At 61.8% G+C, this 112,529-nt stretch carries 112 protein-coding genes and 1 tRNA gene (1 of these 113 running past the window's edge); 26 read left to right on the forward strand and 87 right to left on the reverse strand.

Annotated features, from left to right (window positions below; translation table 11 throughout):
• A protein-coding gene (locus tag AB8A33_RS13780; RefSeq protein WP_439093272.1) for a deoxyguanosinetriphosphate triphosphohydrolase crosses the window boundary here: on the reverse strand, window positions 1–596 show its 5' end (the start). 619 nt of this gene lie to the left of the window's left edge; 596 of the gene's 1,215 nt are visible here — the first part of the coding sequence; the start codon lies at window positions 594–596; its stop codon lies beyond the left edge, outside the window.
• A 100-nt stretch (window positions 597–696) separates the two neighbouring features.
• Here AB8A33_RS13780 and erpA point away from each other — a divergent pair, with 100 nt between their 5' ends.
• Entirely contained in the window at window positions 697–1,044 is a 348-nt protein-coding gene (erpA, locus tag AB8A33_RS13785; RefSeq protein WP_439093273.1) for an iron-sulfur cluster insertion protein ErpA, read from the forward strand.
• 26 nt (window positions 1,045–1,070) lie between these two features.
• Here erpA and AB8A33_RS13790 read toward each other — a convergent pair whose 3' ends face one another.
• Genes AB8A33_RS13790 through AB8A33_RS13800 form a run of 3 tightly spaced genes read right to left on the reverse strand, consistent with a single transcriptional unit; the run spans window position 1,071 to window position 6,185 of the window.
• Window positions 1,071–1,913: an amidohydrolase family protein gene (locus tag AB8A33_RS13790; protein ID WP_439093274.1), complete on the reverse strand. Its 843-nt coding sequence runs from the start codon at window positions 1,911–1,913 to the stop codon at window positions 1,071–1,073.
• Between the two features lie 9 nt (window positions 1,914–1,922).
• Window positions 1,923–5,051, reverse strand: coding sequence for an efflux RND transporter permease subunit (locus AB8A33_RS13795; protein WP_439093275.1), 3,129 nt, complete (start codon window positions 5,049–5,051; stop codon window positions 1,923–1,925).
• Window positions 5,052–5,054: 3 nt separating this feature from the next.
• Window positions 5,055–6,185 (reverse strand): efflux RND transporter periplasmic adaptor subunit, encoded by a 1,131-nt coding sequence (locus AB8A33_RS13800; protein ID WP_439093276.1) that lies wholly within the window; start codon window positions 6,183–6,185, stop codon window positions 5,055–5,057.
• 169 nt (window positions 6,186–6,354) lie between these two features.
• Between AB8A33_RS13800 and xth the strand changes: the two genes are divergently transcribed.
• On the forward strand, window positions 6,355–7,146 hold the full coding sequence (gene xth, locus AB8A33_RS13805; protein ID WP_439093277.1) for an exodeoxyribonuclease III: 792 nt from the start codon (window positions 6,355–6,357) through the stop codon (window positions 7,144–7,146).
• A 116-nt stretch (window positions 7,147–7,262) separates the two neighbouring features.
• On the opposite strand, the gene AB8A33_RS13810 is transcribed toward xth, so the two are convergent.
• The 10 genes from AB8A33_RS13810 to AB8A33_RS13855 all read right to left on the reverse strand — a co-directional run bounded on the left by AB8A33_RS13810 (window position 7,263) and on the right by AB8A33_RS13855 (window position 16,547).
• Entirely contained in the window at window positions 7,263–8,075 is an 813-nt protein-coding gene (locus AB8A33_RS13810; protein ID WP_439093278.1) for a tetratricopeptide repeat protein, read from the reverse strand.
• The gene (locus AB8A33_RS13815; RefSeq protein WP_439093279.1) at window positions 8,062–8,742 is read right to left on the reverse strand and encodes a hypothetical protein; all 681 of its coding nucleotides are present in this window, start codon (window positions 8,740–8,742) and stop codon (window positions 8,062–8,064) included. The genes AB8A33_RS13810 and AB8A33_RS13815 overlap by 14 nt, the downstream gene beginning before the upstream one ends.
• Before the next feature lie 315 nt (window positions 8,743–9,057).
• On the reverse strand, window positions 9,058–10,479 hold the full coding sequence (lpdA, locus tag AB8A33_RS13820; protein WP_439093280.1) for a dihydrolipoyl dehydrogenase: 1,422 nt from the start codon (window positions 10,477–10,479) through the stop codon (window positions 9,058–9,060).
• A gap of 253 nt (window positions 10,480–10,732) precedes the next feature.
• A complete protein-coding gene (locus AB8A33_RS13825) occupies window positions 10,733–11,161 on the reverse strand; it encodes a hypothetical protein (RefSeq protein WP_439093281.1) in 429 nt (142 codons plus the stop codon).
• A 22-nt stretch (window positions 11,162–11,183) separates the two neighbouring features.
• Window positions 11,184–12,545, reverse strand: a complete 1,362-nt coding sequence (locus AB8A33_RS13830; protein WP_439093282.1) for a pyruvate dehydrogenase complex dihydrolipoamide acetyltransferase — start codon at window positions 12,543–12,545, stop codon at window positions 11,184–11,186.
• Between the two features lie 2 nt (window positions 12,546–12,547).
• A complete protein-coding gene (locus AB8A33_RS13835; protein ID WP_068730814.1) occupies window positions 12,548–12,853 on the reverse strand; it encodes a DUF5076 domain-containing protein in 306 nt (101 codons plus the stop codon).
• Window positions 12,854–12,856: 3 nt separating this feature from the next.
• Entirely contained in the window at window positions 12,857–14,257 is a 1,401-nt protein-coding gene (locus AB8A33_RS13840) for a pyruvate dehydrogenase complex E1 component subunit beta (protein ID WP_439093283.1), read from the reverse strand.
• Between the two features lie 32 nt (window positions 14,258–14,289).
• Window positions 14,290–15,321: a pyruvate dehydrogenase (acetyl-transferring) E1 component subunit alpha gene (pdhA, locus tag AB8A33_RS13845; RefSeq protein WP_068730816.1), complete on the reverse strand. Its 1,032-nt coding sequence runs from the start codon at window positions 15,319–15,321 to the stop codon at window positions 14,290–14,292.
• A gap of 286 nt (window positions 15,322–15,607) precedes the next feature.
• On the reverse strand, window positions 15,608–15,925 hold the full coding sequence (locus tag AB8A33_RS13850) for an FtsB family cell division protein (protein WP_439093284.1): 318 nt from the start codon (window positions 15,923–15,925) through the stop codon (window positions 15,608–15,610).
• Between the two features lie 67 nt (window positions 15,926–15,992).
• A complete protein-coding gene (locus tag AB8A33_RS13855; RefSeq protein WP_439093285.1) occupies window positions 15,993–16,547 on the reverse strand; it encodes an NADPH-dependent FMN reductase in 555 nt (184 codons plus the stop codon).
• A 325-nt stretch (window positions 16,548–16,872) separates the two neighbouring features.
• Between AB8A33_RS13855 and AB8A33_RS13860 the strand changes: the two genes are divergently transcribed.
• Entirely contained in the window at window positions 16,873–18,624 is a 1,752-nt protein-coding gene (locus AB8A33_RS13860) for a caspase family protein (RefSeq protein WP_439093286.1), read from the forward strand.
• Between the two features lie 96 nt (window positions 18,625–18,720).
• On the opposite strand, the gene fabA is transcribed toward AB8A33_RS13860, so the two are convergent.
• The 5 genes from fabA to AB8A33_RS13885 all read right to left on the reverse strand — a co-directional run bounded on the left by fabA (window position 18,721) and on the right by AB8A33_RS13885 (window position 23,691).
• Complete coding sequence (gene fabA, locus AB8A33_RS13865; RefSeq protein ID WP_439093287.1) at window positions 18,721–19,251, reverse strand: bifunctional 3-hydroxydecanoyl-ACP dehydratase/trans-2-decenoyl-ACP isomerase; 531 nt, start codon at window positions 19,249–19,251, stop codon at window positions 18,721–18,723.
• Window positions 19,252–19,419: 168 nt separating this feature from the next.
• On the reverse strand, window positions 19,420–20,661 hold the full coding sequence (locus AB8A33_RS13870; RefSeq protein ID WP_439093288.1) for an MFS transporter: 1,242 nt from the start codon (window positions 20,659–20,661) through the stop codon (window positions 19,420–19,422).
• A complete protein-coding gene (locus AB8A33_RS13875; protein WP_439093289.1) occupies window positions 20,658–21,794 on the reverse strand; it encodes a zinc-binding dehydrogenase in 1,137 nt (378 codons plus the stop codon). Before AB8A33_RS13875 ends, AB8A33_RS13870 begins: the two co-directional genes overlap by 4 nt.
• 40 nt (window positions 21,795–21,834) lie before the next feature.
• Window positions 21,835–22,422, reverse strand: a complete 588-nt coding sequence (locus AB8A33_RS13880; RefSeq protein WP_439093290.1) for a protein-S-isoprenylcysteine O-methyltransferase — start codon at window positions 22,420–22,422, stop codon at window positions 21,835–21,837.
• A gap of 18 nt (window positions 22,423–22,440) precedes the next feature.
• Window positions 22,441–23,691 (reverse strand): hypothetical protein, encoded by a 1,251-nt coding sequence (locus AB8A33_RS13885; RefSeq protein WP_439093291.1) that lies wholly within the window; start codon window positions 23,689–23,691, stop codon window positions 22,441–22,443.
• 244 nt (window positions 23,692–23,935) lie between these two features.
• On the opposite strand from AB8A33_RS13885, the gene AB8A33_RS13890 reads away from it, so the two are divergent.
• Complete coding sequence (locus AB8A33_RS13890) at window positions 23,936–24,616, forward strand: hypothetical protein (protein ID WP_439093292.1); 681 nt, start codon at window positions 23,936–23,938, stop codon at window positions 24,614–24,616.
• A gap of 76 nt (window positions 24,617–24,692) precedes the next feature.
• Here AB8A33_RS13890 and AB8A33_RS13895 read toward each other — a convergent pair whose 3' ends face one another.
• Window positions 24,693–26,699, reverse strand: a complete 2,007-nt coding sequence (locus AB8A33_RS13895) for a glycoside hydrolase family 113 (RefSeq protein ID WP_439093293.1) — start codon at window positions 26,697–26,699, stop codon at window positions 24,693–24,695.
• A 211-nt stretch (window positions 26,700–26,910) separates the two neighbouring features.
• Window positions 26,911–28,194, reverse strand: coding sequence for a phosphopyruvate hydratase (gene eno, locus AB8A33_RS13900; RefSeq protein ID WP_439093294.1), 1,284 nt, complete (start codon window positions 28,192–28,194; stop codon window positions 26,911–26,913).
• A 128-nt stretch (window positions 28,195–28,322) separates the two neighbouring features.
• Between eno and queF the strand changes: the two genes are divergently transcribed.
• Complete coding sequence (gene queF / locus AB8A33_RS13905; RefSeq protein WP_439093295.1) at window positions 28,323–28,802, forward strand: preQ(1) synthase; 480 nt, start codon at window positions 28,323–28,325, stop codon at window positions 28,800–28,802.
• Between the two features lie 36 nt (window positions 28,803–28,838).
• The gene (locus AB8A33_RS13910; RefSeq protein ID WP_439093296.1) at window positions 28,839–29,288 is read left to right on the forward strand and encodes an NUDIX hydrolase; all 450 of its coding nucleotides are present in this window, start codon (window positions 28,839–28,841) and stop codon (window positions 29,286–29,288) included.
• 8 nt (window positions 29,289–29,296) lie between these two features.
• Here the strand turns inward: AB8A33_RS13910 and AB8A33_RS13915 are convergent, their stop codons facing one another.
• From AB8A33_RS13915 to AB8A33_RS13925, 3 genes are all read right to left on the reverse strand, one after another.
• Window positions 29,297–30,478 (reverse strand): MFS transporter, encoded by a 1,182-nt coding sequence (locus AB8A33_RS13915; RefSeq protein WP_439093297.1) that lies wholly within the window; start codon window positions 30,476–30,478, stop codon window positions 29,297–29,299.
• 31 nt (window positions 30,479–30,509) lie between these two features.
• Complete coding sequence (gene kdsA / locus AB8A33_RS13920) at window positions 30,510–31,364, reverse strand: 3-deoxy-8-phosphooctulonate synthase (protein WP_439093298.1); 855 nt, start codon at window positions 31,362–31,364, stop codon at window positions 30,510–30,512.
• A gap of 165 nt (window positions 31,365–31,529) precedes the next feature.
• Window positions 31,530–31,856, reverse strand: a complete 327-nt coding sequence (locus AB8A33_RS13925) for an NIPSNAP family protein (RefSeq protein WP_089264511.1) — start codon at window positions 31,854–31,856, stop codon at window positions 31,530–31,532.
• A 131-nt stretch (window positions 31,857–31,987) separates the two neighbouring features.
• Between AB8A33_RS13925 and AB8A33_RS13930 the strand changes: the two genes are divergently transcribed.
• Window positions 31,988–32,302, forward strand: a complete 315-nt coding sequence (locus AB8A33_RS13930; RefSeq protein WP_068730830.1) for a PAAR domain-containing protein — start codon at window positions 31,988–31,990, stop codon at window positions 32,300–32,302.
• A gap of 151 nt (window positions 32,303–32,453) precedes the next feature.
• Here AB8A33_RS13930 and AB8A33_RS13935 read toward each other — a convergent pair whose 3' ends face one another.
• Window positions 32,454–33,500: a histone deacetylase family protein gene (locus AB8A33_RS13935; protein WP_439093299.1), complete on the reverse strand. Its 1,047-nt coding sequence runs from the start codon at window positions 33,498–33,500 to the stop codon at window positions 32,454–32,456.
• A 228-nt stretch (window positions 33,501–33,728) separates the two neighbouring features.
• On the opposite strand from AB8A33_RS13935, the gene AB8A33_RS13940 reads away from it, so the two are divergent.
• A complete protein-coding gene (locus AB8A33_RS13940; protein WP_439093300.1) occupies window positions 33,729–34,949 on the forward strand; it encodes a serine hydrolase domain-containing protein in 1,221 nt (406 codons plus the stop codon).
• 75 nt (window positions 34,950–35,024) lie between these two features.
• Here AB8A33_RS13940 and AB8A33_RS13945 read toward each other — a convergent pair whose 3' ends face one another.
• The 5 genes from AB8A33_RS13945 to AB8A33_RS13965 all read right to left on the reverse strand — a co-directional run bounded on the left by AB8A33_RS13945 (window position 35,025) and on the right by AB8A33_RS13965 (window position 39,136).
• On the reverse strand, window positions 35,025–36,656 hold the full coding sequence (locus AB8A33_RS13945) for a CTP synthase (RefSeq protein WP_439093301.1): 1,632 nt from the start codon (window positions 36,654–36,656) through the stop codon (window positions 35,025–35,027).
• Window positions 36,657–36,822: 166 nt separating this feature from the next.
• Window positions 36,823–37,203, reverse strand: a complete 381-nt coding sequence (gene secG, locus AB8A33_RS13950) for a preprotein translocase subunit SecG (RefSeq protein WP_439093302.1) — start codon at window positions 37,201–37,203, stop codon at window positions 36,823–36,825.
• 151 nt (window positions 37,204–37,354) lie between these two features.
• Window positions 37,355–38,128, reverse strand: coding sequence for a triose-phosphate isomerase (gene tpiA, locus AB8A33_RS13955; protein WP_439093303.1), 774 nt, complete (start codon window positions 38,126–38,128; stop codon window positions 37,355–37,357).
• Between the two features lie 74 nt (window positions 38,129–38,202).
• Window positions 38,203–38,790, reverse strand: coding sequence for a general stress protein (locus AB8A33_RS13960; RefSeq protein WP_439093304.1), 588 nt, complete (start codon window positions 38,788–38,790; stop codon window positions 38,203–38,205).
• 16 nt (window positions 38,791–38,806) lie between these two features.
• Window positions 38,807–39,136: a PepSY domain-containing protein gene (locus AB8A33_RS13965; RefSeq protein WP_439093305.1), complete on the reverse strand. Its 330-nt coding sequence runs from the start codon at window positions 39,134–39,136 to the stop codon at window positions 38,807–38,809.
• 234 nt (window positions 39,137–39,370) lie between these two features.
• Here AB8A33_RS13965 and AB8A33_RS13970 point away from each other — a divergent pair, with 234 nt between their 5' ends.
• From AB8A33_RS13970 to moaC, 4 genes are all read left to right on the forward strand, one after another.
• Window positions 39,371–41,284, forward strand: a complete 1,914-nt coding sequence (locus tag AB8A33_RS13970) for a peptidylprolyl isomerase (protein ID WP_439093306.1) — start codon at window positions 39,371–39,373, stop codon at window positions 41,282–41,284.
• Window positions 41,285–41,402: 118 nt separating this feature from the next.
• The gene (gene trpD / locus AB8A33_RS13975; RefSeq protein WP_439093307.1) at window positions 41,403–42,422 is read left to right on the forward strand and encodes an anthranilate phosphoribosyltransferase; all 1,020 of its coding nucleotides are present in this window, start codon (window positions 41,403–41,405) and stop codon (window positions 42,420–42,422) included.
• Between the two features lie 7 nt (window positions 42,423–42,429).
• A complete protein-coding gene (gene trpC / locus AB8A33_RS13980) occupies window positions 42,430–43,236 on the forward strand; it encodes an indole-3-glycerol phosphate synthase TrpC (protein WP_439093308.1) in 807 nt (268 codons plus the stop codon).
• Window positions 43,237–43,238: 2 nt separating this feature from the next.
• Window positions 43,239–43,760, forward strand: coding sequence for a cyclic pyranopterin monophosphate synthase MoaC (gene moaC, locus AB8A33_RS13985; protein ID WP_092142396.1), 522 nt, complete (start codon window positions 43,239–43,241; stop codon window positions 43,758–43,760).
• A gap of 21 nt (window positions 43,761–43,781) precedes the next feature.
• Here moaC and AB8A33_RS13990 read toward each other — a convergent pair whose 3' ends face one another.
• From AB8A33_RS13990 to AB8A33_RS14015, 6 genes are all read right to left on the reverse strand, one after another.
• Window positions 43,782–44,222 carry a hypothetical protein gene (locus AB8A33_RS13990; protein WP_439093309.1) on the reverse strand — a complete coding sequence of 147 codons (441 nt, stop codon included), beginning with the start codon at window positions 44,220–44,222 and terminating at the stop codon, window positions 43,782–43,784.
• Between the two features lie 96 nt (window positions 44,223–44,318).
• Window positions 44,319–44,564: a hypothetical protein gene (locus AB8A33_RS13995; protein WP_439093310.1), complete on the reverse strand. Its 246-nt coding sequence runs from the start codon at window positions 44,562–44,564 to the stop codon at window positions 44,319–44,321.
• 180 nt (window positions 44,565–44,744) lie between these two features.
• Window positions 44,745–44,921 (reverse strand): hypothetical protein, encoded by a 177-nt coding sequence (locus AB8A33_RS14000; protein ID WP_439093311.1) that lies wholly within the window; start codon window positions 44,919–44,921, stop codon window positions 44,745–44,747.
• A gap of 184 nt (window positions 44,922–45,105) precedes the next feature.
• On the reverse strand, window positions 45,106–46,320 hold the full coding sequence (locus AB8A33_RS14005) for an ABC transporter substrate-binding protein (protein WP_439093312.1): 1,215 nt from the start codon (window positions 46,318–46,320) through the stop codon (window positions 45,106–45,108).
• Between the two features lie 66 nt (window positions 46,321–46,386).
• A complete protein-coding gene (locus AB8A33_RS14010) occupies window positions 46,387–46,710 on the reverse strand; it encodes a 2Fe-2S iron-sulfur cluster-binding protein (protein ID WP_439093313.1) in 324 nt (107 codons plus the stop codon).
• Between the two features lie 7 nt (window positions 46,711–46,717).
• A complete protein-coding gene (locus AB8A33_RS14015) occupies window positions 46,718–47,866 on the reverse strand; it encodes a cytochrome P450 (RefSeq protein WP_439095935.1) in 1,149 nt (382 codons plus the stop codon).
• Window positions 47,867–48,099: 233 nt separating this feature from the next.
• On the opposite strand from AB8A33_RS14015, the gene AB8A33_RS14020 reads away from it, so the two are divergent.
• The gene (locus AB8A33_RS14020; protein WP_439093314.1) at window positions 48,100–48,648 is read left to right on the forward strand and encodes a MarR family winged helix-turn-helix transcriptional regulator; all 549 of its coding nucleotides are present in this window, start codon (window positions 48,100–48,102) and stop codon (window positions 48,646–48,648) included.
• A 251-nt stretch (window positions 48,649–48,899) separates the two neighbouring features.
• Entirely contained in the window at window positions 48,900–49,520 is a 621-nt protein-coding gene (locus tag AB8A33_RS14025) for an HAD-IA family hydrolase (RefSeq protein WP_439093315.1), read from the forward strand.
• Here AB8A33_RS14025 and AB8A33_RS14030 read toward each other — a convergent pair.
• Genes AB8A33_RS14030 through AB8A33_RS14040 form a run of 3 tightly spaced genes read right to left on the reverse strand, consistent with a single transcriptional unit; the run spans window position 49,517 to window position 50,773 of the window.
• Window positions 49,517–50,239 (reverse strand): CbtA family protein, encoded by a 723-nt coding sequence (locus AB8A33_RS14030; RefSeq protein WP_439093316.1) that lies wholly within the window; start codon window positions 50,237–50,239, stop codon window positions 49,517–49,519. The two genes, AB8A33_RS14025 and AB8A33_RS14030, sit on opposite strands and share 4 nt — an antisense overlap.
• Before the next feature lie 3 nt (window positions 50,240–50,242).
• Entirely contained in the window at window positions 50,243–50,425 is a 183-nt protein-coding gene (locus AB8A33_RS14035) for a CbtB domain-containing protein (RefSeq protein ID WP_089264725.1), read from the reverse strand.
• Window positions 50,426–50,482: 57 nt separating this feature from the next.
• Entirely contained in the window at window positions 50,483–50,773 is a 291-nt protein-coding gene (locus AB8A33_RS14040; RefSeq protein WP_439093317.1) for a hypothetical protein, read from the reverse strand.
• A gap of 110 nt (window positions 50,774–50,883) precedes the next feature.
• On the opposite strand from AB8A33_RS14040, the gene AB8A33_RS14045 reads away from it, so the two are divergent.
• The 4 genes from AB8A33_RS14045 (at window position 50,884) to lexA (ending at window position 56,242) form a co-directional block, all read left to right on the forward strand.
• Window positions 50,884–52,092 carry a molybdopterin molybdotransferase MoeA gene (locus AB8A33_RS14045; RefSeq protein WP_439093318.1) on the forward strand — a complete coding sequence of 403 codons (1,209 nt, stop codon included), beginning with the start codon at window positions 50,884–50,886 and terminating at the stop codon, window positions 52,090–52,092.
• Between the two features lie 160 nt (window positions 52,093–52,252).
• Entirely contained in the window at window positions 52,253–54,610 is a 2,358-nt protein-coding gene (locus AB8A33_RS14050; protein WP_439093319.1) for an Orn/Lys/Arg decarboxylase N-terminal domain-containing protein, read from the forward strand.
• 21 nt (window positions 54,611–54,631) lie between these two features.
• Complete coding sequence (locus AB8A33_RS14055; protein WP_439093320.1) at window positions 54,632–55,207, forward strand: GNAT family N-acetyltransferase; 576 nt, start codon at window positions 54,632–54,634, stop codon at window positions 55,205–55,207.
• 312 nt (window positions 55,208–55,519) lie between these two features.
• Window positions 55,520–56,242: a transcriptional repressor LexA gene (gene lexA, locus AB8A33_RS14060; protein WP_439093321.1), complete on the forward strand. Its 723-nt coding sequence runs from the start codon at window positions 55,520–55,522 to the stop codon at window positions 56,240–56,242.
• An 18-nt stretch (window positions 56,243–56,260) separates the two neighbouring features.
• Here the strand turns inward: lexA and AB8A33_RS14065 are convergent, their stop codons facing one another.
• The 5 genes from AB8A33_RS14065 to AB8A33_RS14085 form a co-directional block, all read right to left on the reverse strand.
• Window positions 56,261–58,546 carry a ComEC/Rec2 family competence protein gene (locus tag AB8A33_RS14065; RefSeq protein WP_439093322.1) on the reverse strand — a complete coding sequence of 762 codons (2,286 nt, stop codon included), beginning with the start codon at window positions 58,544–58,546 and terminating at the stop codon, window positions 56,261–56,263.
• Window positions 58,547–58,667: 121 nt separating this feature from the next.
• Window positions 58,668–58,904, reverse strand: a complete 237-nt coding sequence (locus tag AB8A33_RS14070) for a tautomerase family protein (protein WP_439093323.1) — start codon at window positions 58,902–58,904, stop codon at window positions 58,668–58,670.
• Window positions 58,905–58,915: 11 nt separating this feature from the next.
• On the reverse strand, window positions 58,916–59,626 hold the full coding sequence (locus tag AB8A33_RS14075) for an SDR family NAD(P)-dependent oxidoreductase (protein ID WP_439093324.1): 711 nt from the start codon (window positions 59,624–59,626) through the stop codon (window positions 58,916–58,918).
• Window positions 59,627–59,775: 149 nt separating this feature from the next.
• Complete coding sequence (locus AB8A33_RS14080; RefSeq protein WP_439093325.1) at window positions 59,776–60,714, reverse strand: LysR family transcriptional regulator; 939 nt, start codon at window positions 60,712–60,714, stop codon at window positions 59,776–59,778.
• Window positions 60,715–60,842: 128 nt separating this feature from the next.
• Window positions 60,843–62,516, reverse strand: a complete 1,674-nt coding sequence (locus AB8A33_RS14085) for a glutamine--tRNA ligase/YqeY domain fusion protein (RefSeq protein ID WP_439093326.1) — start codon at window positions 62,514–62,516, stop codon at window positions 60,843–60,845.
• A 200-nt stretch (window positions 62,517–62,716) separates the two neighbouring features.
• Here AB8A33_RS14085 and gltX point away from each other — a divergent pair, with 200 nt between their 5' ends.
• Together gltX and gltA are read left to right on the forward strand one after the other, a co-directional pair.
• Window positions 62,717–64,141: a glutamate--tRNA ligase gene (gene gltX, locus AB8A33_RS14090; protein ID WP_439093327.1), complete on the forward strand. Its 1,425-nt coding sequence runs from the start codon at window positions 62,717–62,719 to the stop codon at window positions 64,139–64,141.
• 154 nt (window positions 64,142–64,295) lie between these two features.
• Window positions 64,296–65,600, forward strand: a complete 1,305-nt coding sequence (gene gltA, locus AB8A33_RS14095) for a citrate synthase (protein WP_439093328.1) — start codon at window positions 64,296–64,298, stop codon at window positions 65,598–65,600.
• A gap of 66 nt (window positions 65,601–65,666) precedes the next feature.
• On the opposite strand, the gene lpxB is transcribed toward gltA, so the two are convergent.
• From lpxB to lpxA, 3 genes are read right to left on the reverse strand one after another with little or no spacing between them, the layout of a single operon-like run.
• Window positions 65,667–66,827 (reverse strand): lipid-A-disaccharide synthase, encoded by a 1,161-nt coding sequence (lpxB, locus tag AB8A33_RS14100; protein ID WP_439093329.1) that lies wholly within the window; start codon window positions 66,825–66,827, stop codon window positions 65,667–65,669.
• On the reverse strand, window positions 66,824–67,705 hold the full coding sequence (locus AB8A33_RS14105) for an LpxI family protein (protein WP_439093330.1): 882 nt from the start codon (window positions 67,703–67,705) through the stop codon (window positions 66,824–66,826). The genes lpxB and AB8A33_RS14105 overlap by 4 nt, the downstream gene beginning before the upstream one ends.
• Before the next feature lie 23 nt (window positions 67,706–67,728).
• The gene (gene lpxA / locus AB8A33_RS14110) at window positions 67,729–68,532 is read right to left on the reverse strand and encodes an acyl-ACP--UDP-N-acetylglucosamine O-acyltransferase (RefSeq protein WP_068730856.1); all 804 of its coding nucleotides are present in this window, start codon (window positions 68,530–68,532) and stop codon (window positions 67,729–67,731) included.
• A 156-nt stretch (window positions 68,533–68,688) separates the two neighbouring features.
• On the opposite strand from lpxA, the gene AB8A33_RS14115 reads away from it, so the two are divergent.
• The 4 genes from AB8A33_RS14115 to AB8A33_RS14130 all read left to right on the forward strand — a co-directional run bounded on the left by AB8A33_RS14115 (window position 68,689) and on the right by AB8A33_RS14130 (window position 70,936).
• On the forward strand, window positions 68,689–68,946 hold the full coding sequence (locus AB8A33_RS14115) for a response regulator transcription factor (protein ID WP_439093331.1): 258 nt from the start codon (window positions 68,689–68,691) through the stop codon (window positions 68,944–68,946).
• Window positions 68,943–69,185, forward strand: a complete 243-nt coding sequence (locus AB8A33_RS14120; RefSeq protein WP_439093332.1) for a response regulator transcription factor — start codon at window positions 68,943–68,945, stop codon at window positions 69,183–69,185. Before AB8A33_RS14115 ends, AB8A33_RS14120 begins: the two co-directional genes overlap by 4 nt.
• 119 nt (window positions 69,186–69,304) lie before the next feature.
• Window positions 69,305–69,958: a hypothetical protein gene (locus AB8A33_RS14125; protein ID WP_439093333.1), complete on the forward strand. Its 654-nt coding sequence runs from the start codon at window positions 69,305–69,307 to the stop codon at window positions 69,956–69,958.
• Window positions 69,959–70,111: 153 nt separating this feature from the next.
• Window positions 70,112–70,936: a hypothetical protein gene (locus tag AB8A33_RS14130; RefSeq protein ID WP_439093334.1), complete on the forward strand. Its 825-nt coding sequence runs from the start codon at window positions 70,112–70,114 to the stop codon at window positions 70,934–70,936.
• A gap of 127 nt (window positions 70,937–71,063) precedes the next feature.
• On the opposite strand, the gene fabZ is transcribed toward AB8A33_RS14130, so the two are convergent.
• From fabZ to dnaE, 12 genes are all read right to left on the reverse strand, one after another.
• Entirely contained in the window at window positions 71,064–71,543 is a 480-nt protein-coding gene (fabZ, locus tag AB8A33_RS14135; protein WP_439093335.1) for a 3-hydroxyacyl-ACP dehydratase FabZ, read from the reverse strand.
• Window positions 71,540–72,625 carry a UDP-3-O-(3-hydroxymyristoyl)glucosamine N-acyltransferase gene (gene lpxD, locus AB8A33_RS14140; RefSeq protein ID WP_439093336.1) on the reverse strand — a complete coding sequence of 362 codons (1,086 nt, stop codon included), beginning with the start codon at window positions 72,623–72,625 and terminating at the stop codon, window positions 71,540–71,542. Before lpxD ends, fabZ begins: the two co-directional genes overlap by 4 nt.
• 32 nt (window positions 72,626–72,657) lie before the next feature.
• Window positions 72,658–75,195, reverse strand: a complete 2,538-nt coding sequence (gene bamA / locus AB8A33_RS14145) for an outer membrane protein assembly factor BamA (protein ID WP_439095936.1) — start codon at window positions 75,193–75,195, stop codon at window positions 72,658–72,660.
• 173 nt (window positions 75,196–75,368) lie between these two features.
• Window positions 75,369–76,520 (reverse strand): RIP metalloprotease RseP, encoded by a 1,152-nt coding sequence (gene rseP / locus AB8A33_RS14150; RefSeq protein ID WP_439093337.1) that lies wholly within the window; start codon window positions 76,518–76,520, stop codon window positions 75,369–75,371.
• 43 nt (window positions 76,521–76,563) lie between these two features.
• Window positions 76,564–77,787, reverse strand: a complete 1,224-nt coding sequence (dxr, locus tag AB8A33_RS14155) for a 1-deoxy-D-xylulose-5-phosphate reductoisomerase (protein ID WP_439093338.1) — start codon at window positions 77,785–77,787, stop codon at window positions 76,564–76,566.
• A 4-nt stretch (window positions 77,788–77,791) separates the two neighbouring features.
• A complete protein-coding gene (locus AB8A33_RS14160; RefSeq protein ID WP_439095937.1) occupies window positions 77,792–78,502 on the reverse strand; it encodes a phosphatidate cytidylyltransferase in 711 nt (236 codons plus the stop codon).
• Between the two features lie 5 nt (window positions 78,503–78,507).
• On the reverse strand, window positions 78,508–79,263 hold the full coding sequence (locus AB8A33_RS14165; RefSeq protein ID WP_439093339.1) for an isoprenyl transferase: 756 nt from the start codon (window positions 79,261–79,263) through the stop codon (window positions 78,508–78,510).
• Window positions 79,264–79,353: 90 nt separating this feature from the next.
• A complete protein-coding gene (gene frr / locus AB8A33_RS14170) occupies window positions 79,354–79,911 on the reverse strand; it encodes a ribosome recycling factor (protein ID WP_439095938.1) in 558 nt (185 codons plus the stop codon).
• Between the two features lie 70 nt (window positions 79,912–79,981).
• Window positions 79,982–80,698, reverse strand: coding sequence for a UMP kinase (gene pyrH / locus AB8A33_RS14175; protein WP_439093340.1), 717 nt, complete (start codon window positions 80,696–80,698; stop codon window positions 79,982–79,984).
• An 82-nt stretch (window positions 80,699–80,780) separates the two neighbouring features.
• Window positions 80,781–81,704, reverse strand: a complete 924-nt coding sequence (gene tsf, locus AB8A33_RS14180; protein ID WP_439093341.1) for a translation elongation factor Ts — start codon at window positions 81,702–81,704, stop codon at window positions 80,781–80,783.
• Window positions 81,705–81,904: 200 nt separating this feature from the next.
• Window positions 81,905–82,897, reverse strand: a complete 993-nt coding sequence (locus AB8A33_RS14185; RefSeq protein WP_439093342.1) for a 30S ribosomal protein S2 — start codon at window positions 82,895–82,897, stop codon at window positions 81,905–81,907.
• 201 nt (window positions 82,898–83,098) lie between these two features.
• Entirely contained in the window at window positions 83,099–86,581 is a 3,483-nt protein-coding gene (gene dnaE, locus AB8A33_RS14190; protein WP_439093343.1) for a DNA polymerase III subunit alpha, read from the reverse strand.
• A 696-nt stretch (window positions 86,582–87,277) separates the two neighbouring features.
• Between dnaE and AB8A33_RS14195 the strand changes: the two genes are divergently transcribed.
• The gene (locus AB8A33_RS14195; RefSeq protein ID WP_439093344.1) at window positions 87,278–87,577 is read left to right on the forward strand and encodes a DUF3551 domain-containing protein; all 300 of its coding nucleotides are present in this window, start codon (window positions 87,278–87,280) and stop codon (window positions 87,575–87,577) included.
• A 56-nt stretch (window positions 87,578–87,633) separates the two neighbouring features.
• Here the strand turns inward: AB8A33_RS14195 and AB8A33_RS14200 are convergent, their stop codons facing one another.
• From AB8A33_RS14200 to AB8A33_RS14330, 27 genes are all read right to left on the reverse strand, one after another.
• On the reverse strand, window positions 87,634–88,332 hold the full coding sequence (locus AB8A33_RS14200) for an ABC transporter ATP-binding protein (RefSeq protein WP_068730961.1): 699 nt from the start codon (window positions 88,330–88,332) through the stop codon (window positions 87,634–87,636).
• A 9-nt stretch (window positions 88,333–88,341) separates the two neighbouring features.
• Complete coding sequence (locus AB8A33_RS14205; RefSeq protein ID WP_439093345.1) at window positions 88,342–89,622, reverse strand: lipoprotein-releasing ABC transporter permease subunit; 1,281 nt, start codon at window positions 89,620–89,622, stop codon at window positions 88,342–88,344.
• Window positions 89,623–89,698: 76 nt separating this feature from the next.
• The gene (proS, locus tag AB8A33_RS14210; protein WP_439093346.1) at window positions 89,699–91,018 is read right to left on the reverse strand and encodes a proline--tRNA ligase; all 1,320 of its coding nucleotides are present in this window, start codon (window positions 91,016–91,018) and stop codon (window positions 89,699–89,701) included.
• 571 nt (window positions 91,019–91,589) lie between these two features.
• Window positions 91,590–91,970 carry a hypothetical protein gene (locus AB8A33_RS14215; protein WP_439093347.1) on the reverse strand — a complete coding sequence of 127 codons (381 nt, stop codon included), beginning with the start codon at window positions 91,968–91,970 and terminating at the stop codon, window positions 91,590–91,592.
• A gap of 56 nt (window positions 91,971–92,026) precedes the next feature.
• Window positions 92,027–92,302: a DUF1467 family protein gene (locus AB8A33_RS14220; protein ID WP_439093348.1), complete on the reverse strand. Its 276-nt coding sequence runs from the start codon at window positions 92,300–92,302 to the stop codon at window positions 92,027–92,029.
• A 7-nt stretch (window positions 92,303–92,309) separates the two neighbouring features.
• Window positions 92,310–92,732 (reverse strand): methylmalonyl-CoA epimerase, encoded by a 423-nt coding sequence (mce, locus tag AB8A33_RS14225; protein ID WP_068730877.1) that lies wholly within the window; start codon window positions 92,730–92,732, stop codon window positions 92,310–92,312.
• A 28-nt stretch (window positions 92,733–92,760) separates the two neighbouring features.
• Entirely contained in the window at window positions 92,761–94,425 is a 1,665-nt protein-coding gene (locus tag AB8A33_RS14230) for a ribonuclease J (protein ID WP_439093349.1), read from the reverse strand.
• Window positions 94,422–95,240: a biotin--[acetyl-CoA-carboxylase] ligase gene (locus AB8A33_RS14235; protein ID WP_439093350.1), complete on the reverse strand. Its 819-nt coding sequence runs from the start codon at window positions 95,238–95,240 to the stop codon at window positions 94,422–94,424. The genes AB8A33_RS14230 and AB8A33_RS14235 overlap by 4 nt, the downstream gene beginning before the upstream one ends.
• On the reverse strand, window positions 95,241–96,677 hold the full coding sequence (gene nuoN / locus AB8A33_RS14240) for an NADH-quinone oxidoreductase subunit NuoN (RefSeq protein WP_439093351.1): 1,437 nt from the start codon (window positions 96,675–96,677) through the stop codon (window positions 95,241–95,243).
• A 25-nt stretch (window positions 96,678–96,702) separates the two neighbouring features.
• Window positions 96,703–98,208, reverse strand: a complete 1,506-nt coding sequence (locus AB8A33_RS14245) for an NADH-quinone oxidoreductase subunit M (protein WP_439093352.1) — start codon at window positions 98,206–98,208, stop codon at window positions 96,703–96,705.
• Window positions 98,209–98,222: 14 nt separating this feature from the next.
• On the reverse strand, window positions 98,223–100,307 hold the full coding sequence (nuoL, locus tag AB8A33_RS14250) for an NADH-quinone oxidoreductase subunit L (RefSeq protein WP_439093353.1): 2,085 nt from the start codon (window positions 100,305–100,307) through the stop codon (window positions 98,223–98,225).
• Between the two features lie 7 nt (window positions 100,308–100,314).
• Window positions 100,315–100,623, reverse strand: coding sequence for an NADH-quinone oxidoreductase subunit NuoK (nuoK, locus tag AB8A33_RS14255; protein WP_068730883.1), 309 nt, complete (start codon window positions 100,621–100,623; stop codon window positions 100,315–100,317).
• On the reverse strand, window positions 100,620–101,258 hold the full coding sequence (locus AB8A33_RS14260) for an NADH-quinone oxidoreductase subunit J (RefSeq protein WP_068730884.1): 639 nt from the start codon (window positions 101,256–101,258) through the stop codon (window positions 100,620–100,622). Before AB8A33_RS14260 ends, nuoK begins: the two co-directional genes overlap by 4 nt.
• A gap of 9 nt (window positions 101,259–101,267) precedes the next feature.
• Complete coding sequence (gene nuoI, locus AB8A33_RS14265; RefSeq protein WP_439093354.1) at window positions 101,268–101,756, reverse strand: NADH-quinone oxidoreductase subunit NuoI; 489 nt, start codon at window positions 101,754–101,756, stop codon at window positions 101,268–101,270.
• Window positions 101,757–101,763: 7 nt separating this feature from the next.
• Window positions 101,764–102,789, reverse strand: a complete 1,026-nt coding sequence (gene nuoH, locus AB8A33_RS14270; RefSeq protein WP_089264558.1) for an NADH-quinone oxidoreductase subunit NuoH — start codon at window positions 102,787–102,789, stop codon at window positions 101,764–101,766.
• 4 nt (window positions 102,790–102,793) lie between these two features.
• Entirely contained in the window at window positions 102,794–104,863 is a 2,070-nt protein-coding gene (nuoG, locus tag AB8A33_RS14275; protein WP_439095939.1) for an NADH-quinone oxidoreductase subunit NuoG, read from the reverse strand.
• Window positions 104,864–104,874: 11 nt separating this feature from the next.
• Complete coding sequence (gene nuoF, locus AB8A33_RS14280) at window positions 104,875–106,200, reverse strand: NADH-quinone oxidoreductase subunit NuoF (RefSeq protein WP_439093355.1); 1,326 nt, start codon at window positions 106,198–106,200, stop codon at window positions 104,875–104,877.
• Between the two features lie 11 nt (window positions 106,201–106,211).
• Complete coding sequence (locus AB8A33_RS14285) at window positions 106,212–106,427, reverse strand: hypothetical protein (RefSeq protein ID WP_092142251.1); 216 nt, start codon at window positions 106,425–106,427, stop codon at window positions 106,212–106,214.
• A complete protein-coding gene (gene nuoE / locus AB8A33_RS14290; protein WP_439093356.1) occupies window positions 106,424–107,212 on the reverse strand; it encodes an NADH-quinone oxidoreductase subunit NuoE in 789 nt (262 codons plus the stop codon). Before nuoE ends, AB8A33_RS14285 begins: the two co-directional genes overlap by 4 nt.
• Before the next feature lie 10 nt (window positions 107,213–107,222).
• Window positions 107,223–108,191 carry an FkbM family methyltransferase gene (locus AB8A33_RS14295; RefSeq protein ID WP_439093357.1) on the reverse strand — a complete coding sequence of 323 codons (969 nt, stop codon included), beginning with the start codon at window positions 108,189–108,191 and terminating at the stop codon, window positions 107,223–107,225.
• Entirely contained in the window at window positions 108,188–108,478 is a 291-nt protein-coding gene (locus tag AB8A33_RS14300) for a hypothetical protein (protein WP_439093358.1), read from the reverse strand. Before AB8A33_RS14300 ends, AB8A33_RS14295 begins: the two co-directional genes overlap by 4 nt.
• Complete coding sequence (locus tag AB8A33_RS14305) at window positions 108,475–109,668, reverse strand: NADH-quinone oxidoreductase subunit D (protein ID WP_439093359.1); 1,194 nt, start codon at window positions 109,666–109,668, stop codon at window positions 108,475–108,477. The genes AB8A33_RS14300 and AB8A33_RS14305 overlap by 4 nt, the downstream gene beginning before the upstream one ends.
• Window positions 109,665–110,279 carry an NADH-quinone oxidoreductase subunit C gene (locus AB8A33_RS14310; RefSeq protein WP_439093360.1) on the reverse strand — a complete coding sequence of 205 codons (615 nt, stop codon included), beginning with the start codon at window positions 110,277–110,279 and terminating at the stop codon, window positions 109,665–109,667. The genes AB8A33_RS14305 and AB8A33_RS14310 overlap by 4 nt, the downstream gene beginning before the upstream one ends.
• A 26-nt stretch (window positions 110,280–110,305) precedes the next feature.
• Window positions 110,306–110,893 carry a NuoB/complex I 20 kDa subunit family protein gene (locus AB8A33_RS14315; protein WP_089264564.1) on the reverse strand — a complete coding sequence of 196 codons (588 nt, stop codon included), beginning with the start codon at window positions 110,891–110,893 and terminating at the stop codon, window positions 110,306–110,308.
• Entirely contained in the window at window positions 110,884–111,249 is a 366-nt protein-coding gene (locus AB8A33_RS14320; RefSeq protein WP_092142237.1) for an NADH-quinone oxidoreductase subunit A, read from the reverse strand. The genes AB8A33_RS14315 and AB8A33_RS14320 overlap by 10 nt, the downstream gene beginning before the upstream one ends.
• A 231-nt stretch (window positions 111,250–111,480) precedes the next feature.
• Complete coding sequence (locus AB8A33_RS14325) at window positions 111,481–111,690, reverse strand: hypothetical protein (protein ID WP_439093361.1); 210 nt, start codon at window positions 111,688–111,690, stop codon at window positions 111,481–111,483.
• Window positions 111,678–111,869, reverse strand: a complete 192-nt coding sequence (locus tag AB8A33_RS14330; RefSeq protein WP_315841846.1) for a hypothetical protein — start codon at window positions 111,867–111,869, stop codon at window positions 111,678–111,680. The genes AB8A33_RS14325 and AB8A33_RS14330 overlap by 13 nt, the downstream gene beginning before the upstream one ends.
• 74 nt (window positions 111,870–111,943) lie before the next feature.
• On the opposite strand from AB8A33_RS14330, the gene AB8A33_RS14335 reads away from it, so the two are divergent.
• Entirely contained in the window at window positions 111,944–112,219 is a 276-nt protein-coding gene (locus tag AB8A33_RS14335) for a DUF3072 domain-containing protein (RefSeq protein WP_439093362.1), read from the forward strand.
• Between the two features lie 109 nt (window positions 112,220–112,328).
• On the opposite strand, the gene AB8A33_RS14340 is transcribed toward AB8A33_RS14335, so the two are convergent.
• Window positions 112,329–112,405 (reverse strand) — tRNA-Asp (locus AB8A33_RS14340).
• Window positions 112,406–112,529 lie beyond the last annotated feature (124 nt).

Genomic DNA, 112,529 nt, shown 5'->3' on the forward strand with positions numbered 1-112,529 from the left:
CTCGATAGCTCCAGATCGAAGGTGCGGTCATATTCGGTGATCCCGAACGGCACACCGTGAGTCGCGTAACGTCCAATCGGCGCGCCTGATGCGTCGGTCAACGGCCCGTTGTGTTTGACAATGCCTTCGAGGGTTTCCCAGGTCAGGTTGAGGCCATCGAACTCGGGATACCGATGCTCCAGCGACGTCACGAGGCGCAAGGTCTGCGCGTTATGATCGAAACCGCCATGGGCCTCGAGACAGGCGTCCAGCGCCCGCTCACCGGCATGGCCGAACGGCGGATGGCCGATATCATGGGCTAGCGCCAAGGTCTCGGTCAGGTCTTCGTCGAGTCCCAACTGCCGGGCCACGGCGCGGGCAATCTGCGCCACTTCCAACGTGTGGGTGAGACGGGTGCGGTAATGATCGCCCTCATGGAACACGAAGACCTGGGTCTTGTGCTTGAGCCGGCGAAACGCAGTCGAGTGGATGACCCGATCGCAATCCCGGCGAAACGCGCTGCGGGTCCGGCTCGGAGCCTCCGAAAACAGCCGTCCACGGCTGCGATCGGGGGCGCAGGCATAGGGAGCGCGGGGAGCAGCCATTCCGACCGACACGGCGTGTTTATCCTTGATCCAATTGATTCCTGAGCCTGCCGCACTTAACTATGGGGAGCGGCAGATTCAAATGGTTCGAATCCTGCCCGGAGAGCCAGATATGACCGACACTGCAGTCACCGAGGCCCCCCTCACCGTCAGCGCGCGTGCCGCGCGCCGAATTGGCGAGATCCTCAAGACCGAAGGCGACGGCGCCATGCTCCGCGTGTCGGTCGAAGGCGGTGGCTGCTCGGGCTTCCAGTACAAATTCGACGTCGAGCGCGCCAAGGCGGACGACGATATCCTGATCGAACGCGACAGCGTCGTTGTACTGGTGGACCCTTCTTCAGCGCCGTTCCTGGCCGGTTCCGAACTCGACTTCGTGGATGATCTGATCGGCGCCTCGTTCCGCGTCGTCAATCCGAACGCGACGGCGTCCTGCGGTTGCGGGACCAGCTTCTCTATCTGATCTCTCTTCGGCTCATTTAGATCGGTCTATTTCTCGGCGAAGAGCGCCCGCGCATTGCCGTGTGCGATCTGTTTGGCGACCACCGGCGGCAGTTGCGCCAGCCAGACGCGATAGCCATCCATGATATCGCCATAGCTCGCCCAGCGTTCCGGAACCCAAGTGTCAGAGCCCAGCAGGAAACGATCGGGGTAGCGCTCAAACAGTACGCGCCATTGCGGCGTCAGCTTGCCTGATCCATCCACGATGCCACTGCGGTAAGACAATTCTCCCCACAGTTTCGGGTATTTTATCAGCATCGCTGCGACACGGTCCGGCGCGAGGCTGAAGCCGGTATGTGCCCAGATAATCTGCGCACGCGGATTGTGCCGCATCAGAATCTCGACCGCTTCGTCGTCGGCATGGGCATGCAAATAGAGATTGTTGGCGACGGCAAAGTCGACGGTCTTCTTGACCATCTCGGTATCGGCCGCCTTGCCGGTCAGATGAAATTCGCCGACGCCGCGATAATAGCCGCGCTTGAATTCCTCTTGCACGAGATCAAAGATCACTGGATCTTTGAACCAGCTGCCAATATCGGCGCGCACGCGATACGGCCGGATGAACGGCACGACCTGCAAATCACCCGCCTTGCCCTTTGCTTTGTCGTCCATGAGCACATGCGTGCCGGTGTTCGGGCGGCTGGTGGCGAGAACGCCGGTGACGCGGTTCTTCCTGAAAACCTCCAACACTTCGTCGGGTTGGTAATACGGCTTCGGCTCCCAGTTGTAGTGCATATGGGCGTCGAAGATTTCGATCCGGTCGTCGGAATGCGCCGGCGCAACAACAAGTGCGGCCAGCAGAGCGGCCGCAGTGAGTGTTCTCACCAGCATTAAGACACCCTATTCCGCTGCCACGACGCGCGGACGATCGTCGTGCTCTTCGTCCTCGAGCTGCGGCTGCAGCTTGCGCTTCAGCTTGCGGTCGATGCGGTCGAGATAGATGTAGATGACCGGTGTGATGAACAGCGTCAGCAACTGCGACACACACAAACCGCCGACCACGGCGACGCCAAGTGGCTGACGCAATTCGGCGCCGGCGCCGGCACCGAGCGCGATCGGCAGCGTGCCGAAGATGGCCGCGAAGGTGGTCATCATGATGGGGCGGAAACGCAGCAGCGCGGCTTCGCGGATCGCGTGTTCGGCCGAGAGGCCGACGCGACGACGCTCGAGTGCGAAGTCGACCATCATGATGGCGTTCTTCTTGACGATACCGACCAGCATGACGATGCCGATCATGGCGATGACCGACATCTCCATCTTGAAGAGCATCAAGGTCAGGATCGCGCCGATGCCTGCCGATGGCAGGCCGGAGATGATCGTGATCGGGTGGATGAAGCTCTCATAGAGGATACCGAGGATCACGAAGGCCGCGAACACGGCGGCGAGGATCAGCACGCCCTGCCCGCGCAGTGAATCCTGGAACACCTGCGCCGTGCCAGAGAAGCCGGTGGCGATGGTCACCGGCAGTTTGGAATCCGCCTCGATTTGCGTGATCTGGTCTACCGCATAGCCCAGCGAATAGCCGGGCACCAGATTGAACGAGATCGTCACCGCCGGCTGCTGACCCTGATGATTGATCTGCAGCGGCCCAACCGTCGGCACCAGACGTGCGACCGCACTCAGCGGAATGGTCTGGTTGTTCGACGTCTTCATATAAAGCTTGGAGAGATCGCTCGGATCGATCCGGAACTGCGGCTGTGCTTCCAGAATGATCTGATAGTCGTTGGTCGGCATGTAGATGGTACCGACCTGACGCGCACCGAATGCATTATAGAGCTGGTTACGGACCTGATCGACGGTGACGCCGTAAACCGCCGCCTTTTCGCGGTCGATATCGACCGTCATCTGCGGGTTCTTGATGTACAGGTCTGTCGTCACATCGAGCAGGCCGGGCACCTTGGCGATGCGATCCCGCATTTCCGGCGACACGCGATACAGCGTGTCGGTGTCGCTGCCCTGAAGCACATATTGATACTGGCTCTTTGACGAACGGCCGCCGATGTTCAGGTTCTGGATACTCTGGAAGAAGGCCTGCAGCCCCGGAACGGCCAGCGACTTCTGGCGCAGCCGCGCCATGACCACCTGTGCGGAATCACGATCCTTGCGCGGTTTCAGCGCGACGAACAAACGACCGTAATTCGCCGTCGCATTCGGACCGCCGGAGCCCACAGTGCTGTTGATGTATTCGACGGCAGGATCGGATTTCAGCAGATCGGCGAGCACCTGCTGCCGCGCACTCATCGCTTCGAAAGACGTGTCGGTTGCGGCTTCGGTTGTACCGGTCAGGAAGCCGGTATCCTCCTGCGGGAAGAATCCCTTTGGTACGATATTGTAGAGATAGACGGTGCCGCCGAGGGTCGCGAGCGTCACCACAAGCATGATGCCCTTGTGCGCCAGCACGTGATCCAGCGCCCATTCGTAACCGCGCAGCCAGGCCGCAAACATGCGTTCGAAGCCGCGCAGGATGAAATTTTCCTTGTGCTCGGGATTGTGCGCCTTGAGTACGCGCGCGCAGAGCATGGGCGTCAGCGTCAGCGACACGAAGCCGGAGACGATGATCGCCACCGCAATCGTCACCGCGAATTCACGGAACACGCGGCCAACAATACCGCCCATCAGCAGCACGGGAATGAACACCGCGATCAGCGAGAAGGTGATCGAGACGATGGTGAAACCGATTTCGCGCGCGCCCTTCAGCGCCGCGTCGAACGGCTTCATGCCAAGTTCGATATGCCGGACGATATTCTCCAGCATGACGATAGCGTCGTCGACCACGAAGCCTACGGAAAGGGTCAACGCCAGCAGCGTCATGTTGTTGATGGAGTAGTCCAGCATATACATCGCGGCGCATGTGCCGAAGATCGAAATCGGCACCGCGAGTGCGGGAATCAAGGTCGCGGAGGCTGAGCGCAGGAACAGGAAGATCACGAAGATCACCAGCACGACGGCGATCAGCAATGTCTCCTCGACGTCGGCGACGGCTTCGCGGACCGAGATCGAACGGTCCATCATCACATTGACTTCGACCGATGGCGGCAATTGCGCACGCAGCGACGGCAGCTTGGCGCGGACGCCGTCGACCACGGCAACCGTGTTGGCGTCGGGCTGCTTCTGGATCGCCAACACGATGGCGCGCTCGCCATTCAACCAGGTCGCGACCTTGTCGTTTTCGACGGCATCATAGATCTTGGCGATTTCGTTCAGCTTGACGGGCGAGCCGTTGCGCCAGGCGACAACGACCTGGCCATAGTCGGCGGCCTTGGACATCTGTCCGGATGCCTGCAGCGAGATATCCTGCTTCGGTCCGTTCAGGGTGCCGACCGGCGTCGAGGAGTTCGCGCGTGACACCGCCGTGCGGATATCTTCAAGCGACAACCCGCGAGCAGCAGCAGCTTCGGGGTCGGCCTGCACGCGAATGGCGAATTTCTGCGTGCCATAGATCAGCACCTGCGCCACGCCGGGGATCTGCGACAGCGCCTGTCCGATGGTGATATCGCCGAATTCATTAACGGCCGAGAGCGGCAGCGTCGATGAACTCAGCGCAATGAACAGCACCGGGAAATCGCCGGGGTTCACTTTGCGGAAACTCGGCGGGATCGTCATTTCGATCGGCAACCGGCGCTGTGCGATCGTCAGCGCAGTCTGCACGTCCAGCGCCGCCGCATCGATATTGCGGTTGAGATCGAACTGAATGATGATCTGGGTGGTTCCCTGCGACGAGCTCGACGACATCGAGGAGATACCAGCGATGGTCGAGAGCTGACGCTCAATGATGCCGGCGACCGAGGCCGCCATCGTGTCGGCGCTGGCGCCCGGCAGCGTCGCCGTCACCGCGATGGTCGGAAAGTCCACTTTCGGCAGCGCCGACACCGGCAGCAACCGGAAACCGAAAATGCCAAACGCGATGATCGTCGCCGTGATGAGCGTGGTCATCACAGGGCGACGGATGCAGAGCTCCGAGAGGGTCATGTTTTATGCCCCGGCCTTGCGGGCCCGGGCTTCAACCCGTGTGCCTTGCGTCAGCAGGAGCTGGCCGTCGACGACGACGTCCTCATCCCCTTTTAAACCTGACGTGATCACCGAAATCCCCTGGAAGGTGCGATCGACTTCGACAGGTTGAACACGAGCAACGCCGTCCTTCACTGTGAACACGAAGTTCCCGGTCTGGCTACGCTGCACAGCCACGGTCGGCACAACAACCCCGTCCTCAGTGCGCACGATCAGTTTGGTCTGCACCAGAATGCCCGGCCACAGGGTCTCGTTCGGATTGCTCATGATGCCGCGCACGGTGACCATGCCGGTGGTGGAATCCACGGTGTTTTCCACCATTGCCACCTTGCCGGTTTCAGAACGGCCACTGTTCGGGATGGTCGCAATGACCGAGGTCGATCCCGCCGCCATCGCTTCGCGCAGATCGCTAAGCACACGCTGCGGAATGGCGAAGGAGACATAGACCGGAGCCATCTGATTGAGAGTGGCGAGGGGTGCCGTATCAGCCGGGCGCACGAAATTGCCGACCTTCACATTGGCTGCACTGATCCGGCCGGAGAATGGCGCGCGGATGATGGTGTAGCTCTTCTGGACCTTGAGATTGTCGAGCGCCGACTGATCGGCCCGGATCGTTCCGGCCAGGATGTCAGATTGAGTCTTGGCATTATCGACGCTGACCTGCGTGGTCGCGCCCTTTCCGATCAGGTCGGTAAAGCGCCGCACGTCGCGTTCCGCACCGGCCAGTTGGGCCTGATCGCGGGCCAGCGTGCCTTCGGCCTGCTCGATCTGGGCATCGATCTGCCGCGAATCGAGGGTGAACAGCAGGTCGCCTTCGTTGACCTTGGCGCCGTCTTCGAAGTGAACCGACGTGATGGTGGTTTCGACTCGTGATTTCAGCGCTACGCTGGAAATTGGCGTCACCGTGCCGATTGCATCGACATCGACCGGGACGGGCTTGCGCTCGGCCTTGGCCAGTTCGACAGACACGACCCGCGCGCGCTGCGGGGCCTGGGCGCTGGTATTGTTTCCGGTCCAGGAGGATCGCGTCGCATAGGCAGCAACCGCCACAGCGCCGACGAGAACGAGTAGAGCGATCGATGTGCGTTTCTTCATATGGTCCATGTCACCTGGTACAGAAGATCGGGTCGCCCCCGTTTCCCGCCCATGGCAGCTTTAAAGACAGCGTCTGTGCGCTTTAGGCTTAAAGCTTATCATGTTGGCGGGGATGATGGTATGCCACGTTGACGTATTTTTGCCATTGTTGTTACCGGAATCCCAGCAGATGAGAATTGCCACCTGGAATGTGAATTCGGTCCGCCAGCGGCTGGACCACCTGCTGACCTGGCTGCGCGACTGCTCGCCGGACATCGTCTGCCTGCAGGAAATCAAATGCGTCGATGAGGCATTTCCGCGGGAGGCCATTGAGGCGCTCGGCTACAATGTCGTCACTCACGGCCAGAAGACCTTCAACGGTGTCGCCCTGCTCTCGAAATATCCGCTGGAGGAAGCCAAACCACGGCTGGCGGGCGACGACGAGGATCTTCATGCCCGCTTCATCGAAGGCGTGGTGTCGCTGAAATCCGGCGTGGTCCGGGTGGCCTGCCTGTATCTGCCGAACGGCAATCCGGTCGACACTGAGAAGTATCCCTACAAGCTGAAATGGATGTCGCGGCTACAGGAATTCACGAAGCTGCGGCTGAAGACCGAGGAGCCGCTAATTCTCGCCGGCGACTTCAACGTCATCCCGGCGGCAGCAGACGCCTATAATCCGGCGGCCTGGATCAACGACGCGCTGTTCAAGCCGGAAACCCGCGCCAGCTTCCAGACCCTGCTCGGCTTGGGCATGACCGACGCCCTGCGCGCCGTCACCGACGAGCCGGGCCAGTACACGTTCTGGGACTATCAGGCCGGCGCCTGGCAGAAGAACTGGGGCATCCGCATCGACCATCTGCTGCTGTCACCGCAGGCCAGCGACAAGCTCATCGATGTTGGAATCGACAAGTATGTGCGCGCCTGGGAGAAGCCGTCGGATCACGTACCGGTCTGGGTCGATCTGGATTTAGAGGCGGCGTGAGCAACCGTTCGCACAATGAAGGCTGGTGATTACTGGATCACCCGGTCAAGCCGGGTGACGACAATCGAGCGTGATGTAATCGCGCTCGGAAACGGCCGCTTAGCCCGGGACAACCCTCAGTCCCGTTTGCCAGACACCCAGTGCTCGAGCATCTGCAAAGCCATGGCGCGGTCGTCTTCGGAGGCCTTGGCGATGGCCTTGTTGTAGCTGTCGCGGATCCAGGTGTCGTCCGGGCCGGCATTGTCGCGGGCGAGCGTCAGCCACATCAGGCCGCGCGCCATCTGCCGCGGCAGCGATTCACCGTTAAACAGCATCTGGCCGAGCAGCGCCTGGGCCTGATGCTGGCCCTTCTGCGCGGCAAGGCCCAGCCAGCGGGCACCGTATTTGGTGTCGCGCGGGGTGCCGATGCCCTTCAGATACAGCCGGGCCAGATCGTACTGGGCGTCGGCATTGCCGAAATAGGACGCAGCGTAGGAGAACATCTCGCGCGCGCGTTCAGTGTCGGCCTTGATCTTCGAATTCGGGATACCGTCGAGGTAGTAGCGACCGAGCGCCACGAACGCATTGGCGACGATGGTCGCCTGCGGCGCGGACGGGCTGTCCTCGGCATGGGCATTGGCGATGCGGCTGAAATATTCGAAGGCGCGCAGATCGTCCTGAGCCACACCGTTACCGTCGGCATACATCCGGCCGAGCTTCCACTGGGCAATCGGATGACCGCCTTCGGCGGCATACTGAAGGGCGGTCAGCGAGGTATCGGGCTTGGCGGACTTCTTCAAGACCGGCGCGGCACCAGGTATGGTCGTTACAACCGGCAGGGCTGCGTCGCTGCTGCCGACGGGCGCGCCATCAAAGGCAAACGCCGGCGCGGCCACTGACGCGGCACCCAAAGCAAACGCTACAAAAATGGTACGCTCAAATATCCGCATAACAGTATTTCTCGTGGGCCCAGCCGGGCTTGGACGCGGGGCCACCAATGGCCGATCCAACCTGACGGGCATATTTCCACAGCGTCCCTGACGTATGGTTAGTCGCGCGACGCGTCCCCTTGGTCGGGTGCGCGGCCAATTCTTTGTCAGTCAATTTTACGTTAAAGGCACCCGCGACGGCGCCGCCGCGGACGGGAGCGCCGCCTTCCGAATCGATGATGTCGAAAGCCAGATTCCCCTTCGATCCGACTGCGTCACCGCCAATGGCGGTCGGCTTGTCGGCAGAACGAATGGCGTCCTGATGGGAATTCCGCGTCACGGGCTTCATTTTCTCCGCGATCATCTGCCCCGTCGCAGTGAGGTACGCTCCCCGCGACCGGCTGTGATCGAGCAAAGTCGTCTTCAGCAACGGTATGTCAGCAACTTCCAATATGTCTTTGGCGACATAACGGCTCACCCGCTTCAAATCGGTGCGATATGGTGTCTTTTTGAAGATTTCGACGGCGCGAGATTCTTCCGCGCACAGCACTTGGCCGGCGGCGGATCGTTCGCTCTGCGGCATAGCCAGACCCATCGCGGATGGGACGGCGCCACACAACGTCTGCTCCCGGCCCTCCGTCATATGACGGCTAGGCAAACGCGACTTGATGTTCGTCTTGGCGTCCATCGCGAACCTGGTTTCTCAGGCCGCTTCGGCGATCCGGGACAATCCCACTGACATCCCGCCGATCAACAAAGCGCTCCAGCCTTCTGGCTGGTGAGAAATGATTTCACGAAGGCGTGTGGCCAAATAGCGGCGGTTTCAATACCCACAGCACGACAGGGTTAAATCTTGGGGGACTGTGGCGAGAACGACACATACGTTGCGCCTGGGCAACCCTTTAGAGCTGTACCAAAGTCGTTTGGCGCAAAGGTCTGAAAGGCTGAAAATCAAAGACGCCGCCCTTTGGGGCGGCGTCTTAATGTCAGGCGGCGAAGCTGGTCAGGTATTCAGCACCCGGCCATAGGCGTCCAGCACGGCTTCTTTCATCGTCTCCGAGATGGTTGGATGCGGGAAGATGGTGTGGAAGAGCTCTTCCTCGGTCGTCTCCAGGTTCATGGCGACTACGAAGCCCTGGATCATCTCGACGACTTCCGCGCCGACCATATGGGCGCCGAGCAGCTGGCCGGTCTTCTTGTCGAAGATCACCTTCACCATGCCCTGGTCCTCGCCCTGGGCGATCGCCTTGCCATTGGCGACGAATGGGAAGCGACCGACGCGGATGTCCTTGCCGGCTTCCTTGGCCTTGGCTTCGGTGAGACCGACTGAGGCTACCTGCGGATGGCAATAAGTGCAGCCCGGGATCAGCGACTTGTCCATTGCATGCGGGTTCATCCCCTTGATCGCCTCGACGCAGATCACGCCCTCATGCTCGGCCTTGTGGGCGAGCATCGGCGGGCCGGCGACGTCGCCGATGGCATAGATGCCGGGCACGTTGGTCTTGCCGTATTTGTCGATCACGATACAGCCGCGCTCGGTCTTCACGCCGAGCTTCTCGAGGCCAAAGCCTTCGATATTGCCGACTACGCCGACCGCCGAGATGACGCGATCGATGGCGAGCTGCTGGGTAGCTCCCTTGCCATCCTCGATGGTCACGGTGACCGAATCCGACTTCTTGTCGAGTTTTGTCACTTTGGCGCCGGACATGATCTTGATGCCCTGCTTCTCGAACTGCTTGCGAGCGAAGCCCGCGATCTCGGCGTCTTCGACTGGCAGGATCTGCGGCAGCACCTCGACTACGGTCACGTCGGCGCCCATGGTCTTGTAGAACGATGCGAATTCGATGCCGATGGCGCCGGAGCCGACCACCAGCAGCGACTTCGGCATCTTGTCGGGGTTCATTGCCTCGAAATAGGTCCAGACCAGCTTCTTGTCGGGCTCGAGGCCCGGCAGCACGCGCGGCCGAGCGCCGGTGGCGACGATGATATGCTTGGCGGTGTAGCTGCCTGCCCCGAGCGCGCCCTTGGGTGCAGCGGCTTCCGACTTCTTGACGGTGAACTTGCCCGGCGCATCCAGCGTCGCATCGCCCCAGATGATCGAAATCTTGTTCTTGTTCATCAGATATTCGACGCCGCCGCTCAGGCGCTTCACTACGCCGCGCGAGCGCGCGATCACCGCCTTGATGTCGAACGAGACATTGTCGGCAGACAGGCCGTAATCCTTGGCGTGCTGGAAGTAGTGATAGATCTCCGCAGAGCGCAGCAGCGCCTTGGTCGGAATACAGCCCCAATTGTTGCAGATGCCGCCGAGGTAAGCCTTCTCGACGATTGCGGTCTTGAAGCCCAGTTGCGCGGCGCGGATCGCCGTCACGTAACCGCCGGGACCGGAACCGATCACGACGACGTCAAAGGATGTATCGGCCATGGAGGCTCCCATTCAGCTCAAGCAATCGTTCGGCCGCGTGCGCGGCGCTTCAGGATCAGTCGCCGGACAAACCATTCCAGCAATGCGAGTAGCAAGAGTGCGGATATCGCAGCAAAAACGAGCGGCTGCCAGAGATTACGCGACAGCTGCTCTCCTGAGATAAACGCAGCATGAAGAATGTCGAGGCCGAACGGGTTCAGCCCGAGGATTGCCGTAAGCAGGATGGTAAACCATGGCCAGCGCGACGGTCCTCTCATGCAAGAGCCAGATCATTTTCGCGCAGGCGCAGATACCGCCGGATGAAAAGCCACTGCACCACGACGACAATCCAATAGGACACCGACATCTGCGACGCATCGACTAGATCGCTCGCTCCTGTCGTTCGTCCCGCCATGATGTCCGAGCCGACTCCGGAAAGGACGACAAACACGGCGACCAGAACAAGGACAAGCATCGCGAGCTTCAAAGCGTTTTCCCGCTTTTTCCCGATCGCTGCGATTCCCAGCCCGATCATAGCAATCAGCACATAGGCGGGCACAAACAGCATTCGATAGACTTCGCCAAGACCACACCCTGCCTTGTCGCTGAAACACGGCATCACGGCAGAACCGATGGATGTCACGACAAATCCGCAAATCAGGGAGACGAAGCCTGCGAGCAAGACTATCCCGAACAGCTTCATCGGATCACCTCACGATGCCGCGTTACACCACCATCATCACGGGATTTTCGATCAGCTTCTTGAACGCTGTGATCAGTTCGGCGCCGAGCGCACCATCGATGGCGCGATGGTCGCAGGACAGGGTCACGCTCATGATGGTCGCCGCGACGATCTGGCCGTTGCGGACAACAGCCCGCTCCTCGCCGACACCGACCGCGAGGATCGAGGACTGCGGCGGGTTGATCACCGCGGTGAAATCCTTGATGCCGAACATGCCGAGATTGGACACCGATGACGCGCCGCCCTGGTATTCGTTGGGCTTGAGCTTCTTGGCCTTGGCGCGCGCGGCAAGCTCCTTCATCTCGTTGGAGATTGCCGAGATCGTCTTGATCTCGGCCTGGCGAATGATCGGCGTGATCAGGCCGAACGGCAGCGCCACTGCGACGCCGATGTCCGAATGCTTGTGACGGAGCATCGCTGCTTCCGTCCACGACACGTTTGCTTCCGGAATTTTCTGCAGCGCGATGGCCATCGCCTTAATGACGAAATCGTTGACCGAGAGCTTGTAGAGCGGCTTGCCATCCGCGTTCTTGCCGGCCGCGGCGTTGATCTCCTCGCGCGCGGCGCTGAGTTTGCCGAGATCGCAATCGACCGTGAGATAGAAGGTCGGCATCGAGTTGGTCGCGGCGGTGAGTCGCTGCGCAATCGTACGGCGCATCGAGTCATGCGGCACGCTCTCGTAAGCGCCCTGCTCGTACAGCCCGAGAATTTGCTGATCGGACATTGCAGGCGCACCGATCCCCCCAGTTGCACCTGCGGGAGCACCGGTAGCCGCGGCTGGTGCCTTTAGGCCACCACCAGACTTCGCCTTCTCGACATCCGCGGCGACCACGCGACCATGCGGACCCGAGCCGTTGATGCGGCCGAGTTCGATGCCGGCATCCTTGGCGAGACGACGCGCTAGCGGTGACGAGAATACGCGCGCGCCATTGCTCTGTGCAGCGGCGGGCTGCGGCGTCGGCGCAGCGGCCGGTGCTTTCGCTGCGGAAGCAGCAGCCGGCGCAGGTGCAGCGGCGGCAGGCTTCGGTGCGGGAGCCGCGGCAGCGGGCGCGGGCTTCGGCTTGTCGGCCCCTGCCGTCGAACCTGCAGCCTTCACGTCCTCGCCGTCGGCGGCGAGCACCGCGATGACGGCGTTCACAGCAACATCCTGCGTACCTTCCGCCACCAGAATCTTGGCGATGGTGCCTTCGTCGACGGCTTCGACTTCCATCGTCGCTTTGTCGGTCTCGATCTCCGCGATCACATCGCCGGACTTGACCTTGTCGCCCTCTTTCTTGAGCCACTTGGCAAGGTTGCCCTTTTCCATGGTGGGCGACAGCGCAGGCATCAGAATGTTGATTGGCATTGTCAGTGACCTTGTTGCGACCGCGGCGTGGTGTTGCCCATGTCAGTCGGACGCGCGATTTCAGCTTCGAACATTTCGACGATGCGGTTCAGCGCCTCGTCCTCGGAATAATTGGCCTCACGCGCATAGGCGCGTGCGGCATGGCGCGCGATGTCGACAAGCAGGAGCCCCCACATGTCGGGCTCCTCGAAGGCGCGCATGAAGGCGATGGACAGCCCGCCATCCAGCACGAATGCGCGCAACACCTCGGTGGCGTCCTCGCGATCCATGACATCCGGCGGCAGTGGCTGTTCCTTCGGACCTGCCATGGTTCACCGATAGCAAACGGCTTTGGCCGCAGCCACGACGTCGGCCACCGACGGCAGCGCCAGCTTTTCAAGATTGGCAGCATAGGGCATCGGCACGTCCTTGCCCGACACGCGCGCCACCGGCGCATCGAGATAGTCGAACGCGTGCTCCATGATGCGTGCGGCGATTTCGGCGCCCACACCCGACTGCTGCCAGCCTTCTTCCACCGTCACGGCACGCGATGTTTTCTTCACGGACTCGATGATGGTGTCGGTGTCGAGCGGACGCAGCGTGCGCAGGTCGATGACCTCCGCCTCGATGCCTTCCTTGGCGAGTTCTTCGGCAGCCTTCAGGGCATAGGTCATGCCATTCGACCACGAGATCAATGTCACATCCTTGCCGACACGTGCGACCTTGGCCTTGCCGATCGGCACGATGTAGTCGTCGAGCTTCGGCACCTCGCCGGAATGCCCATAGAGCATTTCGTTTTCGAGGAAGATCACCGGGTTCGGATCGCGGATCGCGGATTTGAGCAGGCCCTTGTAGTCGGCGGCGCTATAGGGCGCGACGACCTTCAGGCCCGGGATCTGCGAATACCACGCCGAGTAGTCCTGGCTGTGCTGGGCACCAACGCGCGCTGCAGCGCCGTTCGGGCCGCGAAACACGATCTGACAGGTCATCTGGCCGCCGGACATGTAGAGCGTCTTGGCGGCGGAGTTGATGATCTGGTCGATCGCCTGCATGGCGAAGTTGAAGGTCATGAATTCGACGATCGGCTTCAGGCCGGACATCGCCGCGCCGACGCCAACGCCGGCGAAACCGTGCTCGGTGATCGGCGTGTCGATGACACGGCGTGCGCCGAATTCCTGCAGCAGGTTCTGGGTGACTTTGTACGCGCCCTGATATTCGGCGACTTCCTCGCCCATGATGAAGACGTCTTCATCCCGGCGCATTTCCTCTGCCATCGCGTCGCGCAGCGCTTCGCGGATGGTCATGGTCACCATCTCGGTGCCTTCAGGAATTTCGGGATCGGGCTGGATCGAAGCCTTCGGAGCTGCCGGCGCAGTAGCCTCTTCCTTCGGAGCCGGAGCGGATTTTGCTTCCGCGGCAGGCGGCGCGGATTCTGCGGCCTTTTCTTGCTTCGCGGGGGCCGGTGCGCTCGCTGCAGCGGATGCATCTTCGCCGTCGGCGAGGATGGTCGCGATCGGCGTGTTGACCGCGACGTCGTTGGTCCCTTCCGGGATCAGGATCTTGCCGAGCGTCCCTTCATCGGTCGCTTCGACTTCCATCGTCGCCTTGTCGGTTTCGATTTCGGCGATTACGTCGCCGGACTTGATCGTGTCGCCTTCCTTCTTGAGCCATTTGGAGAGGTTGCCCTTCTCCATGGTCGGGGACAGCGCGGGCATCAGAACTTGAATGGCCATTATAACTCCAGATCGGTCTTTAAGCCGCGCGCTTAGCGGTACACATCGGTGTAAAGTTCGGATGCATCGGGCTCAGGATCCTGCTGCGCGAAATCCGCCGACGCGTTGACGATGTCACGCACCTCGGCATCGATCGCCTTGAGGTCCTGCTCGGTCACGTCAGCGGCCAGCAGACGGTTGCGCACCTGCTCGATCGGGTCCTGATCATGGCGAACCTTGTCCACTTCCTCACGGGTACGATACTTGGCCGGATCGGACATCGAGTGGCCCCGATAGCGATAGGTCTGCATTTCCAGAATGAACGGACCCTTGCCGGCGCGGCACCAGGCGACCGCGCGGTCACCGGCGGCCTTCACGGCGCGGACATCCATGCCGTCGACCTGCTCACCCGGAATGTTGAAGGAGATGCCGCGCTTGGAGAAATCGGTCTGAGCCGAGGAGCGCGTCACCGAGGTACCCATGGCGTAGCGGTTGTTCTCGATGATGTAGATCACCGGGAGCTTCCACAGCTCGGCCATGTTGAAGCTCTCATAGACTTGGCCCTGGTTCGACGCACCGTCGCCGAAGTAAGCGAGGCTGACGAGATCATTGCCGCGATAACGGTTGGCAAAAGCGAGACCCGTTCCGAGCGACACCTGCGCGCCGACGATGCCATGGCCGCCGTAGAAGTTCTTCTCGCGGCTGAACATGTGCATGGAGCCACCCTTGCCCTTGGAGTAGCCGCCCTTGCGCCCCGTCAGCTCGGCCATGACGCCCTTGGCGTCCATGCCACAGGCCAGCATGTGGCCGTGGTCGCGATAGCCGGTGATGACCTGATCGCCGTCCTTCAATGCCATCTGCATGCCAACGACAATGGCTTCCTGGCCGATATAGAGATGGCAGAAACCGCCGATCGCGCCCATGCCGTAGAGCTGGCCAGCCTTCTCCTCGAAGCGTCGGATCAGCAGCATGTCGCGAAGCGCGTGCATCTCCTGATCGCGGGTGAAATCTGGCGGCGATGACGGGGTTGCGCCATTGCTCGTTGCCTGCCCTGCGGGAGCGACGCTTTTCTTCGGTGCGGCCATGAAAATTCCGGATGCGAGAGTGAATGGCCCTTCCTACTCCAAGTGCTTGCGCCATGAAAGGGATTGCGTCGCGCGGAATGCCACACTGTTGTTTCGCACTGCAGCGAAGGTGTGAAACTTTCGAAATCGAATTGAAGCGGTTTTGTAATTTGAGGAATGGAAGTGCGTATAGTGGTCATGCCATCGTCACGACGCACAGGCACGAGCGATCCATAGCTTTGATGCAAAGCTGTGTTGCTTCATGCGAGGACGACTCGCCGTACTGAAGCAAGCTGAAGAATGAATCTCAGTTTGGTTTGATGACCTTCACGAGGTCGCGCGGATGCGCGTAGTCGAGCTGGTAGCGCGCGCGCTCGTCGAGCATGTCGGGATCGAGTCCGGCAGACCGCAGCAGCGCCACGCGCTGCTCGGCCTTGGTGCGTTCCTTCTTTAACTGCACCAGTTCGGAGGTCAGCGCGACAATCTCCTGATCGAGCTCCTGGCGCGCGTTGAGACCATATTTGCCGGTATAGGCATTAACCCCGAAATAGCTGATCATCATCGCAGCCAGTGCATAGAGCACGAGCCCGGTGAGGACCGATTTGAGGCGGGTATGCTTGACCATGCCTGAAAATGCGACGGCCCGGTTAAGGCGAACCTAACAACCGGGCCGCAACCTGAATTTGCGCGGCTTATTTCTTCAGCTTTTCGACCCAGGCGGCGAAGGCGTCGATATAGGCCTGCAGCACCGGACGGATGGATTCCTTGACGATCTCGCCCTTGTCGTCGAACGCGTCGGCGATCGCATTGAGGTAAATCTCAGGCTGCCCCATGATTGGGCCAACGATGCCCGGCAGAACCTGGCGCAGGTTCATGACGGCGGAAACGCCGCCGCCGGGGCCCGGCGCGTTGCCGACGATGCCAATCGGCTTGCCGAGGAAGCAGCTCTTGCCGAACGGACGGGAGCCGACGTCGATGGCGTTCTTGAGCACGCCAGAGGTGCCGCGGTTGTATTCCGGCGTGACAAAGATCACAGCGTCGGAGGCGTGAATGGTGTCACGGAACTTGACCCAATCGGCCGGCGGCGTGGCTTCCAGGTCCTGATTGAAGAATGACAGGTCGTGCAGCGTGATGACGTTCAGCTTCAGCGACGACGGCGCCAGCTTGGCGAATGCATTCGCAACCTTGAGTGAGAATGACTGTTTGCGGAGGCTGCCGACAATGACGGCAACGCTGTAGGTGGCCATGAGATATCCCCTGAATAACTGCTTCCAAAAAGCGCGGAGCGCATCTGGAACCTGTCACCTATCCCGACAAAAGATGCAAGTGCATGGATTGCTTTTGACTGCCGCAATCGGGCCAGACCGGCACGTCCGCCTCGCCCGCCAAAACACATCTTCGTTATGCTAATATCGCTCAAATGGATGACGCGCGCAGCGCCGCTGCGATCGAACCAGCGGAGAGTACTGCGCGACAAACCACGTAAGACAAACCACGCACGCCAGTCCCGACTGATCTGCGACGTCTGGCCAGGCTGCTCGAATTCGACCGTCGCAATATGCGGGGCTTCCGATGCGCAACCTTGGTCTTGTGGCTTCCGTAGTCTTCGCGTTGAGCTTGCTCAATCAGTCGGCCTTCGCCGACAAACGCGTCGCACTGGTGATCGGCAACTCGGCCTACCAGAACGTGATCAAGCTCGCCAATCCGGCCAACGACGCCGCGGCGATGACCGAAACCTTGAAGACCGCGAATTTCGACATTGTCGAAGCCCGACGGGACCTGAAGGCAACCGAGATGCGCCGGGCCTTGCGCGATTTCGCGGACAAGGCGCGCGATGCGGACGTGGCGCTGGTCTATTTCGCCGGCCACGGCATCGAGGTTGATGGCACCAATTACCTGATCCCGACCGACGCACTGCTGGAACGCGACACCGACGTCTATGACGAGGCGTTCTCGCTGGAGCGCATCCTCGTGACCATCGAGCCAGCCAGGAAGCTGCGGCTGGTGATCCTCGATGCCTGCCGCGACAATCCCTTCGTCAAGAACATGAAGCGCACAACCGCGTCGCGTGCGATCCCCCGCGGCCTCGCCAAGGTGGAACCGGCCAGCCCCAATACGCTGATCGCCTATTCGGCCAAGGCCGGCTCGACGGCGCTGGATGGCGACAGCAAGAACAGCCCGTTTACGGCCGCGCTCGTTCGCCATATCGCGACGCCCGGCCTCGACTTGCGCAAGGCCTTCGGCTTCGTCCGCGATGACGTCATGAAGAACACCAGCAACCGCCAGGAACCCTATGTCTACGGTTCGCTCGGCGGCGATGACGTGCCGCTGGTTCCGGTGGTTGCCGCCGCTACGTCGCCCGCTGTCAGTGCCCAGGTCGAAACCCGCCGCGATTACGAACTGGCGCTGCAACTGGCGACCCGAGACGGCTGGAACGCGTTCCTGACCCAGCACCCCGACGGCTTCTACGCGTCGCTGGCAAAATCCCAACTGGCCAAGCTCGCCGCCGAGGACGCCCATTCCGCCGCCGCAGAGAAAGCCCGTCTCGCCACTGAAGAGAAGGCCCGTCTGGCTTCCGAAGGCGCCAGGAAGGCCGAACAGACCAAGGCAGCGGCCGATGCCAAGGCCGCCGAGGAGGCCCGGATCGCCGCCGAGAAACTCAAGACTGCCGAGCAGGAACGCGCCGCTGCCGGCGAGCGCGCCCGTGCGGCAGCCGAAGCCAGGGTCGATGCCGGCAAGCCGGACACGCCTGCCGCCGGACCGCAGTTGGCGACACTCCCTGCCCCCACGGCCGATGTGTCACGAACACCCGCGCCAGCCGATCTTCCCCGTCAGGTCCAGATCGAACTTCAGCGGGTGGGCTGCCTGCAGGGATCGGTCGATGACACATGGACTGCGGCTTCCCGCAAGTCGCTCGAGCGCTTCAATCGCCACGCGTCGACCAAATTCGATGCCAAGGCGGCCAGCACCGATGCGCTCGAGACGATCAAGGCCAAATCTGCACGGGTCTGCCCGCTGCTCTGTGCGCATGGTTCGGAGGCGAACGGCGACCGCTGCGTGAAAATCGTATGCCGCGCCGGCACCTTCCTGAATGACGACAATGAATGCGAGAAGAAGCGCAGCCGCAACGAGGCCAAACGAAACGTGCCGCGCCGCGAGCGCGATGAGCTTGATCGCCCGCAGGTCCAGGCCCGCGCGCCGCGCGCGCAGCCGTCCGGCCAGATCGTCTGCGACAATGCCGGCTGCCGTCCTGTGCGTCCCGGCTGCCGGCTGGTGTCGCGCGACATGCGGATTGGGCTCACCAATGTCGAGGTGTGCAACTGAGCAAGTAGCCTAGATAGTCGCAACGACATCCCGCTCGGCGAGGATATAAACAGGAGAGAATCCCGGATATCGCCTAACTCATCCGGCTACGGCTGCTCAGTCTGCAGACGTAACCAAGCTCACTCTCATATCCTTAGCCGCGTAGACGCAGACGTCATCGGCAAACACGCGACCATTCGCAATTCCGAGAGTTAGTTTGCCGCGCCTCACCTGGCGCATGTCGACCTCATAGCGCGCGGAACGGGTCTTCGGCGTGACGTGTCCGCTGAACGCCACCTCGCCAACGCCGATAGCGCGGCCTTTGCCAGGCGAGCCAGACCACCCGAGCCAGTAGCCGATCATTTGCCACATAGCATCAAGACCCAAGGATGCCGGCATCACAGGGTCACCCGGAAAGTGGGTCGCAAAGAACCATAGGTCTGGGGTGATATCCAGCTCCGCGACGATCTGGCCCTTTCGGAATTCGCCGCCGTCTCTGCTCATCGCCGTGATGCGGTCCATCATAAGCATTGGCGGTGCCGGCAATTGCGCGTTCCCTGGGCCAAAATAGCCGCCCTCGCTCGATCTGAGCAGATCGCCCTTGGTGTAGGACGGTTGCGGCGTGTGAAACGCGTGCGGGTCGGACAAGACAGAGACCTCTAGCGTAGGTAGGAGACAACTGAACATCAGGCAGATTTGCGGAAGTTGCATAGTTCAATACCCGCACGCACGGGTCAAGACGAATGCAGGCGAGGAATGGGCGGAGTAATTCGTCTCCCTGATAAGCGCAGCAAGATCCAGGCTATTGCTGAACCGCTACTCCAGCCGCTCGACATTGCGCAGCGTCGGAAACAGCCGCATCCAGAGCAGCGCGATGGCGACAGTGCCAAGGCCGCCGATCAGGGCAGCAGGTACAGTGCCGAACAGCGCCGCGGTGACGCCGCTCTCGAACTGGCCGAGCTGGTTTGAGGTATTGATGAACAGATAGTTCACCGCGCCGACCCGGCCGCGCATGTCATCGGGGGTCGCGAGCTGCACCAGCGAGAAACGGATCACAACGCTGACCGTATCGGCCGCGCCGAGTACCGCGAGCGCAGCGACCGACAACCACAGCCATTGCGACACCGCGAACACCGCTGTCGCAAGGCCGAAGATGATGACGGCCTGGAACATCCGCATGCCCACCCGGCGATTGATCGACCAGCGCGTCAGCACGATGGTCGTCAGCAGCGCGCCAACTGCCGGCGCCGCGCGCATGAGGCCGAGGCCCCACGGACCGGTCTGCAGGATATCACGCGCATAGATCGGGAGCAGCGCAGTGGCGCCGCCGAGCAGCACCGCGAACAGATCGAGCGAAATGGTGCCGAGGATCGCCGGATTGCTGCGCACGAAGCCCACGCCGGCGAACAAAGTCCGCAGCGACGGCGGATCCTTCACCGCCACCTCGCGCGCCAGTTGGATGGCGCTGTTGAGCAAACCGCCGATCAGCCAGAACGCCGCCATCAGCACATAGGGTGTCGACGGCGACAGCGCATAGGCGATGCCACCGAGCGCGGGACCGCAGATCATCGCCACCTGAAATACGCCGGTCGAGAGCGCCGTCGCCTTCTGCAGGTGGCCTTCGGGCACGACGCCCGGCAGCAGTGCCGAGCCAGCCGGGGCCTCGAAGGCCGTGGCAGCGCCGATGACTACCAGCGCCACGAAAATCTGCGGCACGGTGATCCAGCCGGCATACGTCCCCCAGGCCAGCAGCACAGCCGTCAGCCCTTGCAGCGTCTGACAGATCTGCACTACGCGGCGGCGGTCATAGCGATCGGCGATATGGCCCGCGACGAAGACCAGCGCCAGCATCGGCACGAATTGCGCGAGGCCGACCATGCCGAGCTGGAACGCACTACCAGTCAGATCGTAGATCTGCCAGCCGACCGCGACAGCGGCGATCTGCGACGCGAAGCGCGAGAAGCTGCGCGATACCATGTAGTACAGATACGGCGGATGGCGTAGCAAGAGCCGCGCGCCACTCGTGACGACGCCGGCAGACTGATCGGCGAGTGTCATCCCGGCAGGTTCGGATTAATCAGATACTTCTCGCCGGTGGCGCGCTTCGCATAGGCCCGCAGATTGTCGAGCTGCAACACGCCTTCGAGCGAAATCACCTTGGTGTAGTGGCTGGCGAAGGTGGTCTTGAGTTCGGCGACCACGCGGGCGCGGAGCCTGGCTGCATCGGCCGCGCCGATCTTCTGCAGGAACGGAAACAGCAGCCAGCCGCCCATGCCCCAGGCCATGCCGGCGGGGACGAATTCGATCGGGCGTAGATCCAGCCGGCCATAGACGTGGACCTGCTTGTGGGTCGTCGAGCCATAGCGGCTGTAGACCTTCATCGCTTTGATGGCGGCGACTTCCATCGCCTGCAGGATCTGGCCCTGCAGCTTGCCGCCACCAGTGGCGTCGAAGGCCAGCGTGGCATTGGTGGCAATCAATGCGTCAGTCAGGTCTTCCACGAAACTCGGCGACGTCGAGTTGCAGACATATTTCGCGCCGATCCCGCGCAGCAGTTTCTCCTGCTCCTCGCTGCGAACAATGTTGACGAGATCGATACCGTCCTTCTGGCAGATCTTGTTGAGCATCTGGCCGAGATTGGACGCGGCGGCGGTATGCACCAGCGCCGTGTGCCCTTCCCGCTTCATGGTCTCGACCATGCCGAGCGAGGTCAGCGGATTAACGAAGCAGGATGCGCCCTCGGTGGCCGTCGTGCCCTCGGGCAGCGGCAGGCATTCCTTGGCTTTGATGACGCGATACTGCGCATACATGGCACCACCGATCATCGCTACGGTCTTGCCAAGCAGCGCCTGCGCGGCCTCGGACGATCCGGCCTTCACCACGGTGCCGGCGCCCTCGTTGCCGACGGCCATCGACTCGTCGAGACGGCCGCTCATCGCCTTCATATTGGCCTGCGGCACGGTCGCGGTGACCACCGAGGACGCGCCTGAGCCGGAAATTTTCGCACTCGCCGGATCGGCCGCGCCGAGCAGGAGACCGAGATCGGACGGATTGATCGGCGCAGCCTCGATGCGCACCACGACTTCGTCGGGGCCCGGCGCCGGGATCGCCACCTGCTGCAGCGAGATTTCAAGTTCTCCGCTGCTTTTAATGAGCGAACGCAGTTCAAGTCCGGATGTGATGTCAGTCATGGTCGTTTCCCCTCAATGTATCCGGCGGTCTGGTGCCGCGTCAGTAGATGCCCGGAATGATACGCTTGGTTTCACGCATATAGGCCCGGTAGTCGTCGCCAAATGCCTCGATCAGCATCCGCTCTTCATAATCAATGCGGGTGAAGAACAGGATCGCGATCGCGACCAATCCACCCAGCGCAGCCATGGCATTCGGCAGCAGGAACGCCTGCGCCAATGCCCACAACCAGAACGAGGCATACATCGGATGGCGGATGCTGCGATAGACGCCAGCACGCACGATCTGGTGAGCCTCGCGGATTTCCAGGCTGGCCGACCATTGCCGACCGAGATCCTTGTGCGACCGGCGAAACAGCCAGAGCGACAGCACATAGAGCGCGCCGCCGACCACGACCGCCGCATAATTCAGCTGATAGTTCAGCGCGGCCGGCCAGCCGGTCACCAGCCAGATCAGCGGTACCACGAACAGGCCGACGGCGGCGATCGCCAGCAGGATGCGTTCACGGCTCCAGCCAACCGCCCGCAACGTCGCCGTGCGGCGAGCCTTGCGCGCATAGGGGTAGCGAATGATGAACCAGGCGATCAGGCCGATCGCCCAGACATATGTTCCAAGAAGTGACGCGGTCATTGTCGTCCGATCAGGCCATCATGCGGCATTCACGGATGCCCCGGCTTGCGATTGAGAGGATGTGATCTTGGACAGCGGCATATCCAGCAGCGCGCCATCCGCGCCGAAGCGTTTGAGACCGCCTTCGCCCGCGGTGATCTCTTCAAACGGCAGAGGACCGCAGATCACCATGCAATAGTCGTAGGGCGCGCGGCACTGATTGCCCATCACCATCTGATAATGGATGCGCATGAAGCTGAAGCGATAGCGCTTGAACTGCTCCATGCCCATCATGGCGTGCATCTGGACACGGCGGATGTTCGGCCTGCCCTCGTCGCGATCGCGGCTGCGGCGTTTCAAGGTCACCGGATCGAAGCGGTAGAAACTGATGACGTCGTCGCGGGCATGATATTCGGTCCAGCGGATCGCCGGCGTATCTGCAACCAGTTGTGTTGCCTCGCGCACGCTCTTGCCAGCGGGATGCAGCGAAAATTTCGGGATGGTCGCGCTCACCGTCATCACGCAGATGGTAGGGCCGTGTTTGGTGAGATCCGGGTCGAGCGCGAGTGCGCGGGCTACCGCCTCCATCACCAGCGCCGCGCCGAGGCAATGGCCGACGATCACGATCTCGTCGACATTGGCCTTCTGTGCGCGTGCCACGATCACCCTGGCGAATTCATCGACGCGCGCCTTCATCTTCGGCCGTTGGCCATGGACATATTGCCGCGAAAAGATCCAGTCGTCGAACACGTGATTGATCGGCTTGCGCCAGCCGTAGTGGTGCAACAGCGCCGTGAAGACGGCGGCGGCGGCAATCGCGCCGGCGATCCATGCGGCCGCTCCAGTCATGCCGAGCAGCCAGGTCAGCCCATACCCCACCGCCGCGCCCCCCGCGGCGAAGCCGGCGATCCACAGATAGGAGAACAGGAAGAAGCCGGCATATTTCCAGCTCGCATGGAAGAAGCGGAACAGGGTTCCCGTCACCAGCCAGTCGCCCAGCGTGACAAAGGCGGCGCCCAATCGCGACAGCATGCCCCGGGTGTGATCCTGCAGGATCAGGTCATCCCAGCGCAGCATCTCGTAGGTGGTTTCGGTCTTCCAGTTCGGCCCTGAGGCTTCGGCCCGCCAGGATGCGCTCACATCCGTAGCGTCAAGCACGCCGGACGCATGCGCAGACACGCTCCACGTCTTCTCGAAACTCGACAGCGAACGGCGGAACCGCTCGACCTGCGTTTCCGGCAGAATCGGGTCGTAGCCACCGATGTGGAAGACATGTCGCCGCGCGATCATCGTCCGTCGCTCCCGAGTGCATCACGCACCGTTCTGATCCGGTGCATAGCAAATTCGCCTGCGCCGACAAACCTGCCTATGCCCAAAACAGAAGCGTCCGGCAGGATTTTGTCGCCCGCAGGTCACACCGCCGCCCTTTCGCAACTGCCCCCATCACAATTCCGGGAATCGGGGCAGGACTGTGATTGACGGCAGGGCGTTATGTCTGAACATGTCGCGGGTTTTTCCGAAGAAAGAAAGCACTATGTCGATGATTACCATGGGCTTGAAGCGGCTGTCGTGGGCCTCCCCGGCGGCCGTTTTGCTGATTCTGTCGTCGCTCTTTGTTGGCTCGCTCGCCAGTTCCGGCGATGCCGATGCCGCACCCGGCCGTCGTCCCGGCCATGTCTATCTCTATCGTGGCCTCATGAACGTGTTCTCGCTCGGCATGGACCAGCTTGCTTATAAGCTCGAGGCTGCTGGCGTCGCCTCCTCGGTCAGCAATCATACGCTGTGGAGCGGTCAGGCGGACGACATGATCGCCAGGTACAAGGCCGGTAACCGCGAACCGATCATCCTGATGGGCCATTCGGCCGGCGCCGATGCGACCATTTCGGTCGCCCGCAAGCTTGCGCAATACAATGTTCCGGTGGCGTTGATCGTGAACTTCGATCCGGTGGCACCCGATGCCGTCCCGAACAATGTGAAGCAGATCGTGAACTATTACGTACCCGCCGGCTGGGGACGCGCGGTGTCTGCGGATCCCCGCTTCAAAGGCAAGCTTGCCAACGTCAATGAGAACGCCACCACCAACCACTTCTCGATCGACAAGGACGACAGCCTGCAGCGCCAGGCGATCGCCCGGGTGCTCGCCGTCACCGGCGGCGGCATCCGCCGCAAGCCGGCGGCGCCGAAGCCTGCACAGGTCTCGGCCGCTCCGCAATAATAAGCAGCAAATATCGAAACGCATTCAGCCGAGGTGATCGTCACCTCGGCTGAGTTGTTTTGGCCACCTGAAATCCTCAGACGATCAGCACGTCATGATGCGATGGAGGCGTCACCGGCGCGAGCGCGGCATCGTGAGCGCCGAGAGCATCATCGGGGGCCGGCGCGCCCGCGACGGGATGGCTGGATGCCGTCAGTATCTGAGCAAGAGCAACTTCCGCAGCGCCCTCGCTCTGCACACTGTTCTGCCCCTCCGTGTGCATGGACGTCTGACTGAAGGCAAAGTTCTCACTGCCAGCGCTGCTCGCAAGTGCCTGTTCGAGCGTATCGACGGCAATGCTGGCATTCGCGAATTTCAGAAACTCCGTATTGGTGAGATAGTCGGTACCGTCGCGGCCGGTGACGCTGTCAGTGACGATCGTCTGAGTACCACTGCGACTAATGCTGTAGTCAGCTAGATTGCCGGAGAATACCGCGGTGTCGGTGCCGTTGCCGCCATTGATGATGTCGTTGCCGGTCCCGCCTGCAATGTAGTCATCGCCGTCGCCACCGCGAACGACATCGTTGTCGGTTGAGGCACCGAAGAACCAGTCCTGATGCTTGGCCGTGTCGAACTGGATGCTGCGGACATAGAGATCGAACGAGCCGGGTGAGCTGGCATTTGTGCCGTCGGCCGGCACCAGATCGACGCCATTGATGGCGATGTCCTTGAAATGCAACGCCCGCCCGGGCTCGGAATTTGCGAGATTGATCGCAACACTGGAGATGCTGGCGGGATTGTCGAAAGTGACCGTGTAGGTCTGGTAGCCCGACGGATCGCTTGCGGGCGTGAATTCAAGCACGCCCGAAACCGGCTGGCCATTGACCAGAACCTGCGCCTGCGCGCCGATGCCGTTCACGACGGAGCCATAGCCCGTCAGCGTGATGGTGGTACTCGTGAGCTTGCCCGCAACGCCGGGGCCGGCGACGATCGTGTCATTACCGGCCCCGCCATAGATTTCGTCATGTCCGAGCCCACCGAAGATGACGTCATTGCCGCCTCCGAGATCAATCGTATCGCCGATCGACGAGCCCGTGACGGTGAGGCCCGGTATCGCCCCCGTCCCGTGGAAATACTGCGCCACCACATCCTCCGCCGGTTTGTCCATGACCGAATAGCCGGTCTCCGAAAAGAAGTTGTTGAGGTCCCACTGCCAGAACTCGACGCCCTTCAGCCAGGAGCCGCCATGCGCGCTCCAAACCTGGAAGAACGCATTATAGGCATCGGCCTGCTCGGCAAGATCCGCAGGTGCTTTCGATGATCCGCCGCCCGGATTGATCGCGGTGCCATCGATGCTGCGATAGCCGACCTCGGTCATCAGCACAGGCTTGCCGTATTCCAACGCCAGCGAGTGAAAGAAATCGACGGGCGACTGATAGTCGAATGCTTTCGCGTAATACGGATTGTACGGCACCTCATTCCAGGCGTGCACGAGATCGTCCACCGTCGGCGTCGTGCTAGCCGTCAAGGGTGGATAGGCGTTGATCCCGATCGTATCGACCTGGTCCCAGAAGCTGACCTTGGATGCTTCGTCGGTCGCCGCCGCGTAAGTGACTTCGCCATGATAGACGCCGCGCACCGCTCCGATGATATCGGTCCAGTAGCTGCGATAGGCCTCGCCCGACAGGCTGCTCATCTCATTGCCGATGGCGAAACTGGCGACATCACCCTGCTCCGCAATTTCGGCCAGATGCACGATCTCGGCCTTGTACGACGCAAAGAACGCATCGACATCCGACGGCGCCAGACTGTGCGAGATCGTGCCGTCGAGACCCGTGATACCGGGCTTGAAGACAACATCCAGCCCCGCGGCATGCGCCTTCTGAAAACCAGCGAGCAGGCTCGCATCGCTTTCGGTCTTGGCGGGCACGGCGAGCACGTCATTGCCGGTCTTGCTGTCGGTCCAGATCCGCGTCGTCAGCGCGATCGAATTCGATCCCATTGACACCATGGCCTGAAACGCCTGATCGGCCGACGTACTGGAAAACTGTCCATTCCACTCCGACAGTGCACCGAAACCTTGGACTTGAAAGATGCTGGGCATTCGCGCTCTCCATCGGCATTGCCTGGAGAAGGCTGAACCCGCAACGTGATACCTTCGCGACCGCAATGGGGTATCATGATGACGTCTACAAATTGAACCTCGTTGTCACCTTGCGCGGTCAGGGTCGTTCAATGAAAAACGCCGCTCGCTATTTCAGCGAACGGCGTTGATCGCGTAGTTCTCGCTCGGCCCGGAAGGCCGCGCCTGCGCTTTACGCGAGAGCTTTCAGTGCTGCCTTGCCGGCATATTTCGCCTGGGTGCCGAGCTGCTGCTCGATGCGCAGCAGCTGGTTGTACTTGGCGGTGCGGTCGGCGCGTGCCAGCGAACCGGTCTTGATCTGTCCGCAATTGGTGGCGACGGCGAGATCGGCAATCGTGGAGTCTTCAGTCTCACCCGAACGGTGCGACATGACTGCGGTATAGCCCGCCTTGTAGGCCATCTCGACGGCGCTCAGCGTTTCGGTCAGCGAGCCGATCTGGTTGACCTTGATCAGGATCGAATTGGCGCGGCCGTTCTTGATGCCGTCGGCAAGACGCGTGACGTTGGTGACGAACAGATCGTCGCCGACCAACTGGCACTTCGAACCGATCAGGTCGGTGAGCTGCTTCCAGCCGTCCATGTCGTCTTCCGACATGCCGTCCTCGATGGAGACGATCGGATAGTTGGCGACGAGCTGGGCGAGATACTTGGCCTGTTCGGAGATGTTGCGGGTCTTGTTCTCGCCGCCATAGACGTAAGCGCCGTCCTTGAAGAACTCGGTGGCGGCGCAGTCCATCGCCAGCATCACGTCCTTGCCGGCGCTGTAGCCAGCCTTGCCGATCGCGGCCATCACAAAATCGAGTGCCGCTTCCGCCGAACCGATATTGGGTGCGAAGCCGCCTTCGTCGCCGACATTGGTATTGTGGCCGGCCTTCTTCAACTCGCTCTTCAGCGTGTGGAAGATCTCGGCGCCGCAGCGCAGGCCTTCGGCGAAGGACGACGCGCCGACCGGCATGATCATGAATTCCTGGAAGTCGATCGGGTTGTCGGCGTGCATGCCGCCATTGATGATGTTCATCATCGGCACCGGCAGCGTGCGGGCCGAGGTACCGCCCACATAGCGATACAGCGGCATGTCGAAGGATTCCGCGGCGGCTTTCGCCGCGGCCAGCGAGACGCCGAGGATCGCATTGGCGCCGAGGCGCGACTTGTTCGGAGTGCCGTCGAGCTCGATCATGATCTCGTCGAGCTGGACCTGATTCTCGACATCCATGCCGCCGATGGCGTCGAAGATCTCGCCATTGACGGCATCGACCGCCTTCTGCACGCCCTTGCCGAGATAGCGGGACTTGTCGCCGTCGCGCAGCTCGACCGCCTCATGGGCCCCGGTGGAGGCCCCCGACGGAACCGCGGCGCGGCCCATCGACCCGTCTTCGAGGACGACGTCGACTTCAACCGTGGGATTGCCGCGGCTATCGAGAATTTCGCGGCCGATGATGTCGACGATGGCGGTCATGGGTGCCCTCTTTGTGCTGGGGGTGGGTCGTTGGCGCCGCTTCTACAGCAAGCCTCCCGGCGGGAAAACCCCGCTTGGCGTGACGGCGGGCCCGGGATTGGCTATGAACCGCCGCAACGGAGATATTTATGTCAAAAACACCCCGCAAATCCCCCAAATTGCCGGCTGACCTGCAGCTCGGCCGCGCCGTGGAATGGCCGACCTCCCCCAAGCAGGCCAAACTCGACCGGGTGCCGAACCCGCAGAAGGACACCAATTATGTGGTGCGCTTCACGGCTCCGGAATTCACCTCGCTGTGCCCGATCACCGGCCAGCCGGATTTCGCCCATCTGATGATCGACTATGTGCCCGGCCAGTGGCTGGTCGAGTCGAAGTCGCTGAAGCTGTATCTCGCCTCGTTCCGCAATCATGGCGCCTTCCATGAGGATTGCACCGTCGAGATCGGCAAGCGCGTCGCCTCCGCCATCAAGCCGAAATGGCTGCGCATCGGCGGCTACTGGTATCCGCGCGGCGGCATCCCCATCGACGTGTTCTGGCAGACTGGAACGCTGCCCAAGGGCGTGTGGCTGCCTGAGCAGGGCGTCGCGCCGTATCGCGGGCGAGGATAGCGCCTCGGCTGTCGAGGCAACCAGGGAGACGCTGCCATGCGTAAGCGCCAATCCGCGCGCCTGCTTGTCATCGACAAAGACGGGCGTGTCTTGCTCTTCCGGTTCGTTCACAAGGCCGGCGCACTCGCGGGGCAGGATTACTGGGCGACACCGGGCGGAGGTGTCGAGGATGGCGAGACATTTCATGATGCTGCCATTCGCGAATTGCGCGAAGAAACCGGCCTGATACGCGATGCACTCGGTGAGTCCGTGGCGGACCGGGAATTCGGGCTGCAATTGCCCGACGGCGAGTACGTCAGCTCGTTTGAGAAATATTATCTCGTCACCTCGGACGGAGCCGCATTGTCGCGGAAGGGTTGGACCCTGCAGGAAACTGAAGTGATTGCTGACCATCATTGGTGGTCGAGCGACGAACTCAGGCAGACGACGGATGTCGTTTGGCCCGAGAACCTGTTGCAAATGCTCGCGACGGCCGCATCCCGCTAGCGCAGAATTCAGGTGTTCGACGCATCCGCTGGTTTGCGTTGCTTCAACAGCTTTGCGCTCGCAAACCCCAGCACAAACACCGCCGCCGCGCTGATCAGCAGCGTCGGCATCTTGCCGGCATGGGCGAGACCGAAGCCGTAGGCGATCGGGCCGACCGATTGGCCCATGAAGAAGCAGAAGGCGTGCAGCGACATGGCGCTGGCGCGGGCTTCCTGCGAGAGCTCTGTCGAGAATATCTGCAGCGAGCCGTGCAGCATGTAAAAGCCCCAGCCCATCAGCAGCAGGCTCAGTGCCTGGATCTGCCAGTTGGGGCTGAAGGCAGTCGCGGCAAGCTGGATCGCAATCACGATGCCGCCATAGATCATCATGCCGTTGATGCCGAGCCGCGCCAGCATGCGCGACACGGTCGCTGTGTAGAACAGGCCACCGACGGCGAAACAGGCGAGCACGAGACCGGCGATGGAGAGGCTGGTCACGCCGCGGTCGAACAGGAATGACGAAATATAGGGAAACAGGCCGAGGATGCAGCAGCCCTCGACGAACACGGCGCTATAGACGATCAGCGTGTTCGGGTTGCGGAAGATGACTTTGTAGCCCTGGGCCAACTTGCGCAGATCGGCCTTCGCAGCCGGCTTGACGAGCGCGGCGCCCTTGAAACCGAGCGCCACCGCAACCGAAGCAGCGATGGCGAGACTGCCCAAGATCACCAGCACGCCGCGCCATCCGAAGAAATCGCCGATCACGCCCGAGGCGGTCGAACCGAGCAGATTGCCCGTCATCGCACCAGCCATCACACGGCTGAGCGCGACTTGGCGCAGCTTCGGGCCGACCAGATCGCTGGTCAGGCTGAGCGTCACCGGAAACACCCCGCCTGCCCCGATGCCGGCCAGCACGCGCGTCGCCAGCAGTAGCGGATAGGACGTGGTGAGTGCGCCGAGAATGCTGGCGATGCCGAGCAGCACCAGGCAGACGATCATCAGCCGCGCCTTGCCGAACATGTCGGCGGCGGCGCCGAGCACCGGCTGCACGATCGCAAAGGTGAAAGCGAGCGCGGACGACAGGCCCGCGGCGACGGCGACCGTCACGAGCAAATCGTCTGCCACATGCGGCAGCACCGGATCGAGCGCACGCTGCGATAGCGCGGCAGCGAACGATGCCAGCGCAATGATTTTGATGACCGGCGGCAGCATCAGCGCGCCGCCGCGAGCCGATGCGACATGATCACGCCTTAGCCATCTCTTTGGCAAGCGCGTCGAACGCCATCAGGTTCTTCACCAGCGCCTCGAAGTCGCGCAGCGGAACCATGTTCGGGCCGTCGGACGGCGCATTGTCCGGATCGGGATGGGTTTCGATGAACACGCCGGCGACGCCGACCGCCACCGCCGCCCGCGCCAGCACAGGCACGAATTCACGCTCGCCGCCCGACGACGTGCCCTTGCCGCCCGGCTGCTGCACCGAATGGGTGGCGTCGAAGATGACAGGCGCGCCGGTGGTACGCGCCAGGATCGGCAGCGCCCGCATGTCGGAGACCAGCGTGTTGTAGCCGAACGACGCACCGCGCTCGGTGACCAGCACCTTGTCATTGCCCGACGATGTCAGCTTGCTGACGACATTGGCCATGTCCCAGGGCGCCAGGAACTGGCCCTTCTTCACATTGACCACCTTGCCGGTCGCGGCCGCCGCGAGCAGCAGATCGGTCTGCCGGCACAGGAAGGCCGGGATCTGCAGCACGTCCACCGCTTCGGCCGCGCGGGCGCATTGATCGTTCTCGTGCACGTCGGTGAGAACCGGCAGGCCGAGCGTCTCGCGGATCTCGGCGAAGATGGGCAGCGCATCGTCGAGACCGATGCCGCGCGCGGCGGAGGCGCTGGTCCGGTTGGCCTTGTCGAAGGAAGTCTTGAAGACGAGACCGATCTTGAGCCGGGTCGCGATCTCCTTCAGCGCAGTCGCCACTTCGAGCGCATGGGCCCGGCTTTCGAGCTGGCATGGCCCGGCGATCACCGAGATCGGCAGAGCATTGCCGAAGCGGACGGTGCCAAGTGCGACGACGGGCGCGGCTGTGGACGATGTGGTCAAAACGGTCTCCTTATTCTGGCGACCATGACCGCAGGACCGGGCGGGATGCAAGCCGGATCAGGCCGTCCCGCCGCTCGGAATATCAGGGTTGCAGCGGGCGATACCGCCAACCTGACCGATGCGGCTATCCCGCACCGGTCTGATCGACCTGCGCCCGGGCCGCGCTTACTTGAGCGCCGAAAACGCGGTCGGGGCCAGCAGTTGACTGACGATATTGCCGACGATCTGGCCATCCTCCTCTGACTTGGCGCGCGCCGACATCCACTCCGGATCGGACATAAAGGCGGTCCACACCTTCTCGCGCTCGGCGAGCGATTCCCATTTGAGGATGTAAGTCAGCTCCTGATTGGATTCGCCGATCACGGTGGTGAAGAAACCGGACTGCCGGATCCCGTGCTTCTCCCACAGCTTCAATGTGACAGATTCAAATCGCTTGATCAGCGCCGGTAAACGTCCCGGCAAACAGCGATACACACGCAATTCATAGATCATCGACTTTGGTCCCTTCCCTTTTTGTCGGCCTCGAATGGCTCTCGCGCATAGCTTATTGCGGCATCGTCCCTTGCCTGCGCAACGTCAGGCTTACATCATGCTGCCTGTGACGCAACCGACTTGGATTCACGATGCAAAAACCCCTTCTGTCGCTGGTCGCCCTGATGACACTGACCGTGTCTGCCACCGCTCAACAGCCCGGCAAGATCACGTCGGGCGCCACCGGCGTGATGGTCGATGGCAAGCCGGCGGCACGCGTTGGTGACACCACCACCGACGGCAAGATCATCGAGGGCGCGAAGGGCGTCTACATCAACGGCAAGCCTGCGGCCGTCGTCGGCGGCAGCACCGAATGCGGCGGCAAGACCATCTCGGGTAGCACCGGCGTATTCATCAACGGCAAGCCGATGGCGCGTGCTGGAGACAGCACATCAGGCTGCAAGTGAAATCGGCCGACCATCTCCTCCGGCACCGGAGTGGATCGTATCAACGAGGCGTACCGCGTTGTCGCAGGCCGGCGACGGCCTTCGAGAACTGAACCGGCGCAGTGCGTAGGGCAGATGAGCGAAGCGTAGTCCGCCCCACTCACCACGCAGGCTACGTTGGCTTGAAGCCGGTCAGGAAAGAGTCGAGGCAGTCCTGGATCGCATCGATCCCATAACCACCTTCCTGCACGACAAGCGTCGGCAGACCCAGCGATTGCATCTTGCTCCCGACGCTCCCGAAATCCTTTGCCTCGAGCTTTAGGATGCCGATCGGATCATCGCGATGGGCATCGAAGCCCAGCGCCACCACAAGCGCATCGGCGCCAAATGCGCGAACGCTTGCGATCGCGATGTCGAGCGCTGCATTCATTTCGGCGCCGCCGGCGCCGGGTTGAAGCGGCAGGTTGAGATCGAAGCCCTCGCCGGCACCATGTCCGGTCTCGCTTGCATAGCCCGTATAGAACGGCACGAAATTCGTGGGGTCGCCGTGGACCGAGATCGTCAGCACATCCGGACGATTGTAGAAAATCTGCTGCGTGCCATCGCCGTGGTGAACATCGACATCGATGATCGCCACCTTGCCGAAACGACTGCGCAATCGCTGCGCTGCAATCGCGCTGTTGTTCAGATAGCAGAAGCCGGTGCCGCGATCGGCGCGGGCGTGATGGCCGGACGGCCGGCAGAGCGCGTAGGCGGCGCGGTCTCCGCCGAGAATGGCGTCGGCGCCAGTGACCGCCGTTTCTGACGAGCGCAGGATGGAACGCCAGCTATCGGGGCCCATCGGCACCGACAGGTCGCCGAGATACCATCCCACCTGCGCGATAAATCCGGTCGCCGGACAATCCCGCCGCGCAGCCTCTTCCGGGCGCCCACTCCAATAGGGGAAATATTGCGGCCAGACTTCCGGTCCGTGGTCGGGCAGTTGCGCCCAATTTTCCCATGCTGTCTCCAGGAAGCGGACGTAAGCCGGCGTGTGAACCGTCAGCACGGGCGCGGTGCCGTATTCGGCCGGCTTTTCAGGCGTGATCCCGTGACGTGCCAACGCGCCGATCAGTCGCTCCGTACGAACAGGCGAATCCTTGATGGGCACGAAGCGGCCGTAGCGCATGAACTGCTGCGGCGAATGAATTGCCTGATCCGGGTGATAGAAAGCGCGCATGGATCATCCCTCTGTCCGTTCGGCCGATCAGCCGACCGACGCCTCAGGGATCATTCGCATGATTGGTTTGCGCCAATCAATGCTGCATCACATCACCAACGCGACAGCCGCCTTCTCATATCGGGCATGCGAGGCCAACGACCTGCTTCCGCCTGCCGGAAAACCCATCCGACGCCGCGCGATCAGCGCCTCTCGACGCCTCCGATGTAAACGGTCAGAATTCGCGCGATGATCCGTTCTCTGGAGATAATACGAATGCCGCCTGCGCTGATGTCCGGTTTCCCGTCCCTTCCCACAGACCAGGTCAATTTGGCCAACTGGCGCACCGGCCCTTACAACAAATGGGCGTTTCATCATGTCCGGGAGATCGTCCCCTCTGCCGATATCCCCAACGCACCTGACGATATCTGGCAACTGGAATCTCGCCCAAGCGACTTTTCATCACTGTCGGTCGAGCATCTCGGCGCACGATATTCATTCGACAAACTGCTCGGCGATACGGACACCGACGGATTGGTGATCCTGCATCGCGGCAAAGTGATCTTCGAGCACTATGCCAACGGCATGGGAGCGAACACGCCACATATTCTAATGTCGGTGTCGAAATCTCTGACCGGGCTTGTAGCAGGCATTCTTGTCGAGAAAGGCGCCCTCGACCCGGAGCAGACAATCGTGTCGATCATTCCGGAGCTTCGCGGCTCGGTGTATTCCGAGACCACCGTCCGTCATGTGCTGGATATGCGCGTCGGTCTTCAGTTCGACGAGAACTACCTCGCAACCTCCGGCCCGATCGTCGAGTATCGCAAATCGACTGGCTGGAATCCTCTGAGCCCGGGCGAGAGCCCGAGCGACTTGCGCAGCTTTCTGACCAGCCTGAAAGATCGCAGTGGTCCGGATGGCGGCCCCTTCCATTACGTATCGACAAATTCCGACTTGCTAGGCTGGATACTGGAACGGGCGACTGCCACTCGGTTTGCGGATTTGATGAGCGCGCATCTGTGGCGGCCGATGGGCGCGCAGTGCTCCGCTTACATCACCGTCGATCGCTTTGGCGCTCCGCGCTGCGCGGGCGGCATCTGCACCACGGTGATGGATCTCGCGCGCGTGGGCCAACTGATTCTGCAGGGCGGCCGCCGAAACGGGGCGTCCATCATCCCGTCCGCGTGGATCGATGACATCTTTGCAAACGGTGACCCGGCAGCCTGGTCGGATGGTGATCTTGCACCCTACTTCGGCGGTCGATCGATGCACTATCGCAGTAAGTGGTATGTCCTGAGGGACCGCGCGATGGCGCTTGGACTGGGCATCCACGGTCAGAACGTCTTCGTCGAGCCCGCGAAAGAACTGGTCATCGCAAAGGTATCGTCACAGGCGGCTCCGCTGGACGCGCCCCTCACCGAGCTGACGCTTCGCTTCGCTGAAACCGTGAGCGATCACTTCGGCCGATAGTGGACATGGAATCGGCGAACGCCATTTCCGGATTGCTGAAGAACGGATCAGCAAAGCATCATCCGTTCTTCGCGATCAAACCAGCCGGCTCTGCGCTGCGGCCGCCTTGATGAAGCTTGCAAACAGCGGGTGCGGTTCGAACGGGCGTGACTTCAGTTCGGGGTGATACTGCACGCCGATGAACCACGGATGATTCTCGTATTCGACGATTTCCGGCAGCACGCCATCCGGCGACAGGCCGGAGAACTTCAACCCATGCTTTTCAAGACGGTCCTTATAGGCCGTGTTGACCTCGTAGCGATGGCGATGGCGCTCGGAGATTTCGGTGGCGCCGCCATAGACATCCGAGACCTTGCTGCCCTTGGTCAGCGTTGCCGGATAGGCGCCGAGCCGCATGGTGCCGCCGAGGTCGCCGGCATTCGTGCGCTTCTCGAGTTCGTTGCCGCGCAGCCATTCGGTCATCAGACCGACGACCGGCTCCTTGGTCTCGCCGAACTCCGTGGAGTTGGCGTCCTTGATGCCACCAAGGTTTCGCGCGGCTTCGATGACCGCCATCTGCATGCCGAAGCAAATGCCGAAGTAAGGCACGTTACGCTCGCGCGCGAACTGTGCTGCGCGGATCTTGCCTTCGGCGCCCCGCTGGCCGAAGCCGCCGGGCACGAGGATGCCGTTGACGTGTTCAAGGAAAGGCGCCGGATCCTCGTTCTCAAAGACCTCGCTCTCGATCCAGTCGAGATTGACCTTCACCTTGTTGGCGATACCGCCATGGGACAGCGCTTCGGTGAGCGACTTATAGGCGTCCTTCATGCCGGTATATTTGCCGACAATCGCGATGGTCACCGCGCCTTCCGGATGGCGGATACGCTCGTTGATGGTGTTCCAGGTCTTGAGCTCGGGCAGCGCCTTCGGCGTCATGCCGAATGCCGCCAGCACTTCGTCGTCGAGCCCTGCGACGTGGTAGGCCTCGGGCACCGCATAGATGTTGTCGACGTCGCGCGCCTCGATCACGGCGCTTTCGCGCACGTTACAGAACAGCCCGAGCTTACGACGCTCTTCCTTCGGAATATCGCGGTCGCAACGGCACAAAAGGATGTCGGGCTGGATGCCGATCGAACGCAGCTCCTTGACGGAGTGCTGGGTCGGCTTGGTTTTCAACTCGCCGGCGCTCGGAATGTAAGGCAGCAGCGTCAGGTGCACGAACACAGTGTCGCCGCGCGGCAGGTCGTTGCGCAACTGGCGGATCGCTTCGAAGAACGGCAGGCCTTCGATGTCGCCGACGGTGCCGCCGATCTCGACCAGCACGAAGTCGTAGCCGTCGTTATCCGACAGGACGAAGTCCTTGATGGCGTTGGTGACGTGCGGGATCACCTGGATGGTGGCGCCGAGATAATCGCCGCGGCGTTCCTTGGTAAGGATGTCCTGATAGATTCGCCCGGTGGTGATGTTGTCCTGCTTGGTGGCAGGCCGTCCGGTGAAACGCTCGTAATGGCCGAGATCGAGATCGGTCTCGGCGCCGTCGTCGGTCACGAACACTTCGCCGTGCTGATACGGCGACATCGTCCCGGGATCGAGGTTGAGATAGGGGTCGAGCTTGCGAAGCCGGACCTTGTAGCCACGCGCCTGCAACAGCGCGCCTAACGCCGCTGAAGCCAGACCTTTACCGAGCGAGGAAACCACGCCGCCGGTGATGAAAATGTACCGCGCCATGGGACTTAACCTTTAAGGCTCCGAAACCGATTCGCCAAAACGAATCGCAGCCGTCAGCCGAGAATCGGTGAGGCTGTGGGTGACTTGAAAAACGAAATGATTGCAGCCCCTTGATGGGATCTGCTGATGCAGGACGGTAGTCCCCGTCCTGCATGGCGCCTCTGCTTTATTGCGAGCGTGGCGGTGCCGGCGCTGCTGGAGCCTGCTGTTCGTCGGATTTCTTCAGCGTATCCAGCAGGCCGCCCGAGGTCGGCGGAGCCAGCGGCGAGCCCGGCTGCGACACCGGCGCGGTCGAGCCCGGCAGGATCGAGGTCGGCTTGCGCTCATAGGTCGCCAGCCAGGACAGGAACAGGCTGGTCAGGAAGAAGCCGACCGCCAAAAAGCCCGTGGTGCGGGTCAGCAAGTTCGCCGTGCCGCGGCTCGACATGAAGCCACCGCCACCGCCGCCGCCAACGCCCAGGCCGCCGCCTTCAGATTTCTGCAGCAGCACCGCCCCGATCAGGGCCGCGACGATCATGAGGTGGATAACGATAATGACGCTTTGCATCGTGTCCTTCCATCGCAAGCACGCAGCGCCGGTCGCCGGCAGCAGTCAGGACTTGCGGGGTTTGAATCCAGCGGTGTCTACACGATCGACCGGGGGATTGTCACCCCCGGCGCGACCGGCCCGAACCGCAAATTGCAGCATTCGGTTGGAGTTAGGGACAGCCCGCCGCGATCGCAAGGAAATCGGCCGCCTTCAGGCTGGCGCCGCCCACCAGCGCACCGTTCACGTGAGGAACTGCCATCAACTCCTTGGCGTTGGATGGCTTGACCGAACCGCCATAGAGGATGCGGATCGAAGCCCCCTCGCTCTTAAAGCGTTCCGTCAACCGATCCCGGATAAACTTATGAACTTGCTCGACATCCTGAGCTGTCGGAGTCAGTCCAGTGCCGATCGCCCACACCGGCTCATAGGCCACGATCAGATTGCCCGAGGTGGCATCGTCCGGCAGCGAGCCCTGGAGCTGGGTGCCGCAGACGTCGAGGGTCTTACCGGCATCACGCTCGGCCTGGGTCTCGCCGATGCAGACGATGGCCGTCAGCTTGGCGCGCCAGGCGGACAGCGCCTTTTCGCGCACGTCAGCGTCGGTCTCGCCATGGTCGGCGCGGCGCTCGGAATGTCCAACGATAACAGCGATTGCGCCGGCATCAGCCAGCATTTCAGGCGCGATATCGCCGGTATGCGCTCCTGAGACTTTCTTGTGACAATCTTGCGCCCCAACCGTGACGACATGGCTTCCTTCCTGACCGAAGCTCGATGCCTTCGACGCGAATGTCGCCAGCAGCGTAACCGGCGGACAGACCAAAAGATCCGCCTTGTCCAGCACATCCGGCGCGCCGCGCAGCATCGCCTCGAACTCGGTCATCGACGCCTTGAGGCCGTTCATTTTCCAGTTGCCGGCGATCAGCGGCCGAACGGCATCAGTCATGAGGATATCCTGTCATTTAAAAGAGGTTATCTGAGCTAACAGAGGCGATCCGTCAGCTCAAGCCGACTGGGCGTTCAGGCGGGTTTGGAGACCCGCAACCCGCGCTCTTGCTTGATCTGGTCAGCCGTGAGGTCCGGAGCCGAGGGATCGAACTTGCTCCAGCCCGTTGCGGCCAGATGGCTGCGGCGCTTGGCTATATCGACCGAGGATGGATGCAGCAACGCCTCCAGCCTGTCCTTATCCGCCTCCTCAACCCTTGCGCTGACGAGGCTGCCACCGCGGCGGATACTCTCGGCATAGACCTCGGCATCGCTCACAGCGACGCCAGCTTCGGCCAGCATCCCAATCACGCCACCAGCGGCGCCCGCGGCCACGGCGCCGGCTGCGGCCGCTGCCAGCCATCCCGCCGCGACCACCGGCCCGAGGCCAGGAATCGCCAGCAGTCCGAGGCCAGCCAATAGTCCGCCGAACCCGCCAAAACCGGCACCGATCGCGGCGCCCTTGCCGGCGCCCGCCGCATAGTCGGGCGCGTACCATTTGTCGGCATTGTTCGCGATGATGCTGATGTCGTCTTCGGCCACGCCGGCCTCGTGGAGGCTGACCACGGCCTTCTGCGCGTCAGCGTAGTCGTCGAATAACCGGGAGATCGTCACCTTGCTCATCGCGCTATCCCCACCGTCATTCCGGATTCGACGAGACGTTGCCCTTGTAGTCGACGCTGACGTGGACCTTCTTCGACCCGCTCATGGCGGTACCGCGCCAGATGCCCTGGCTGTCGTTCACCAGCGGCGACACATCCGCATAGCCCTGTGACTCCAAGGACTTGCGAGCCTGTCCTTCGGTAAAACTATTGGCGCCGGGAAGTGGCGGCGTTTCTGTTTTCGGCTGCGAATTCGTAGACCCGGTCACAGTGGGATTCTGCATCGCAGGATTCTGCTGCGCGCCTGCCGGCGTCAGCGCCATCCAGATGCCGCATGCGGCAACTCCCGATCGCCAACCGATCCGCATTGTCTCTCCCCGGCAGGCTGAACGCCCCGCTCAACAAAGCGGCAGCGGGCCGGAAAGTTCCACGCGCCGCTAATGCCTCGCGGTAGCGCCGGAAACCGCTTCAATCCGCCCCGCCCCAGCCGGTTGCGACCCGGCTTTTGCCACTTTATGATGCGCCTCCTATTTGGCGACGCCCTCCGGCCCCATGGGCTGCTGGTGCGAGCCGATTCCCCTCCTGACAGATAAGAAGACCCTATGCTTCGAGGAATGCGCAAAGCCTCATCCAACTGGATTGGCAAGACGATTATGGCCGTCGTGATGGGCGTGCTGATTGTCAGCTTCGGCATCTGGGGCATTGCCGACGCGTTCAAGGGCTATGGGCAGTCCAAGCTCGCCACCATCGGCTCGACCGAGATCACGACCGAGCAGTTCCGCCAGCTTTATAACGACAAGCTGCAGCAGATCGGCCGCCAGTTCGGCCGCCCGCTGACCTCGGATCAGGCCCGCGCTTTCGGCCTCGACCGTCAGGTGCTGCAACAGGTCGTCGCCGAAGCGGCCCTGGATGAAGACGCGCGTCGCAAGGGTCTCGGTGTCGGTGACGCCGAGGTGATGCGGCAGATCATTGCAGACCCGAACTTCCAGAGCCCGACCGGCGGCTTCGACGCACCGCGCTTCCAGCAGCTGATCCGCTCGCTCGGTTTCACCGAGCAGCGCTACATCGCCGAACAGCGCAAGGTCTCCCTGCGCCGCCAGATTGCCGGCACCGTCACGTCAGGCGTCGAACCGCCGAAGACGATGATCGAGGCGCTGAGCCGCTACCAGAACGAGACCCGCACCATCGACTACGTGAAGCTGGATGCTGCGCAGGCCGGGACCATTGAGGCGCCCTCGCCCGAAGCCCTCGCCGCCTATTTCGATGAGCGCAAGACCCAGTTCCGCGCCCCCGAATATCGCAAGATCGCCTTCCTCGCTCTGACGCCTGATGAGATGGCCAAGTGGTCGACGGTGTCGGACGACGACGCCAGGAAAGTGTTCGAGGAACGCAAGGACAAGCTCTCCACGCCGGAGCAGCGCCAGATCTCGCAGATCGTCTTCCCGAACGCGGCGGACGCTGAAGCGGGTCGCGCCAAGCTGAACGATACGTTCAAGTTCGAGGATCTCGCCAAGGAACGCGGCCTGTCCGCCTCCGACATCGATCTCGGCATGGTTGCCAAAGCGGGCATTCTCGACCCCTCCGTCGCCAATGCGGCCTTCTCGCTGGCACCGGACAGTATCAGCCAGCCGATCACCGGACGTTTCGGCGTCACGCTGGTCAAGGTCGGCAAGGTTCAGGCCGGCACGACGCCGAGCTATGACAGCGTTGCCGCCAACCTGAAGCGCGATATTGCCATCGAGCGCGCCCGCGCTGTTGTGTCCGACATGCACAACAAGATCGAGGACGAACGCGGTGGCGGAGCCAATGTCGTCGATACCGCCAAGAAGCTCGGCCTCACCGCCATCACCATCGAGGCGGTCGATCGCTCCGGCCGTGCGCCGGACGGCCAGCCCGTTGCCGGCCTGCCCACGGGTGTCGATGTCGTGACCCAGGCCTTCAACAGCGATGTCGGCGTCGACAACGACGCATTGCAGGCCGGCGGCGGTTACATCTGGTACGATGTGCTCGGCGTTACGCCGGCGCGCGACCGCACGCTCGACGAAGTGAAGCCGCAGCTCGAGGCGCGTTGGCGCGAAGAGCAGATCACCACGCGTCTGCGCGACAAAGCTGTCGACATGGCGAAGAAGCTCGAAGGCGGTGCCAAGCTCGCCGACGAAGCCGCGGCAGCCGGTCTCAAGGTCGCAACCTCCGCGCCGTTCAAGCGCGACGCGAGCGATCCGGCCCTCTCGGCCGGCGTGATCCAGTCCGTGTTCCGCGGCGTCAAGGATTCGGCCGGACAAGCCCAGGGCGCCACGCCGTCGGAATGGATCGTCTACCGAATCACCGATGTCACCGCACCTGCGGTCGACATGGCTTCCGAAGACGCCAAGAAGCTGAAGGAGACATTGCAGCGCGGGCTGACCGATGAGCAGGTTGCGCAGTATGTCACCAGGCTCGAGACGCAGATCGGCACCAAGATCAACGCAGAAGCCCTTGCGATCGCCACCGGCGCCGCGAACAGCAACACCAATTAGGAAACCCACATCGTCATTACGGGCGCAGCGAAACCATCCAGAAGCAACAAGCAAAGGCTGGATGGCTTCATCACAGATGTCGCCTGCAATGACATGTGCATCACTCTGAAAGCATCCGATGGACAATCTCAGGGCAATCATTGCCAAGGTCGCGACAGGCGCCTCCCTCTCGCGTGAGGAAGCCTCGGTCGCCTTCGACAGCATGATGTCGGGCGAAGCCACGCCTTCGCAGATGGGTGGCCTGCTGATGGCGCTGCGCGTGCGCGGCGAGACCGTGGACGAAATCACCGGCGCGGTTGAGGTGATGCGAGCCAAGATGCTGCGGGTCGACGCACCGGCCGGCGCCGTCGATGTAGTTGGCACCGGCGGCGACGGTTCCGGCTCCGTGAACGTCTCGACCTGCGCATCGTTCATCGTCGCCGGCTGCGGCGTGCCGGTTGCCAAGCACGGCAATCGTGCATTGTCGTCGCGTTCCGGCGCGGCCGACGTGCTGGCCGCCCTTGGCGTCAAGATCGACCTTACGCCCGACGATGTCAGCCGCTGCCTCAAGGAAACCGGCATTGGCTTCATGTTCGCGCCGGCGCATCATCCCGCCATGAAGAATGTCGGCCCGACCCGCGTCGAGCTCGCCACCCGAACCATCTTCAATCTGCTTGGGCCGCTCTCCAATCCCGCCGGCGTCACCCGGCAGATGGTCGGCGTGTTCTCGCGACAGTGGGTGCTGCCGCTGGCACAGGTGCTGACGAATCTCGGCTCCGAATCCGCCTGGGTCGTGCACGGCTCCGACGGTCTCGACGAGATCACCCTCACCGGCCCGACCTTCGTGGCAGCGCTGGAGAACGGCAATATCCGCAGCTTCGAGATTTCACCCGAGGATGCAGGCCTGCCGCGCACCGGTCCGGATTCCCTGAAGGGCGGCGACGCGCAGGAAAATGCGGCCTCGCTGCAGGCCGTTCTCGACGGCAAGCCGAGCGCCTTCCGCGACGTCGCGCTGTTCAATGCCGCCGCGGCATTGATCGTGGCCGGCAAGGTCAAGGACATCAAGGAAGGCGTGGCCCTCGGCCAGAAGTCGCTCGACAGCGGCGCAGCGCTGGAAAAGCTGAAGCGACTGGTTACCGTCTCCAACGCGAAAGTGTGAGACAACGATGTCCGACATCCTGACCAAGATCGAAGCCTATAAGCGCGAAGAAATCGCGGCCGCCAAGCGCGCGCATCCGCTGGCCTCCGTCGAAGCGCTGGCCAAGACTGCGCCGGCGCCGCGCGGCTTCATGACCGCGATCCACAAGAAGCTCGACAAGAACGAGTTCGCGCTGATCGCCGAAATCAAGAAAGCCTCGCCGTCCAAGGGGCTCATTCGCGAGGACTTCGACCCGCCAACGCTGGCCAAGGCTTACGAGGCCGGCGGCGCCGCATGCCTCTCGATCCTGACCGATACGCCGTCATTCCAGGGCCATCTCGACTTCATGGTCGCCGCCCGCGCCGCCGTCAAACTGCCGGTGCTGCGCAAGGACTTCATGTTCGACACCTATCAGGTTGTCGAGGCGCGCGCCCATGGCGCCGACTGCATCCTGATCATCATGGCGGCACTCGACGATGCCCAGGCGCGCGATATCGAGGACGCCGCCATCGACCACGGCATGGACGTGCTGATCGAAATCCATGACCAGCCGGAGCTGGAGCGGGCACTGAACCTGCGCTCGCCGATGATCGGCATCAATAACCGCAACCTGCGCACCTTCGAGACCACGCTGACCGCCAGCGAAACGCTGGCGCCGATGATCCCCCGGGATCGTCTGAAGGTTGGCGAGAGCGGCATCTTCACGCCGGATGATCTTGTACGTCTCGAGCGCGTCGGCATTTCCACCTTCCTGGTCGGCGAAAGCCTGATGCGGCAGACTGACGTGACGGCGGCAACGCAGACGCTGCTCAAGCGCGCGAACGGAACGCATTGATCATGGCCGGCAAGACGAAAAAATCGAAGCAGGCTCCGGCCCTCACCCACATCGATTCCTCGGGCGAAGCCCGCATGGTCGATGTGTCGGAGAAACCGGCGACCGAACGCATCGCGGTCGCCGAAGGTCTGGTGATCATGAGCAAGGCGACGCTCGACATGATCGTTTCCGGCAATGCCAAGAAGGGCGACGTGCTTGGCACGGCGCGTATCGCCGGTATCATGGCGGCAAAGCGCACATCGGATCTGATCCCGCTGTGCCACCCGCTGGCGCTGTCGAAGGTCACGCTGGATATCACACCTGACAAGAAACTGCCGGGCTGCCGCGTGCGTGCGTCGGTAAAGGTCACGGGCCCCACTGGCGTCGAGATGGAAGCGCTGACGGCCGTCTCCGTCGCATGCCTGACGATCTACGACATGATCAAGGCTGTCGAGCGCGGTGTCCGCATCGAGGGCATCCACCTCGTCGAGAAAAAGGGCGGCAAGTCCGGGCACTATCTGGTGACGGACAACGCCGCGAATTGAGTACTCCGCGGTCGCCCGGCGTCAGCCGCAGACATAGACGCGCCGCCATCGCCAACCGTGATAAGTCCGCACCCGTATAACGTCATAGCAGTTGTCGTAATACGGATAGCCCGAATAGGCGTAGGACGAACCGAATCCGATCACAAACGGGGCGAAATTCCGGAAGTGGCGATTGTGGTGACCGAAGTGATGGAAGCCTCGATTGGACATGCCGGCGAAGCGTGCTCCGCCGGGCATAGCGGCGAAACGAGTTGCACCGAACCCGCCGCCGCGCAGGCCGCCCATGGCCATACCGCCGCCGTGGAAGCCACCTCCGTGAAAACCAGCACCACCGTGGAAACCACCCCCGTGCCCGCCACCACCGCCGTGTCCGCCGCCGCCGCGCGCGGAAGCATCCATCGGCACGGACGTCATACCGATGGCCGCAATTGTGGCAAGTCCGATCAACATTTTCCTGAGCATGGCACACTCCTGTCGCAGGTGTGGGCCCCCATTCTCAGAACACCGGTTGCCGCAAATAATTCCCGATGATCGCCAGCGACATTCAACAAGTGGCCGTCACTTGATCATCGGACAACCACTCTCGGCCATCGGCCGCAATGCAGCGACAGCACGCTTCAACGAGGTCGCGAACTGTTCGAGATCGCGCAGCCGCTCATCGAGCTCCTGCCGCTGCGCAGCCATCTTCGCGGCCGGCACGACGCGCAACTTCTCACGAAGGTCCCAGAGCGCGTCATCACTGCGAAATCGCGATCCTGCGCCGTCATATTGTTTACGGAAAATAACCGGGACCGCGCGCGACATGGGGGGTGTTTGGCGGCGGTCCCGGGCCACATCAAGCGACCACCGGACGGATGAGACATCCAGGCTGGTGCTCGTGGCGGGATCAGCACTACCAAGCAGGACGAGGCCAAGTGTGAATGCGCACTACTTAGTTACGCGCGCGCACTATAAGTTTTGCGGTAACCTGAATAGAGGCGGATTTCAGCGGTCGCTGTCATCACGGTGTTCGCGCAGGAGACGCTGCCGGTTACGGTGCGGCTTCATCTCGCTGACGATCCACGGTCCGATCTGCGCATCGAGATGACGCTCATATCGTTTGACCAGTAACCACGCAGCAGGCGGCAGCAGCAAGATCATCAATCCAACCACAATCGACATTCCAAATCCTTTAAATCAAAGGGTTTCGATGTCATTAGGTACGTGGAATAGCCTTCTAGGTTTGAAATAGCCCGCATGTATTTTCTGCGGAGCAGCAAGTTACCTACCGATCCGCCAATTCCCGCAACTGGCCCCACACCGATACCGGGAACGACTGATGTTGCCGGTATCGATGCGCGATAGGCTACTTGATCATCGGACAGCCGCCGTCGGCCATCGGCCGGAAAGCCTTTTCGGCCGGGATGGTCGAGAGCAGCTTGTAATAGTCATACGGCCCCTTCGACTCCGCTGGCTTCTTGATCTCGAACAGATAGATCGGGTGAATGACACGGCCATCGGCGCGGATCGTGACCTCACCGAACAGCTTGTCCTTGCCCTTGAACGTCTTCATCTGCGGCACGACCACGCCGGCATCGTCGCTGCCCTTGGCGGCCACCGCATTGAGATAGGCCAGCGTGGAGGCATAGACGCCCGCCTGATTGGCGCTTGGCATCTTGCCATTCATGCCCGGCCGCGCCGCAAAGCGTTTGCCAAAGGCGCGGGTGTCGTCATCCATGTCCCAGTAAAAGGATTCCGTCAGCAGCAGGCCCTGCGCGGTCTTCAGGCCCATGCCGTGAACGTCGTTGATGAAGATCAGGAACGCGACCAGCTTCTGCGGGCCGTCCTGCATGCCAAACTCACCAGCTTGCTTGACCGCATTGATGGCATCGGCGCCGGCATTGGCTAGGCCGATCACCTTGGCCTTGGAGCTCTGCGCCTGCAGCAAGAGCGAGGCGAAATCGGAGGTGCCGAGCGGATGCTTCGACGACCCCAGCACCTTGCCACCGTTCTTCGTGATGTAATTGGTGGCTTCGGCCTCGATGCCCTGCCCCAGCGCGTAATTCACCGTGAGAAAGTACCAGTCGTCACCGCCCCGCTGCATCATCGCCGCGGCGGTGGTGTTGCCGGTGGCCCATGCATCGTTCACCCACTGGATGGTGTTCGGCGAGCAGTCCTTCCCCGTGAGGTCCGAGGTCGCCGTGGACGATGCCAGGAACGTCATTCTGGTGTTGCGGGCGATATTGTTGATGGCGAGACCCACGGATGAATTCGGCACGTCGACGATGGCGTCGACCTTTTCGACATCGAGCCATTTGCGCGCGATGGCGGAGCCGACATCCGCCTTGTTCTGATGGTCGGCATAGACGATCTCGACCTTGATGTTCTTGCCGCCGCCGTTGAAATCCTCGGCGGCCATCCGCGCGGCTTCCACCGAGCCCATGCCGTTGGTGTCCTGGAACACGCCGGAAATATCGTTGAGCACACCCACCCGCACCACATCGTCGGACACCTGCGCCTGAACTGCCGTCGCCATCACGCAGGATGCCGCAGCAGCCAAAACTGTCTTCAAGCCCTTCATTACCGTCTCTCCCTCCGCCTTGATTACGCGGGTCCGGACGTTGCCGGTCGCGGTCTTGCTTGCGAATTACACCTGTCGCTCCGGCAGTCGCAGGACTAGGCCGTCGAGCGCCTCGGTGATCTTGATCTGGCACGACAGCCGGCTGTTCGGCAGCCGCTCGCTGGCGACCCCTTCCAGCAACTCATCCTCGTCGGCGCTGGCTGCGCCAACTTTGCCCAGCCAGTTGTCGTCGATATAGACGTGGCAGGTGGCGCAGACCGCGCCGCCGCCGCATTCGCCCGTGATGCCGTCGATGCCATGCAGTAGCGCCGTATACATGGCGCTGTCGCCGCCATTGGCGCTGACTGTCTCGGCACGGTCGTCGTGATGAATGAATGTAATGCTCGGCATGGAATCCTCAGGCGGGCGTGAAGGTGACCGGCAGGCTCTCCAGCCCGCGCAGCGTGTTGTTGTAACGGCGCTTGACCTCGCCGGTGATCTCGATCGCCGCGACCTTGCGCGCCAGTGCGGAGAGCATGACCTCGCCCTCAAGCCGCGCCACGAGCTGGCCGACGCACATGTGGATGCCGGAGCCGAAGCCGACATGGGCGGACGTCTTGCGGGTGATGTCGTAGCGTTCGGGATCGGCCCAGCGGCGCGGATCGCGGTTGGCGGCGGCCAGGAACATCAGCACCTTCTCGCCCTCACCGACATGGCAGCCGCTGATCTCGACATCGCGCGTCGTGGTGCGGAAGAAGGTCTGCACCGGACTCTCAAAGCGCACCGCCTCCTCGAAGGCGTTGCGCGCCAGCGACAGGTCGCTGCGCATCCGCGCGAATTCTTCGGGGTAGCGCGCCAGGCAATAAACGGCAGCGCCGATACCGTTCACCGTCGTGTCCAGTCCTGCCGACAGCAATGAGCGCACCAGCAGCGGCGCCTCGTCGGCGGTGATGTCGCCGGCGTCGACCCGCGCATGGATGCAGGCGCCGAAACCGCCGGGCGCGAGATTGTCACGCTGGCATTGCGCGGCGACATAGGCCTGATGGGGCGCCGAGCGTTCGATGGCGTCCTGGCGCAGCTGGTTCGGCGGACCGAAGGCATTGAAGACAAGACCGGCATAAGGCAGCAGGTTTTCGCGGCCCTCCTTCTGCAGTCCCATCGCATCGGGGAACACCGATAGTGGATAGGCTTCGGCAAGATCCGCGACCGCGTCGAAACTGCGCCGCTCCAGCAGTTCGTCGACCTTGGCATCAGCCGCCGCGGCAAAGCCGTCGCGCAGTTGCTTCATCACCGCGGGCGACAGGACCTTGTTGAGTACCGCGCGCGTGCGCGTATGCGCCGGCGGGTCGGCTTCGAGGATGAGGCTCTGCGGGCGCCACGGTTTCTCCCTGGCAAAGTCGCTAAGACCCACGCCGCGGCTCGAGCAGAACGTCGCGGGATCGTTCAGGACTGCATGAACTTCGGCATAGCGCGCGACCGCGTAGACGTTCCATTTGTCGAGATACACCACGGGCCCGGCTTCACGCAGCACCTCGTGGGTGGGGTGAGGATCGGCGAAGAAGCCCATGGCGAAGGGATCGACGTCGAGGTGGACGACGGGCTGAGACGATGCGTCGTTCGGCAAGGCTCCGCCAAAGGACAGCACTGGCGGGGTGTGGGGCGATGCCGTCGTGACCGTGGCAACCATGTGAATCTCCCATATTTTCTTGTTGGCAATTGTGGCTGCGTGTCTCTATTCCTCAGAACCATGTGATCTCGCCGATTTCGACGACGTCACGCTGGCAGGCAGGATCGTGTTGCATGAGCAAGAATGGATCGGGAAAAACGGTTCGAAAGCCCGCCAGGGCGAAAGCGACAAAGGTCAATGTCAGGACTGTCGCCGCGAAAGTGCCTGCTTCCAAAGGCGGGCAGTTGCTCGATCTCGATCGTTACGTGCCAGCCTTCATCACCTTCATTGCGAACAAGCTCTCGCGCAACGCGACCGTGCTCTATCAGAAGCGCTTTGGCGTGAATGTCACCGAGTGGCGCATCATGTCGCTGCTGGCGATCGAGCCCGGCATTCCCGCCTCGCGCATCTGCCACGTTATCGGCTTCGACAAGGGACCGGTCAGCCGCACGCTTGCCATGCTGGAAGAACGCGGGCTGGTCGCCATCAACGCCGACCCTGACGACGCGCGCACCCATTCGATTACGCTGACCACCAAAGGGCGCACTACCCATGACGCCGTCATTGTGACCGCACTGGAACGCGAACGAAAGCTGCTGTCCTGCCTGGATGAGAGCGAACGCGAAGTGCTGGTCGACTTGCTGCGACGCATTCACGGCAATCTCGGCGCGGTCACCGGCTAGGCCACCACGGGTTGCTCGCGCGTCATCAATCGCTGTCCCGCACGAGCGGTCCATCATCGTTTCTCTCCCTGTGGGACGCGGCAGTTGACTGCTCTCGTATGCGCCCTCTTTGGAAAAGCTCTCACGAATTAGTTGCCTAGGCAACAGAAATATCGGGACGGTTTGTCACGAGGAAATAAGGATTTTCTGCCACCCTCAGCTAACCTGCGCCGCAGCAGGTTCAATCGTTGAGCCAAGGGATACAGATAACGATGCCGCTCAGGCCAAATTCCGCTGACGCCCTGCTGTTCGATCTCGGCCGCGTCGTACTCGATATCGACTTCACTCGTGTGTTGAAGGTCTGGTCGGACTATGCGCAGTGTTCACCGGACGACATCGTGAGCCGGTTTGCGCGCGGCGACGTCTATATGCGGCACGAGCGCGGCGAGATTTCCGACGACGCGTTCTTCGCGCATCTGCGTGACACGCTTGATATCGACCTGACGCCCGGTCAATTTCTCGAAGGCTGGAATGCGATCTTCGTCGGCGAGATGCCGGGCATCGCCAAACTCATGGCGCATGCATCGAAGCGCTGGCCGCTCTACGCATTCTCAAACACCAATGTAGCGCATGTCACGCATTTCTCGGAACGGCATGCCGATCTGCTCAACCACTTCCGGACGGTGTTTCTGTCGTCCTCCATCGGCTTGCGCAAGCCCGATGTCGAGGCCTACCGGCATGTGATTGCAGAAATCGGCATGCCTGCTGAACGGATCGTATTCTTCGACGATCTCGCCGAAAACATCGAGGCCGCTCGCGCCTGCGGATTGCAGACCGTGCACGTGACCTCGCCGACATCCGTCGCCGAGGCACTCAAGGCACTGGGGCTTTAAGCCCGCGAGATGCGCTGGAAGGCGATGCTGGTGAGCACGCCGAGGAGTGCCCAGAACAGCAGGCTGGTCAGGACCGCCGCAACCACGAAACTGTGTGACAGCGCTTCGGGAACATCGGTATGGCCAGCCGGCGCCTGCGGGGCTCCAATCAGGTGCGGCAGGATGATCAGGCCAAGGCCGAGAATGGCAGCCCATGACGCCTTGCGGAACACCAGCAGGCCGAGCCCGGCCGCTGTGGCGCAGGCAGTGCCGATCCACCAGGTCTGGCGCAGTGTGAGATCGGCGACAGGCATTCCAGGCAGCTCCGGCGGCAGGCCGAGGCCGGGCGCCGCCGTGAAGACGACGAAACCGCCGAGACCCCAGAACAGCCCTTCCCGCCAGCTCACGGCCCGGCCACGCAGCGCGAAGATGCCGGCCAGCAGCAACGCGAAGCCGATGGCAGTCAGGATATTGGCGCCGGTGGTGAAGGCATTGCGCTGCAAGCCCTCGGCAGGCTCCCACTCAGCCTCATGGCTATGGGCGGCGGCGCCATGGTCGTGCGCATGCGCGGGCTGTGCGGCAACCGTCGGCGCAGGTGCCGGGGCCTCGGCCTTGCGCTCAAAGACTTCGCTTTTCTGGATCAGGGGAATGGTCCCGACCATCTGGGCGCCCGTGATGGCAGCGCCAGTGATCGCGCCAGCCAGTACTGCCGAGAAAACGATCGACCTGAAGACGGACATGTCTCAGTGGCAGGGGAATGCGTTGGCGTGGCGCGTGTCGTGGGCCGCATTATGGACGGCGCTGATATGCGAGAAACCGACCACCCCGACGATAAACAGACCGAGCGCCATGGCCAGAACGGCCTGCACGACGACATTGACGTCGGTGGTAACGGCGGAGATCTGGGCGGTCTGGGTCTGTTGCATCGGAATCCTCACGAAATAGAGGGGCAATTTAGCCGAGTTGCACGGGCGGCGCGACCGCTAATTTTGCATCGCGCGGGCGAGATCGCGGCTGGTCAGATGGAAATTTGCATCAGCGGCCATCGACGCGCGCACGATTTTGGCACCGGCGGCCGCCTGGAACACCGCTCTGCGATCGTTGAAATACGCTGCGCATTCCTCCGGCGACGGATAGCGCCGGAGCAGCGTCCGGAATGCGTGACGATGCACCATGCACAGCCCGCGATGACCGGATGGCCGGAACGCCAGCGCATCGACATCGGCGCGCCAGGCAGGCGCTTCATCGTCGGTTGCGGTGTGGTTGTCGGTCATGATCGCCGATGTCTATCGCGTTTCCCCGGCACCGCCAAAGCGCCGGTGGTTTTGCGTCGGCTCCCGCTCTCCGCTATGACGGGCACCCACACTGCCGGAGACCCCTGCCAATGGCCCTGATGCCGGTTACCGATGCCATGGCCGCGATTCTCGCGGGCGCCGATGCGCTGCCCGAGGAGATGGTGCCGCTGGAGGACGCGTTCCACCGTGTGCTCGCCCGCGACATCGCTTCGCTGCGCACGCAGCCACCGGAGCCCATGTCGGCCATGGACGGCTATGCGGTACGCGCCGCCGATGCGACCTTGGGCGCGAAGCTGCGTGTGATCGGCGAGATCGCCGCAGGCAAGCCATTCGATCGTGCACTGCAGGCCGGCGAAGCCCTGCGGATCTTCACCGGCGGCGTGCTGCCTCCTGGCGCCGACGCCGTCGTGATCCAGGAAGACACCACGCGCGATGGCGATATCGTCGGGATCAACGAGGCCGCGATCTCCGGCAAGCATATCCGCCCAGCCGGGGTCGATTTCAATGAAGGCGATGTGCTGCTGCGCGCCGGCACCCGCCTCACCGACCGTGATCTCGCTCTTGCCGCCGGCATGAACCATGCGGCATTGCCGGTATGGCGACGGCCCCTCGTCGCGATGCTTGCCACCGGCGACGAACTTGTGATGCCCGGTGCTGTCCCCGGCCCCGGCCAGATCGTACTCTCCAATGGCTTCGCGCTGCGTGCGCTGGCCCGTGCCGAAGGCGCCGAGGTGGTCGATCTCGGTATCGCCACCGATACGCTCGAGGCGACGACGTCGGCCATTCAACGCGCGATCGATCTAAAGGCCGATGTGCTGATCACTACCGGCGGTGCGTCGGTCGGCGACCACGACCTCGTACAACAGTCACTGATCAATGCCGGCGTCGAGATGGCGTTCTGGCGGATCGCGATGCGGCCCGGCAAACCGATGATGCACGGACACCGCCAGGCCATGCGGGTCATCGGCCTGCCCGGCAATCCCGTGTCGTCCTATGTTTGCGGCTTCCTGTTCATGGTGCCCCTGCTGCGTGCGCTGTCCGGCCGAAACGACGTCGCTCACGGGATCGAACCCGCGGTGCTCGGCCGTGATCTCGCCGCCAACGACCAGCGCGAGGATTATCTGCGCACGCGCCTCGAGACCCGAGCCGACGGCACTGTGGTGGCGACACCGGTCATGAAACAGGACTCGTCACTGCTGGGGAATTTGGCTGTCGCCGAGGGGCTCTTGATCCGCAAGCCATTCGCACCGGCCGCGGCTGCCGGAGATTCATGCGCCATCATTCGACTGCCAACCTAGCCGGCGCGCTACCCTCATAGAACGACGCCGCGTTCGGAACTCTCACCTTGCGGCATGCTCCCAAACCTTTTTCCTGACTGAGATACCTCAACACGGTTTCAGTCACTGAATTGTCACGTAACGCAGCGAGAGATCGCAGCGAAACAAGATCGGTGGACAAATGGACTATTTCAAACGCTTCAATTTCCTGTTTGCGATGCCAACATTCGACGCCGACGATCTCGAGGGCATTCGGCTCAATCAGATCGTCGATGAGATCGAGCGTTCCGGCTTCGAGGTCGTCAAGGCACGCAAGCTCGAAGATGCCACGATCGCAGTCCAGACCGACGCGGCGATCGGCTGTATGGTGGTCGACTGGGGCAAGAAGGGCCTCGAAGGCAAGACCGCGGCGCTGATCAACCTGATGCGCAAACGCGGCCTGGACTTCCCCATCATCCTGCTGATCCGCCGCAAGCGGTTTGAGGATGTCCCGGTCGAGGTGCTCGATTTCATCGACGGCTATGTATTCCTCTCAGAAGAAACACCGCCGTTCATCGCCAAGAATCTCATTAGCCGGTTGAAGCAATATGCCGAGACGCTGAAGACGCCCTTCTTCGGCGCGCTGGTCGACTATGCCGAGGAAGGCAACCAGCTCTGGACCTGCCCCGGGCACAATGGCGGCGTGTTCTACAGCCGCAGCCCGATCGGCCGCGTGTTCATGGAACATCTCGGCGAAGCGGTGTTCCGCGACGACCTCGACAATTCGGTGCTCGATCTCGGCGATCTGCTGACCCATGAGGGCCCTGCGCTACAGGCGCAGAAGGAAGCTGCGCAGATTTTTGGCGCGGAAAAAACCTATTTCGTGCTCAACGGTACATCGACCTCCAACAAGGTCGCCCTGTCGGCACTGGTCACCGACGGCGATCTGGTGCTGTTCGACCGCAACAACCACAAGGCTGCCTTGCATGGCGCATTGATGATTTCGGGCGGTGTGCCGATCTATGTGCCAACGACGCGCAATCCCTGGGGCCTGATCGGGCCGATGAACTGGGATGCGCTCGGCGAGGACGCGCTGCGCGAGCGCATCCGCACCAATCCGCTGGTCACCGACAAGGATGCCTGGAAGCGCCCGCGCCCGTTCCGCGTCGCCGTCATCGAACAGTGCACCTATGACGGCACCATCTACAGCGCCGAGATGATCATCAAGCGCATCGGCCATCTCTGCGATTACATTCTGTTCGACGAAGCCTGGGCCGGCTTCATGAAATTCCACCCGCTCTATGCCGGCCGGTTCGCCATGGGGCTCAAGGAGCTCGGCCCGGATTCGCCGGGTATTATCGCGACGCAGTCGACCCACAAGCAGCTCGCGAGCTTCTCGCAGGCATCGCAGATCCACATGAAGGATCGGCATATCCGCGGCCAGAAGCGCCGCGTCGAGCATCGCCGCTTCAACGAAAGCTTCATGCAGCACGCCTCGACCTCGCCATTCTATCCGCTGTTCGCATCATTGGATGTCGGCGCGCAGATGATGAAGGGCCGCTCCGGCGAAGTGTTGTGGGACGACACGATCCGGCTCGGCATCGAGCTGCGCAAGAAGATGCGCGCCGTCCGCCGCGAATTCGAGGAAAAGGAAACCCGCACTGAGCGCCGCTGGTTCTTTGAACCCTTCGTGCCCGAGCGCGTCGCAATTCCAGACGCATCCAGCGAAGGCGCTGTTCACAATGTGCCGTGGGAAAGCGTCGGTACGGATCAGCTCGCCACTAATCCATCCTATTGGCAGCTTGCGCCTGACGCAGCCTGGCATGGCTTCCCCGGCATGGAAGCCGGTTTCACCATGACCGATCCCAACAAGCTGACGGTGCTGACCCCCGGCTTCGATCGCACCACCGGCGCCTATGCCGACCACGGCATCCCCGCGCCAGTGGTCGCGCAGTTCCTGCGCGAAAATCGCATCGTGCCGGAGAAGAACGACCTCAACTCGCTGCTCTTTCTGCTCACGCCGGGCGTGGAAGCCAGCAAGGCGGGCACGCTGATATCGGGCCTTGTCGCCTTCAAGAAGTTTCACGACGACAACGCGCTGCTGGAAGACGTCATCCCGGAATTCGCCCGGCGCAGGCCGGCGCGTTATGCGGGCATACGCCTGCGGGATCTGTGCGGCGACATGCACCGGTTCTTCCGCGAGGCTAATGTGAGCGACCTCCAGACCAGGCAATTCTCCGCCGACCATCTGCCGGAGATCGCCATGTCGCCCCATGATGCCGCGCGCTGCCTGGTGCGCAACGACGTCGACTACCTCCCCATCGACGAGATCTTCGGGCGTGTTGCTACGACGCCGTTCGTGGTCTACCCGCCGGGGATCGCCACGATCGTACCGGGAGAACGGCTCACCGAACGGTCCAAGCCGATGATCGATTATCTCAGGATGTTCGAGACCTGCTTCAACACGTTCCCGGGCTTCGACGTCGAGATCCAGGGCATCTACCGCAAGGTCGACGCCAATGGCCGGATCCGGCTTTACACTTACGTCGTCTCCGAATAGGGAGCGCGTAAGGAGCCTGATTTGCAAACGGAACTCGAACAGCCGGTCGTCATACGACCCTCGCGCGACACCGACGTCGATGCCATGCTGGCGATCTATCGCCGGCACATCCGGCAAGGCGTCGAGGAAGGCGTCAGCGACGCCGACACGCCGCAGCCCGACGATCTCAGAGATCGGCGCAAGAATCTGCGCAGCAAGCGGTTTCCCCATCTCGTCGCCACCCGAGGTGGCGAGGTCGTCGGCTATGCCTATGTGGTGCTGTTCCGCAAGCGACCGGCCTATCGCTACACGGTCAAGCACTCGATCTATATCCACCACGGACATGTCGGCCGCGGCATCGGCCGCCTGTTGATGCGCGAATTGATCGACGTGTGCGCGGCGGCCGGCTTTCGGCAAATCATCGGCTATATCGATGCCGACAACACGGCCTCGCTCGGCTTGCATGAGAGCTTCGGCTTTGCCCGCGTCGGCTTGCTGCCCGGCGTCGCCTATCGCTCGGGCCGCTGGGCCGACACGATCATGGTTCAGCGCTCGCTGGCGACCGGCTCCACGACACCGCCGCCTTTGCCACTCTCCGGCCGGCCGCCTTCCGCGTAACTGCAAGCGGTCTGCTCGCGCATTTCCGTCGTTTGACGCGCTCGCGGAAGGTCCGGAACGACTTCCTCAGTCATTGCCTTGCTCGGCTCCACATACGTCTTCTTGACGGGAAATTAAGCATTGCAGAACACATATGGAACATATAGTGTTCGTTCATGATTTGTTTCGAGATTCTGTGGCTTTGAGTAGTTTGAGAGTGCCCGAACTCGCGCAACCGATCTTCGAACGATCGTCTCTGGACTGAGGCTCACCGTTCGAAGGCCCTTTGAAACGCACGCGGCGGCCGACACCGTCAACTGAGGATGGCTTCAGATGCTCACGCGCAAACAATACGAACTCCTGCGATTCATCGATCAACGACTGAAGGAAGCCGGCGTCCCGCCCTCCTTCGACGAGATGAAGGATGCGCTCGATCTGCGCTCGAAGTCCGGCATCCATCGCCTGATCACAGCGCTGGAAGAACGCGGCTTCATACGTCGTCTGCCCAACCGGGCCCGCGCCATCGAAGTCATCAAGCTGCCTGAGCTTGGCGCGCCGGTCACAGGCGGCACCGGGCGCCGCGGCTTCACGCCCAGCGTCATCGAAGGCACGCTCGGCAGGGTACGCACGGCCGCCAGCATCGCCAGCAATAGCGGCGATGATGACAATGGCCGCACGGTTGCCATCCCGGTGATGGGCCGGATCGCGGCCGGTACGCCGATCGAGGCACTGCAGACCCGCAGCCACACCATCAGCATGCCCGCAGACATGCTCGGCTCCGGCGAACATTACGCGCTCGAAGTGCGCGGCGATTCCATGCAGGACGCCGGCATTCTCGACGGCGATACGGTGCTGATCCAGCGCAACGAAAGCGCCGACACCGGCGACATCGTGGTGGCCCTGATCGACGACGAGGAAGCCACGCTGAAGCGCTTCCGCCGCCGCGGCGCTTCGATCGCGCTGGAGCCAGCCAATGACGCTTACGAAGTCCGCATCCTGCCGCCCAACCGGGTGCGCATTCAAGGCAAGCTGATTGGCCTGTATCGCCGCTATTAAGGCAGTCGCCTCGGCGGATTACTGATCTTCGGGTTGAAGATCAGTTTCCGCCGGCGTCGCATCCACCGGCCGGTTTTGCGGCGTGCGACTGTTCTGGATCAGATCGTGCTGGGGCTCATCGGGGGTGGCGCGCGACCACGGGCGGTCCAGGCCACGCGGTCGCACGGCATCCATCGCAAAGCCGTTCGCAGTTCGCTGCAAGCTCACCGCACCGTTTCGTTGCAGGCGATCCTGTTCGACCACCAGCGCACGGCAATCCTTTGGCGGTTGTTTCGTCGTGACGATCAGTACCGCTTTCTCGCAATCATCCGTGAACGCGTCAGGCTGTAGAGCCAGCGCCACCAGAGCGCCATCGGCCAGCGGCGTGATGCATCCGTCGCGGTCGCAGGACACGCCATGGCTGAGGGAGGAATCCGTTGGCAGCCGAGCGTCAGCATCGCCGGCAAGCCACTCTTTCAACAGAAACGTATCCTTGGCGCTGCGCATCATATTCAGGCGCCCGTCCCTGCCCCGTACCGCAACGCTGTGCCCGTCCCCCGAGATCAGCACATCCGGCTGCTTCACCAGGAGTGCCCAGACGATCGAGAGCACCAGCACGCCAAGTCCCGCTAGGCGCAACGGCGTGCGCAACAATCCGAGCACGATGATGCCAATGCTGGCGGCGACCAGCGGCCCGGTGCCAAAAGCCGGCATCCGGCCGATGGCACCGGGCAAGGCTGCCACCCATTGCGTGACCACGATCATCCACTGGACGCCGACATCCATCAGCCGCCAGAACACACCATCAAAGCCGAACGGCATGGCCACCAAACCGAGAATACCCGCCGGCATCACCATCGCCGAGACCACCGGCATCGCCAGGAGATTGGCGACGACGCCATAGGGCGTGACGCGGTGGAAATGAAATGCGGCATAGGGCGTGGTGGCAAGGCCGGCTACCAGCGAAGCGAGTACGAGCATCGCGATCTCGCGTCCGCCCCATAGCGCCACGCGCGCCGTCGCGGAATGATCGGGCGAGGCAAACAGCGCGGGCATGCCGATCTGCACCAATGCGACGAGCCCCAGCGTCGCCGCGAATGACATCTGAAAACTCGGATGCACCAGCGCTTCGGGCGCCACGATCAGCACGACCATTGCCGCCACCGCCAGCGTGCGGAACGTCACCGCCCGGCGATCGACCATGACAGCGATCAACACGACGGCCGTCATGAAGAACGAACGCTGCGTGGCGACCTCGGCGCCCGACAGCAGCAGATAAAACAGCGCTGCGAACAACGCCGCGGTGGCTGCGACTTTCTTGATCGGGAACGTCACTGTCAGGACGGGGATCAACGCGAGCAATGCGCGTATCGCGAAGAACACCACGCCGGCCACGACGGCCATATGATAGCCGGAGATCGACAGCACATGCCCGAGACCGGAGATGAACATCGCATCATTGACGTCAGCCGAAATCGCATCGCGACGCCCTGTGAGCAGCGCCGTAGCAATGGCGCGGCTATCGCCCGAGAGCACGGTGCGGATCCGCGCGTCGATGGCGTCGCGCAGACCCTGCATGGTCGCCGAATAGCGTAGCGCCACACTCGGCTGTATCGGCGGATCGACTGCCTTGATGCCGCCCATCACAAAACCGGACGCGCCGATCCCCTGAAAATACAGATCGCGGCCAAAGTCGTAACTCCCCGGCCGGAGCGGCGACAGCGGCGGCTGCAGCCTTGCCTTCAATTCGACGAAGCTGCCGACGGCAGGCGCCGTGCCCTTCTTCACCGACAGCCGCACACGGGTGAGCTTCGGTGCGGCGCGCGGGCTGTCCATGGTGGCAACGCGCAGCACGAAGCGATCCGTGCGCTCCCGTTCCTCGTGAGTTTCTACGAAGCCGGTAAGCGCGACGGAATAGAGCGGCTTCGCCAGAACCTCATGAGCCACACGCGCGGTTTTCATGGCAGCCATCGCGAAGCCGGCCGCGATGGCCGCAATGAGCAAGATCAAGGGAAACCATCGCTGTCGCCGCAGCAAAAACGCAGCCACGCAAAGAAGGCTTGCCGTCGCAGCGGCAACCCAGGCCACCGGCTCATGCTCAGCGGCAAAATACAGCGCGATGCCGGAGCCGAAAGCGATCGGTACCCATGGCAGCAAACGACCGGGACCAGCTTCGGCCCGCACCCACGTCCAGAGTGTCTCGAAGCCCGACGTCGACGGTCTCGCTGACGGCAGAGCAACACCTGTCCTGGCCGGTGGCGGCCAGGTAATGGCCCTTCCCCTCCGACCCTGAGACAGCTCCCGCTGCTCACCCCCGCCCGCCATCCCGCTGCTCCGGCACTACAGTTGCAATGCTAGCGGAACAGATCAAACTAAACAGCGGAACGGATGGAGAATATGCGACAAGATACTGGAGACCGCCAAATACTGGCGATCTCCATGTTGTCTACTTGCCTCCTGCTGCACGCAGCTGGCGATATTCAAGCGCAGGCAAGCCGCCCCAGCCCCAGTTATCTGTATCCACCTCCTCGATAACCACGAAGGTCGATTCCAGCGGCTTGTGGAGCACGTCGAGCAGAAGGTGGCTGAAGCCGGCAATAAGCTGCGCCTTCTCCTCTGCTGTAACGGAGTCCCGACCGGGAGCCGTTCCCTCTCGCGTAATCTGAAGCGTCACGATTGGCATGAATGCCTCCCTCAATGACCGGCGCTCTGGCCACCGTCAACGTGAAGGATTTCGCCTGTCACGAAGCCTGCGGATTCGAGATAGAGAACCGCGTCCACGATATCGCGCATTTCGCCCATGCTCTTGACCGGATGCAGGGCAGCGAGAAACTCATACGTCTCGGGAGCATGCATCGGAGATTTGATGACGCCCGGCGACACGGCATTCACCCGGATGCCCTTCGTCGCATACTCGATGGCAAGTGACTTGGTGGCCGAATTGATGCCGCCCTTGGTGAGATTGGCCAGTACCGACGGCACGCCAGAGATCGCATGATCGGTCAGGCTGGTCGTGATGCTCACGATGTGACCCGAGCCCTGCTTCAGCATTTCCGCTACAACGCGTTGTGTAATGTAGAAAAAGCCGGCGACATTGGTCGCAATCTTCGACACGAAGTCCTCGGCCGTGTAGTCGGTAAACGGCTTGGCAATGAAGATGCCGGCGTTGTTGACCAGCGTGTCGACGCGACCGAAGCGCGAGAGCGCTTCCTTGACCACGCGGTCCGCGGTCGAAGGATCTCCCACATCGCCGGCGACACCCAGAATGTCGGGATCGCTACCCTGCTTGATCGACCGCGACGTGGCGACGACACGGTAATTGCGATCCCGGTAAGCCTTCACCAGGCTGGCGCCGATACCTTGGGATGCCCCGGTGATAATAACAACCTTCTGTGCGTTGCTCATGATATGCCTCGATGATGTAACCCAGCCAGCGATAATGCTGTTGAGGGGCCCGTCTCAGGCCCGGTGACCATCGTTCTATTCTTCCGCGCCAGGCAGCAGAATTGCCGGCTTTCGGCAGACACTCTTCCGCCGCTCGAAAGAATACGGGTCTATCGGGGAGCCATCGCTCCAGCTTCCGCAGAAAGCCGCGAAAATTCGGCGCGCAAACGAGGGGTGGCGAAATCGATGAATGCGCGGACCTTGGGCACCGTTATTCGGCCTTGCGGGATCACAAGATGAACCGGAAGCGCTGCCGGTTCATCGTCACGCAGCAGGAGTTTCAACGATCCGTCCTGTACGCGTTCAGCCACATGGTACGTATAAAGCCGCGTCACACCATAGCCCTCCACCGCCGCTGCGAGTGCGGCACGAACGCTGTTGACGACGAGCCGTGGCTTGAAGTGAACCGATCGCGCGATCGAGCTTCCCGCCAAAGGCGGAAACACCCAGGTGTCCTGTCCCATATGCGTGGTGGTGACGATTTGATGCCGGGTCAGGTCCGCCAGCTCTGTGATGCGCGGATGCATGCCGAGATAGCGTGGCGATGCGGCGACCACTCTCTTGACGTCACCGCCGACCCGCACCGCGACCATCGCGGAGTCGGGAAGTTCTGCGACACGGAGCGCGATATCGATTCCTTCTTCGACAAGATTGGCGTGGCGATCGAGAAGAACGAGGTTCACCGATACTGCGGGGAACGCGTCGAGATAGGCGCTAAGGATCGGGCGGAGTATTTCTTCGCCGCTGATCGGGGGCGCAGAGATCGTCAGCGTTCCTCGCGGGGCCGAATGTTCGCCAGCGGCAGACATGTCGGCTTCTTCGAGTTCGACGAGCACGCGCCGGCAAGCCAAAGCATATCGCTCCCCCGTCTCGCTGAGCTTGATCGCACGAGTCGTACGATGAAGGAGTTCGGTGCCGACGTGCTGCTCCAGAAAGGCAATTGCCCGGCTAACGGCGGCCGGCGACCGCCCGAGCCTGCGCCCGGCGCCGGCGAGGCTGCCCTCGTCCAGAGCAGCCACGAACACCTTCATTGCTTCAAGACGATCCATGCGTTGTCTTCCGTTCGCCCGCAATGCTAGCGGAAGCGACCGGACTGAACAGCGGAACAGATGCGGAATATGTAAGACTATTGCCTGCCGAGCACCGTTTTCGATGCTCGCGTTCGTGACGATACCGTTTAGCCTGAGATCTTGGCGTAGCTGTCGCGCAGACCGACGGTGCGGTTGAAGACCAGCTTGCCCGATGCTGAATCCTTGTCGCGACAGAAGTAGCCCTGGCGCTCGAACTGCACGACATCGCTTGTGTTGTCACTCGCCAGCGCCGGCTCCAGCATGGCGCTGGTCAGCATCTCCAGCGAGTCCGGATTGAGCTGTGATGCGAACTCGGTCGCATTGGGCTGCGGATCGGCGAACAGCTGATTGTAGACGCGTACTTCCGCCTGCACGGCATCTGCGGCGCTCACCCAATGGATGGTCGCCTTGACCTTGCGACCGTCCGGCGCATTGCCGCCCCGGGTTTCCGGATCATAGGTGCAGCGCAGTTCGACCACCTCGCCAGCGGCGTTCTTGATGACATCCTTGCAGGTGATGAAATAGCCGTAGCGCAAGCGCACCTCGCGACCCGGCGCCATGCGGAAGAACTTCTTCGGCGGCTCTTCCATGAAGTCGTCATGCTCGATGTAGAGCTCGCGGCCGAACGGGATCTGCCGCGTGCCCAGCGCTTCATCATCGGGATGATTGACCGCTTCGAGCTGTTCAGTCTGACCTTCGGGATAGTTCTCGATCACCACCTTCAGCGGCTTCAGTACAGCCATGCGACGCTGTGCTGTGCGATTCAGCGTCTCGCGCACGGCGAAGTCGAACATCGAGATATCGACGGTCGAGTTGGCCTTGGCTACACCGATGCGCTTGACGAATTCGCGCAGCGCTTCAGCGGGAATACCACGGCGCTGCAGGCCGGCAAGCGTCGGCATGCGTGGATCGTCCCAGCCGGTGACATGGCCGCCGCGAACAAGTTCGGTCAGCACGCGCTTCGAGAGCAGCGTGTACGTCATGTTGAGGCGCGCGAATTCATACTGATGCGGCCGCGATGGCACCGGCAGGTTTTCCAGGCACCAGTCGTAAAGCGGCCGGTGATCCTCGAATTCCAGCGTACAGATCGAATGCGTCACATGTTCGATGGCGTCCGACTGACCATGGGCGAAGTCGTAGCTCGGATAGATGCTCCAAGCGGTGCCCGTGCGCGGATGATGCGCGTGCAGGATGCGATAGATCACGGGATCGCGCAGGTTGATGTTGCCCGACGACATATCGATCTTGGCGCGCAGCACGCGGGCGCCGTTCGGGAATTCCCCGGCGCGCATGCGGGCGAACAGATCGAGGTTCTCGTCGACCGGACGATCGCGGAACGGACTGTTCTGGCCGGGCTCCGTCAGGGTGCCACGCTTGAAGCGGATTTCTTCCTGCGACTGGTCGTCGACATAGGCCTTGCCGGCGCGGATCAGATGTACCGCCCAGTCATAGAGCTGCTCGAAATAGTCCGAGGCGTAATGCAGGTTGCCTTCGCCCCAGTCGAAGCCGAGCCAGCGTACGTCGCGCTGGATCGCGTCGATATATTCCTGCTCTTCCTTGGTCGGATTGGTGTCGTCGAAACGCAAGTTGCAGTGGCCGCCGAACTCCTCGGCAACGCCGAAATTCAGGCAGATCGACTTGGCATGGCCGAGATGCAGGTAGCCGTTGGGCTCCGGCGGAAAGCGCGTCACCACGCTCTTGTGCTTGCCGGATTGCAGGTCCGCCGCAACGATGTCGCGGATGAAGTCACGGCCTGCGTCGGATACCGATTCGTCTGTCATTTGTTGCCTTTCAAGCTGCGTCCTATGTGCCAAATCCGGAAGGCCGCGCCAAGGGCTGGATCAGGGGGCAGATCACGCGAAAGGACCTTTTCCGATGCGGTTCCGCCCCCAAATCCGCGTTTATTCGCCGTGAGACAGCGCCCTGTCGTTGTGATAAACGCCCGCCAACAGTCACACCGAACTCGATCGAACCCACTGATATGACCGCTCCCGTCGTTACCCGTTTCGCCCCCTCGCCGACCGGCTTCCTCCATATCGGCGGTGGACGCACCGCGCTGTTCAACTGGCTCTATGCCAAGAAGACCGGCGGCAAGATGCTGCTGCGGATCGAGGATACGGACCGCGAGCGTTCCACCGATGCCGCGATCGACGCCATTATCGACGGGTTGAAGTGGCTGGGCATCGAGTGGGACGGCGACACAGTCTTCCAGTTCGCCCGTGCCGGCCGGCACCGCGAAGTCGCCGAACAGCTGCTGGCCGAGGGCAAGGCGTATTACTGCTACGCCTCAGCCGAAGAGCTGCAACAGATGCGCGAGACTGCCCGCGCCGAGGGCAAGTCCAAGCTCTATAACGGACTGTGGCGCGACCGTGATCCGTCGGATCCGCGCCCCGACGTCAAACCGACGATCCGCCTGAAGGCGCCGCTCACCGGCGAGACCGTGATCGAGGATCAGGTGCAGGGGCGTGTGGTCTGGCAGAACGAGAATCTCGACGATCTCGTGCTGCTGCGTGGCGACGGCAATCCGACCTACATGCTGGCCGTGGTGGTGGACGACCATGACATGGGCGTGACCCATGTCATCCGCGGCGACGATCATCTGATCAACGCGGCGCGCCAGAAGCAGATCTACGACGCGCTCGGCTGGACGGTCCCCAGCATGTCGCACATTCCGCTGATCCACGGACCCGATGGCTCGAAACTCTCAAAGCGCCACGGCGCGCTCGGCGTCGAAGCCTATCGCGCGCTGGGCTATGTGCCGGCTGCCCTGCGGAATTACCTGGTGCGGCTCGGCTGGAGCCATGGCGATCAGGAAATCTTCTCGACCCAGGAGATGATCGACGCATTCGATCTATCCGGGATCGGCCGCTCTGCCGCGCGCTTCGATTTCGCCAAGCTTGAGAACCTCAACGGTCACTACATCCGTCACACCGACGATCAATCCCTCGTGACCATGTTCGAGGACGTGCTGAATTACGTGCCCGGCGGCCTGGACCTGAAGCCGAAGCTCAACGACACCACCCGCGCCCAATTGCTGCGCGCCATGCCGGGCCTGAAGGAACGCGCCAAGACGCTGATCGAACTGATCGACGGCGCCAACTTCATCTTTGCCGATCGCCCGCTGGCGATGGAGCCGAAAGCGCAGGCCGCGCTGACGCCGGAAACCCGCGTGTTGATCGGCAAGTTGCGCACGGCACTGGAAGCCGTGACAGACTGGACGGCAGCGAATGCCGAAGCCGCTACCCGCGCCTTTGCCGAGGAAGCTGGCATCAAGCTTGGCGGAGTCGCGCAGCCGCTTCGCGTGGCGCTGACCGGCAAGACCACATCGCCCGGCATTTTCGATGTTCTGGCGGTATTGGGACGTCAAGAATGCCTGGACCGGCTCGCCGATCAGGCATCTATTTAGCATAGCTGTAGGCTGCTTTTGCCCGTCTTGCAGCGCACACAGCAATACGCTACGCATTCTGGCGAATGCTCTGGAATTCCCGGCTAGCCTCCCCATTTCTCCTGAAATGTCGGTGGTTTGCCGGCCCCTCAACGATCTCATCGGGGACCACGCGATGGACGCAAAAACCAATACCAAATCCGCAACGCTGACAGTCGACGGCAAGAGCTTCGACCTTCCGATTCACAGCGGAACGATCGGCCCTGATGTCATCGACATCGGCAAGCTCTACGCCCAGTCCGGGATGTTTACCTACGATCCGGGCTTCACCTCGACGGGCAGCTGCCAGTCCAAGATCACCTATATCGATGGCGATGCCGGTATCCTCGAATACCGCGGCTACCCCATCGAGCAGCTCGCCGCCAAGGGCGATTTCCTCGAGACCTGTTACCTGTTGCTGTACGGGGAACTCCCGACCGCCAAGCAGAAGGTCGCCTTCGACACGCTGGTCACGAACCACACAATGGTTCACGACCAGATGAGCCGCTTCTTCCAGGGATTCCGCCGCGACGCGCATCCGATGGCCGTGATGGTCGCATCGGTTGGCGCCCTCGCCGCGTTCTACCACGACTCAACTGATATCAACGATCCGAAGCAGCGCGAAATCGCGTCGATCCGCATGATCGCCAAGATCCCGACGCTCGCCGCGATGGCCTACAAGTACACAATCGGCCAGCCTTTCGTGTATCCGACCAACTCGCTCGATTTCGCCGCGAACTTCATGAAGATGTGCTTCGCCGTGCCGTGCGAGGACTACAAGGTCAATCCGGTGCTCGCCAAGGCGCTGGACAAGATCTTCACGCTTCACGCCGATCACGAGCAGAATGCATCGACCTCGACCGTCCGCATCGCCGGCTCGTCGGGTGCCAATCCGTTCGCTTGTATCGCCGCCGGCATCGCCTGCCTGTGGGGACCGGCGCATGGTGGTGCCAACGAAGCCGCATTGCAGATGCTCGCCGAGATCGGCACCGTCGACAAGATTCCGGAATTCATCGCCAAGGTGAAGGACAAGAATTCCAGCGTCCGTCTGATGGGCTTCGGTCATCGCGTCTACAAGAACTACGATCCGCGCGCGAAGATCATGCAGGAGACCTGCCACGAGGTCCTCAAGGAAACCGGGCACGGCGGCGACGAAATGCTCGCCGTTGCGATGGAGCTCGAGAAAATCGCGCTGTCGGACCAGTACTTCATCGACCGCAAGCTGTATCCGAATGTCGACTTCTATTCGGGCATCACGCTGAAGGCGATGGGCTTCCCGACGTCGATGTTCACCGTGCTGTTCGCGGTTGCCCGCACCGTCGGCTGGATCAGCCAGTGGAGCGAGATGATCGGCGATCCGCAGCAGAAGATCGGCCGTCCCCGCCAGCTCTACACGGGCGCTGCCCGCCGCGACTACGTGGACATCGCCAAGCGCAGCTAATGCGCTTCGGCAAAGGCTAGAAAAGAAAATCGGCGGATCGCAAGATCCGCCGATTTTTTGTTCAAGCTACCTCTGATCCTTGCGCATCGTCGCCAGCACAACGTCGGCGGCAGCGTCGCTCGGCGACATCCGCCCCACGCCCATGATTCCATCCAGTCGCGCCAGGGCTTCGATCTGACGGCGCCGCATCGGTGTGTCTGCCAGCACCTCTTGCAACGATGCTGCGAGCTTCTCCGGCGTGCAGTCTTCCTGGATGAACTCCGGAATGACGTTCTCGCCGATCACCAGATTGGCGAGAATGACCGACGATGATGTGATGCGGCGGCGGATGATCCAGGCCTCGACACTGCCGGCCTTGTAGGCGGTGACCATCGGCACGCCTGACAATGCAAGCTCCAATGTCACCGTCCCCGACTTGGCAAAGGCCGCATGCGCGATGCGGAACGCGGCGCGCTTCTCCGTTTCGCCCACAACGACTCGCGGCTGCACCGGCCATGTCTTGAGCGCCTCGGTGATCACTTCGACGAGATGCGGCATGGTCGGCAGGATCAATTCGAATTGCGTGCCCGGCTTTCGCAGCAGATCGAGCGTCGCGCCGAACGTTGCCATGTGATGACGGATCTCGCTACGACGGCTGCCCGGTAGCACCAGCAGCACCGGCGGCTTCGCTTCGCGACGCGCCTGCTCTTCCGCATTAGGACGCAGCGCATCGATCTGCTCGATCAGCGGGTGGCCGACATAGGTACATGGCGGACCGCCGAGCCGCTGATGGGCCTCCGGCTCGAATGGTAGCAGCGCCAGCACATGGTCGACATAAGCGCGCATTGCCTTCGCGCGCCCCGGCCGCCATGCCCATACCGTTGGCGACACATAATTGACGACGGGTATCGAAGGATCGCGCTGGCGCACGCGCTTCGCAACGCGGTGGGTGAAGTCCGGGCTATCGATGATGACCAGCACGTCGGGATTGGCCCGCAAGACATCTTCGGTCGCGCGCGTGATGAGCTTCAGGATCGACGGCAATTTCCGGACGACCGCGGCAAGGCCGATGATGGAAAGCTCTTCGATAGGAAACAGCGACTGCAGCCCTTCACGCGCCATCGACGAACCGCCGACGCCTTCGAAGCGCACATCGTCGCCCAGCCGCTGGCGCAGCACTTTCATCAGCGCAGAGCCGAGACGGTCGCCGGATTCTTCGGTGACGATGAGATAGATCGTCTTCGTCACGACGGAAGTCCCGTCACAAAAAGACCTGCGGCATCGGCGGCGACAATCATCTGCTGCGGTTCGGCGACGATCGTATTGCCTGCGACAATGGCGATGCCGGCGAGCTTCGCGGCCGCAGCGCGCTCGATGGTACGCGGCCCCAATGTCGGCAGATCGAAACGCAGGTCCTGACCGCTCTTCGGCGCCTTCACCAATACGCCCCGCCCTGCCTTGGCGCGAATACGTCCCTGCTCACGCAGAAGCGCCACGCGGGCCAGCAATCCATCGGTGCCTTCGATATCCTCGATCCCCACCACATGGCCGTCGATCACCACGGTAGCCTGGCCGATATCGAATGGGCTCAAGGCGCGCAGGACTTCGCGCCCCCGCGCGATATCGGCTTCAGCGTCTTGATCCGGTACGGCACGTGTCACGCTGCCCGCCGGCATCAGCACATCCGGCGCGACGTCCTTGATCCCCAGCAGGCGAAAACCTTCATGCTCGAACAGGCGGCTGACACTCGTCAGCAAGTGATCGTCACCGCCGCGAAACGCGCGAAACACTTTCGGCATCACGCGAAGCGTTGCCCAGTCCAGTCTGATTTCGGAGATTGCCGGCCGCACAAGCGTGCCAATGAACGTGAGATCCCGGCAATTTTCGCTGCGCATCAGCTTCAGCAAACGGCCAAACTGGCCAATGGGAATCCAGTGGTGCTGAAATCGCGCCACCAGCGCTGGATCGCAGAACCCCTTCAGTGCGAACAACACCGGCTTGATCCCGCGGGCCTGCAACGAGTCCGCTACGGCGAAGGGCAGCGAACCGCCACCGGCGATGATCCCGAACGGCGAGCCTATCGGCGGATGTTCTTGCAGATCTTGCGCTTGAGCCTGGTCGGTCATGGTTCGCCCCGCGATACCCGAACTCAAGAGTTGTTCTTGCTATCCTCGGGCAGACACAGTGCGCGGTGCTTGGCGCCCGCGATGAATGTCAGGATTTCTGCAATCGCCGGATCGTCATTTGCCAAAGGCTGCACACGCTCAAGCCGCTCGGCGAAGACGCCCGCGCCATGGAACAGCTTTTGATAGAAAGAGCGCACGGCGGCAACGCGCTCCTTCGTGAATTTGCGGCGCTTCATGCCGATGATGTTGAGGCCTTCGAGCGCTGCATACTGGCCATTCACGAGCCCGAACGGGATGATGTCGCCCCGCACGCCGCAGATGCCGCCGACCATGACCTGCGAGCCGATGCGGGTGAACTGGTGCACGGCCGATAGCCCGCCCATGAAAACGAAATCGCCGATCTCGCAATGGCCGCCAAGCGTCGCCGAGGTCGCGAAGATCACGTCATTGCCGACATGGCAGTCATGGCCGACATGGGCGCAGTTCATGAAGTAGCCGCGATCGCCCACCGACGTGATGCCGCCGCCAGCGACAGTACCGGCATTCATGGTCACGGACTCGCGGATGGTGCAGCCATTGCCGATAGTCAGTCTGGTCAGTTCGCCCTTGTAGCTGAGCGACTGCGGGGGCGTGCCTAATGACGCGAACGGATAGATCGTGCAGTTCTCGCCGATGGTCGTCTGCGCCGTCACGTTGACATGCGACAGCAGCTTCGTGCCTGCACCGATCGTGACATGCGGTCCGATGATGCAGAAGGGTCCGATTTCGGCGCCCTCGCCAATGACAGCACCGTCGGCGACGCGGGCGGTTGGATCGATCTTGCTCATCGAGAAGTCCAGTTCCTGCAAATTTCTAGGATTTTCCGCTGCGTAACCCGCGTCACGTGGACTGTCCAGTACCGCGCGGACAAGTGCCACTGGAACCTTGCTGAACTCCAAATGTTCATGGTACGTTCTTTTTATACCAGTACGGAATGACCTTTCATGGCGCGTCTGACCAATCGCGAGGAGGAAATATTGTCGCTGGTTGGCCAGTCGATGAGCTGCAAACAGATCGCGCGCGCCCTTGCCATTTCCGAGTTCACCGTCCGCAAACATCGCGCGAGCATCCTGCACAAGATGCGGCTGGGAACCACGGCGCAACTCACCGCCTTCGCCAAAACATCTGTCACCAACACGCAGCAAGTTGGCGAGATATCGCAATACGCCAATCAAAGGGAAAGACACGACCAGTCTTTTTGATCGGCAGCCGACCCGCCCTGCGACCGCGCGAAATCGACGTCGCGCGGCTCATTGCTGTTGGCTTCACCAGCAAGCAGATCGCCCGCAAACTCGGGATCAGCCCCCTCACCGTCCGCAAGCATCGCGAAAACGCGATGCGCAGCCTCAACGTCCACAGCCTTGCCGAGCTGATTGACGCATCAAGGCGGCTCGGTTTCGTCAATACGCCATCAGAGCCATACCACACAACCAATGGTTGATACACGCTATGGTTGTTATCCACGACATCGTCACGACATCACGCAAGCCGTAATGCTCCCTCGCTTTGCAAGGCCGCTTGTTGTCGCCGACCAGTCACCATTCAGCCAGGAGCAGCAACATGGCCAAATACTCGATCAAGGTTCTGAACAACTCTGGGTTCGCGAAGAATTATGTCCTCTTCATGCAACCACCCGCTGTGACATCGACGGGCGGACAGCCGGTCGTTTACAGTAACGCGTGGGTGACCTTCAACGGCATCCGGTCGGGTGGAACGGATACGGTTGAGTACACCGACGAGACCTTCGCCTATTGGGCAACAGCAACCATGCCCATCGCTCCAGGTACAACCATGGGCCAGAGCGGCGCTGCTGCGGTCGATGTCACTCTGCAGGACAGCGTCACCTTTGCCGGAACGACCCCCATCGGTTTCGGCACCGTTACACCGGGCGGCGCAATGACGGGCTCCTACAGGATTATCGCCAACAACGATTTCACGGCATCCAACGGATACCTGTTCGGTCTGGCGCGTCCCGGCAACATTCCGAGCATCCCGTCACCGGTCGCTACCTTCATCGCGGAGCCGAACGACACGTTCAACGTGACACCTGTGATCAATTTCTATGTCGCCGATGGCGCATACACGCCCGGTCAGATCATCGACTACACCGCAGCCTCGACCAAGGCCGGCAACGTCAACTTCACGGGTCGCGCGCAAACCAGCGCTGTGGTCACGCAGAACCCCGACGGCTCCTTCTCGCCTCAGTACTACTGATTGATCGGCTTCGGTGAAGGCCTGCGTCCTGGCACGCACCAAATCCTGATCTGGATCTGCACCATGTGCGCCGAGATCGGAGCCGCCGCAGCGGGCGGCGGCACCGCATAACCATTCGCTCCAATTCACATGCTGACATCACAAGAGGTCCACATGGCTGTAGCCTATTCATCCTTTGTCACGCCAGCAGGGAATCTCGCACCGGCGATTCACGGCGCCGATTTCGACGCCCCGTTCAACTGTTCCGCCACATTCACCGGCACCTGCTCGGCTGGTGAATATCGCCAATACGTTATGGGCCAAAACACGGCCAATGGCAGCGTGGTCGCCCTCGTGTTGTGCGGAGCTGTGGTGCTGCTACCAGCGGCATATCAGGAAGACGGCTGCCCCTCCGGCAACTGTACGGCGTACGGACATCGAACCTGTCCACAGCACCCATATGATCGTTATGACCCTGCACGTCCGGGCGGATGCCAATTCTCGATGTATGATGCGCCCGGATTCAAGAACGTGGTGCGAGGGACCACATACGTCGTCTACTTTTCATTCCAGGGAAAACTGATCGACACATCGGCCGGCGGCGCCGTCCTTGCGACCAAAGGATGGACGGTAGAAGGGACTACGACCGTGGCAGAGACTCCTCCAACACCGGCCTTGGTTGGCTTGTCGGCGACCGAGAAACTCATTGGTGCGCATACCGCGCTCAATCTCGAAACCGGCGCTCTTGAATTGCACATCGTGATCACGCGGCCCGCTGGCCTACCGGGCCTCGATGGCTCGTCAATGGGCCTGTCTCTCATCGATCCGGCGGGTAAAAGATCGCATCCGTCTGACGCACCAGCGGTGCACGAGATCGGGACTCAGAGCCAATCGACTGTGAGTATCGTCTATACTCTCCGCCAAGGCACCACCCCGCCGAGCTCCGTAGAACTGGCTATACATGGCGGCGTCGTCACAATGCGTGTTCGGCAGCGCTAGCGCGTTTTCGAGCGAAGTGGGTACCGGTCCGCATCAAGAAAACGCGTCTAAACAAAAAGCTAGAGCCTCGGTTCTGCTTCTATCAGAACCGAGGCTCTAGACGAATGACGCGGACTAAGCTGTCTGCTCAGTCCGTCAGCATCGCGCCGACATCGGCCTCGGCGACGACCTTGCCGTTCACCTTGGCGTCGCCGTGGAACCACCACATGGCCTTTTTCCGGCCGATCAGGTGCAGGTGATACTCGATCGTGTCCCCCGGCATCACCGGCTTGCGGAACTTGCACTTGTCGATGGTTAGAAAGTACACCGCGCGCGGTTTCTCGGTGCCTTCGACTGACGAGATGCCGATGACGCCGGCCGTCTGCGCCATGCCTTCAATCATCAGCACGCCGGGATAGACCGGACGATCGGGAAAGTGGCCAAGAAATGCCGGTTCATTGATGGTGACGTTCTTGATGCCGATGCCGCTGAAATCCTTCCGGATGTTCACGACGCGATCGATCAGCAGGAATGGGTAGCGATGCGGCAGGGTCTTGAGGATGGTGTTGATATCAACAGTCTCAATGATGATAGGCGACTCGCCATCGCTTGATAAATCCTGGGTCATTCCCGCCCCTCGTCCTTCGTATCCTGCGTCGCCGCATCCGTTCCCGGCATGCTCTCGCGGGCGAGTTTCTCAACCGCGAGGATCTCGCGGAACCATTGCTTGGTCGGCCGGGCAAAGATGCCACCCCACCGCGCGCGCGGCGGAATGCTGTCTTTCACTCCGGCCATTGCCGCAACCTGCGCGCCATCGCCAATCGTAATGTGATTGTTGAGGCCCACCATGGCGCCCAGCGCGACGTTGTCGCCGATGGTCAGGCTGCCTGCAAGGCCACATTTCGCAGCGATCACACAGTGCCGTCCAATTGTCACATTGTGGCCGATCTGGACCTGATTGTCGATTTTGGTCCCTTCGCCAATCACAGTATCGCGCAGGCTGCCGCGGTCGATGGTGGTGCCGGCGCCGATCTCGACGTCGTTCTGGATCAGGACACGGCCAGTCTGCGGGACCTTGATGTGCTTGTCCCGGCCGAACACGAAGCCAAAGCCGTCCTGGCCGAACTTGCAGCCGGGGTGAACGAGCACATTGTTGCCGATCAGTGTGAACTGCAGCGTGCTGCCGGCACCGATATTACAGTCACGGCCGATCTTGACCCCGGCGGCGATCACCGCGCCAGAGCCGATGATGGTGCCGGAACCGATCTCGACATCCGGGCCGATCACGGCCAGCGGATCCACCGTAACGTCATCCTCGAGCTGAGCAGAGGGATGGATGACGGCGGATGCGGCGATGCCAGTAATGTCAAAGCCGGAGGCCGGACGCAACGTATCCGCCTGCAGCTCGCGCGCCAATTCCACGAAAGCCGCGAACGGCCGTTTGGCCCGTAGCACTGTCACGTGAGCCGGAATGTCGCCCTTAAAGCTCTCGCTCACCAAGCAGGCACCGGCCTTGGTGTGGGTGAGCTGGTCGATGTAGCGGAGATTTTCGAAGAAGGTCAGGTGATGGGGGCCGGCCTCGTCGAGCGAGGCTACGCCAGTCACGATCTGGTCGGCCCGCGTCGGGTCGACCAGTCGCGCCTTCGTTGACGCGGCTATTTCAGCCAGCGTCAACGACGGCGATTGCTTGAAGAACGTCGGCAGAGCCATTCCACCCGTCGCGGTCCGGCCGGAGATCAAACTCAGAACGAAGTTCCGCCGCCGAACTTGAACTGCTGCACGCGATCATAGGCGCCCTTGGTGATCGGCACTGCGTAATCGAAGCGCAGCGGACCAAACGGCGACTGCCAGATCAGGCCCACACCGACCGACGACCGGACGACGTTGCCATCGTCAAAGGTCATACCGGCGCAGTTACCGACCGAAGTCCGGCTCGCAGGCACACAGCCGGCGGCATTGACTTCGCCAGTCTGAGCCCAGCTGGTCGGTCCCTTATAATCCCAGAGACCGCCGGCATCGGCATAAACTGCGCCCTTGATGCCAACTTCCTTCGGCAGGAACCAGAATGGCATCTGCAATTCAGCCGAGGCGCCCCAATACTTGGTGCCACCGAGCGCGTCGCCGTAGGATCCCAGCGCAACATAGCTGATGTCACGCGGGCCGATGCCGTTCTGCGCGAAACCGCGCACCAAGTTCGGACCCATCTGGAAGTGATCCAGCATGCGGATGTCTTCGCCGACCTTGTTCAGCATACCGCCCTGGACACGCAGCAAACCAACAATGTCGGCCACCAGCGGGGTGTAGTACTTCGCATCGATCGTGGTCTTGAGGTAGGTCACGTCGCCACCGACGCCAGCGTAGTCCTGCTTGAACTCCAGGAACAGACCGTCGGTAGGGTTCTTGTTATTGTCGAGCGTGTTGTAGTTCAGCGTGTAGCCGAGCGCCGAAGTCAGCGTCTTGCCGCTGGCCAGTTCGCGGCGAACTGGCAGAGACGACTCACCATCGGCGTAGCAACCCCACGTATTCGCATTGAGAGGATCCACTGCGGTCAGAGTACCGGCCGCGGCGTTAATGGCACCCGGCGTAAAGGTGGCCGGATTACCGCTCAGATTGTTACAGTTGCTCAGCGCCGTCGGCAGCGAAATCTGCTGCTGATAGACGGAGTAGCGCAGCTGCAGCGCGAGATCTTCACGCAGCTGGAAACCGAGGCGCGGGCTGAAGCCGAGCGTCTTGGTGTTGTACGAGATGTAGCTGTTGGACAGCTGCTCGCGCTGATAGAAATCGAGGCCGAGCGCCACGCGGTAGTCGAGCAGGTAAGGCTCAACGAACGACAGCGAGTAGCCACGGGCATACTGGCCGTACTGGACCGATGCCTTCGCAAACAAGCCACGACCGAGGAAGTTACGTTCCGAGACACTGACTTCGCCGAGCGCACCGTCAGTGGTCGAGTAGCCGCCCGAAACCGAGAAGTCGCCAGTGGATTTCTCTTCCAAATCGACCACCAGGATCACGCGATCACTGGATGAACCGGGCTCGGTCGTCACCTTCACGCTCTTGAAGAAGTCGAGGTTCTTCAGACGGCGTTCGGCACGATCAACCAGAGCACGGTTATAGGCGTCGCCTTCAGCGAGATCGAACTCGCGGCGGATGACATAATCACGAGTGCGCGTGTTGCCGCGCACATTGATGCGCTCGATATAGACGCGGGGCCCCTCTTCCACCGAGAAGCCGATGGTGACGGTGTGAGATTCGAAATTGCGATCGCCACGTGGACGCACAACGGCAAAGGCGTAGCCACGGCGGGACATTTCGATCTGCATTTCCTCGACCGACTTCTCCAGCGCTTCCGCGTTGTAAAGCGAGCCGACGCCAACGCGCGAGAAGCTGCGCAGCGAGTTCGGATCGAACTGCGGAATGGTGGACGAGAAGTCGACCGACGACACGCGGTACTGCTGGCCTTCTTCAATCTTGAAGGTGACCAGGAAGCCCTTCTGCTGCGGGTCGTATTCGGTGAGCGCGGCGACGACCTGAACATCGGCGAAGCCGTTCTTCAGGTAATAGCGGCGGATCAGGTCACGATCGGCTTCGATGCGGTCCGGATCATAGATATCGCCCGAAGCCAGGAAGCTCAGGAGATTCGATTCACGGGTCTTGATGACGTCCTTGAGACGGTAGGACGAGTAATAGTTGTTACCGATGAACTGGATCGACTTCACGCCGGTCTTAGCGCCTTCGTTGATCGTGAAGATCAGGTCGACGCGGTTGTTCGGCTGCTCGATGAATTCCGGAACGACGCTGACGTCATAACGGCCAGAGCGACGGTAGATTTCGGAAATGCGCTGGGCGTCGGCCTGCACCATCGGGCGCGACAGCGTCCCGCGCGGCTTCGACTGCACTTCGGCGTTCAGCTGGTCGTCCTTGACCTTCTTGTTACCTTCGAAGGCGATACGGCCAATGACCGGATTTTCGACGACGCTAACGACCAGACGGCCACCGGCCTGATTGATCTTCACATCCTGAAACAGGCCGGTCTCGATAAGCGACTTGAGGCCGTCATCGATGGTGCCCTGATCCAGCCGGCCGCTCGGGCCAGGACGGAAATAGGAGCGGATGGTCTCCACATCCACGCGACGATTGCCTTCAACAACAATCGAAGCGGCGGTCTGAGCCACGGCAGTCGAAGAAACGAGCGTAGCAGTCGCTGTAACGGCGACCGGCATGGCGACCAATAGCGAAGCAGCAAGAAGGCCACCCCGGAAACCCCGCAAACCAAAAATCATGCGCAAAGCGCCCTTATCATTCCATCGCCAGCCCGCACCCCTACGGTCTGACAGAATCCCTTTAGTCGCCCAGCTTGTAGCCAATTTTACCTGACTGGCAAACGACCTTTCGCGCTGCAATTCTAATTTCATTCCAAGACGTTGCCCATCGGCCACGTTACCCCCAGCCTCGATCATGACGAAGCCAGGTGAAGAATGTCGTTATAGGTGGCAAATACCATCAACATCAGCACTAAACCGAGACCAATGCGGAAGCCCATCTCCTGCGCGCGCTCCGACAGCGGACGCCCACGAACGGCCTCGACGGCATAGAACAAAAGATGACCGCCATCGAGAAGCGGCACTGGAAACAGGTTGAGAAGGCCGATCGAGATCGACAGAACTGCTGCCAGGTGAATCAGTGCGGTCAGGCCGATTGTCGCCACCTGCCCCGAGATCTGGGCGATTCGCATCGGGCCACCGATCTGGTCGGCCGCCTCGCGTCCGGTGAATACACCGCCGATATAGGCGATGGTGCGGTCCACAACGAACCAGGTTTCCTTGACGCCCAGCACGAAAGCGGCCGCCGGATTGACCCGCTCGGTGGTCACTTCACCGGCCGCCGTGGCGCGTGTGATGCCGAGCACGCCCAATCGATGGACATTCCCGAAGCTGTCCTTGACTTCGCGAAGTTCCGGCGTGCCCTTCAGCTCGACCGTGGCTTCGCCGCGCTTGACGCTGAAGGCCAGCTGCTCACCGGCCTTGGTGCCGACAATGCGCTGCATGTCGGAGAAGCTGCCAATGACCTTGCCGTCGATGGCCTTGATGATGTCGCCCGACTGGAACCCGGCCTTCTCGGCGGCGCTGCCAGCCTGAATGCTGTCGACCTTGGCGGTCGTGCTCGGCTTGCCAAAGAACGTGAACAGACAGGTGAAAATGATGATCGCGAGGATGAAATTGGCGATCGGACCGGCAGCCACGATGGCCGCACGTTGGCCAACCCGCTTGTGGTGGAAGCTGCCCTTGCGTTCATCCGCCGTCATGCCTTCCAGCGCAGCGCTTGAGGGGGTCGAGGCTTCGCTCTCGTCGCCGAAGAACTTCACGTAGCCGCCAAGCGGAATCGCGGAAATCTTCCAGCGCGTGCCATGGCGATCGTTGAAACCGACCAGTTCGGGACCGAAGCCGAGCGAGAACGTCAGGACCTTCACGCCGTTCCAGCGCGCGACCAGGAAGTGGCCGAGTTCGTGGAAGAACACCACGATCGTCAGGACAAACAGAAAGGGGATGATATAGCCGATAAAGCCGTGACTTAACGTATTGAAACTATGTTGGAAAAACTCAAGCATCCCGATCCCCTAACGCGAGGCCAAAGGCCCCATCCCCAATGCTCTAGGATGCCTTTGCGGCAATTTGAGGCAAGAGGGTGGCAGCCATTTTTCTCGCTTTATGGTCAACAGCGATGGCGTCATCCGCCGATGACAATGGCGCCAAATTCCCTGCCCGCACCCATTCATTCATGGTGGCTTCGACCAGCCGTGCAATGGCGCCAAAGCGGATCTTCTGGGCAGTGAAGGCAGCCACAGCGATCTCGTTGGCCGCGTTGTAGACGGTGGTCGCGCCGCTGCCGGTGCGCAGCGCGTCATAGGCCAGCTTCAGACCAGGGAAGCGCGCGTAATCCGGTGCCTCGAAGGTCAGCGACCCGACTTTGGCGAGATCCAGCGGCGCGGCCCGGCCTGCGATACGGTCCGGCCAACCCAGGCAATGCGCGATCGGTGTGCGCATGTCCGGCGAGCCCAGTTGCGCCATGACGGAATAGTCCCTGAATTCCACCATGCCGTGGATGATCGACTGCGGATGCACCAGCACGTCGATTTCGTCCGGCGCCAGCGCGAACAGATAGGACGCCTCGATCACTTCGAGGCCCTTGTTCATCATCGATGCGGAATCGATGGTAATCTTCTGCCCCATCGACCAGTTCGGATGTTTCAGCGCCTGCGCCAGCGTTGCCTGCTCGATATCGGCGGCAGCCCAGGTGCGGAACGGTCCGCCCGAGGCGGTAATGATGACGCGGGTCAGTTCCTCGCGGCTGCCGGAGGCCAGCGCCTGGAACAGCGCATTGTGCTCGCTGTCTGCCGGCAGGATGCAGGCACCAGCCTTGGCGGCGCGATCCATGAAGAAATCGCCGGCACACACGAGGCATTCCTTGTTGGCCAGCGCGACGGTTGCACCGCGGTCGACGGCGGCGAGTGCGGGCTTCAAGCCGGCGGCGCCTGACACGGCGGCCATCAGCCAGTCGGCCGGACGCTCCGCAGCCTCGACGATGGCGCTATCCCCCGCTCCACTGGCGATCCCGGTGCCGGCGAGTGCCGCGCGGAGTTCGTCCAGTTTGGATTCATCGGCGACGGCCACGAAGCGCGCGTTGAATTCCTTGGCGAGCTTGACCACGCCTTCGACGTTCCCGTTGGCGGTCAAAGCCTCCACCTGGTACCGCTCGGGGGACGCTCGCAGCAAATCCATGGTGCTGTCACCGATCGAACCGGTCGCACCGAGGACAGTGATGCTGCGCAGACTGGACGCGGCGGGCTTGTTATTTCGCAGGGGAACAGCGCTCATTAAATCACCAAACCATAAGACCGCGGCCGACGCCATCTGCGCCGCCGCGTAAAAGACCGATCACCGCAGCAGCAACCACCGCGAATACATAGCCATCGAGGCGATCCAGCAGACCGCCATGGCCAGGAATGATCTGGCCGGAATCCTTGACGCCGAACTTGCGTTTGACCGCGGACTCGAAGAGATCGCCGAGTTGCGACAGCACCGTCAGCACGGTTGCGATCATGAGCAGCGGCAGCAGCCTGCCCAAACCATTCATGGCAAAACCGGCAGCCACAGCGAGGCTGAGAACAAAGCCGCCGATGGCGCCAGCCCATGTCTTCTTCGGACTGACGCGCGGCCACAGTTTCGGGCCGCCGATGCCGCGCCCGGCGAAATAGCCGCCGATGTCTGTCATCCAGACCACCAACAGAATGAACATTAGCGCCGAGAAGCCCCAAACGGGATCGAGGCGCACGACAATGGATGCAGCAAACGCAGCCAAGGCATAGACGAAGCCGAGCCCGATCCAGCCGATATGATTGCCGACGATGGCCCGCCATTCCAGGAAGAGACCAACCGACACCAGCGTCACGAGGCCGAACCACAGCCAGCCACCGGTATAGGCGGCGAAAATCGCGACGGGGATCAGCACCAGCGCGGCCAGGATGCGCATCAGGAGATTGCGCAGCCCCCGGTCATCCGCCTGCTTCGGCGCACTGTCGTCCTGGGTCACGCCGGTCACGAACCGGTTTTCGCGGCGAGACCGCCAAAGCGCCGCTCGCGCCGGGCATATTCGGCAATAGCGCTTTCCAGCGCGGCCTTGTCGAAATCCGGCCAGTGGATCGGCACGAATACGAACTCGCTATAGGCGGCCTGCCACATCAGGAAGTTCGACAGCCGCTGTTCGCCCGACGTGCGGATGATCAGGTCCGGGTCCGGAATATCAGGCGCGTCGAGATACTGGCCGAGCGTATCGACATTGATGCTTTCCGGCGTGCGCTTGCCCTCGGCGACTTCGAGCGCCAGACGCTGCGCCGCCATGGCGATCTCGTGCCGCGAGCCGTAGTTGAAGGCGACCACGAGATTGAGCTGGGTGTTGCCCCGCGTCAGATCCTCGGCCTCTTTCAGCAATGACGCGATATCAGAATCGAGGCCTTGGCGCTCTCCGATCACGCGAACGCGCACGCCGTCGCGATGCAGCGTAGCAAGGTCGTTACGGATGAAGCGACGCAGCAAGCCGAACAGATCGCTGATCTCGGACGCGGGCCGCGACCAGTTTTCCGAGCTGAACGAGAAGATCGTCAGATACTGGATGCCGAGTTCGTTGGATGCCCGCACCACACGGCGCAGTGCCTCGACGCCACGGCGATGGCCCTCGGCGCGCGGAAGCCCCCGCGCTGCAGCCCAGCGTCCATTGCCGTCCATGATGATCGCGACATGCAAAGGCGTGGATCGATCTGATCCATCATTTGCGGGCGCGGCGGCATTCGACATCGATTAAAATCCCCAGCGTATGGTCCGGCACATATGTGACCAATTTGCGGACCATACGCTTTTCAACAGCTTAAAAGCGGCTTCTGACGCTTAAACCGTCATGATTTCCTTTTCCTTAGCCGCCAGCAACTGATCGATTTCAGCGATCATGCTGTCCGTGACCTTCTGCACCTCGGTATCGTGGCGCTTCTGGTCGTCCTCGGATATCTCGTGCGCCTTCTCGAGCTTCTTGATGATGTCGAGACCGTCGCGGCGGACGTGGCGCACCGCAACCTTGGCCGCTTCGGCGTATTTATGCGCGACCTTCACGAGTTCCTTGCGGCGCTCGGTGTTCAGTTCGGGAATGCGCAGCCGCAGGATCTGGCCTTCGGTTGCCGGGCTGAGGCCGAGATTGGAATCGACGATCGCCTTTTCCACCGCCTTGACCATGGACTTGTCCCAGACCTGCACCGACAGCAGGCGCGGCTCGGGAACGCTGACGGTGGCAACCTGGTTCAGCGGCATGTGGCTGCCATAGGCTTCCACCTGGACCGGCTCCAGCATCGAGGCTGCCGCACGTCCGGTGCGCAAGCCGCCAAGCTCGTGCTTCAGCGACTGGGTCGAGCCCTGCATACGGCGCTTGAGGTCGTTGATATCGAATGGGGCCATGGCGGCCATACAGCTCTCCCTTGTATCCTGCTGGTGCGAAGCGGGTATGGCGCTCCGAACCCGTCTAAAATTAGCCCGCGACGATGGTGCCGCGGCCAGTACCCGTCAAAATGGCGCTGATCGAACCCGGCTCGGCGATCGAGAACACGATGATAGGCAGCGAGGTCTCGCGGGCAAGCGCGAAAGCCGTCGCATCCATGACTTTGTAGTTCCCCTCCACCGCCTGCGAATGGCTGAGACGCTCGAAGCGCTTCGCGTTCGGATCCTTCTTTGGATCGGCGCTGTAGACGCCGTCCACATTGGTCGCCTTCAGCACAGCCGATGCGCCGATCTCGGCAGCGCGCAACACTGCGGTCGTGTCAGTGGTGAAGAACGGATTGCCGGTACCGCCGGCCAGCAGCACGATGCGGCCCTCGGACAGGTATTTATGTGCAGCAGCACGTGTGAAGAGTTCGCAGATCTGCGGCATCACCATCGCCGACAGCGTACGGGCCGGCACGGCGTGGCGCTCGATCGCAGCCTCCAGTGCCAGGCAGTTCATGACGGTAGCGAGCATGCCCATGCTGTCGCCGGTCGGGCGTGACACACCGCGCGAGGAGACTTCAACGCCGCGGAAGATATTGCCGCCGCCGACGACGACCGCGACTTCAACACCAAGTTTCTGGGCTGCAATGAGATCGACGGCGATGCGGTCGATAGTCGGCTGATCGATACCGAATGACTGGCCTCCGGCGAAAGACTCACCCGAGACCTTGATCACGACGCGACGATAGAGCGGCTCACCCATGATGCGATCGCTTCCTTTCGAGGCGGCACCTCCCGGCGTAGATCGCCGGGAGGTCTAGTCGTATTTCTCAGAACTTGCGTTCTTACTTCTGGCCGCTGGCGGCGGCAACTTCGGCAGCGAAGTCCGAAGTCTGTTTCTCGATGCCTTCGCCGAGCGCGTAGCGCACGAAGCCGGCGAGCTTGATCGGTGCGCCAACCTTGCCTTCGGCTTCCTTGACGGCCTGCGCCACCGACTTGCCGGTGTCGTGGATGAAAGCCTGATCGAGCAGGCAGACTTCCTTGTAATAGGTCTTCAGGCCGTTCTCGACGATCTTCTCGATCATCGCGTCCGGCTTGCCCTGCTGGCGATACTTGTCCGCCATCACTTCCTTTTCGCGGGCGACGACGGCCGGATCGAGACCGGCGGAGTCCAGCGCCTGCGGGTTGGCGGCGGCGACATGCATCGCGATCTGCTTGCCGAGAGTGGAGAGCTCGTCAGCCTTGCCGGTCGATTCCAGCGCGACGATGATGCCCATCTTGCCGAGGCCTTCGATCACAGCGTTATGCACGTAGCTCGACACAACGCCGGCGCTGACTTCCAGCGTGGCAGCGCGGCGCAACGTCATGTTCTCGCCGATGGTGGCGATGGCTTCGGTGATAGCGGTCTCGACGGTGACGTCGCCAATCTTGTGCGCCTTGATGACTTCAACGTCGGAGCCGACCTTGAGCGCCACCTGGGCAATCATCTTGACCAGACCCTGGAACTGATCGTTGCGCGCGACGAAGTCGGTCTCGGAATTGACTTCGACCACGACGCCCTTGTTGCCGGCAGTGAGAACGCCGATCAGGCCTTCAGCCGCCACGCGGTCGGCCTTCTTGGCGGCCTTGGACAGGCCCTTCTTGCGCAGCCAGTCGATTGACGCCTGCATGTCGCCGTCATTGGCAGCCAGCGCGTTCTTGCAATCCATCATGCCGACGCCGGTGGTTTCGCGGAGGTCCTTGACCATCGCTGCAGTAATCGTTGCCATCGTTGAACCCTTTGCCTGTCAGGGCGCTTGCGAGCCAGCCGGTGCTGGTCAATCGCGCTACGCCGCAGGAACTATCATCGAGAGAAGTGTAGAGATGGAAAGTGCGGCCGGGATGACGGCCGCACAATAGTTTCTTGGCTCTCGTACCGGCATGATCATGTCCGGAACCGGGACACCGGTTCCGGGATCACGCCTGCGCGTTACTCGGCTTCCGCCGTCAGACCCTTGGCCTGGGCGACCCAGCCATCGGCGCGAGCCGGAAGGCCGACTTCTTCGCCAATCTTGTGGGCGGTGTCGTGATCGAGTTCGGCCAGCTGCCAATAGTGGAAGATGCCAAGGTCGTTGAACTTCTTCTCGATCGCGCCGGACACGCCGGTGAGCTTCTTGAGATCGTCGGCAGTGCCGCGCGGACCGGCCAGACCCTGGAAGCCAGCTTCCGGAGCCGGAATGGCTTCAGCGATGGGCGCAGCCGATGCACCAACGTCGAAGCCCGAGTCGCCCTGGGCGCGCGAGATGCCGTCGATAACGGCGCGTGCGATCAGGTCGCAATACAGCGTCAGCGCACGGCCGGCGTCGTCGTTGCCCGGGACCACATAGGTGATGCCCTTCGGATCCGAATTGGTGTCGACGATCGCCGCCACCGGGATGCCCAGACGCTGAGCTTCCTGGATCGCGATGTCTTCCTTGTTGGTGTCGATCACGAAGATCAGGTCGGGCAGACCGCCCATGTCCTTGATGCCGCCCAGCGAGCGATCGAGCTTGTCGCGCTCGCGCTGCAGCGTCAGACGTTCCTTCTTGGTGTAGGCCGACGCGTCGCCGGAATTCAGCACTTCATCGAGGTGACGCAGGCGCTTGATCGAACCGGAGATGGTCTTCCAGTTGGTCAGGGTGCCACCGAGCCAGCGGGAATTGACGAAGTACATCGCCGAGCGCTTCGCAGCTTCGGCAACGACGTCCTGCGCCTGGCGCTTGGTGCCGACGAACAGGATGCGGCCGCCCTTGGCGACGGTGTCGCTGACAGCCTTCAGCGCGTTGTGCAGCAACGGCACGGTCTGCGCGAGGTCGATGATGTGGATGTTGTTGCGTGCACCGAAGATGTAATTCGCCATCTTCGGATTCCAGCGATGCGACTGGTGGCCAAAGTGGACGCCAGCTTCGAGCAGTTGACGCATAGAAAATTCGGGTAGTGCCATAGTATCAATTCTCCGGTTGTTTCCTCCGGAAGCGTGTGAGCAAACGAGCGTTCGGGCAGAGGATTCTGCCGTGCAGCCTGGATGCCACCGGACGGCGATTAAGCCATGCTTCCGTGTGAGATGGGCCGGCTTATAGCCGGATTCCCGGGATAAGCAAGGAAATCCGGTGGCTTCGGCCGGTTTACCGCGCTGGTCGCCAGCTCAAAGCGTTTCGACCATTTCCACCCCGGAAACCGCCTTGATGGCGCCGGCGATCTGCGGAGAGACCTGAAAGCGGCCATCCAACTTGAACTCGACCTCAGTTTGCAGATCCAGCCGCAGGATGAGCGAGACGTCGCCTCCGCCGGCGACATTGCTCGGCTGCGGCTGGAGGCGTTTTACCAGCGAATCCAGTGCCTTGGTGTCCTTCATGGTCACCCTGAGCCCCTTCTGGGTCTTGGCAGCGGCGACATCCAAAGGTTCGGCGTGAAGAACCCGGGCCCGAACGTCCTCGCCCTGGAGTTCGGCACCGAGTTGCAGCAGCACCGCGGTACCTGGTTCCAGCACGTCGCGGTATTGGGCAAGCCCTTCGGAGAACAGCACCGCCTCGAAATGCCCGGTCGGATCCGACAGGCCCATGATGCCCATCTTGTTGCCGGTCTTTGTGCGCCGCTCCATGCGGGATACGACGGTAGCCGCCACCCTGCCCGCCGTAGCGCCGGTTTTGACGGCGCGGCAGAACTCGGCCCAGCTCTGCACCCGCAGCCGCTTCAGTGCGGCGGCGTAATCGTCAAGCGGATGGCCAGACAGGAAGAAGCCGATCGCATCATACTCCTTGCGCAGCTTGTCGGCCGCCAGCCAGTTGTCGATCTGCGGCAGCATGATGGTCGGCGCATCGGCCGCGCCGCCAAACATGTTTCCCTGACCGATAGTCGTATCCACGTGGGCGCTCTGGCAGGCGGCCAAAATAGCATCCGCGCCGCCATGCACGCGGGCACGATGTGGATCGAGCGTATCGAAGGCGCCGGCCGCAGCGAGCGTCTCGATGATGCGCTTGTTGACGGCGCGTGGGCTTACGCGCGACGCAAAATCGGCAAGCGACGTGAACAAACCGTTCTTGTTGCGCTCGGCGACGATCTGCTCAACTGCGCCAGCGCCGACGCCTTTCAACGCCGCCAGCGCATAATAGATCGTATTGTCGCTGACTTCGAAGGTGACGCCTGAACGATTGATGTTCGGCGCCTCGACCTTGATACCGAGCCGCTGTGCTTCGGCGCGGAATTCCGACAGCTTGTCGGTGTTGCCCATGTCGAGCGTCATCGACGCCGCAATGAACTCCACCGGATAATGCGCCTTCATATAGGCGGTGTGATACGACACCAGCGCATAGGCAGCCGCGTGGCTCTTGTTGAAGCCATAGTCGGCGAATTTTGCCAGCAGATCGAAGATCGTATCGGCCTGCCCCTTCGGCACGCCGTTCTTGACGGAGCCTGCAACGAAGATCTCGCGCTGCTTTTCCATTTCGGCGCGGATCTTCTTGCCCATCGCGCGGCGCAGCAGGTCAGCGTCCCCCAGCGAATAGCCGGCCATGACCTGTGCGATCTGCATCACCTGTTCCTGATAGATGATGACGCCGAAGGTTTCCTTCAGGATCGGCTCGATGATCGGATGCAGATATTCCGGCTCTTCATCGCCATGCTTGCGCGCGCAATAGGTCGGGATGTTCGCCATCGGGCCCGGACGATACAACGCGACGAGCGCGATGATGTCCTCGAAACGGTCGGGGCGCATGTCCACAAGCGCGCGCCGCATACCCTGGCTTTCCACCTGGAATACGCCGACCACTTCACCGCGCGCCAGCATTTCGTAGCTCTTGGGATCGGTAATCGGCGTCGTCGCAAGATTGACGTCAATATTGCGCTGCTTGAGCAGCTTCACGGCGACGTCGAGCACCGTCAACGTCTTGAGGCCGAGAAAGTCGAACTTCACGAGACCTGCTGGCTCAACCCATTTCATGTTGAACTGGGTGACCGGCATGTCCGATTTCGGATCGCGATACATCGGCACGAGCTGCGACAGCGGCCGGTCGCCGATCACGATACCTGCTGCATGGGTCGAAGCGTGGCGCGTCAGGCCCTCGAGACGCTGGGCGATATCGAAGGCTTTGGCGACGATCGGATCCTCGTCGCGGAGCGCCTGCAGCTTCGGCTCGCCTTCGATCGCCGCAGCCAAGGTCACAGGGGCCGCAGGATTTTGCGGCACCAGCTTGGTCAGCTTGTCGACCTGACCATAGGGCATCTGCAGCACACGGCCGACGTCGCGCAACACGCCGCGCGCCTGCAGCGTACCAAAGGTGATGATCTGCGCGACCTGATCGCGGCCGTAGCGCTGCTGCACATAGGAGATCACCTCACCGCGGCGATCCTGGCAGAAGTCGATGTCGAAGTCTGGCATCGAGACGCGTTCCGGATTGAGGAAGCGTTCGAACAGAAGGTTGAACTGCAGGGGATCGAGGTCGGTGATGGTCAAGACCCAGGCGACCAGCGAGCCGGCGCCCGAACCGCGGCCCGGTCCGACCGGAATGCCCTGCGCCTTCGCCCATTTGATGAAGTCGGACACGATCAGGAAGTAACCCGCATAGTTCATGCGGGAGATCACGTTGAGTTCGAAGTCGAGCCGCGCGTGGTATTCCTCTTCGCTCTTGCCCTGTGACACGCCGTGGATGGCGAGACGTTTGCGCAGGCCCTCCTCGGCCTGACGGCGCAACTCGTCGGATTCCTCCTGGGCCGCGCCTTCGGCGTTACTGCCGGCACCGACCGTGAAGCGCGGCAGGATCGGCTTGCGCGTCTTTGGCCGGAACGAGCAGCGCTCGGCGATTTCGACGGTCGACGCCAATGCCTCGGGAATATCGGCAAACAGAACCGCCATTTCGGCGCGGGTCTTGAAGCGATGATCGGTGGTGAGCTGCTCCCGGTCGGTTTCCGCAATGATCCTGCCACCGGCGATGCATAGCAGCGCATCATGGGCCTCATAATCGTCCGCGGCGGCAAAATACGGCTCGTTCGTTGCCACCAATGGCAGGCCCTTGGCGTAAGCAAGATCGATCAGCCCCGCTTCGGCGCGGCGCTCCTTCTCGGCGCCATGACGCTGCAGTTCGATATAGAGCCGATCGCCGAACAGCGACGCGAGCCGGTCGCAACGCAAAGCGGCAAGCGCGGATTGATCGGCCAATAGTGCCTGATTGATCGGACCGTCCGGACCGCCGCTCAACGCGATCAGATCTTCGGTTTCCTCCAGCAGCCATTCCAGCTTGATGTGGGGCGCGTGGTTGACCGGAGTTTCCAGAAACGCCCGCGAGTTGAGTTTCATCAGGCTCTGATAGCCGCGCTCCTTGGCAGCCAGCAGCACGATGCGCGGCATCACGGCGTTCAGCGCGTTACGGGCGTTGGGATCCTGGTCACCGAAATCGATCGCGACCTCGCAGCCGGTGATCGGTTGGATGCCGTAGCCCACCAGCTTTTCGGAGAATTCCAGCGCGCCGAACATGTTGTCGCTGTCGGTCAGCGCCAGCGCCGGCTGATGGTCGGCCTTCGCCAGTTCCGCCAGCTTCTGGATCTTGATCGAGCCCTTCAGCAGCGAATAGGCCGAATGCACGTGCAGATGGACAAATCCGGCATTCGACGCGGCGGCGGGCTTCTGACTCATGGCGTGGGGCGTTCCGGACTTTGCAGCGCCCGATCTGGGCAGTCATCGACACTGGGGATCGCGGCAGCCTGTTCAGGCCGACTCGCTGCCCCATCGTGATGCCTGCCCCCGGCCAAGTCCATGTGAAACCCGCTCGGGTCCAGAAGCGTCCCCGCATTCCCTAGGGAATGCCTGGTATTCCCCGGGAGCGTTCCCGTATCCACCGGCGAGTGCTTCCCCGGTGTTGCGGCGCCGGCTTTGCAGCCGACCTCCGGGAGCAGGATCAGAGCTGGGGGATCAGTTGCGCCCAGACCGCAATCATGCCCACGAACAGAACGATCGATGCCAGTGCAGCGGCTTCTTCAACAAAGGTCTTCAACATGGTGGCCTCCGTGACTCTCTGGAACATATGAAGAACATTGTTCTCATTCTGTTCCTGGAGTCAAGCAGCCGATCCGGGCGCGTCACGCCTCATATTCCGAATGGTTAAGACGGCGAACCGGCACGCTTCGCGCCCCGCCAGCCAACTCCCTCCCTCCCCGGGATCACCTGCGCCGTATTGCGTCGCATATGCCGAACAAGCCCTGTTACGGCATGTTTCCGACGCCGGATGCGAAGCGGAATGCGGCTTTGTGAGTTGACGAATACCTCTCGGACCGGCTTTGTGCCGGTCAGAGATCACATGCAGCCGGCCATCTGAGTCGGCAGGAGAATTCGATGCGCGCAGCCCTGCTTGCTTTGGTCGCCCTCGGCGCCCTTTCGGCCCTCACTGTCACGCCCGCCACAGCACAGCGCACCGACCCCGGCCCATTCTCCTTCTACACCCCGAGCGGCTATCCGTTCTGCATGCGCTCGCTCTATGGCGACGACGATTGCAGCTACAACACCTATGCCCAGTGCGCAGCAACGGCATCGGGCATCGGCCTGACCTGCTTCGCCAATCCGGCGCTGGCCTATGCGCAGACCTACGCGCCGCAGCAGCCGCGCGTGAAGCGCAAGCGTAAGAGCAGCTACTGAGCGACGGCGCCGTTCGCGGCGCCTCGCCTATGTCTTGAATGAGATAGGTGGCGGGGTCAGTCGAGTTCGACGACCTTGCCGTTTTCCAGCGACACCCGCCGATCCATGCGGCCGGCCAGTTCCATGTTGTGGGTCGCGATCAACATCGCCACCTTGGTCGCCTTCACCAGCTGCATTAGCGCCTTGAAGACGTGATCCGCGGTATGCGGATCGAGATTTCCCGTCGGTTCGTCGGCAAACAGCACGCGCGGTGCATTGGCCACCGCGCGGGCAATCGCAACACGCTGCTGCTCGCCGCCCGACAGCTCCGCAGGGCGATGTGTGATGCGTTCGGCCAGACCCAGATAGGCCAGGATTTCCTTGGCGCGGGCAACCGTCTCGGAGCGCTTCAAGCCGCGGATCATCTGCGGCAGCATGACGTTTTCCAGTGCGGTGAATTCCGGCAGCAGCCGATGTGACTGGTAGACGAAACCGATATCGGTGCGGCGGATCTGGGTGCGCTCGGTGTCCGACAGGCCCGAGGTCGCGGTGCCGCCGACATAGACCTCGCCATCATCCGGGCTCTCGAGCAGGCCGGCAATATGCAGCAGCGTCGACTTGCCCGAGCCGGACGGCGCCACCAGCGCGACCGACTGCCCCGCCCACAATGCCAGCTTGGCATTGTCGAGAATGGTCAGAACGCTTTCGCCCTGGGTGTATTGCCGCTTGATGTCGTGGAGATAGACCACCGGTACATCATCTGCCCCTTGCGCCATATCAGTCACTCACTCGTATCTTAGCGCATCGACGGGATCGAGGCGCGCGGCGCGCCACGACGGGTAGAGGGTCGCCAGGAACGACAGCGTCAGCGCCATGATGACCACCGCGCTGGTTTCGCCGATGTCGACCTCGGCCGGCAGCTTGGACAGGAAATACAGTTCCGGCGAGAACAGCTCCGTGGATGTCATCCACGAGATGAATTGCCGGATCGACTCGATGTTCATGCAGACCAGAAGGCCGACGACGAAGCCGACCAAAGTGCCGACCACGCCGATCGCAGCGCCCGTGATCAGGAACACCCGCATGATCGAGCCTTGAGAGGCACCCATGGTGCGCAGGATCGCGATGTCGCTGCCCTTGTCCTTCACCAGCATGATCAGGCCGGAGACGATGTTCAGCGCCGCCACCAGCACGATCAGCGTCAGGATCAGGAACATGACGTTGCGCTCGACCTGCAGCGCATTGAAGAAGGTCGAGTTGCGCTGCCGCCAATCGACGATGAAGATCGGCCGCCCGGCCGCCTCGGTCACGAGCTTGCGATACTCGTCGATCCTGTCGGGATTGTTGGTGTAGACCTCGATCGAGGTCACGTCAGAGGGACGATTGAAGTATGTCTGCGCCTCGGCCAATGGCATGAACACGAAGGTCGAGTCATATTCCGACATGCCGATCTCGAAGACGGCAGCAACCTTGTAGGGCTTGATGCGCGGTGTCGTGCCCATCGGGGTCACCGCCCCCTTCGGCGAGATCAGCGTGATCATGTCGCCGGCATGGATCGAGAGTTGATCTGCCAGCCGCCGACCGATCGCCACACCCTGCCCGTCATCGAAGCCTTCGAGCGTGCCCTGCTTGATGTTCTTGGCGATCGACGTGAGGTTATTGAGATCGCCAGAGCGGATACCGCGGATAAAGATGCCGGCAGCACCGAACGCGGATGATCCTAGCCCCTGGCCATCCACGACCGGCGCGGCGAGACGAATGCCATTCACGCCGCTGATGCGGTCGGCGACATCCTTCCAGTCGGTCAGAGGACTTTCCAGCGGCTGCACGAGCAGATGTCCGTTAAGACCCAGGATCTTGTCGAGCAGCTCCTTACGGAAGCCGTTCATCACGGCCATCACGATGATCAGCGTGGCGACGCCGAGCATGATGCCGAGGAACGAGAAGCCGGCAATGACGGAGATGAATCCCTCTTTACGGCGTGCGCGGAGATAGCGTCCGGACAGCAGCCATTCGAAGGCGGCGAAGGGTGGGGTTCGAACTGGCTCGCTCATGGCATCATCCATCGCCCGACTCCCATACGAATCGGGCTTATTCTAGCCGCATCGTGAGTGATGCGGCGACCACACAGTGGATAAGTCGTCAGGACGTCAGCTTTGCGACGACCTCGGCGGCACTGATATTCTCACGCGAACCGTCATCGCGCCGCTTCAGCTCGACCTTGCCTTCGGCCAGCCCCTTCGGGCCAACGAGGATCTGCCAGGGCACACCGATCAGGTCGGCAGTCGCAAACTTGCCGCCGGCGCGCTGGTCGGTGTCATCATAGAGCACATCGACGCCCTTGGCCGAGAGCTCCTTGTAGAGCGCCTCGCAGGCCGCATCCGTATCGGCCGCCCCCTGCTTCAGGTTGAGGATGGCGGCACGGAATGGCGCCACTTCCTCGGGCCACTTGATGCCATTCTCGTCGTGGCAGGCCTCGATGATCGCGCCCAGGAGACGCGACACGCCGACGCCATAGGAGCCGCCATGGATCGGCGTCTCCGCCCCATCGGCGCCGGCGACGGTCGCCTTCATCGCGTCGGAATATTTGGTGCCGAAGTAGAAGATCTGGCCGACTTCGATACCGCGGGTGTTGAGCCGCCGCTCGGCCGGCACTTCGCTTTCGAACCGCGCAGCGTCGTGGACGTCTTCGGTCGCCGCATAGATCGAGGTCCACTGATTGATGATGCCCGTGAGATCACCGCTATAATCGACATCGGCCGGCGGAATCGGCAGATCGAGCACGTTCTTGTCGCAGAACACGCCAGACTCGCCGGTCTCGGCGAGCACGATGAATTCGTGGGAGTGATCGCCGCCGATCGGGCCGGTCTCGGCGCGCATCGGGATCGCCTTCAGGCCCATGCGGGCAAAGGTGCGCAGATAGGCGACGAACATCTGATTGTAGGAATGTTTCGCCGCGGCTTCGTCGATGTCGAACGAATAGCCATCCTTCATCAGGAATTCGCGGCCGCGCATCACGCCGAAACGTGGACGCTGCTCGTCGCGGAATTTCCACTGGATGTGATACAGGTTCAGCGGCAGGCTCTTGTAGGACTTCACATAGCCGCGGAAGATCTCGGTGATCATTTCCTCGTTGGTCGGCCCGTAGAGAAGCTCCCGCTTGTGGCGGTCCACGATGCGCAGCATCTCCGGACCATAGGCGTCGTAGCGCCCACTTTCGCGCCAGAGATCGGCCAGCTGTAGCGTCGGCATCAGGAGCTCGATGGCGCCTGCCCGGTTCTGCTCCTCGCGGACGATCTGCTCGATCTTCTTCAACACCCGCAGGCCCAGCGGCAGCCAGGCATAGATGCCAGCGGCCTCCTGTCGGATCATGCCTGCGCGCAGCATCAGACGGTGCGAGACGATCTCCGCTTCCTTCGGCGTTTCCTTGAGAATGGGCAGAAAATAGCGCGACAATCGCATGGTTAGGCCTGGGAATCGGAGGGACACGGGAGAACGCGAGTGAAACCGGATCGGCCGCCAAAATACAAGGGCAACCGGTCGGCCGCCGGATACTCCGCGACTTGAAGCCGGCAATCAGGGCTTAATTCCGTTCGCCTGGCGAATTGCTTCCCAGACTGTCGAATGCCGCCATTTCCAATCTCGGCCAGAGCGACCCCAGCGTGACCGGACATAGCGTAAAAGGCCGCGATTCTACCCTTGGCCTAAATTTTGAACACACATTGCCGAAATTGGTGACAAACAAAAAAAGTTGAGCTACGACTCATGCCTCAGGCGGTTCGTAAGGACAGAGTCTGGTGGTCCAAGTCTCGGGAGGAGCCCTGACGCGCTCAAGCAGCGTCAACCCGCTAAGCAAGGATAAAATCCAAAGTTTGGGGTAATAGGGTCGACACAATTTTCCGAGCAGGGCTGCGGCCCTGCTCTTTTTTTTTCGATGGATTCCCGACAACGATAGCGACGCTTCATATCGTCCGAGACGAAAAAAGGCCGGCATCAATGCCGGCCTTTTTTCGGAGATGCAACGCGCTGCGTACTACAGCGCACCACCCTTCGGCTTGATGCCCGACAGCCACGAACAGACCAGGCCCTGCACCGCGCCGACGATTCCGAATGTGAGGATCTGACGCAGCGGAATCGACACCGACGTCCAGATCAACATCATCGCGATACTCACCACGTAACCGGTCAGCGCCGAGGTCAGCACCTTCGGCCACAGCTGCATCTTGTCTTCGAGGAACCAGTCCTCGAGCCACATGATCAAGGACGGGATGAGGCCGAACCAATAAGCGAAAGGCAAACCCATGATGAAGCCGGGAAAGCCGCCGATGATCCTGCCGCTGGCAATTTCGCGCAGCTCGAAAACCGCAAAGCCGACAGCCGGCCCAAGCAACAGAAAAAGCAGAAAGCGCTTCATGCGTCAGCTCCGTAACGGCACCTGAAAGGATAGACCCCGCAGCTTAAAGATCGCTCTCAGATCGGCACGCCCATCAGCTTCGAGAGCCTCTCGATGTTGAAGTAGTCCATGCGATACGCATACATGCCGACCGCGAACAGCACCGCGGAAATCACCGTGGTCCAGATCAGCTTGCGCCCCATCCGGGCCAGCACAGGCGCACCGGGATCGGTGCCGTCGGTGCCCTCGCCGTCCTCATGCTGGCTGCGCACGCCGAATGGCAGCGTCAGGAACAGCGTGATCCACCAGATGACGAAATAGACCGCGAGCGACGTCGAGATCGTATAGGCCATCGTGCCCTCAGGACTGTTCGATTTCGGAAGCTTGTTCGATCTCTACCAGCGCGCCCGAGAAATCCTTGGGATGCAGGAACAGCACGGGCTTGCCGTGGGCGCCAATCTTCGGCTGGCCGTCGCCAAGCACGCGCGCGCCTTCCTTGATCAGATTATCGCGCGCGGCGATGATGTCAGGCACTTCGTAACAGATGTGATGAATGCCGCCATCGGGATTGCGCTCGACGAATTTGGCGATCGGCGAATCCGCGCCGAGCGGCTGGATGAATTCGATCTTGGTATTCGGCAGCGTCGCGAACACCGTGATGACGCCATGCTCCGGCAGCGGCACGGTCGCGGAAATCTCGGCACCGAAGGCGGTGCCGTAGATCTTCGCAGCTTTCTCCGCATCGGCGACGGCAATCGCCACATGATTGAGCCGGCCCAGCATGGTGTCCTCCGTAGTCTTTGTTTTGCTTTTAGTCTTCGACCTGCAGGATGTGAACGTAGCACATCGTCTTCTTGCCCCATTGATCGGCGAGTGACGAGCGGACAGCGCGTCGCACCGACTCCGCCATCGCATCGGGATCGCGCTTGCGTGCCTTGGGCAGGTTCTCGACTATGTTGACGACGATGTCGAACACGACATCCTCCATCACCTCGCCCTTGAGGTTCTTTTCGGGAATGCCGATCAGGTCGACCGCAGGGTCATCGACCAGTTCGCCCTTCATGGTCACGGCCAGTGCCACGAAAGCACAGCCGGCAAAGGACAGTCGGCGCCGCTCGCTTACAGCGCGGGACTTGGAATCCTCGAGAATGAGGCCGTCCTTGAACATGCGACCAGACGGCAGTTCGTCGATCACAGCGGCATCGCCCGGCGCAAGGCGCACCAGGTCGCCGTTCTTGACGATCATGGTCCGCGGCACGCCGCAGGCGCGCGCGAGCTTGGCATGCTCGTGCAGATGCAGCGCCTCGCCATGGACGGGGATCAGCAATTGAGGCCGTACCCAGGAGATCATGTCGCGCAATTCGTCGCGGCGCGGATGGCCTGACACATGCACCAGCGCATCGCGATCGGTGATCACCTCGATGCCCTGCGTGACAAGACCGTTGATGATGGTGCCGACCGCCTTCTCGTTGCCCGGAATGGTCCGCGACGAGAAGATCACCGTATCGCCCTTGTTGAGGGTCACCATCGGATGATCGTCGCTGGCGATACGCGCCAGCGCCGCGCGCGCTTCACCCTGACTGCCCGTGCACAGCGCCACAACTCTGTCCGGCGGGAAATGGCCGTAATAGTCGGCGTTACGGAACGCCGGCAGTCCATCGAGATAGCCGCATTCGCGGGCCACCTGCACGACGCGCTCCATAGCGCGGCCGACCAGCACCACTTCGCGGCCCGCGGCCTGCGCCGCTTCGGCAACGGCCCGCAACCGCGCCACGTTCGATGCGAAGGTCGTAACGGCGACGCGGCCCTTGGCAGCCTTCACCAGTTTGGTGAGCGTGGCGGCAACCTCCGTTTCGGACGGTGAGCGGCCATCGCGCACCGCATTCGTGGAGTCGCCGATGATGGCCAGTACGCCGGCATCACCGAGTTCGCGCAGCCGCTTTTCGTCGGTTGGCAGGCCGATGATCGGTGTCGGATCGATCTTCCAGTCACCGGTATGTAGCACGGTGCCAAACGGCGTGTGCAGCGCGATGGCGTGGGATTCCGGAATCGAATGCGCAACCGGAATGAACTCGACATCGAACGGGCCGAGATTGATGCGGCCGCCCGATGGCACCACGGTGACGGGGATCTTCGGCGGATTACGCTCGCTGGCGCATTTGGCCTCGAACAATGCGGCGCTGAACTGCGTCGCATAGATCGGGCATTTCAGTTTCGGCCACAGATCGATGATGGCGCCGAAATGGTCCTCATGGGCGTGGGTGAGCACGAGACCAACGAGATTCTTCTTTTCCTTTTCCAGGAAGCGCACATCGGGCATCACCAGATCGATGCCGGGCAGATGTTCCTCGTCGCCGAAATAGACGCCGAGGTCGATCGCCAGCCACTTCCCGGCCAGGCCATAGATCGACAGGTTCATGCCAATCTGGCCGACGCCTCCCAGCGGTGCGAAGGTCAATTCGTTGGGTCGCGTCATTTGCGTGCTGTCCTTGTCGACGCGGCCGATCCGAAATGAACGTCGCCGGCGGTAATAGGGATTCGCCGGCGATCCGCTGTCGCGACAATCATACAACCGGCCTCATCAATGGTGTCGAAAATTCCCGAAATCGTCTGTACCCCGTTGTCCACGGACACCGGCTGACCGATCCCTGCTGCGCGTTCCAGCCACTGCCGCCGGATCTCGGCAAACCCGCGGCCGGAATCCCAGATGCCGCGCATCTCCTGCCAGGTGTCCGAAAGCGCCGCAAACAGGTCTTCGGCGCTGGCGCCGACGCCCATCGCATGCAGGCAAGCAACCGGATAAGGCATATTGTCGGGGGCGGCCACCACATTGGTGCCGATGCCGACGACAACAGCAAGCTGGCCGTTCGGCGCTACCTCCGCCTCCAGATTCATTCCGACAAGCTTATGTCCGCCTGCCAGAACGTCGTTCGGCCATTTCAGCCGATAATCATTCGCGGCCGACTGCGGCGCCCGCATCGCGGCTTCGACGCTGATCTGTCGGAGCGCTTTCTCAACGGCAACGCCGGCGGCGAAGCCCAGTGTCGCCGCAACTGAGGGCGTCACGTCAAGAACTTCGAGGACCGAGCTGGCGAGGTTCCCGCGGGGAGCGACCCACGGCCGATGCCGTCGCCCACGTCCCGCGGTCTGTTCCGTTGTGACAAACCACATCGGACCGCGCTCGCCTGCGCGCGCGCGGTCCATGGCTTCCGTATTGGTCGAACCGGTTGTGTCGAATGCGGCGAGCTTCGTGCCCGCCGCGAGGGCTCGGGGACCGAGCGAAAATACCATCTAGAACAGCGACTTCGCTGCGAATGCCGCCGCGCTGACCAGAGGCGCCGGATAGACGAAGAACAGCACGTTGAAGAGACCCGCCACAGCCAGCACCGTGCGCAGCTCGACGCGCATCGGATCGAGCTTCCCGACCGGCTCGTCGAAATACATCAGCTTCACGATGGACAGGTAGTAGAACGCGCCCACCACGCTGGCCAACACACCGACCACGGCCAGTACGAACAGGCCCGACTTGATGGCCGCCATGAAGACGTAGAACTTGCCGAAGAAGCCGGCCAGCGGCGGCACGCCTGCCAGCGAGAACAGGAACATCGCGAAGAAGAAGGCGATGATCGGATTGGTGCGCGACAGGCCAGCGAAGTCCTTGATCGTCTCAACGGCCTGGCCGTTGCGCTTCATGGTCAGGATGATGGCGAAGGTGCCGAGGGTCATCGCGACATAGATCGCGATATAGACCAGCACGCCCTGGGCGCCCTCCTGCGTGCCGGCGGCAAGGCCGACCAGCGCGAAGCCCATATGGCCGATCGACGAATAGGCCATCAGGCGCTTGATGTTGCTCTGGCCGATGGCCGCGAACGAGCCCAGCACCATCGAGGCCAGCGATACGAACACCACGACCTGCTGCCACTGCACGACGATGCCCGGGAACGCCGTCAGCGCGACACGGGTGAACACAGCGAGTGCTGCGACCTTCGGGGCCGAGGCGAAGAAGGCGGTGACGGGCGTCGGTGCGCCCTCATAGACGTCCGGCGTCCACATGTGGAACGGCACGGCCGAGACCTTGAAACAGAGGCCGGCAAGCAGAAAAACCAAGCCGAACACCAGGCCGATATTGCCGGTCTTGGCTTCGGCGGCGATGCCGACGAAAGACACCGTGCCGGTAAAGCCGTAGATCATAGAAGCGCCGTAGAGCAGCATGCCGGACGACAGCGCACCGAGCACAAAATACTTCAAACCGGCTTCGGTCGACTTTGCATTGTCGCGGTTGGAGGCTGCGACGACATAGAGCGAAAGGCTCATCAGTTCGAGGCCGAGATAGAGCATGATCAGGTCGCCGGCCGAGATCAGCACCATCATGCCGAGCGTCGAGAGCAGCACCAGGATGGCGTATTCGAAAATGCGACGGGACTGGTCCGCGAGGAATTCACGCGACAGGATCAGCGTCACGGCCGACGCGATGATCGCCAACACCTTCAGGAAGCGCGCATAATCGTCGACGATGAAGCTGCCGGCGAAGGTGACATGCTTGCCCGCGGGCAGCATGATTTCAGCCGCGCCGACCACCACCAACAGGCAGACGGCGAGCGTGGTGATCAGGCCTGTGACCTTCGGTCCGTTGAAGGCACCGATCATCAGCAGCGCCATGGCGCCAACCGCGAGCATCAGCTCCGGCAGTACGGGCAGCAGGGAATATCCGGCGGTCGTAATCGTCATTGCGCGTTATCCTGATCTGCTGCGGTCATTGCAGCAGCGCGGCTGCCTTCACGGCAGACGTTGCAGCAGCGTAATTGTTAACGAGGAGCTGGATCGAAGCCGCCGACATGTCGAGCACCGGCTTCGGATAGACTCCGAACAGAATGGTGAGAATGACCAGTGGCACCAGCACCAGGCCTTCCCGGAACGTGATGTCCTTGATGCCCTGCAGCGCAGGCTTGGTCAGTTCACCGAACACGACCTTGCGGTACAGCCACAGCGCATAGGCCGCCGACAGGATCACGCCGATGCTGGCGAATGTCGCCGTCGGGATCGAGACCTTGAAGGTGCCGATCAGCGTCAGGAATTCACCGACGAAGCCGGAGGTGCCGGGCAGACCGACATTGGCCATGGTGAACACCATGAACAGCGCTGCATAGATCGGCATCCGGTTGACGAGGCCGCCATAGGCCGCGATCTCGCGGGTATGCAGGCGGTCGTAAACGACGCCGACGCAGAGGAACAGCGCACCCGAGACGATGCCGTGCGACACCATCTGGAACACTGCGCCGGAGACGCCCTGTGTCGTGCCGGCGAAGATGCCCATGGTCACATAGCCCATATGCGCGACCGACGAGTAAGCGATCAGCTTCTTGATGTCTTCCTGCATCAGCGCGACCAGCGACGTGTAGACGATCGCGATCACAGAGAGCGTCCAGACCATCGGCGTGAAATAGAGAGAGGCATCCGGGAACATCGGCAGCGAGAAGCGCAGGAAGCCGTAACCGCCCATCTTCAGCATGATCGCAGCCAGCACGACTGAACCTGCCGTCGGCGCTTCCACATGCGCGTCAGGCAGCCAGGTGTGCACTGGCCACATCGGCATCTTGACCGCGAAGGACGCGAAGAATGCCAGCCACGCCCATGTCTGCAGGCTGCGCGGCACGGCCGTGTGCATCAGCGTCGGGATGTCGGTTGTGCCCGCATTCCAGTACAGCGCCATGATGGCCAGCAGCATCAGTACCGAGCCGAGGAACGTGTAGAGGAAGAACTTGAACGAGGCGTAGACGCGGCGCGGGCCGCCCCAGATGCCGATGATCAGGAACATCGGGATCAGGCCGCCTTCGAAGAACAGATAGAACAGCACCAGATCCAGCGCCGAGAAGGTGCCGATCATCAGCGTTTCCAGGAACAGGAACGCGATCATGTATTCGCGGACGCGCTTGGTGACCGACTTCCAGCTGCACAGGATGCAGAACGGCATCAGGGCCGTGGTCAGGATCACGAAGGGCAGCGAAATGCCGTCCACGCCCATATGGTAGTTGATGGTCGCGGCCAGCCAGGGCGCCTTTTCGACAAACTGGAAGTCGCCGTTCGACGGGTCGAAGCGCATCACCAGGATCAGCGAGACCGCAAAAGTGATCAGCGTGGTCCAGAGCGCGATCCAGCGCGCATTGCCCTGCGCAGCCTCATCATCGCCGCGGCTGAGATAGATCAGGATCGCGCCGACGATCGGCAGGAAGGTGACGACCGAAAGAACCGGCCATGTCATGACGGACGCCATTGTTACTGGCCCCCCAGGCCGAAGATAAACCAGGTGATCAACCCGGCGACGCCGATCAGCATCGCGAAGGCATAGTGATAGAGGTAGCCGGTCTGCAGCTTCACCACGCCGCGCGTGATATTGAGCACGCGGGCCGAGACACCATCAGGCCCGAGGCCGTCGATGATCATGCCGTCGCCCTTCTTCCAGAGGAAGTGGCCGATCCACTTGGCCGGGCGGACGAAGATGATCTCGTAGAGCTCGTCGAAGTACCACTTGTTGAGCAGGAACTTGTAGAGCAGCGGATGCTGGTTCGCGAGCTCGACAGGCAAATACGGCTTGCGAACATAGAACAGATACGAAATCAGGAAACCGAGCACCATCATCACGGTCGGCACATACGGCACCCAGCCCGGGATGTGATGCATCTCTTCGATGATGTGCGGGTTCATCTTCAGCGATTCCCGGAAGAACTCGCCGACGTGATGACCGGCAAACAGCTCCTTGAACGGGAAGCCTGCGGCGAATGATCCGATGCCCAGCACGGCCAGCGGGACCAGCATCCACAGCGGCGCTTCATGCGCTGCATCGTAGTGCTTCTTGTCGTGCGGCTCGCCATGGAACGTCTTGAACACCAGACGCCACGAATAGAACGAGGTCAGCAGCGCCGCGACCACGGTCATCAGGAAGCCGTAGAAGGCGAACTGGGTGTGCGAGGCGTAAGCCGCTTCGATGATCGCGTCCTTCGAGAAGTAGCCGGCCGTGAACGGGAATCCGGTCAGCGCCAGCGTACCGATGGTCATCATCGCGTACGTGAACGGGATCTTGTTCCACAGGCCACCCATCTTCCGGATGTCCTGTTCGTGATGCATCGCGTAGATCACCGAGCCCGAGCCCAGGAACAGTAGCGCCTTGAAGAAGGCGTGCGTGAACAGGTGGAACATGGCGACCGAGTAAGCCCCCGTCCCCAGCGCCACGAACATGTAGCCGAGCTGCGAACAGGTCGAGTAAGCGACGATGCGCTTAATGTCGTTCTGCACCAGACCGATGGTCGCGGCGAAGAATGCAGTGGTCGCGCCGACCAGCATCACGACGGCCTGCGCGTTCGGCGCGAGCTCGAACAACGGCGACATGCGCGCCACCATGAAGACGCCCGCGGTGACCATGGTCGCCGCGTGGATCAGCGCCGACACAGGCGTCGGGCCTTCCATCGCGTCCGGCAACCAAGTGTGCAGCAGGAACTGGGCCGACTTGCCCATCGCGCCGACGAACAGCAGCAGACAGGTCAGTGTCAGCGCATCGGCGTGCCAGCCGAAGAAGTTGATCGTCTTGCCGGTCAGGCCAGGCGCGCTGGCAAAGATGGTGTCGAGATCGGTCGAGCCGACCAGCATGAACAGCGCGAAGATGCCCAGCAGGAAGCCGAAGTCGCCGACGCGATTGACCACGAAGGCCTTGATCGCCGCCGCATTGGCCGAGGGCTTCTTGAACCAGAAACCGATCAGCAGGTAGCTGGCCAGACCCACGCCTTCCCAGCCGAAGAACAGCTGCAGCAGGTTATCCGCGGTCACCAGCATCAACATCATGAAGGTGAACAGCGACAGATACGCCATGAAGCGCGGCCGGTTCGGATCGTCTTCCATATAGCCGAGCGAATAGATGTGCACGAGCGACGACACCGTGGTGACGACGACCAGCATCACAGCGGTCAGCGTGTCGACGCGCAGCGTCCAGGACAGCTGCAGGTCGCCCGAATTGATCCAGTTCAGCAGTACGACGCGGGCATCGTGATGCATGAAGGCGACATCGACGAAGGTCATCCAGGACAGCACCGCCGACACCACCAGCAGACCGGCAGTGATCAGCTCGGCCGCACGCGAGCCGAACGCGGCCGGCTCGGCAACATGGTGATGGTCGTCGTGATCATCGTGACCATGATCGTCATGCCCATGCGCAGCATGTGCATGCGCGCTGGCATCGCCGTGACCGTGGTCGTCATGCGCATGGTCCATCTCGTCGCCGCTCGGGTTACGCCCATGCGCACCCAGGATGGCGATGAAGCCTGCGATCAGCGCGCCGATCAGCGGCAGGAATACGAGAGCCTGGATCATAACTGGCTCAGCCCTTCATCAGATTGACGTCTTCAACCGCGATCGAGCCGCGGTTGCGGAAATAGACCACCAGCACGGCGAGACCGATCGCTGCTTCCGCAGCGGCCACGGTCAGCACAAGCAGCGCGAACACCTGCCCGACGATGTCGCCGAGGAAGGTCGAGAACGCCACCATGTTGATGTTGACGGCGAGCAGGATCAGCTCGATCGACATCAGGATGACGATGATGTTCTTGCGGTTCAGGAAGATGCCGAGAATGCCCAGCGTGAACAGGATCGCTGCGACCGCCAGATAGTGTCCGAGACCGATCGTCATTTGACCCAGCTCCCCGCGTCGGCGTCCTGCAGGCCCTGCCCGGTCGCGACCTTGCGCACTTCCATCGCCAGTTCCGGATTGCGCGCGTTCTGAACATTGATGTCCTGGCGCCGCACTTTGACCTTGTGACGCAGCGTCAGCACGATCGCGCCGATCATCGCCACCAGCAGCACCATGCCGGCCAGCTGGAAGTAATGGATGTACTTCGTATAGAGCACGAGGCCGAGCGCCTCGGTATTGCTCACATTCGTCGGGATCGCCGCCGTAATCGACTTGGTGACGTTCGGGTTCATCACCCAGCCACCTGCGACCAGCAGCAATTCGGCAAGGAAGATCGCACCGATCACGAGACCAAAGGGCAGATACTGAATGAAGCCTTCGCGCAGCTGCGTGAAGTCGACGTCGAGCATCATGATGACGAACAGGAACAGCACCGCGACGGCGCCGACATAGACGACGATCAGCAGCATCGCCAGGAATTCGGCGCCCATCAGCACGAACAGGCCCGAGGCGTTGACGAATGCCAGGATCAGGAACAGCACGGAATGCACGGGATTGCGCGAGGCAATCACCATGACCGCGGAAGCCACGCAGATGCTGGCGAACAGATAGAAGAACAGTGCGGGAAGGATCATCTGGTCACCTTACCGGTACGGCGCGTCGAGTTCGATTGACTTCGCAATCTCGCGCTCCCAGCGGTCGCCGTTGGCGAGCAATTTCGCCTTGTCATAATAGAGTTCCTCACGCGTCTCGGTGGCGAACTCGAAGTTCGGTCCCTCGACGATCGCATCCACCGGACAAGCCTCCTGGCACAGTCCGCAATAGATGCATTTCACCATGTCCAGGTCGTAGCGCACGGTACGGCGCGTACCATCGTTGCGGCGCGGGCCGGCTTCGATGGTGATGGCCTGTGCCGGACACACCGCTTCGCAGAGCTTGCAGGCGATGCAGCGCTCTTCACCGTTCGGATAGCGGCGCAATGCATGCTCGCCACGGAAACGCGGCGAGATCGGCCCCTTCTCGAACGGATAGTTCAGCGTCGGCTTCGGCTTGAAGAAATACCGCATGGCGAGGACGAACGCCGAAACGAACTCCGCCAGCAGAAGCGAATGAGCTGTTGCCCTGATATTCATAGTGACCTCATTTCGGAGCAAGACCCCCGAATTGCAGCACGGCAGCGACGATGATGACGTACGCCAACGACAGCGGCAGAAACACCTTCCAGCCCAGACGCATCAGCTGGTCGTAGCGGTAGCGCGGCACGATCGCCTTCGCCATCGCAATCAGGAAGAACATGAACATCACCTTGATGGCGAACCAAATGATGCCTGGCACCCAGGTGAATGGCGCGAACGGGATCGGCGACAGCCAGCCGCCCAAAAAGAGGATCGTTGCCAGCGCGCACATGGTGACGATGGCAACATATTCGCCGAGCATGAACAGCAGATACGGGGTCGAGCCGTATTCGGTCATGAAGCCCGCGACCAGTTCCGATTCCGCTTCGACGAGGTCGAAGGGCGGACGGTTGGTTTCAGCCAGCGCCGAGACGTAGAAGATCACGAACATCGGGAACAGCGGGATCCAGTACCAGCCCAGAATGCCCCACTTCGAATCCTGCGCGGCGACGATGGCCGTCAGGTTCAGCGAACCGACGCAGAGCAAGACGGTGATGATGACGAAGCCGATCGAAACTTCGTAGGACACCATCTGCGCGGCGGCGCGCAGCGCCGACAGGAACGGATATTTCGAGTTCGACGACCAGCCGGCCATGATGATGCCGTAGACCGACAGCGACGAGATCGCGAAAATATAGAGCACACCGACATTGATGTCGGAAATGACCCAGCCGAGATCCATCGGGATCACCGCCCAGGCCGCCAGCGCGAGCACGCAGGACACCAGCGGCGCCAGCAGGAACACACCCTTGTTGGAGCTGGAAGGAACCACCGGCTCCTTCAACACGAATTTCAGCAAGTCCGCGAAGGATTGCAGCAGGCCGAATGGCCCGACCACGTTGGGGCCACGGCGGATCTGTACCGCCGCCCAGATCTTGCGGTCAGCCAGCAGGATGTAGGCAATCGCAATTAAGAGCACCACGAGCACAAGGAGGCTCTGCGCGACCATGATGATCAGCGGCCACAGGGTGCTTGTCCAGAATTCAGCCATCGGTTTACTCCGCCGCCGTCAGCATCTGGCCAGAGGCCAGGCGGGAGCATTCCGCCATGATGGCTGACGCACGCGCGATCGGGTTGGTCAGGTAGAAGTCCTCAACGGAGGCCTTGAACGGTGTCTTGTCGACAGTGCCGCCCTTGCCCGCAAGGGTCTTGATCGCACCGGCATCGCCGGCCTCGATCTGATCGATGCGCATCAGGTGCGGTGCAGCCTTGAAGATCGCCTGCCGCAACGCAGTCAGCGAGTCGTAAGGCAGTTTGTGGCCGAGCACGTCGGACAATGCGCGGATCACCGCCCAGTCCTCGCGGGCATCGCCCGGCGGGAAACCGGCGCGCTCCGCCATCTGCACGCGGCCTTCGGTGTTGACGAAGATGCCGGACTTCTCGGTATAGGCCGCACCCGGCAGGATCACGTCGGCGCGATGCGCTCCGCGGTCACCATGGGTGCCGATATAGACCACGAAGGTGCCGTCGGCGACTTTCACGTCGTCGGCGCCGAGCGAGAACAGCACGTCGAGCGAACCGGCCGACGTCATCTGCGCGAGGCTCAGGCTGCCCGCGGTCGGCGCGAAGCCGATATCGAGCGCGCCGACCGTCGAGGCAGCCGTCTGCAGCACCGCAAAACCGTTCCAGCCGTCCTTGATAACACCGAAGTCCGAAGCGAGCTTGGCAGCCGCCGCGAGTACCGCAGCGCCATCGGCACGTGCGGCCACACCGGCGCCAACCAGCACGATCGGATGCTTGGCGTTCTTCAGCACATCGGCGAAGGCGTTCTTGCCGGCGGCGAGTTCGGCCAGCGAGTCCGTGCCGGCACCGAGATAGTCGTAGCGATAGGTCAGATCGGCCTTCTCGCCGATCACGCCGACCTTCAACGCACCGGTGCGCCATGCCTTGCGGATGCGCGCGTTGAGAACGGCGGCTTCCTTGCGCGGGTTGGCGCCCACGATCAGCAGTGCATCGGCCTGCTCGATGCCAGCGATGGTCGGGTTGAAAATGTAGGATGCGCGGCCGGAGGCCGCATCGAAAGCGCCCGCGCTCTGGGTCGCCAGATTGGCCGACCCCATGCTTGCGAGCAGTTGCTTCAGCGCGAACATTTCCTCGACGGCGGCCAGATCGCCCGCGATGGCGCCGATCTTCTTGCTGCCGGCAACCTTTGCAGCGATGGCACTGAAAGCTTCAGCCCAAGTCACAGCACGCAGCTTGCCGTTGTCGCGGATATAGGGACGATCGAGGCGCTGTGTGCGCAGGCCGTCGACGATGTGGCGCGTCTTGTCCGAGATCCATTCCTCGTTCACCGCCTCGTTGACGCGCGGCAGGATGCGCATCACTTCGCGGCCACGGGTATCGACACGGATCGCCGAACCGACGGCGTCCATCACGTCGATGGACTGGGTCTTGCCGAGCTCCCACGGACGCGCAGCGAAAGCGTAAGGCTTCGAGGTCAGCGCGCCGACCGGGCAGATATCGACCAGGTTGCCCTGCAGCTCCGAGGTCAGCGCCGTTTCGAGGAACGAGGTGATTTCCATGTCCTCGCCGCGACCGGTCGCGCCCATCTCCGGCACGCCGCAGATTTCGGCGGCGAAGCGGACGCAGCGCGTGCACTGGATGCAGCGGTTCATCGAGGTCTTGACCAGCGCGCCGAGATACTTGTCTTCAACCGCGCGCTTGTTTTCGGCAAAGCGCGATGTGTCGACGCCATAGCCCATCGCCTGGTCCTGCAGATCGCATTCGCCGCCCTGATCGCAGATCGGGCAATCCAGCGGGTGGTTGATCAGCAGGAATTCCATCACGCCTTCGCGTGCCTTCTTGACCATCGGCGAACGGGTCGAGATTTCCGGCGGCTCACCCTTCGGGCCCGGACGGCAATCGCGCACGCCCCAGGCGCAGCTCGCGACCGGCTTCGGTCCGCCCTTCACTTCGACCAGGCACATGCGGCAGTTGCCGGCGATTGACAGGCGCTCGTGATAGCAGAAGCGCGGGATTTCGGCGCCGGCGGCTTCACACGCCTGCAGCAGCGTGTATTCCGCGGGGACCTCGATCTCTTTGCCGTCGATGATCAGTTTCGTCATAGCCATGCGCCCTACTCCGCCGCGACCAGATGCGCGGGATCGAGGATGCCCTGATCGTCGAGCGTGGCCTTGCGGCTGAACTCTTCGATGCGGCGTTCGATCTCCGGGCGGAAGGCGCGGATCAGGCCCTGCACCGGCCACGCAGCGGCATCGCCGAGTGCGCAGATGGTGTGGCCTTCAACCTGCTTGGTGACTTCGAGCAGCATGTCGATCTCGCGCTTGTGGGCGCGGCCCTCGACCATGCGGCTCAGCACGCGCCACATCCAGCCGGTGCCTTCACGGCACGGCGTGCACTGGCCGCAGCTCTCATGCTTGAAGAAGTAGCTGATGCGGGCAATCGCGGCGATGACGTCGGTGGACTTGTCCATGACGATGACGCCGGCGGTGCCGAACGACGACTTCACTGCGCGTGTGCCGTCGAAATCCATGATGAGTTCTTCACAATCCGCAGCCGGAATCATCGGGCACGACGCACCGCCGGGAATGATCGCCAAGAGATTGTCCCAGCCGCCGCGAATGCCGCCGCCGTGCTTCTCGATCAGCTCACGGAACGGAATGCTCATGGCGTCCTCGACGACGCAAGGCGTGTTGACGTGACCCGAGATGCCGTAAAGCTTGGTGCCGACATTGTTCGGCCGGCCGATCGAGGCGAACCACGCCGCGCCGCGACGCAGGATGTCTGGCGCAACCGCAATCGACTCCACGTTGTTCACCGTGGTCGGGCAGCCGTAGAGACCGACATTCGCCGGGAATGGCGGCTTCAGGCGCGGCTGGCCCTTCTTGCCTTCAAGGCTTTCGAGCAGTGCAGTCTCTTCGCCGCAGATATACGCGCCGGCACCGTGCGCGACATAGAGATCGAACGGGAAGCCGTGGATGTTGTTCTTGCCGATCAGATTGGCCTCATAGGCCTGATCGATCGCCGCCTGCAGATGCTCGCGCTCGCGGATAAATTCGCCGCGGACATAGATGTAACCGACATGGGCGCCCATGGCGCAGCCGGCGATCAGGCAGCCTTCGACTAGCGTATGCGGATCGTGGCGCATGATCTCGCGGTCTTTGCAGGTGCCTGGCTCGGACTCGTCGGCATTGACGACGAGATAGCTCGGGCGACCGTCGGCATTGTCCTTCGGCATGAAGGACCACTTCATACCGGTTGGGAAACCTGCACCGCCGCGGCCACGCAGGCCCGACGCCTTCATCTCGTTGACGATCCAGTCGCGGCCCTTGTCGATGATGGCCTTGGTGCCATCCCAGCCGCCGCGGCGGCGTGCGCCGGCGAGGCCCCAGTCATCGAGGCCGTAGAGATTGCGGAAGATGCGGTCGTTGTCGTCGAGCATGGCTTCCTCGATCAGCGATTGGATTGCTTGAAGGCGAGCATCGCGGCGCAACCGCCGAACACAACGGCCCACAACAGACTTGATTCAAGCGTGGCGTTCAAAAAGAAGCGCTGCAGCGAGAAAATGAACGCAGCTGCGACCATCGTATGCAGTGCGATGTAGAGCCACTTGTTCATTGCCGCGTCCCCCGACAGCGTTGCAAATTTCATCGACAGCGCGCGCGTCATTTCTTCGGCTCCTTGGGAGCACCACCCTTCGGCGGATTGGTCTTGGTCGCGTCGGCAGCCGGCGGCTTCGGCGCCGGGCGCTCCTGCACATTGGCCGACTCGGTCTGCTTCTTCGGCTCGGCATCGGCGAGCACGGGTTCCTTCGGCATATCCAGAACCTTGGTGTAGGTGGCAGCGCCACCGCTCGTCATCACGCGCGCACCACCCTCGGGCGCTGCGAACTGACGGCCGATCTGCGAACCCGGCTTCGGCGGCGTGCCGGCGGCGAAACCGTCGATCAGCTTGTTCATGCTCTCTTTGGTGAGGTCTTCGTAGGTGTCGCTCCAGATCATCGCCATCGGGGCGTTGACGCAGGCGCCGAGGCACTCGACCTCTTCCCAGCTGAAATCGCCATCTGCGGACAGATGGAACGGGTCGTGATGGATGCGATGCTGACAGACGTCGATCAGATCGCCGGCGCCGCGCAGCATGCAAGGCGTGGTGCCGCAGACCTGAATGTGAGCCTTCTTGCCGACCGGCTGCAGCTGGAACTGGGTATAGAAGGTCGCGACTTCGAGCACGCGGATATAGGGCATTTCCAGCATGTCGGCGACGACGCGGATCGCGGCTTCTGACACCCAGCCAGCCTGTTGTTCCTGCGCACGCCACAGGATCGCGATCACGGCCGATGCCTGACGGCCGGGCGGATAATGCGTGATCTGCTCCTTCGCCCACGCCAGATTCTCAGGCGTGAATTCAAACGAAGCGGGCTGAACTTCTTTCGGAGCCAAACGGCGGACGGACATGTCTAGTCTCTCAATGAGTGCGGCGCGCCGCGCTCGCATTCAGGCTGTTGATGCGGTCGAGCCAGAACGCACTCGATGTGCCAAACACGTTGTAGCCAACATGTGTGGACACCTTGATGCGATCGAGGATCGACAACTCGGTCACGGTTTCGAAACGGTTGGTGGCGGGATCATGCACAATCAGCTTGAGCGGCGTTTGATCCAGGATAAAGCGTGAGACGGTGTGATGCGGGTCATTGCCGTGCTCTTCGCACATGATGACCGAGTCGCCCTGCAGCAATCGTGCGCCGCCCTTGATAGCCTCGATCTCGACGCCTTCGACGTCGAGCTTGATCAGGTATTTGCCAGACATCGACACCTTGCCGTCATCGAGCAGATTATCGAGCGAGATCACCGGCACTTCCTCGCCGCCGGCATTGGGATCGCCGGCGATGCTGAAGGCTTCGTGCTTGGTGCCTGACAGGTGTGCCGTGCCGCGCTGCGAGCCGATCGCGCATTTGATGACGTCGAACCGGTCACCATTGATCCTGGCGTTATTGGCGAGCTTCGCGAAATTGTCGAACGACGGCTCGATGGCGATCGCCTTGTGCGAGCCGAACGGCGCGCTCGACACCAGCACCGACCAGTATCCGTAATTCGCGCCGCAATCGAGCAGCGTGTAATCGACATCGATCGAGTTCCGGAACAACACCTCAAGCTCGTCTTCATAGGAGAACGTGCGATTGAGCAACTTGCTCCAATAGCCATCGCCGAACGGGAACGCGAACTGCGCATCCGCATTCAGCTTCACCACCAGATCGCGCGCCGGCAGCACAGTCCTGCGCATCAGATTGGCGCACATGTTGTAGCCGCGATGCGAGAACGACGACGAGATCTTCGAGCCAACCACCAGCGCACAGGCCATCGCACGTTCCCAAAGATTCACGCTCTGGAGAACGCCGGACGCCCGGTCAAACTGGATGGGAGGCGTCAGCGTCACTGTTTGACCTCAACCTCATCACCGATTGCGTGACGGCACGACCAGTTCTCACCCACGGGAGCCGATCGGCCAAAGCGACGCGCAATAACGGGGCCGTTGTTGCAGGTGCAATCACCGTTCGACAAAACGAAGCTCTCAACGCCGCCCAGATCGCCGCTGGCGATTTCCTGGAAGCCGGCTGGCAGCTTCTTGAAGGCAGCATAGTGCGCGCAGCCGAGCTCGGCCGCGAACGCGGGCAATCCGATCAGACCTGTCATAGCCAGACTGAGACCCGCGGCCACGTTCATCGATCGACCTCTCCGAACACGATATCGAGCGAACCGAGGATGGCGGAAACGTCAGCGAGCAGATGACCGCGGCACATGAAGTCCATGGCCTGCAGATGCGCAAAGCCCGGCGCGCGGATCTTGCACTTGTAAGGCTTGTTGCTGCCATCGGAGACCAGATAGACGCCGAACTCGCCCTTCGGCGCCTCGACGGCGGCGTAGACTTCGCCTTCCGGAACGCGAAAACCTTCGGTGTAGAGCTTGAAGTGATGGATCAGCGATTCCATCGAGCGCTTCATCTCGCCGCGACGCGGCGGGAAAATCTTGTTGTCCTCGATGGCAACAGCGCCCTGCCCGTCCGGCGCGCGCATCTTGGCGATGCACTGCTTCATGATCTTCGTCGACTGTCGCATCTCTTCGACACGAATACAGTAGCGATCGTAGCAGTCGCCGTTCTTGCCGATCGGAACGTCGAAGTCCATTTCGGCGTAGCACTCATACGGCTGCGACTTGCGCAAATCCCAGGCAGCGCCCGAGCCACGCACCATCACGCCGGAGAAGCCCCACTTCCAGGCGTCTTCCAGCGAGACCACGCCGATATCGACGTTGCGCTGTTTGAAAATACGATTGCCGGTGAGCAGCGTTTCGAGATCGTCGAGCACCTGCGGGAAGGCATCACACCAGGCATCGATATCGTTGATCAGCTTGGGCGGCAGATCCTGATGCACGCCGCCGATGCGGAAGAACGCGGCATGCATGCGCGAGCCCGAGGCACGCTCATAGAATACCATCAGTTTTTCGCGCTCTTCGAAGCCCCACAGCGGCGGGGTCAGCGCGCCGACGTCCATCGCCTGCGTGGTGATGTTGAGAAGATGCGACAGGATGCGGCCGATTTCGGAATACAGCACGCGGATCAACTGGCCGCGGCGCGGCACGGTGATGCCCAGCAGCTTTTCAGCAGCCAGACAGAACGCGTGTTCCTGGTTCATCGGCGCGACGTAATCGAGCCGGTCGAAATACGGAATCGCCTGCAGATAGGTCTTCTGCTCGATCAGCTTCTCGGTGCCGCGATGAAGCAGGCCGATATGCGGATCGACGCGCTCGACGACTTCACCGTCGAGTTCCAGCACCAGACGGAGCACGCCGTGCGCGGCCGGATGCTGCGGTCCGAAATTGATCGTGAAATTGCGAACGTTGGGTTGTTCGGTCATGGCTTGACCTCTGCCTTCTCGTCACCGGGCAGCACGGGATAATCCGCGCCTTCCCAGGGCGAGAGGAAATCGAACTTGCGGAATTCCTGATTGAGCCGGACCGGCTCGTAAACCACCCGCTTCTCCTGGTCGTCGTAACGAACCTCGACGAAGCCTGTGAGCGGGAAGTCCTTGCGCAGCGGATGGCCGTCGAAACCGTAATCGGTCAGCAGACGGCGCATGTCGGGATGACCGACGAAGATCACGCCGTAGAGATCATAGGCTTCGCGCTCGAACCAGTCGGCGCCGGGAAACACGTCGATGATCGACGGCACCTGGGTCGTCTCGGACGCGAGACACTTGATGCGAATGCGCGTGTTCAGCGTCGGCGACATCAGGTGATAGACAACATCGAAACGCTTCTCGCGGCCGGGATAATCGACTGCAGTTGCGTCGGTGAAGTTCACAAAGCGGCAGCGTGGATCGTCACGCAGAAACTGCGCGACTTCGACGATCTTCGATGCTTCCACCGCGATCGTCAGCTGGCCGAACGCCACCTCATGCGCGAGCGCGGCACCCGGCAGGGCGCCGACAATCGTCTGACCCAGTGTGTCGAGCCTCACATCGTCCATGACAAAGCCTTAAGCGTTCGCGAGTCTTAGCGTTCAATCGTGCCGGTGCGGCGGATCTTCTTTTGCAGCAGCAGCACGCCATAGAGCAGCGCTTCTGCGGTGGGCGGGCAGCCCGGCACATAGATGTCGATCGGCACGATACGGTCGCAGCCCCGAACCACCGAATACGAATAGTGATAGTAGCCGCCGCCATTGGCGCAGGAGCCCATCGAGATGACGTAACGCGGCTCCGGCATCTGGTCATAGACCTTGCGCAGCGCCGGGGCCATCTTGTTGGTCAGCGTGCCGGCGACGATCATCACGTCGGACTGACGCGGCGACGCGCGCGGGGCGAAGCCGAAACGCTCGACGTCGTAACGCGGCATCGACACCTGCATCATCTCGACCGCGCAGCAGGCGAGACCGAAGGTCATCCACATCAGCGAGCCGGTGCGCGCCCAGGTGATCAGGTCGTCGGTCGCAGCAACGAAGAAGCCCTTGTCGGACAGCTCGGCATTGACCTCGAGAAAATACGGATCGTTCGCGCCGACCGGCTTGCCGGTGGACGGATCGATGATGCCTTTCGGCGCCTGCGCGATCGCGGGAGCCGAGGCTATGACTGGGCTCAATCCCATTCGAGCGCGCCTTTCTTCCATTCGTAGGCGAAACCGATGGTGAGCACGCCGAGAAACACGATCATCGACCAGAAGCCGGTTGCGCCGAGCTTGCCGAAGGCCACTGCCCACGGAAACAGAAAGGCGACTTCCAGATCGAAGATGATGAAGAGAATCGCCACCAGATAGAACCGCACATCGAACTTCATGCGCGCATCGTCAAAAGCGTTGAATCCGCATTCATAGGCGGACAGCTTTTCCGGATCTGGCTGCTGGTAGGCGACGAGAAATGGCGCGATCAGCAAGGCCAGACCGATGACGGATGCGATGCCGATAAAGACCACAAGGGGGAGATAATTCTGCAAGATGCCGTTCATCGGCGAGCCTTACTCCTGCGGCCCTGACTTTGCCACAGATTCGAACATTGGAATGGTTCTGAGGCTTAGCGCAGCGCAACAAGCCATGCAAGACAAGGGATGTTGACAGTTTCATGCTCTGCCATGCGCGGCGCGACGATCGAAACGCAACCTTGCCGATGCATCGCCGGCTGCGACAAACCTTCCGCAGATTCTCAAAAATCCGGCATGACTTCTCAACCGCCGGGACCGTCAAACCTCGCCCGTCGGCGGGTCGGACCTGGCGCTCCTTCCCTGCCACAACATGCCATCCAGTTCGGCGCGTTTCCGCACCAGCAGCAACTCCGCGGCGGCGTTGTCCATGCCCGCCTGTCGCAACAGACAGATCGCCGCGCCGAGCTCGGCGATCTGCGCCCGCAACGTGATGATCCTGAGCTGCGGCGGCTCGCTCACGCCGGACATGCCAGCACCTCACGCTCCGCGATGAGCGCCAGCAGATCGGCCTGCATCCGCCGCAGGCGCATGGCGGCATTGGCACAATCCAGCTGGGCATTGGTCAGCAGCCGGATATCCGACTGCACCCCTTTCATCTGGTAGCGCAGCCGGGCAATTCTGAAATTCAGGTTGGCGAGCTTGGTCATTTGCGATATAGAACAAAAAGAGAACAAATTGACAAGCCATTGTTTCGATCCAGATCGGATTTTTGGAGGTTCCCATGACCCTTGCTTTAAAGACCCTGGCTTTGAAGACCCCGGCTTTGAACACCCGCAGTGAGATCGTTGTCCCCGCGATTGCGGCATCGGTATCGTCGTATGAGAGCCTGCCGGATCGCCTCTCCGGCCCGATGACCCGCGGCCAGGCGCTGACGCTGAAATCGCTGGCGATCGAGGCCTATCAGCCCAAACAATTCGAAAAGGACCTGACGCGCGCTGAAGCCGCGCGGCGAATCGAGGCGCTGAAGCAGGAAATCGCGCTCGCAGATTCGTTCTGACCGCTGGCGCGTCAAATGCCGCGCGAGACGCCTGCAGTTTTATCGTTCTCTTGGGGAAACTTGTGGGGATGACCGCGGATGGACCTGAATCCCGCCATTCCTGATGGAATGGCGCGAGAGACGGGACTCGAACCCGCGACCTCTGCCGTGACAGGGCAGCGCTCTAACCAACTGAGCTACTCCCGCGTGGATCGTCTGCAATCCCGCAGTGGGGCTGGACATAAAGGGACGTCCTTTTGAAGTCAAGGACGTTGCAGAACCATTCCGGGGGACATCACAAGAGAGCGTCGCTGCAGGCTTTGCGAGAAGG

The sequence above is a fragment of the Tardiphaga sp. 813_E8_N1_3 genome (genome assembly GCF_051811025.1).
Lineage (GTDB): Bacteria > Pseudomonadota > Alphaproteobacteria > Rhizobiales > Xanthobacteraceae > Tardiphaga.

What these genes read in the sequence shown, in the direction of transcription:
- erpA (WP_439093273.1), top strand. Translation starts at nt 697, where the DNA reads ATGACCGACACTGCAGTCACCGAGGCCCCCCTCACCGTCAGCGCGCGT.
- AB8A33_RS13790 (WP_439093274.1), bottom strand. Translation starts at nt 1,913, where the DNA reads ATGCTGGTGAGAACACTCACTGCGGCCGCTCTGCTGGCCGCACTTGTT.
- AB8A33_RS13795 (WP_439093275.1), bottom strand. Translation starts at nt 5,051, where the DNA reads ATGACCCTCTCGGAGCTCTGCATCCGTCGCCCTGTGATGACCACGCTC.
- AB8A33_RS13800 (WP_439093276.1), bottom strand. Translation starts at nt 6,185, where the DNA reads ATGAAGAAACGCACATCGATCGCTCTACTCGTTCTCGTCGGCGCTGTG.
- xth (WP_439093277.1), top strand. Translation starts at nt 6,355, where the DNA reads ATGAGAATTGCCACCTGGAATGTGAATTCGGTCCGCCAGCGGCTGGAC.
- AB8A33_RS13810 (WP_439093278.1), bottom strand. Translation starts at nt 8,075, where the DNA reads ATGCGGATATTTGAGCGTACCATTTTTGTAGCGTTTGCTTTGGGTGCC.
- AB8A33_RS13815 (WP_439093279.1), bottom strand. Translation starts at nt 8,742, where the DNA reads ATGGACGCCAAGACGAACATCAAGTCGCGTTTGCCTAGCCGTCATATG.
- lpdA (WP_439093280.1), bottom strand. Translation starts at nt 10,479, where the DNA reads ATGGCCGATACATCCTTTGACGTCGTCGTGATCGGTTCCGGTCCCGGC.
- AB8A33_RS13825 (WP_439093281.1), bottom strand. Translation starts at nt 11,161, where the DNA reads ATGAAGCTGTTCGGGATAGTCTTGCTCGCAGGCTTCGTCTCCCTGATT.
- AB8A33_RS13830 (WP_439093282.1), bottom strand. Translation starts at nt 12,545, where the DNA reads ATGCCAATCAACATTCTGATGCCTGCGCTGTCGCCCACCATGGAAAAG.
- AB8A33_RS13835 (WP_068730814.1), bottom strand. Translation starts at nt 12,853, where the DNA reads ATGGCAGGTCCGAAGGAACAGCCACTGCCGCCGGATGTCATGGATCGC.
- AB8A33_RS13840 (WP_439093283.1), bottom strand. Translation starts at nt 14,257, where the DNA reads ATGGCCATTCAAGTTCTGATGCCCGCGCTGTCCCCGACCATGGAGAAG.
- pdhA (WP_068730816.1), bottom strand. Translation starts at nt 15,321, where the DNA reads ATGGCCGCACCGAAGAAAAGCGTCGCTCCCGCAGGGCAGGCAACGAGC.
- AB8A33_RS13850 (WP_439093284.1), bottom strand. Translation starts at nt 15,925, where the DNA reads ATGGTCAAGCATACCCGCCTCAAATCGGTCCTCACCGGGCTCGTGCTC.
- AB8A33_RS13855 (WP_439093285.1), bottom strand. Translation starts at nt 16,547, where the DNA reads ATGGCCACCTACAGCGTTGCCGTCATTGTCGGCAGCCTCCGCAAACAG.
- AB8A33_RS13860 (WP_439093286.1), top strand. Translation starts at nt 16,873, where the DNA reads ATGCGCAACCTTGGTCTTGTGGCTTCCGTAGTCTTCGCGTTGAGCTTG.
- AB8A33_RS13870 (WP_439093288.1), bottom strand. Translation starts at nt 20,661, where the DNA reads ATGACACTCGCCGATCAGTCTGCCGGCGTCGTCACGAGTGGCGCGCGG.
- AB8A33_RS13875 (WP_439093289.1), bottom strand. Translation starts at nt 21,794, where the DNA reads ATGACTGACATCACATCCGGACTTGAACTGCGTTCGCTCATTAAAAGC.
- AB8A33_RS13880 (WP_439093290.1), bottom strand. Translation starts at nt 22,422, where the DNA reads ATGACCGCGTCACTTCTTGGAACATATGTCTGGGCGATCGGCCTGATC.
- AB8A33_RS13885 (WP_439093291.1), bottom strand. Translation starts at nt 23,691, where the DNA reads ATGATCGCGCGGCGACATGTCTTCCACATCGGTGGCTACGACCCGATT.
- AB8A33_RS13890 (WP_439093292.1), top strand. Translation starts at nt 23,936, where the DNA reads ATGTCGATGATTACCATGGGCTTGAAGCGGCTGTCGTGGGCCTCCCCG.
- AB8A33_RS13895 (WP_439093293.1), bottom strand. Translation starts at nt 26,699, where the DNA reads ATGCCCAGCATCTTTCAAGTCCAAGGTTTCGGTGCACTGTCGGAGTGG.
- eno (WP_439093294.1), bottom strand. Translation starts at nt 28,194, where the DNA reads ATGACCGCCATCGTCGACATCATCGGCCGCGAAATTCTCGATAGCCGC.
- queF (WP_439093295.1), top strand. Translation starts at nt 28,323, where the DNA reads ATGTCAAAAACACCCCGCAAATCCCCCAAATTGCCGGCTGACCTGCAG.
- AB8A33_RS13910 (WP_439093296.1), top strand. Translation starts at nt 28,839, where the DNA reads ATGCGTAAGCGCCAATCCGCGCGCCTGCTTGTCATCGACAAAGACGGG.
- AB8A33_RS13915 (WP_439093297.1), bottom strand. Translation starts at nt 30,478, where the DNA reads ATGCTGCCGCCGGTCATCAAAATCATTGCGCTGGCATCGTTCGCTGCC.
- AB8A33_RS13925 (WP_089264511.1), bottom strand. Translation starts at nt 31,856, where the DNA reads ATGATCTATGAATTGCGTGTGTATCGCTGTTTGCCGGGACGTTTACCG.
- AB8A33_RS13930 (WP_068730830.1), top strand. Translation starts at nt 31,988, where the DNA reads ATGCAAAAACCCCTTCTGTCGCTGGTCGCCCTGATGACACTGACCGTG.
- AB8A33_RS13935 (WP_439093299.1), bottom strand. Translation starts at nt 33,500, where the DNA reads ATGCGCGCTTTCTATCACCCGGATCAGGCAATTCATTCGCCGCAGCAG.
- AB8A33_RS13940 (WP_439093300.1), top strand. Translation starts at nt 33,729, where the DNA reads ATGATCCGTTCTCTGGAGATAATACGAATGCCGCCTGCGCTGATGTCC.
- AB8A33_RS13945 (WP_439093301.1), bottom strand. Translation starts at nt 36,656, where the DNA reads ATGGCGCGGTACATTTTCATCACCGGCGGCGTGGTTTCCTCGCTCGGT.
- secG (WP_439093302.1), bottom strand. Translation starts at nt 37,203, where the DNA reads ATGCAAAGCGTCATTATCGTTATCCACCTCATGATCGTCGCGGCCCTG.
- tpiA (WP_439093303.1), bottom strand. Translation starts at nt 38,128, where the DNA reads ATGACTGATGCCGTTCGGCCGCTGATCGCCGGCAACTGGAAAATGAAC.
- AB8A33_RS13960 (WP_439093304.1), bottom strand. Translation starts at nt 38,790, where the DNA reads ATGAGCAAGGTGACGATCTCCCGGTTATTCGACGACTACGCTGACGCG.
- AB8A33_RS13965 (WP_439093305.1), bottom strand. Translation starts at nt 39,136, where the DNA reads ATGCGGATCGGTTGGCGATCGGGAGTTGCCGCATGCGGCATCTGGATG.
- AB8A33_RS13970 (WP_439093306.1), top strand. Translation starts at nt 39,371, where the DNA reads ATGCTTCGAGGAATGCGCAAAGCCTCATCCAACTGGATTGGCAAGACG.
- trpD (WP_439093307.1), top strand. Translation starts at nt 41,403, where the DNA reads ATGGACAATCTCAGGGCAATCATTGCCAAGGTCGCGACAGGCGCCTCC.
- trpC (WP_439093308.1), top strand. Translation starts at nt 42,430, where the DNA reads ATGTCCGACATCCTGACCAAGATCGAAGCCTATAAGCGCGAAGAAATC.
- moaC (WP_092142396.1), top strand. Translation starts at nt 43,239, where the DNA reads ATGGCCGGCAAGACGAAAAAATCGAAGCAGGCTCCGGCCCTCACCCAC.
- AB8A33_RS13990 (WP_439093309.1), bottom strand. Translation starts at nt 44,222, where the DNA reads ATGCTCAGGAAAATGTTGATCGGACTTGCCACAATTGCGGCCATCGGT.
- AB8A33_RS13995 (WP_439093310.1), bottom strand. Translation starts at nt 44,564, where the DNA reads ATGTCGCGCGCGGTCCCGGTTATTTTCCGTAAACAATATGACGGCGCA.
- AB8A33_RS14000 (WP_439093311.1), bottom strand. Translation starts at nt 44,921, where the DNA reads ATGTCGATTGTGGTTGGATTGATGATCTTGCTGCTGCCGCCTGCTGCG.
- AB8A33_RS14005 (WP_439093312.1), bottom strand. Translation starts at nt 46,320, where the DNA reads ATGAAGGGCTTGAAGACAGTTTTGGCTGCTGCGGCATCCTGCGTGATG.
- AB8A33_RS14010 (WP_439093313.1), bottom strand. Translation starts at nt 46,710, where the DNA reads ATGCCGAGCATTACATTCATTCATCACGACGACCGTGCCGAGACAGTC.
- AB8A33_RS14015 (WP_439095935.1), bottom strand. Translation starts at nt 47,866, where the DNA reads ATGGGCTTCTTCGCCGATCCTCACCCCACCCACGAGGTGCTGCGTGAA.
- AB8A33_RS14020 (WP_439093314.1), top strand. Translation starts at nt 48,100, where the DNA reads ATGAGCAAGAATGGATCGGGAAAAACGGTTCGAAAGCCCGCCAGGGCG.
- AB8A33_RS14025 (WP_439093315.1), top strand. Translation starts at nt 48,900, where the DNA reads ATGCCGCTCAGGCCAAATTCCGCTGACGCCCTGCTGTTCGATCTCGGC.
- AB8A33_RS14030 (WP_439093316.1), bottom strand. Translation starts at nt 50,239, where the DNA reads ATGTCCGTCTTCAGGTCGATCGTTTTCTCGGCAGTACTGGCTGGCGCG.
- AB8A33_RS14035 (WP_089264725.1), bottom strand. Translation starts at nt 50,425, where the DNA reads ATGCAACAGACCCAGACCGCCCAGATCTCCGCCGTTACCACCGACGTC.
- AB8A33_RS14040 (WP_439093317.1), bottom strand. Translation starts at nt 50,773, where the DNA reads ATGACCGACAACCACACCGCAACCGACGATGAAGCGCCTGCCTGGCGC.
- AB8A33_RS14045 (WP_439093318.1), top strand. Translation starts at nt 50,884, where the DNA reads ATGGCCCTGATGCCGGTTACCGATGCCATGGCCGCGATTCTCGCGGGC.
- AB8A33_RS14050 (WP_439093319.1), top strand. Translation starts at nt 52,253, where the DNA reads ATGGACTATTTCAAACGCTTCAATTTCCTGTTTGCGATGCCAACATTC.
- lexA (WP_439093321.1), top strand. Translation starts at nt 55,520, where the DNA reads ATGCTCACGCGCAAACAATACGAACTCCTGCGATTCATCGATCAACGA.
- AB8A33_RS14065 (WP_439093322.1), bottom strand. Translation starts at nt 58,546, where the DNA reads ATGGCGGGCGGGGGTGAGCAGCGGGAGCTGTCTCAGGGTCGGAGGGGA.
- AB8A33_RS14070 (WP_439093323.1), bottom strand. Translation starts at nt 58,904, where the DNA reads ATGCCAATCGTGACGCTTCAGATTACGCGAGAGGGAACGGCTCCCGGT.
- AB8A33_RS14075 (WP_439093324.1), bottom strand. Translation starts at nt 59,626, where the DNA reads ATGAGCAACGCACAGAAGGTTGTTATTATCACCGGGGCATCCCAAGGT.
- AB8A33_RS14080 (WP_439093325.1), bottom strand. Translation starts at nt 60,714, where the DNA reads ATGGATCGTCTTGAAGCAATGAAGGTGTTCGTGGCTGCTCTGGACGAG.
- AB8A33_RS14085 (WP_439093326.1), bottom strand. Translation starts at nt 62,516, where the DNA reads ATGACAGACGAATCGGTATCCGACGCAGGCCGTGACTTCATCCGCGAC.
- gltX (WP_439093327.1), top strand. Translation starts at nt 62,717, where the DNA reads ATGACCGCTCCCGTCGTTACCCGTTTCGCCCCCTCGCCGACCGGCTTC.
- gltA (WP_439093328.1), top strand. Translation starts at nt 64,296, where the DNA reads ATGGACGCAAAAACCAATACCAAATCCGCAACGCTGACAGTCGACGGC.
- AB8A33_RS14105 (WP_439093330.1), bottom strand. Translation starts at nt 67,705, where the DNA reads ATGACCGACCAGGCTCAAGCGCAAGATCTGCAAGAACATCCGCCGATA.
- lpxA (WP_068730856.1), bottom strand. Translation starts at nt 68,532, where the DNA reads ATGAGCAAGATCGATCCAACCGCCCGCGTCGCCGACGGTGCTGTCATT.
- AB8A33_RS14115 (WP_439093331.1), top strand. Translation starts at nt 68,689, where the DNA reads ATGGCGCGTCTGACCAATCGCGAGGAGGAAATATTGTCGCTGGTTGGC.
- AB8A33_RS14125 (WP_439093333.1), top strand. Translation starts at nt 69,305, where the DNA reads ATGGCCAAATACTCGATCAAGGTTCTGAACAACTCTGGGTTCGCGAAG.
- AB8A33_RS14130 (WP_439093334.1), top strand. Translation starts at nt 70,112, where the DNA reads ATGGCTGTAGCCTATTCATCCTTTGTCACGCCAGCAGGGAATCTCGCA.
- fabZ (WP_439093335.1), bottom strand. Translation starts at nt 71,543, where the DNA reads ATGACCCAGGATTTATCAAGCGATGGCGAGTCGCCTATCATCATTGAG.
- lpxD (WP_439093336.1), bottom strand. Translation starts at nt 72,625, where the DNA reads ATGGCTCTGCCGACGTTCTTCAAGCAATCGCCGTCGTTGACGCTGGCT.
- bamA (WP_439095936.1), bottom strand. Translation starts at nt 75,195, where the DNA reads ATGATTTTTGGTTTGCGGGGTTTCCGGGGTGGCCTTCTTGCTGCTTCG.
- rseP (WP_439093337.1), bottom strand. Translation starts at nt 76,520, where the DNA reads ATGCTTGAGTTTTTCCAACATAGTTTCAATACGTTAAGTCACGGCTTT.
- dxr (WP_439093338.1), bottom strand. Translation starts at nt 77,787, where the DNA reads ATGAGCGCTGTTCCCCTGCGAAATAACAAGCCCGCCGCGTCCAGTCTG.
- AB8A33_RS14165 (WP_439093339.1), bottom strand. Translation starts at nt 79,263, where the DNA reads ATGTCGAATGCCGCCGCGCCCGCAAATGATGGATCAGATCGATCCACG.
- frr (WP_439095938.1), bottom strand. Translation starts at nt 79,911, where the DNA reads ATGGCCCCATTCGATATCAACGACCTCAAGCGCCGTATGCAGGGCTCG.
- pyrH (WP_439093340.1), bottom strand. Translation starts at nt 80,698, where the DNA reads ATGGGTGAGCCGCTCTATCGTCGCGTCGTGATCAAGGTCTCGGGTGAG.
- tsf (WP_439093341.1), bottom strand. Translation starts at nt 81,704, where the DNA reads ATGGCAACGATTACTGCAGCGATGGTCAAGGACCTCCGCGAAACCACC.
- AB8A33_RS14185 (WP_439093342.1), bottom strand. Translation starts at nt 82,897, where the DNA reads ATGGCACTACCCGAATTTTCTATGCGTCAACTGCTCGAAGCTGGCGTC.
- dnaE (WP_439093343.1), bottom strand. Translation starts at nt 86,581, where the DNA reads ATGAGTCAGAAGCCCGCCGCCGCGTCGAATGCCGGATTTGTCCATCTG.
- AB8A33_RS14195 (WP_439093344.1), top strand. Translation starts at nt 87,278, where the DNA reads ATGCGCGCAGCCCTGCTTGCTTTGGTCGCCCTCGGCGCCCTTTCGGCC.
- AB8A33_RS14200 (WP_068730961.1), bottom strand. Translation starts at nt 88,332, where the DNA reads ATGGCGCAAGGGGCAGATGATGTACCGGTGGTCTATCTCCACGACATC.
- AB8A33_RS14205 (WP_439093345.1), bottom strand. Translation starts at nt 89,622, where the DNA reads ATGGATGATGCCATGAGCGAGCCAGTTCGAACCCCACCCTTCGCCGCC.
- proS (WP_439093346.1), bottom strand. Translation starts at nt 91,018, where the DNA reads ATGCGATTGTCGCGCTATTTTCTGCCCATTCTCAAGGAAACGCCGAAG.
- AB8A33_RS14215 (WP_439093347.1), bottom strand. Translation starts at nt 91,970, where the DNA reads ATGAAGCGCTTTCTGCTTTTTCTGTTGCTTGGGCCGGCTGTCGGCTTT.
- AB8A33_RS14220 (WP_439093348.1), bottom strand. Translation starts at nt 92,302, where the DNA reads ATGGCCTATACGATCTCGACGTCGCTCGCGGTCTATTTCGTCATCTGG.
- mce (WP_068730877.1), bottom strand. Translation starts at nt 92,732, where the DNA reads ATGCTGGGCCGGCTCAATCATGTGGCGATTGCCGTCGCCGATGCGGAG.
- AB8A33_RS14230 (WP_439093349.1), bottom strand. Translation starts at nt 94,425, where the DNA reads ATGACGCGACCCAACGAATTGACCTTCGCACCGCTGGGAGGCGTCGGC.
- AB8A33_RS14235 (WP_439093350.1), bottom strand. Translation starts at nt 95,240, where the DNA reads ATGGTATTTTCGCTCGGTCCCCGAGCCCTCGCGGCGGGCACGAAGCTC.
- nuoN (WP_439093351.1), bottom strand. Translation starts at nt 96,677, where the DNA reads ATGACGATTACGACCGCCGGATATTCCCTGCTGCCCGTACTGCCGGAG.
- AB8A33_RS14245 (WP_439093352.1), bottom strand. Translation starts at nt 98,208, where the DNA reads ATGACATGGCCGGTTCTTTCGGTCGTCACCTTCCTGCCGATCGTCGGC.
- nuoL (WP_439093353.1), bottom strand. Translation starts at nt 100,307, where the DNA reads ATGATCCAGGCTCTCGTATTCCTGCCGCTGATCGGCGCGCTGATCGCA.
- nuoK (WP_068730883.1), bottom strand. Translation starts at nt 100,623, where the DNA reads ATGACGATCGGTCTCGGACACTATCTGGCGGTCGCAGCGATCCTGTTC.
- AB8A33_RS14260 (WP_068730884.1), bottom strand. Translation starts at nt 101,258, where the DNA reads ATGATCCTTCCCGCACTGTTCTTCTATCTGTTCGCCAGCATCTGCGTG.
- nuoI (WP_439093354.1), bottom strand. Translation starts at nt 101,756, where the DNA reads ATGAATATCAGGGCAACAGCTCATTCGCTTCTGCTGGCGGAGTTCGTT.
- nuoH (WP_089264558.1), bottom strand. Translation starts at nt 102,789, where the DNA reads ATGGCTGAATTCTGGACAAGCACCCTGTGGCCGCTGATCATCATGGTC.
- nuoG (WP_439095939.1), bottom strand. Translation starts at nt 104,863, where the DNA reads ATGACGAAACTGATCATCGACGGCAAAGAGATCGAGGTCCCCGCGGAA.
- nuoF (WP_439093355.1), bottom strand. Translation starts at nt 106,200, where the DNA reads ATGCTCGACGACAACGACCGCATCTTCCGCAATCTCTACGGCCTCGAT.
- AB8A33_RS14285 (WP_092142251.1), bottom strand. Translation starts at nt 106,427, where the DNA reads ATGACGCGCGCGCTGTCGATGAAATTTGCAACGCTGTCGGGGGACGCG.
- nuoE (WP_439093356.1), bottom strand. Translation starts at nt 107,212, where the DNA reads ATGTCCGTCCGCCGTTTGGCTCCGAAAGAAGTTCAGCCCGCTTCGTTT.
- AB8A33_RS14300 (WP_439093358.1), bottom strand. Translation starts at nt 108,478, where the DNA reads ATGAACGTGGCCGCGGGTCTCAGTCTGGCTATGACAGGTCTGATCGGA.
- AB8A33_RS14305 (WP_439093359.1), bottom strand. Translation starts at nt 109,668, where the DNA reads ATGACCGAACAACCCAACGTTCGCAATTTCACGATCAATTTCGGACCG.
- AB8A33_RS14310 (WP_439093360.1), bottom strand. Translation starts at nt 110,279, where the DNA reads ATGGACGATGTGAGGCTCGACACACTGGGTCAGACGATTGTCGGCGCC.
- AB8A33_RS14315 (WP_089264564.1), bottom strand. Translation starts at nt 110,893, where the DNA reads ATGGGATTGAGCCCAGTCATAGCCTCGGCTCCCGCGATCGCGCAGGCG.
- AB8A33_RS14320 (WP_092142237.1), bottom strand. Translation starts at nt 111,249, where the DNA reads ATGAACGGCATCTTGCAGAATTATCTCCCCCTTGTGGTCTTTATCGGC.
- AB8A33_RS14325 (WP_439093361.1), bottom strand. Translation starts at nt 111,690, where the DNA reads ATGTCCGGCGTGAGCGAGCCGCCGCAGCTCAGGATCATCACGTTGCGG.
- AB8A33_RS14330 (WP_315841846.1), bottom strand. Translation starts at nt 111,869, where the DNA reads ATGACCAAGCTCGCCAACCTGAATTTCAGAATTGCCCGGCTGCGCTAC.
- AB8A33_RS14335 (WP_439093362.1), top strand. Translation starts at nt 111,944, where the DNA reads ATGACCCTTGCTTTAAAGACCCTGGCTTTGAAGACCCCGGCTTTGAAC.